Source organism: Dyella marensis (assembly GCF_049532885.1).
Classification (GTDB): domain Bacteria; phylum Pseudomonadota; class Gammaproteobacteria; order Xanthomonadales; family Rhodanobacteraceae; genus Dyella_D; species Dyella_D marensis.
The window spans coordinates 1317106-1427680 of sequence record NZ_CP064029.1 but is presented as its reverse complement, the minus strand read 5'-3'; the positions used below and the strand labels follow the sequence as shown (position 1 = coordinate 1427680).

General features: G+C 68.7%; 116 protein-coding genes (2 of these 116 running past the window's edge). 46 read left to right on the top strand and 70 right to left on the bottom strand.

Going from position 1 to position 110575, the window contains the following annotated elements; translation table 11 throughout:
* Together ISN75_RS06255 and ISN75_RS06250 are read right to left on the bottom strand one after the other, a co-directional pair.
* Positions 1-16 carry the start of a PHB depolymerase family esterase gene (locus ISN75_RS06255; protein ID WP_343819665.1) on the bottom strand. The gene continues 1019 nt to the left of window position 1, outside the view, so the window shows 16 of its 1035 coding nt (coding positions 1-16); the start codon lies at positions 14-16; the stop codon falls past the left edge of the window.
* A 26-nt stretch (positions 17-42) separates the two neighbouring features.
* On the bottom strand, positions 43-2319 hold the full coding sequence (locus ISN75_RS06250) for a TonB-dependent receptor (RefSeq protein WP_343819663.1): 2277 nt from the start codon (positions 2317-2319) through the stop codon (positions 43-45).
* A gap of 169 nt (positions 2320-2488) precedes the next feature.
* On the opposite strand from ISN75_RS06250, the gene ISN75_RS06245 reads away from it, so the two are divergent.
* From ISN75_RS06245 to yeiP, 10 genes are all read left to right on the top strand, one after another.
* Positions 2489-3886 (top strand): GntP family permease, encoded by a 1398-nt coding sequence (locus ISN75_RS06245; protein WP_343819662.1) that lies wholly within the window; start codon positions 2489-2491, stop codon positions 3884-3886.
* A gap of 120 nt (positions 3887-4006) precedes the next feature.
* Positions 4007-4708 (top strand): alpha/beta fold hydrolase, encoded by a 702-nt coding sequence (locus tag ISN75_RS06240; protein ID WP_168649399.1) that lies wholly within the window; start codon positions 4007-4009, stop codon positions 4706-4708.
* A 136-nt stretch (positions 4709-4844) separates the two neighbouring features.
* Positions 4845-6158 (top strand): metal-dependent hydrolase family protein, encoded by a 1314-nt coding sequence (locus tag ISN75_RS06235; RefSeq protein ID WP_343819659.1) that lies wholly within the window; start codon positions 4845-4847, stop codon positions 6156-6158.
* Positions 6155-6643, top strand: coding sequence for a GNAT family N-acetyltransferase (locus ISN75_RS06230; protein ID WP_167258145.1), 489 nt, complete (start codon positions 6155-6157; stop codon positions 6641-6643). The genes ISN75_RS06235 and ISN75_RS06230 overlap by 4 nt, the downstream gene beginning before the upstream one ends.
* A gap of 10 nt (positions 6644-6653) precedes the next feature.
* Positions 6654-7259 carry a YdeI/OmpD-associated family protein gene (locus ISN75_RS06225; RefSeq protein WP_343819658.1) on the top strand — a complete coding sequence of 202 codons (606 nt, stop codon included), beginning with the start codon at positions 6654-6656 and terminating at the stop codon, positions 7257-7259.
* Positions 7256-7723 (top strand): GNAT family N-acetyltransferase, encoded by a 468-nt coding sequence (locus ISN75_RS06220; protein WP_343819656.1) that lies wholly within the window; start codon positions 7256-7258, stop codon positions 7721-7723. The genes ISN75_RS06225 and ISN75_RS06220 overlap by 4 nt, the downstream gene beginning before the upstream one ends.
* On the top strand, positions 7720-8280 hold the full coding sequence (locus ISN75_RS06215; RefSeq protein ID WP_343819655.1) for an N-acetyltransferase family protein: 561 nt from the start codon (positions 7720-7722) through the stop codon (positions 8278-8280). Before ISN75_RS06220 ends, ISN75_RS06215 begins: the two co-directional genes overlap by 4 nt.
* A gap of 68 nt (positions 8281-8348) precedes the next feature.
* On the top strand, positions 8349-8780 hold the full coding sequence (gene yiaA, locus ISN75_RS06210) for an inner membrane protein YiaA (RefSeq protein WP_167258137.1): 432 nt from the start codon (positions 8349-8351) through the stop codon (positions 8778-8780).
* Between the two features lie 793 nt (positions 8781-9573).
* Complete coding sequence (locus ISN75_RS06205) at positions 9574-10341, top strand: SDR family NAD(P)-dependent oxidoreductase (protein ID WP_167258135.1); 768 nt, start codon at positions 9574-9576, stop codon at positions 10339-10341.
* A gap of 99 nt (positions 10342-10440) precedes the next feature.
* Entirely contained in the window at positions 10441-11007 is a 567-nt protein-coding gene (gene yeiP, locus ISN75_RS06200) for an elongation factor P-like protein YeiP (protein ID WP_167258133.1), read from the top strand.
* Positions 11008-11352: 345 nt separating this feature from the next.
* On the opposite strand, the gene ISN75_RS06195 is transcribed toward yeiP, so the two are convergent.
* Both ISN75_RS06195 and ISN75_RS06190 read right to left on the bottom strand, forming a co-directional pair.
* Positions 11353-12132, bottom strand: a complete 780-nt coding sequence (locus ISN75_RS06195; RefSeq protein WP_208399904.1) for an iron-containing redox enzyme family protein — start codon at positions 12130-12132, stop codon at positions 11353-11355.
* A gap of 199 nt (positions 12133-12331) precedes the next feature.
* Positions 12332-12874, bottom strand: coding sequence for a TetR/AcrR family transcriptional regulator (locus ISN75_RS06190; RefSeq protein ID WP_167258130.1), 543 nt, complete (start codon positions 12872-12874; stop codon positions 12332-12334).
* Between the two features lie 244 nt (positions 12875-13118).
* Between ISN75_RS06190 and ISN75_RS06185 the strand changes: the two genes are divergently transcribed.
* From ISN75_RS06185 to kynU, 4 genes are all read left to right on the top strand, one after another.
* Entirely contained in the window at positions 13119-15206 is a 2088-nt protein-coding gene (locus ISN75_RS06185; protein ID WP_167258129.1) for an FUSC family protein, read from the top strand.
* Between the two features lie 126 nt (positions 15207-15332).
* Positions 15333-16346 carry an amidohydrolase family protein gene (locus ISN75_RS06180; protein WP_168649404.1) on the top strand — a complete coding sequence of 338 codons (1014 nt, stop codon included), beginning with the start codon at positions 15333-15335 and terminating at the stop codon, positions 16344-16346.
* 21 nt (positions 16347-16367) lie between these two features.
* Entirely contained in the window at positions 16368-16874 is a 507-nt protein-coding gene (locus ISN75_RS06175) for a hypothetical protein (RefSeq protein ID WP_167258127.1), read from the top strand.
* A 101-nt stretch (positions 16875-16975) separates the two neighbouring features.
* Complete coding sequence (gene kynU, locus ISN75_RS06170) at positions 16976-18256, top strand: kynureninase (protein WP_343821813.1); 1281 nt, start codon at positions 16976-16978, stop codon at positions 18254-18256.
* Positions 18257-18472: 216 nt separating this feature from the next.
* Here the strand turns inward: kynU and ISN75_RS06165 are convergent, their stop codons facing one another.
* The 14 genes from ISN75_RS06165 to ISN75_RS06100 form a co-directional block, all read right to left on the bottom strand.
* The gene (locus tag ISN75_RS06165) at positions 18473-19879 is read right to left on the bottom strand and encodes an esterase-like activity of phytase family protein (RefSeq protein WP_343821816.1); all 1407 of its coding nucleotides are present in this window, start codon (positions 19877-19879) and stop codon (positions 18473-18475) included.
* Positions 19880-20071: 192 nt separating this feature from the next.
* Positions 20072-21334 carry a glutamate-5-semialdehyde dehydrogenase gene (locus tag ISN75_RS06160; RefSeq protein ID WP_343821819.1) on the bottom strand — a complete coding sequence of 421 codons (1263 nt, stop codon included), beginning with the start codon at positions 21332-21334 and terminating at the stop codon, positions 20072-20074.
* Positions 21331-22473, bottom strand: a complete 1143-nt coding sequence (proB, locus tag ISN75_RS06155; RefSeq protein ID WP_423385137.1) for a glutamate 5-kinase — start codon at positions 22471-22473, stop codon at positions 21331-21333. The genes ISN75_RS06160 and proB overlap by 4 nt, the downstream gene beginning before the upstream one ends.
* On the bottom strand, positions 22466-22813 hold the full coding sequence (locus ISN75_RS06150; protein ID WP_167258122.1) for a cupin domain-containing protein: 348 nt from the start codon (positions 22811-22813) through the stop codon (positions 22466-22468). The genes proB and ISN75_RS06150 overlap by 8 nt, the downstream gene beginning before the upstream one ends.
* Positions 22814-22823: 10 nt before the next feature.
* Positions 22824-24119 (bottom strand): argininosuccinate lyase, encoded by a 1296-nt coding sequence (gene argH, locus ISN75_RS06145; RefSeq protein ID WP_343821828.1) that lies wholly within the window; start codon positions 24117-24119, stop codon positions 22824-22826.
* A gap of 23 nt (positions 24120-24142) precedes the next feature.
* Entirely contained in the window at positions 24143-25102 is a 960-nt protein-coding gene (argC, locus tag ISN75_RS06140; RefSeq protein ID WP_167258118.1) for an N-acetyl-gamma-glutamyl-phosphate reductase, read from the bottom strand.
* Between the two features lie 19 nt (positions 25103-25121).
* Complete coding sequence (locus ISN75_RS06135; protein ID WP_243868229.1) at positions 25122-26387, bottom strand: acetylglutamate kinase; 1266 nt, start codon at positions 26385-26387, stop codon at positions 25122-25124.
* A gap of 37 nt (positions 26388-26424) precedes the next feature.
* A complete protein-coding gene (locus ISN75_RS06130) occupies positions 26425-27525 on the bottom strand; it encodes an acetylornithine deacetylase (RefSeq protein WP_167258114.1) in 1101 nt (366 codons plus the stop codon).
* A 33-nt stretch (positions 27526-27558) separates the two neighbouring features.
* Positions 27559-27996, bottom strand: coding sequence for a GNAT family N-acetyltransferase (locus ISN75_RS06125; RefSeq protein WP_343821831.1), 438 nt, complete (start codon positions 27994-27996; stop codon positions 27559-27561).
* Positions 27997-27999: 3 nt separating this feature from the next.
* Positions 28000-29196: an argininosuccinate synthase gene (locus ISN75_RS06120; protein WP_343821832.1), complete on the bottom strand. Its 1197-nt coding sequence runs from the start codon at positions 29194-29196 to the stop codon at positions 28000-28002.
* A gap of 32 nt (positions 29197-29228) precedes the next feature.
* Entirely contained in the window at positions 29229-29696 is a 468-nt protein-coding gene (locus ISN75_RS06115; RefSeq protein ID WP_168649410.1) for an OsmC family protein, read from the bottom strand.
* Positions 29686-30315, bottom strand: coding sequence for an FMN-binding negative transcriptional regulator (locus tag ISN75_RS06110; RefSeq protein ID WP_343821833.1), 630 nt, complete (start codon positions 30313-30315; stop codon positions 29686-29688). Before ISN75_RS06110 ends, ISN75_RS06115 begins: the two co-directional genes overlap by 11 nt.
* A gap of 1 nt (position 30316) precedes the next feature.
* Positions 30317-31324 carry an N-acetylornithine carbamoyltransferase gene (locus ISN75_RS06105; RefSeq protein WP_343821834.1) on the bottom strand — a complete coding sequence of 336 codons (1008 nt, stop codon included), beginning with the start codon at positions 31322-31324 and terminating at the stop codon, positions 30317-30319.
* Between the two features lie 425 nt (positions 31325-31749).
* Positions 31750-32280: a glycine zipper 2TM domain-containing protein gene (locus ISN75_RS06100; RefSeq protein WP_167258102.1), complete on the bottom strand. Its 531-nt coding sequence runs from the start codon at positions 32278-32280 to the stop codon at positions 31750-31752.
* A gap of 169 nt (positions 32281-32449) precedes the next feature.
* Between ISN75_RS06100 and cysS the strand changes: the two genes are divergently transcribed.
* Both cysS and ISN75_RS06090 read left to right on the top strand, forming a co-directional pair.
* On the top strand, positions 32450-33832 hold the full coding sequence (gene cysS / locus ISN75_RS06095) for a cysteine--tRNA ligase (protein WP_167258100.1): 1383 nt from the start codon (positions 32450-32452) through the stop codon (positions 33830-33832).
* Positions 33833-33905: 73 nt separating this feature from the next.
* On the top strand, positions 33906-34331 hold the full coding sequence (locus tag ISN75_RS06090) for a SufE family protein (RefSeq protein WP_167258098.1): 426 nt from the start codon (positions 33906-33908) through the stop codon (positions 34329-34331).
* Positions 34332-34424: 93 nt separating this feature from the next.
* Here the strand turns inward: ISN75_RS06090 and dksA are convergent, their stop codons facing one another.
* Positions 34425-35567 (bottom strand): RNA polymerase-binding protein DksA, encoded by a 1143-nt coding sequence (dksA, locus tag ISN75_RS06085; protein ID WP_343821837.1) that lies wholly within the window; start codon positions 35565-35567, stop codon positions 34425-34427.
* Between the two features lie 110 nt (positions 35568-35677).
* Here dksA and yidD point away from each other — a divergent pair, with 110 nt between their 5' ends.
* The 3 genes from yidD to ISN75_RS06070 are packed head-to-tail and all read left to right on the top strand — an operon-like array spanning position 35678 to position 38098.
* Positions 35678-35962, top strand: a complete 285-nt coding sequence (yidD, locus tag ISN75_RS06080; RefSeq protein WP_167258164.1) for a membrane protein insertion efficiency factor YidD — start codon at positions 35678-35680, stop codon at positions 35960-35962.
* Entirely contained in the window at positions 35952-37289 is a 1338-nt protein-coding gene (locus ISN75_RS06075) for a dihydroorotase (protein ID WP_343821840.1), read from the top strand. Before yidD ends, ISN75_RS06075 begins: the two co-directional genes overlap by 11 nt.
* Before the next feature lie 17 nt (positions 37290-37306).
* Positions 37307-38098, top strand: a complete 792-nt coding sequence (locus ISN75_RS06070) for a M23 family metallopeptidase (RefSeq protein ID WP_343821935.1) — start codon at positions 37307-37309, stop codon at positions 38096-38098.
* A 48-nt stretch (positions 38099-38146) separates the two neighbouring features.
* Here ISN75_RS06070 and folE2 read toward each other — a convergent pair whose 3' ends face one another.
* The 7 genes from folE2 to efp form a co-directional block, all read right to left on the bottom strand.
* Entirely contained in the window at positions 38147-39100 is a 954-nt protein-coding gene (gene folE2, locus ISN75_RS06065; protein WP_343821843.1) for a GTP cyclohydrolase FolE2, read from the bottom strand.
* Positions 39101-39210: 110 nt separating this feature from the next.
* Positions 39211-40062, bottom strand: coding sequence for a squalene/phytoene synthase family protein (locus tag ISN75_RS06060; RefSeq protein ID WP_167258088.1), 852 nt, complete (start codon positions 40060-40062; stop codon positions 39211-39213).
* Positions 40059-40739: an HAD-IA family hydrolase gene (locus tag ISN75_RS06055; protein ID WP_343821847.1), complete on the bottom strand. Its 681-nt coding sequence runs from the start codon at positions 40737-40739 to the stop codon at positions 40059-40061. Before ISN75_RS06055 ends, ISN75_RS06060 begins: the two co-directional genes overlap by 4 nt.
* Before the next feature lie 13 nt (positions 40740-40752).
* Positions 40753-41460 carry a bifunctional 2-polyprenyl-6-hydroxyphenol methylase/3-demethylubiquinol 3-O-methyltransferase UbiG gene (gene ubiG / locus ISN75_RS06050; protein WP_167258084.1) on the bottom strand — a complete coding sequence of 236 codons (708 nt, stop codon included), beginning with the start codon at positions 41458-41460 and terminating at the stop codon, positions 40753-40755.
* A 41-nt stretch (positions 41461-41501) separates the two neighbouring features.
* Entirely contained in the window at positions 41502-41756 is a 255-nt protein-coding gene (locus tag ISN75_RS06045; protein ID WP_168649419.1) for a YciI family protein, read from the bottom strand.
* Between the two features lie 4 nt (positions 41757-41760).
* Positions 41761-43101 (bottom strand): TRZ/ATZ family hydrolase, encoded by a 1341-nt coding sequence (locus ISN75_RS06040; protein WP_343821851.1) that lies wholly within the window; start codon positions 43099-43101, stop codon positions 41761-41763.
* A gap of 93 nt (positions 43102-43194) precedes the next feature.
* Positions 43195-43764: an elongation factor P gene (gene efp, locus ISN75_RS06035; protein ID WP_167258078.1), complete on the bottom strand. Its 570-nt coding sequence runs from the start codon at positions 43762-43764 to the stop codon at positions 43195-43197.
* Positions 43765-43848: 84 nt separating this feature from the next.
* On the opposite strand from efp, the gene epmB reads away from it, so the two are divergent.
* Together epmB and ISN75_RS06025 are read left to right on the top strand one after the other, a co-directional pair.
* Complete coding sequence (epmB, locus tag ISN75_RS06030) at positions 43849-44859, top strand: EF-P beta-lysylation protein EpmB (protein ID WP_343821854.1); 1011 nt, start codon at positions 43849-43851, stop codon at positions 44857-44859.
* Positions 44860-45000: 141 nt separating this feature from the next.
* Positions 45001-47052: an EAL domain-containing response regulator gene (locus tag ISN75_RS06025; protein WP_343821938.1), complete on the top strand. Its 2052-nt coding sequence runs from the start codon at positions 45001-45003 to the stop codon at positions 47050-47052.
* A gap of 125 nt (positions 47053-47177) precedes the next feature.
* Here ISN75_RS06025 and rplS read toward each other — a convergent pair whose 3' ends face one another.
* From rplS to ffh, 5 genes are all read right to left on the bottom strand, one after another.
* A complete protein-coding gene (gene rplS / locus ISN75_RS06020) occupies positions 47178-47555 on the bottom strand; it encodes a 50S ribosomal protein L19 (protein ID WP_167258074.1) in 378 nt (125 codons plus the stop codon).
* A 31-nt stretch (positions 47556-47586) separates the two neighbouring features.
* On the bottom strand, positions 47587-48366 hold the full coding sequence (gene trmD / locus ISN75_RS06015) for a tRNA (guanosine(37)-N1)-methyltransferase TrmD (RefSeq protein ID WP_167258072.1): 780 nt from the start codon (positions 48364-48366) through the stop codon (positions 47587-47589).
* A gap of 33 nt (positions 48367-48399) precedes the next feature.
* Complete coding sequence (gene rimM, locus ISN75_RS06010; RefSeq protein ID WP_343821859.1) at positions 48400-48915, bottom strand: ribosome maturation factor RimM; 516 nt, start codon at positions 48913-48915, stop codon at positions 48400-48402.
* Between the two features lie 2 nt (positions 48916-48917).
* Complete coding sequence (gene rpsP / locus ISN75_RS06005; protein ID WP_026635253.1) at positions 48918-49172, bottom strand: 30S ribosomal protein S16; 255 nt, start codon at positions 49170-49172, stop codon at positions 48918-48920.
* 186 nt (positions 49173-49358) lie between these two features.
* Positions 49359-50738, bottom strand: a complete 1380-nt coding sequence (gene ffh, locus ISN75_RS06000; protein ID WP_168649422.1) for a signal recognition particle protein — start codon at positions 50736-50738, stop codon at positions 49359-49361.
* A gap of 94 nt (positions 50739-50832) precedes the next feature.
* Here ffh and ISN75_RS05995 point away from each other — a divergent pair, with 94 nt between their 5' ends.
* The gene (locus ISN75_RS05995) at positions 50833-51639 is read left to right on the top strand and encodes a cytochrome C assembly family protein (RefSeq protein WP_168649423.1); all 807 of its coding nucleotides are present in this window, start codon (positions 50833-50835) and stop codon (positions 51637-51639) included.
* Positions 51640-51775: 136 nt separating this feature from the next.
* Positions 51776-52384: a glutathione S-transferase gene (locus ISN75_RS05990; RefSeq protein WP_343821866.1), complete on the top strand. Its 609-nt coding sequence runs from the start codon at positions 51776-51778 to the stop codon at positions 52382-52384.
* Between the two features lie 61 nt (positions 52385-52445).
* Here the strand turns inward: ISN75_RS05990 and ISN75_RS05985 are convergent, their stop codons facing one another.
* The 5 genes from ISN75_RS05985 to gstA form a co-directional block, all read right to left on the bottom strand.
* Entirely contained in the window at positions 52446-54134 is a 1689-nt protein-coding gene (locus tag ISN75_RS05985) for an enoyl-CoA hydratase-related protein (RefSeq protein WP_343821869.1), read from the bottom strand.
* A 177-nt stretch (positions 54135-54311) separates the two neighbouring features.
* Positions 54312-55691: a DNA repair protein RadA gene (gene radA, locus ISN75_RS05980; RefSeq protein ID WP_168649426.1), complete on the bottom strand. Its 1380-nt coding sequence runs from the start codon at positions 55689-55691 to the stop codon at positions 54312-54314.
* 76 nt (positions 55692-55767) lie between these two features.
* On the bottom strand, positions 55768-56856 hold the full coding sequence (gene alr, locus ISN75_RS05975; RefSeq protein ID WP_167258055.1) for an alanine racemase: 1089 nt from the start codon (positions 56854-56856) through the stop codon (positions 55768-55770).
* 205 nt (positions 56857-57061) lie between these two features.
* Positions 57062-57385, bottom strand: a complete 324-nt coding sequence (locus ISN75_RS05970) for a DMT family transporter (RefSeq protein WP_167258053.1) — start codon at positions 57383-57385, stop codon at positions 57062-57064.
* Complete coding sequence (gene gstA, locus ISN75_RS05965; RefSeq protein WP_343821876.1) at positions 57382-57996, bottom strand: glutathione transferase GstA; 615 nt, start codon at positions 57994-57996, stop codon at positions 57382-57384. The genes ISN75_RS05970 and gstA overlap by 4 nt, the downstream gene beginning before the upstream one ends.
* Positions 57997-58078: 82 nt before the next feature.
* Between gstA and ISN75_RS05960 the strand changes: the two genes are divergently transcribed.
* The gene (locus ISN75_RS05960; protein WP_167258050.1) at positions 58079-58957 is read left to right on the top strand and encodes a LysR family transcriptional regulator; all 879 of its coding nucleotides are present in this window, start codon (positions 58079-58081) and stop codon (positions 58955-58957) included.
* 13 nt (positions 58958-58970) lie between these two features.
* Here ISN75_RS05960 and ISN75_RS05955 read toward each other — a convergent pair whose 3' ends face one another.
* The 5 genes from ISN75_RS05955 to ISN75_RS05935 all read right to left on the bottom strand — a co-directional run bounded on the left by ISN75_RS05955 (position 58971) and on the right by ISN75_RS05935 (position 62545).
* Entirely contained in the window at positions 58971-60365 is a 1395-nt protein-coding gene (locus tag ISN75_RS05955) for a replicative DNA helicase (protein ID WP_167258048.1), read from the bottom strand.
* A gap of 256 nt (positions 60366-60621) precedes the next feature.
* On the bottom strand, positions 60622-61071 hold the full coding sequence (gene rplI, locus ISN75_RS05950) for a 50S ribosomal protein L9 (RefSeq protein WP_167258046.1): 450 nt from the start codon (positions 61069-61071) through the stop codon (positions 60622-60624).
* Between the two features lie 160 nt (positions 61072-61231).
* Positions 61232-61462, bottom strand: coding sequence for a 30S ribosomal protein S18 (gene rpsR / locus ISN75_RS05945; RefSeq protein ID WP_131150740.1), 231 nt, complete (start codon positions 61460-61462; stop codon positions 61232-61234).
* A 14-nt stretch (positions 61463-61476) separates the two neighbouring features.
* Entirely contained in the window at positions 61477-61914 is a 438-nt protein-coding gene (gene rpsF / locus ISN75_RS05940) for a 30S ribosomal protein S6 (RefSeq protein ID WP_167258044.1), read from the bottom strand.
* Between the two features lie 304 nt (positions 61915-62218).
* Positions 62219-62545, bottom strand: coding sequence for a HesB/IscA family protein (locus tag ISN75_RS05935; protein WP_168649431.1), 327 nt, complete (start codon positions 62543-62545; stop codon positions 62219-62221).
* A gap of 166 nt (positions 62546-62711) precedes the next feature.
* Here ISN75_RS05935 and asnS point away from each other — a divergent pair, with 166 nt between their 5' ends.
* The 7 genes from asnS to ISN75_RS05900 all read left to right on the top strand — a co-directional run bounded on the left by asnS (position 62712) and on the right by ISN75_RS05900 (position 68931).
* Positions 62712-64112 carry an asparagine--tRNA ligase gene (gene asnS / locus ISN75_RS05930; RefSeq protein ID WP_167258040.1) on the top strand — a complete coding sequence of 467 codons (1401 nt, stop codon included), beginning with the start codon at positions 62712-62714 and terminating at the stop codon, positions 64110-64112.
* An 8-nt stretch (positions 64113-64120) separates the two neighbouring features.
* Entirely contained in the window at positions 64121-64993 is an 873-nt protein-coding gene (locus ISN75_RS05925; protein WP_167258038.1) for a MalM family protein, read from the top strand.
* Positions 64994-65034: 41 nt separating this feature from the next.
* On the top strand, positions 65035-65349 hold the full coding sequence (locus ISN75_RS05920; RefSeq protein WP_167258036.1) for a hypothetical protein: 315 nt from the start codon (positions 65035-65037) through the stop codon (positions 65347-65349).
* Between the two features lie 82 nt (positions 65350-65431).
* A complete protein-coding gene (locus tag ISN75_RS05915) occupies positions 65432-66223 on the top strand; it encodes an SDR family oxidoreductase (RefSeq protein WP_167258034.1) in 792 nt (263 codons plus the stop codon).
* Positions 66224-66373: 150 nt separating this feature from the next.
* On the top strand, positions 66374-67825 hold the full coding sequence (locus ISN75_RS05910; RefSeq protein WP_343821883.1) for an aldehyde dehydrogenase: 1452 nt from the start codon (positions 66374-66376) through the stop codon (positions 67823-67825).
* 12 nt (positions 67826-67837) lie between these two features.
* Positions 67838-68506, top strand: coding sequence for a carbonate dehydratase (can, locus tag ISN75_RS05905; protein ID WP_167258030.1), 669 nt, complete (start codon positions 67838-67840; stop codon positions 68504-68506).
* Positions 68503-68931, top strand: coding sequence for a RidA family protein (locus tag ISN75_RS05900; protein WP_343821887.1), 429 nt, complete (start codon positions 68503-68505; stop codon positions 68929-68931). Before can ends, ISN75_RS05900 begins: the two co-directional genes overlap by 4 nt.
* A gap of 167 nt (positions 68932-69098) precedes the next feature.
* Here the strand turns inward: ISN75_RS05900 and ISN75_RS05895 are convergent, their stop codons facing one another.
* The 4 genes from ISN75_RS05895 to ISN75_RS05880 form a co-directional block, all read right to left on the bottom strand.
* Positions 69099-69311, bottom strand: coding sequence for a hypothetical protein (locus tag ISN75_RS05895; protein WP_167258026.1), 213 nt, complete (start codon positions 69309-69311; stop codon positions 69099-69101).
* Positions 69312-69502: 191 nt separating this feature from the next.
* Positions 69503-70282 (bottom strand): N-formylglutamate deformylase, encoded by a 780-nt coding sequence (gene hutG, locus ISN75_RS05890; protein WP_343821890.1) that lies wholly within the window; start codon positions 70280-70282, stop codon positions 69503-69505.
* A gap of 107 nt (positions 70283-70389) precedes the next feature.
* A complete protein-coding gene (gorA, locus tag ISN75_RS05885) occupies positions 70390-71736 on the bottom strand; it encodes a glutathione-disulfide reductase (RefSeq protein WP_343821893.1) in 1347 nt (448 codons plus the stop codon).
* Positions 71737-71816: 80 nt separating this feature from the next.
* Positions 71817-73076 (bottom strand): NAD(P)/FAD-dependent oxidoreductase, encoded by a 1260-nt coding sequence (locus tag ISN75_RS05880; protein ID WP_167258020.1) that lies wholly within the window; start codon positions 73074-73076, stop codon positions 71817-71819.
* Positions 73077-73135: 59 nt separating this feature from the next.
* Here ISN75_RS05880 and ISN75_RS05875 point away from each other — a divergent pair, with 59 nt between their 5' ends.
* The 5 genes from ISN75_RS05875 (at position 73136) to ISN75_RS05855 (ending at position 77676) form a co-directional block, all read left to right on the top strand.
* Positions 73136-74410, top strand: a complete 1275-nt coding sequence (locus ISN75_RS05875; protein WP_343821896.1) for a hypothetical protein — start codon at positions 73136-73138, stop codon at positions 74408-74410.
* Between the two features lie 75 nt (positions 74411-74485).
* Positions 74486-75859, top strand: a complete 1374-nt coding sequence (locus tag ISN75_RS05870) for a hypothetical protein (protein WP_343821899.1) — start codon at positions 74486-74488, stop codon at positions 75857-75859.
* A 101-nt stretch (positions 75860-75960) separates the two neighbouring features.
* On the top strand, positions 75961-76524 hold the full coding sequence (locus ISN75_RS05865; RefSeq protein ID WP_343821902.1) for a C40 family peptidase: 564 nt from the start codon (positions 75961-75963) through the stop codon (positions 76522-76524).
* A gap of 198 nt (positions 76525-76722) precedes the next feature.
* A complete protein-coding gene (locus ISN75_RS05860; protein ID WP_343821905.1) occupies positions 76723-77184 on the top strand; it encodes a MarR family transcriptional regulator in 462 nt (153 codons plus the stop codon).
* Between the two features lie 51 nt (positions 77185-77235).
* Positions 77236-77676 (top strand): organic hydroperoxide resistance protein, encoded by a 441-nt coding sequence (locus ISN75_RS05855; protein WP_167258014.1) that lies wholly within the window; start codon positions 77236-77238, stop codon positions 77674-77676.
* 71 nt (positions 77677-77747) lie between these two features.
* On the opposite strand, the gene ISN75_RS05850 is transcribed toward ISN75_RS05855, so the two are convergent.
* Positions 77748-78233, bottom strand: coding sequence for an FKBP-type peptidyl-prolyl cis-trans isomerase (locus tag ISN75_RS05850; protein WP_167258012.1), 486 nt, complete (start codon positions 78231-78233; stop codon positions 77748-77750).
* A gap of 92 nt (positions 78234-78325) precedes the next feature.
* Complete coding sequence (locus ISN75_RS05845; protein ID WP_343821910.1) at positions 78326-79552, bottom strand: MFS transporter; 1227 nt, start codon at positions 79550-79552, stop codon at positions 78326-78328.
* A 156-nt stretch (positions 79553-79708) separates the two neighbouring features.
* Between ISN75_RS05845 and ISN75_RS05840 the strand changes: the two genes are divergently transcribed.
* Together ISN75_RS05840 and ISN75_RS05835 are read left to right on the top strand one after the other, a co-directional pair.
* A complete protein-coding gene (locus tag ISN75_RS05840) occupies positions 79709-80377 on the top strand; it encodes a class I SAM-dependent methyltransferase (RefSeq protein ID WP_343821912.1) in 669 nt (222 codons plus the stop codon).
* A 104-nt stretch (positions 80378-80481) separates the two neighbouring features.
* On the top strand, positions 80482-81810 hold the full coding sequence (locus ISN75_RS05835) for a DEAD/DEAH box helicase (protein WP_343821915.1): 1329 nt from the start codon (positions 80482-80484) through the stop codon (positions 81808-81810).
* Between the two features lie 106 nt (positions 81811-81916).
* Here the strand turns inward: ISN75_RS05835 and rimJ are convergent, their stop codons facing one another.
* Positions 81917-82462 carry a ribosomal protein S5-alanine N-acetyltransferase gene (gene rimJ / locus ISN75_RS05830; RefSeq protein WP_343821918.1) on the bottom strand — a complete coding sequence of 182 codons (546 nt, stop codon included), beginning with the start codon at positions 82460-82462 and terminating at the stop codon, positions 81917-81919.
* Positions 82459-83304: an S-formylglutathione hydrolase gene (fghA, locus tag ISN75_RS05825; RefSeq protein WP_343821921.1), complete on the bottom strand. Its 846-nt coding sequence runs from the start codon at positions 83302-83304 to the stop codon at positions 82459-82461. Before fghA ends, rimJ begins: the two co-directional genes overlap by 4 nt.
* Positions 83305-83671: 367 nt before the next feature.
* Between fghA and ISN75_RS05820 the strand changes: the two genes are divergently transcribed.
* Positions 83672-85582 carry a DEAD/DEAH box helicase gene (locus tag ISN75_RS05820; protein WP_343821923.1) on the top strand — a complete coding sequence of 637 codons (1911 nt, stop codon included), beginning with the start codon at positions 83672-83674 and terminating at the stop codon, positions 85580-85582.
* A 142-nt stretch (positions 85583-85724) separates the two neighbouring features.
* Positions 85725-86513, top strand: a complete 789-nt coding sequence (locus tag ISN75_RS05815; protein WP_343821925.1) for a class III extradiol ring-cleavage dioxygenase — start codon at positions 85725-85727, stop codon at positions 86511-86513.
* Here the strand turns inward: ISN75_RS05815 and ISN75_RS05810 are convergent.
* Together ISN75_RS05810 and ISN75_RS05805 are read right to left on the bottom strand one after the other, a co-directional pair.
* Positions 86500-86838: a cupredoxin domain-containing protein gene (locus tag ISN75_RS05810; RefSeq protein ID WP_167257996.1), complete on the bottom strand. Its 339-nt coding sequence runs from the start codon at positions 86836-86838 to the stop codon at positions 86500-86502. The genes ISN75_RS05815 and ISN75_RS05810 overlap by 14 nt on opposite strands.
* The gene (locus ISN75_RS05805) at positions 86835-87788 is read right to left on the bottom strand and encodes a metallophosphoesterase family protein (protein WP_343821928.1); all 954 of its coding nucleotides are present in this window, start codon (positions 87786-87788) and stop codon (positions 86835-86837) included. The genes ISN75_RS05810 and ISN75_RS05805 overlap by 4 nt, the downstream gene beginning before the upstream one ends.
* A 143-nt stretch (positions 87789-87931) precedes the next feature.
* Here ISN75_RS05805 and ISN75_RS05800 point away from each other — a divergent pair, with 143 nt between their 5' ends.
* Together ISN75_RS05800 and ISN75_RS05795 are read left to right on the top strand one after the other, a co-directional pair.
* Positions 87932-88504 carry a sigma-70 family RNA polymerase sigma factor gene (locus ISN75_RS05800; protein ID WP_343821931.1) on the top strand — a complete coding sequence of 191 codons (573 nt, stop codon included), beginning with the start codon at positions 87932-87934 and terminating at the stop codon, positions 88502-88504.
* Positions 88491-89240 (top strand): anti-sigma factor family protein, encoded by a 750-nt coding sequence (locus ISN75_RS05795; protein ID WP_423385136.1) that lies wholly within the window; start codon positions 88491-88493, stop codon positions 89238-89240. Before ISN75_RS05800 ends, ISN75_RS05795 begins: the two co-directional genes overlap by 14 nt.
* Positions 89241-89262: 22 nt before the next feature.
* Here ISN75_RS05795 and ISN75_RS05790 read toward each other — a convergent pair whose 3' ends face one another.
* Both ISN75_RS05790 and ypfJ read right to left on the bottom strand, forming a co-directional pair.
* Positions 89263-89622: a YkgJ family cysteine cluster protein gene (locus ISN75_RS05790; protein WP_167257988.1), complete on the bottom strand. Its 360-nt coding sequence runs from the start codon at positions 89620-89622 to the stop codon at positions 89263-89265.
* A 180-nt stretch (positions 89623-89802) separates the two neighbouring features.
* Entirely contained in the window at positions 89803-90666 is an 864-nt protein-coding gene (ypfJ, locus tag ISN75_RS05785) for a KPN_02809 family neutral zinc metallopeptidase (RefSeq protein WP_167257987.1), read from the bottom strand.
* Between the two features lie 167 nt (positions 90667-90833).
* Here ypfJ and ISN75_RS05780 point away from each other — a divergent pair, with 167 nt between their 5' ends.
* Complete coding sequence (locus ISN75_RS05780; RefSeq protein ID WP_167257985.1) at positions 90834-91229, top strand: MAPEG family protein; 396 nt, start codon at positions 90834-90836, stop codon at positions 91227-91229.
* 3 nt (positions 91230-91232) lie between these two features.
* On the opposite strand, the gene ISN75_RS05775 is transcribed toward ISN75_RS05780, so the two are convergent.
* Positions 91233-92786: a TerC family protein gene (locus ISN75_RS05775; RefSeq protein WP_167257983.1), complete on the bottom strand. Its 1554-nt coding sequence runs from the start codon at positions 92784-92786 to the stop codon at positions 91233-91235.
* Between the two features lie 204 nt (positions 92787-92990).
* On the opposite strand from ISN75_RS05775, the gene ISN75_RS05770 reads away from it, so the two are divergent.
* Positions 92991-93782, top strand: a complete 792-nt coding sequence (locus ISN75_RS05770; protein ID WP_343821417.1) for a type II CAAX endopeptidase family protein — start codon at positions 92991-92993, stop codon at positions 93780-93782.
* Positions 93783-93881: 99 nt separating this feature from the next.
* Here ISN75_RS05770 and ISN75_RS05765 read toward each other — a convergent pair whose 3' ends face one another.
* The 8 genes from ISN75_RS05765 to ISN75_RS05730 all read right to left on the bottom strand — a co-directional run bounded on the left by ISN75_RS05765 (position 93882) and on the right by ISN75_RS05730 (position 99223).
* A complete protein-coding gene (locus ISN75_RS05765) occupies positions 93882-94442 on the bottom strand; it encodes a Maf family protein (protein ID WP_343821418.1) in 561 nt (186 codons plus the stop codon).
* A gap of 11 nt (positions 94443-94453) precedes the next feature.
* Positions 94454-94906, bottom strand: a complete 453-nt coding sequence (locus ISN75_RS05760) for a GNAT family N-acetyltransferase (protein WP_343821420.1) — start codon at positions 94904-94906, stop codon at positions 94454-94456.
* 63 nt (positions 94907-94969) lie between these two features.
* Positions 94970-95440, bottom strand: coding sequence for a 23S rRNA (pseudouridine(1915)-N(3))-methyltransferase RlmH (gene rlmH / locus ISN75_RS05755; protein WP_167257975.1), 471 nt, complete (start codon positions 95438-95440; stop codon positions 94970-94972).
* Positions 95441-95528: 88 nt separating this feature from the next.
* Positions 95529-95918 carry a ribosome silencing factor gene (rsfS, locus tag ISN75_RS05750; protein ID WP_167257973.1) on the bottom strand — a complete coding sequence of 130 codons (390 nt, stop codon included), beginning with the start codon at positions 95916-95918 and terminating at the stop codon, positions 95529-95531.
* Between the two features lie 105 nt (positions 95919-96023).
* Positions 96024-97091 (bottom strand): NAD(P)H-dependent flavin oxidoreductase, encoded by a 1068-nt coding sequence (locus tag ISN75_RS05745; protein WP_167257971.1) that lies wholly within the window; start codon positions 97089-97091, stop codon positions 96024-96026.
* A 118-nt stretch (positions 97092-97209) separates the two neighbouring features.
* The gene (locus tag ISN75_RS05740; protein WP_167257969.1) at positions 97210-97488 is read right to left on the bottom strand and encodes a hypothetical protein; all 279 of its coding nucleotides are present in this window, start codon (positions 97486-97488) and stop codon (positions 97210-97212) included.
* Between the two features lie 551 nt (positions 97489-98039).
* A complete protein-coding gene (locus ISN75_RS05735) occupies positions 98040-98693 on the bottom strand; it encodes an NrsF family protein (RefSeq protein ID WP_168649450.1) in 654 nt (217 codons plus the stop codon).
* 5 nt (positions 98694-98698) lie between these two features.
* Positions 98699-99223 (bottom strand): sigma-70 family RNA polymerase sigma factor, encoded by a 525-nt coding sequence (locus tag ISN75_RS05730; RefSeq protein WP_246866831.1) that lies wholly within the window; start codon positions 99221-99223, stop codon positions 98699-98701.
* 272 nt (positions 99224-99495) lie between these two features.
* On the opposite strand from ISN75_RS05730, the gene ISN75_RS05725 reads away from it, so the two are divergent.
* The gene (locus tag ISN75_RS05725; RefSeq protein ID WP_343821424.1) at positions 99496-101217 is read left to right on the top strand and encodes a cytochrome c biogenesis protein DipZ; all 1722 of its coding nucleotides are present in this window, start codon (positions 99496-99498) and stop codon (positions 101215-101217) included.
* A 29-nt stretch (positions 101218-101246) separates the two neighbouring features.
* On the top strand, positions 101247-101864 hold the full coding sequence (gene msrB, locus ISN75_RS05720; protein WP_343821426.1) for a peptide-methionine (R)-S-oxide reductase MsrB: 618 nt from the start codon (positions 101247-101249) through the stop codon (positions 101862-101864).
* Positions 101865-102277: 413 nt separating this feature from the next.
* Here msrB and nadD read toward each other — a convergent pair whose 3' ends face one another.
* The 8 genes from nadD to ISN75_RS05680 form a co-directional block, all read right to left on the bottom strand.
* Positions 102278-102910, bottom strand: a complete 633-nt coding sequence (gene nadD, locus ISN75_RS05715) for a nicotinate-nucleotide adenylyltransferase (RefSeq protein ID WP_343821427.1) — start codon at positions 102908-102910, stop codon at positions 102278-102280.
* Positions 102907-103926, bottom strand: coding sequence for a DNA polymerase III subunit delta (gene holA, locus ISN75_RS05710; RefSeq protein WP_168649454.1), 1020 nt, complete (start codon positions 103924-103926; stop codon positions 102907-102909). The genes nadD and holA overlap by 4 nt, the downstream gene beginning before the upstream one ends.
* Positions 103927-103930: 4 nt before the next feature.
* Positions 103931-104470, bottom strand: a complete 540-nt coding sequence (gene lptE, locus ISN75_RS05705; protein WP_167258741.1) for an LPS assembly lipoprotein LptE — start codon at positions 104468-104470, stop codon at positions 103931-103933.
* 5 nt (positions 104471-104475) lie between these two features.
* Positions 104476-107118: a leucine--tRNA ligase gene (gene leuS, locus ISN75_RS05700; RefSeq protein WP_343821429.1), complete on the bottom strand. Its 2643-nt coding sequence runs from the start codon at positions 107116-107118 to the stop codon at positions 104476-104478.
* 140 nt (positions 107119-107258) lie between these two features.
* Entirely contained in the window at positions 107259-107888 is a 630-nt protein-coding gene (locus tag ISN75_RS05695; protein WP_343821431.1) for a PqiC family protein, read from the bottom strand.
* Positions 107885-109582, bottom strand: coding sequence for an intermembrane transport protein PqiB (locus ISN75_RS05690; protein WP_167258747.1), 1698 nt, complete (start codon positions 109580-109582; stop codon positions 107885-107887). Before ISN75_RS05690 ends, ISN75_RS05695 begins: the two co-directional genes overlap by 4 nt.
* On the bottom strand, positions 109575-110201 hold the full coding sequence (locus ISN75_RS05685) for a paraquat-inducible protein A (RefSeq protein ID WP_168649458.1): 627 nt from the start codon (positions 110199-110201) through the stop codon (positions 109575-109577). Before ISN75_RS05685 ends, ISN75_RS05690 begins: the two co-directional genes overlap by 8 nt.
* Positions 110198-110575, bottom strand: partial view of a paraquat-inducible protein A gene (locus ISN75_RS05680; RefSeq protein ID WP_343821433.1) — the 3' portion only. It continues 234 nt past the right edge of the window; 378 of the gene's 612 nt are visible here — the last part of the coding sequence; its start codon lies beyond the right edge, outside the window; its stop codon occupies positions 110198-110200. The genes ISN75_RS05685 and ISN75_RS05680 overlap by 4 nt, the downstream gene beginning before the upstream one ends.

Genomic DNA, 110575 nt, shown 5'->3' with positions numbered 1-110575 from the left:
CCCATCGATGCTTCATCGCCGTGCTCCGCGCCGTGTCCATGCTCAGAAGTTGTAGCGCGCGCTGACATACCAGTTGCGCGGCATGCCGTAGTACGCCGTGCGGATATTGCCCACGCTGGAGAACTCCTGCCCGTCGGTCTTGTACACCTTGTTGGTGGCATTGCGCACGCCGGCGCGGAACTGCCAGTGGCCGTCCAGGGTGTCGTAGATGCCGAACAGGCCCAGCAGGGTATACGCCTTCTGGCTCAGCGCCGCATAGTTGTCCACGCTCAGCCAGGTCTCGCTGCGGTACGACACGTCGCCGCCAAGGGTCAGCGTGCCGGCGTTGCCGATATTGAAGCTCTGGGTCAGCGCCAGGCGGCTGGTCCACTTCGGCGAGAACGGCACGTACTTGTGCAGGTTCGGGTTGTACTGCGGATCGCCGGGAATCAGGCGGTGGTCGTCGAAGCGGTCGTAGCGCGCATCCAGATAACCCACCTGCGCCTGCAGGCGCGTGCCCTCGCCCAGCACGGCGGCGCCTTCGAATTCGATGCCGTCCATCTTCAGCTTGGCCGCATTGATCACCGGGAAGGCGAAGGTCGGGGTGATCGAACCCGGGTTCTGGATCTCCGACACGCGCGCCTGGAAATCCTTGTAGTCGCTGTGGAAGGCGGCGATGTTGGCCTGCAGGCGCTGGTCGGCGGAGCGCCACTTCAGGCCCAGCTCGTAGGTCCACACGTATTCCGGCGCGAACTGTGGATTGCGCGCCTCGTTGGCATCGTTGGCGCGGCCGTTGAAGCCGCCGGACTTGAAGCCGCGCGCGGCCGAGACATACACCATGGTCTGCGGATCGAGCTGCTTCTGCAGGCTAACAGTGGGCGTCCATGCGCTCCAGCGCTTGCTCTTGTCCAGCGCCACCGTGCCGTTGAGCGCCGTGAACGGCACGCCCCAGAAGGTGCTGGTGGTGCGGTAGTAGTCCTTGTCGTCGCTGCTGTAGCGCACGCCCGCGGCCAGGGTCCACGAGGGCACGAACTGCCAGTTGACGTGGGCGAAGCCGGCGTAGCTGGTGGTCTTCAGGTCGTCGTCGATGGTGCGCAGGAAAGTGATCTGGCGGCCGGCCAGCGCGAACAGGTCGTTGGCATAGGCTTCCTGGTGCGAGGGTACCGTCTCGCGCAGGTAGTAGAGGCCGTACACCGCCTGCAGGTTGCTGCCATTGTCGTACTGCAGCTGCAGTTCCTGGCTGGTCTGCTTCTGGTGGAAATCCACCAGCACGTCGCCGAGCTGGTACTGCGAGGCGTCGATGTCGATATACGAATCGCTGTTGAGCTTGCGGAACGCACTGATGCTCTTGAGCGTCCACTGGTCGTTGAGCTTCCAGCTCAGGTTGAGCGCGGCGCCTTCGTGCTTGAGCTTCTGGCCCCGGTCGGGATCGAACGAGGTGCGCGTCTGGAAGTTGTATTTCCGGTCGAGGTCGGGCTTGTACAGCACCACCGGACCCAGCACCAGGTCGGTGCGGATCAAGGGAGACACCGGCTGGCCCAGGGTCAGGCCGGTGTCCTGCCTGGTGTAGTCCAGGCTCAGCACCGCGTCGAAGCGATCGGAGGGGTGGTAGCGCAGCTTGGCGCGCACCGCCTTGGTATCCTCGTCGTTGTATTCGTGATTGGTCGACGGGTCCTTGACGTAGCCGTCCGTCCTGGTCGCCACGCCGGCGATCGAGGCCGACCAGGCGCCACCCAGCGCACCGCTCAGATAGAACTTGCCTTCGCGCCGGCCGAAGCGGCCGAAGGTCACTTCGGCCGCGCCTTCGGTCTGCTCGCCGGGATTGCGCGTCACCACCTTCACCGCGCCGCCGGTGGAGTTCTTGCCGTACAGCGTACCCTGCGGGCCGCGCAGCACTTCCATGCGCTCCACGTCGAACAGGTTCAGCAGCGCGCCCTGGATGCGCGAGTAGTAGACGTCGTCCACGTACATGCCGACGCCGGGATCGAAGGTCTGCAGCGCGTCGGGCTGGCCGATGCCGCGGATGAAGATGTTCACCGCCGAGGACGAACCGCGTCCCTGCACGATATTGAGATTGGGCACCGCGCCCTGCAGGCCGTCGATATTCATCGCCTGCAGGTCTTTCAGGTCTTCGCCGCTGAAGGCGGTGACCGCCACCGGCACCTTTTCCAGCGACTCGTCGCGGCGCCGCGCGCTGACGGTGATCTCCTCCAGCTGCTTGGCCTCCGTCTTCTTCGCAGCCGGCTGACTGCCGCTGTCCGCCGCCTGCTGCGCGTGCAGCGGCAGGCAGGACAGGCTCACGACCAGGCCGATGGCCAGACTCAAACGCGTGCGCTTCATGGTTCCCCTCGCAATGAAGAACAGCCCCTCACCCGGGCTGCCGATGCCGGGCAATGTAGGCAGGGCCGGCAGATGGGGCACTTGTACCTTCGTACAGTGCCGTGACTGAAGGCACATCCGGATACTCGCCGCCGTTGCGTCTTTGGCGTCGCCGCGAGGAAGTTCCCGGATGTCGTTCCTGATCGTGCTGGCCGCACTGTGTTTCCTGATGCTGGCGGCTTACCGCGGCTACAGCGTGATCCTGTTCGCGCCGCTGGCCGCGCTGGGTGCGGTGCTGCTGACCGACCCGTCCCTGGTCGCGCCGATGTTCACCGGCCTGTTCATGGACCGCATGGTGGGCTTTCTCAAGCTGTATTTCCCGGTGTTCATGCTGGGCGCGGTGTTCGGCAAGCTGATCGAGATGTCGGGTTTCTCCAAGGCGATCGTGGCCGGCACCATCGGCCTGGTCGGGCGCGGGCGGGCAATGCTGTCGATCGTGCTGGTCTGCGCGCTGCTCACCTACGGCGGCGTGTCGCTGTTCGTGGTGGTGTTCGCGGTGTATCCGTTCGCGGCGGAATTGTTCCGCCAGGCGGACATCCCCAAGCGCCTGATCCCCGGCACTATCGCGCTGGGCGCGTTCACCTTCACCATGGATGCGCTGCCGGGCACGCCGCAGATCCAGAACATCATTCCCACGTCGTTCTTCGGCACCACGGCCTGGGCCGCGCCGTGGCTGGGCACGCTGGGCGCGGTGTTTATCCTGATCGTTGGCCTGGCTTATCTGGAATCGCGCCGCCGCCGCGCCGCGGCGGCCGGCGAAGGCTACGGCCAGGCGCTGGCGAACGAGCCGGCGCCGTTCGAGGGCACGCGCCTGGCGCATCCGCTGGTGGCGCTGCTGCCGCTGGTGGTGGTGGGCGTGGCGAACAAGCTGCTGGCGGACGCGATGCCGCGCTTCTACGGCACCACGCAATCCTTCGTGCCGGCGGTGATCGGCGACGCCAAGCCCGTGGTGCAGGAGGTCTCCAAGCTCGCCGCGATCTGGGCGGTGGAAGGCGCGCTGCTGCTGGGCATCGCCTGCGTGCTGGCGTTCGCGTGGAAGCCGGTGAAGCAATCCTTCGCCGAAGGCAGCAAGGCCGCGGTCGGCGGCGCGCTGCTGGCTTCGATGAATACCGCTTCGGAATATGGCTTCGGCGCGGTGATCGCCGCCCTGCCCGGCTTCAAGCTTATCGCCGATGCCTTGCACGCCATTCCCAATCCGCTGGTGAACCAGGCCATCTCGATCACCGCGCTGGCCGGCATCACCGGTTCGGCTTCCGGCGGCATGGGCATCGCGCTGGGTGCGATGGCCGATACCTTCATCAAGAACGCGCAGGCCGCCGGCATTCCGATGGAGGTGCTGCACCGCATTGCGGCGATGGCCTCCGGCGGCATGGACACGCTGCCGCACAACGGCGCGGTGATCACCTTGCTGGCGGTGACCGGGCTGACCCACCGCCAGTCTTACCGCGACATTTTCGCCATCACGCTGATCAAGACCGCGGCTGTCTTCGTGGCGATCGGCGGCTATTACCTGCTGGGCCTGGTCTAGCTCCACGAAGTCCGGCCCATGGCGGAACGCGTCGCTTGCGATACGGAGCCGCGCCTTGCGCGCGGTTCCACACCGTTCCGCCACGGCGGGACTCGTCAAAGCGAAGGGAGCGAAAGCGCGATGTCGATCGAACGATGGGGTAAGGGCCTGCTGGCCCTGTTGTTGCTGATACCGGCGGTAAGCCTGCATGCCGCCTGCGTGGACAGCGTGGTGCTGGTGCACGGCAATACCGGCAGTCCCGGCGATTTCCAGAATACCTACAACGCCCTGGTGCAGCACGGCTATACCGACGCGCAGATCTACGCGCCGAGCTGGGGCAATGCGCTGTGCGCGGCCTGCAACGACCATAACGGCAGCGAAGAGACGCCGGTGGCGAATGCGCTCAAGGCGGCGATCGCCGGTTCGTGCACCGGGCGCATCGACGTGCTCGGGCATTCGATGGGAGCCACGCTGGCCGCGCATGAGATCGACAAGCTCGGCCTGTCCGGCAAGGTCGACGTGTTCGTCGGCATCGCCGGTGCGTTCCACGGGTTGTGGTCCTGCGGCACCTATCCGTTCAACGTGGCGACCAGCACCTGCGGATACTGGGGCCTGTCGGTGGGCAGCCCGCTGCTGGGCAGCCTGGCGGGCAAGCGCTTCGGGCAGAAGATGTATTCGATCAAGTCGTGGATCGACGAAATCAACTGCTACGGCGGCGTGTGCACGGTGGGCGGGGTGCATACCTCGAGCATCGACGGCGAGAACGGCAGCCTGACGTATGCGTATGGGCACTACGGCCTGCTGTGGTACACGGCGGCGGACCAGGTGTCGCTGCTGCAATAGCGCCCAGTGTAGGTTGGAGTGAGCAACGCGAACTCCAACACCGGCCTGGCCGCAGCGACCGTCGGGGTTCGCTGCGCTCACCCCAACCTACGCCACTCCTCGCTATCATCGGGCACTTCCACCGAAGGAAGCCCGCATGCCCCCGCGCTGGAAAACCCGCCTGCTCGCCGCCCTGCTCGCCTGCGTGTCCCTGCCCGCGGCGGCGGCCGACACCTTGCTGCTGCCCGCGCGCGTCTGGACCGGCGACGGCAACCAGGCCCACGCCGGCTGGGCCGTGCTGGTCCACGACGGCGCCATCGCCGCGGTCGGCCCCGCTGCGGGCGTCCAGCCGCCGGCCGGCGTGCGCCGCGTCGAACTGCCGGGCGCCACCCTGCTGCCCGGCCTGATCGACCTGCATTCGCACCTGTTCCTGCATCCGTACAACGAGACGCTGTGGAACGACCAGGTGCTGAAGGAGCCGCAGGACTACCGCACGCTGGAAGCGGCGAAGCACGCGCGCGACACCTTGCTGTCCGGCTTCACCGCGCTGCGCGACCTGGGCACCGAAGGCGCCGGCTATGCGGACGTCTCCATCAAGCGCGCCATCGACGAAGGCCTGATCCCGGGCCCGCGCCTGTTCGTCGCCACCCGCGCCATTGTCGCCAGTTCCAGCTACGGCCCCGGCCCGCGCGGCTTCCGCCCGGACCTGGACCTGCCCGGCGGCGCGCAGGAAATCAGCGGCGCGGACGAAGCCATGCGCGCGGTGCGCGAACAGGCCGGCCGCGGCGCGGACTGGATCAAGCTGTATGCCGACTACCGCGTCGGCCCCGGCGGCGGCACCGCGCCCACGCTTACCGCGGCGGAACTGAAAGCCATCGTCGACACCGCCCATCTCTCCGGCCGGCCGGTGGCCGCGCATGCCGCCAGCGATGCCGGCGTGCGCATGGCGGTGGAAGCCGGCGTGGACAGCGTCGAGCACGGCTACGGCGCGAGCGAAGCGACCTTCCGCCTGATGAAGCAGCGCGGCGTGGCCTACGAGCCCACGCTCACCGCGGTCGAAGCCACCGCCGAATATTTCGAGCACTACGTGCCCGGCAAGAGCGAGCCGACCGAACGCATGAAGGAAGCCGGGCGCGCGTTCGGCACCGCCATGAAACTGGGCGTGACCATCGGCAACGGCAGCGACGTCGGCGTGTTCGCCCACGGCAGCAACTGGCGCGAGCCGGCCGCGATGGTGCGCGCGGGCATGACGCCAGCGCAGGCGCTGCATGCCGCCACCGACGTGGCCGCGCGCATCCTGCGCGAGCAGGAGCACTTCGGCCGCATCGCGCCGGGCCTGCGCGCCGACCTGGCCGCGTTCGCCGGCGATCCCAGCGAGCGCATTAGCGATCTGCAGCATCCGGTGTTCGTGATGAAGGACGGCACCGTCTACCGCAGTCCCGACGACAAGCCCACCAGCAGCGAACCATGAGCCAAGCTTTTCTGATCCGCCCCATCGAGCCGCGCGACGACGCCGACGTCGCCGCAATCATCCGCGCCGTGATGCCGGAGTTCGGCGCCGACGGCCCCGGCTTCGCCATCCACGATGCCGAAGTGGATGGCATGCATGCCGCGTATTCGCGTCCGCGCAGTGCGTACTTCGTCGTCGAAGTGAACGGCCGGGTGGTGGGCGGCGGCGGCGTGGCGCCGCTGGAAAACGGCGACGCCGATGTATGCGAGCTGCGCAAGATGTATTTCCTGCCCGCCGCGCGCGGCATCGGCGCCGGCGGCGCCATGATGGAGCGCTGCCTGGACGCGGCCCGCGCACATGGATTCAAGCGCTGCTATCTGGAAACGCTCACCGGCATGGACGCGGCGCAGTCGCTCTACCGCCGCAGCGGCTTCACCACGCTGTGCGGGCCGATGGGCGGCACCGGGCATTTCAGTTGCGACCAGTTCTTTATCCGCGAGCTGTGAGGACAGCGCCATGAGCAGCCACGATCCGCGCATCGATGCGTATATCGCCAAATCCGCCGAGTTCGCGCGGCCGATCCTGGAACAGATCCGCGCCACCGTGCACGCCGCCTGCCCCGAGGCGGAAGAAACGCTGAAATGGAGCATGCCCTACTTCAGCTACCGGGGCGCGCTGATGTGCGGCATGGCGGCGTTCAAGCAGCATGCAAGCCTGCATTTCTGGCACTACAAGGAACTGTTCGGCGAGACGGCCGACGACGCCGGGGAAGGCATGGGCCAGTTCGGCAAGCTCGCTTCCGTGCGCGACCTGCCTGCGAAGAAGGAACTGGCCGCCTGCGTAAAGAAGGCGATGAAGCTGATCGAAGGCGGCGCCACGCGCGCGCGCCCGAAGGCCGCGCCGAAGGCGGCGCCCGCCATGCCGGAAGATCTCGCCGCCCTGCTCGCGCAGAAAAAGCACGCCGCCGCGCGCAAGACCTTCGACGGCTTCAGCGCCAGCATGCAGCGCGAATACCTTGAATGGATCGGCGAAGCCAAGACCGGCGCCACCCGCCAGAAACGCCTCGCCACCACCCTGGAATGGCTGGCCGAGGGCAAGCAACGCAACTGGAAGTACATGTGAAGACGCGACCGCAGCTCAGTTTCGCCATCGAGGATCCGGGCACGCCGGACATCCTGCCGCTGACCCAGGAATTGGACGGCTATCTGGCCGGGCTCTATCCCACCGCCAACATCCAGCCGGTGGCGCTGGATGAACTGCGCCGCGCCAATGTCGCCTTCGTCACCGCCCGCGTGGATGGCACGCCGGTGGCCTGCGGCGCCTGCGTCGACGAAGGCGACTACGTGGAGGTCAAGCGCATGTACGTGCTGCCGGCCTGCCGCGGACTGGGCCTGGGCAAGCAGCTGCTGGAAGCGCTGGAACAGCAGGTGCACGCGCGCGGCGGCCGCATCGTGCGCCTGGAAACCGGCACGGCCCAGGCCGAGGCGCTGGAACTGTACGAACGCGCCGGCTATCGCCGCTGCCCGCCATTCGGCAGCCATCGCGCCAACCCGCAGAGCGTATGCATGGAAAAGGTGCTCGCATGATCCGCATTGCCGTTCCTGAAGATGCCGCCGCGATCCATGCCATCTACACCCCGCACGTGCTGCAGGGCATGGCCACATTCGAGACCGAACTGCCCGGCGAAGCGACCATGCGCGAACGCCTCGTGGCGCGGCTGCAGCACTATCCGTGGATCGTCTGGGAGGAACAGGGCCGCCTGCTCGCCTATGCCTACGCCAGCCGCTTCCGCGAACGCGCGGCCTACGACTGGATCGCCGAAACCTCGATCTACGTGCACGAAGACGCGCAGCGCCGCGGCATCGCGCGCCGGCTCTACGGCGTGCTGCTGGACGGCATGCGCCTGCAGGGCATCAACCAGGCGGTGGGCGTGATCACCATGCCCGGCGCGGCCAGCGTGACCATGCACGAGTCGATGGGCTTCACGCCCGCGGGCATTTGGCGCAAGGCCGGCTACAAGCTGGGGCAATGGTGGGACGTGGGTGTGTGGCAGAAGGAACTGCAGGCGCCAGTGGTGCCGCCGCCGGCGGTGATTCCGTTCGCGCAGCTGCGCGAGCGGGACGAGTGGAAAGCGCTGCTGTAGCAAACGGCGCGGCTTCGATTAGGATGGCCGCGCCGCCCCGCCGGGGCACCCCACGCAAAGGAACTGCCATGAAGCCCCTGCCCCAGAAGCCCTCGCCCGCCTTTATCGCCGTGTCCTGGGCGGCCCTGTTGGCAGGCTTCCTGGCCTTCGTCACCGGCCTGTGGAACGCCGGCATGCAGCTCAACGAGAAGGGCTATTACTTCACCGTGCTGATGTACGGCCTGTTCTCCGCGGTGTCGGTGCAGAAGAGCGTGCGCGACCGCCTGGAAGGCATCCCGGTCACCAATATCTATTACGGCCTGAGCTGGGTGTCGGTGCTGCTGAGCATCGTGCTGCTGGTGGTGGGGCTGTGGAACGCCACCCTGGCGCTGAGCGAGAAGGGCTTCTACGGGATGTCCTACGCGCTGGCCCTGTTCGCGGCGATCGCGGTGCAGAAGAACACGCGCGACAGCCAGGCGGCGGAGGGTTCGGACGCGCGGGACTACGCGGCCTCCGAGTAACCGCCACTTGCCCCCTCTTCCCTCCGGGCGACCCGAAGGTAGTCCCTGTGGGAGAGAGGGTTGGGGTGAGCAACGGTCTTGCCTCATCGTCTCAACTTCGTCATCCCGGCGTAGGCCTCGCTCGTCATTCCAGCGAAAGCTGGAATCCAGGGACTTTGTCGCTCGGTTGTTGCGTTGACGGTTGGGTGTCTCGCCGTTGGCGAGGGTTTCGCCCCGCTGCCGCGGGGCGAGTTACTTCTTCTTTGCGTGCCCAAAGAAGAAGTAACCAAGAAGAAAGGGCACCCTGCTTGGCGCCCTCAGCAGCGCAGCTGCTGAGGGTCCGTGAGGGCTGGCCGGGCTTTTTGACAGGGCATCCATGCCCTGATCAAAAAGGCGAGGACTCCTGTCCTCGCCCCCTGCGGGGCCTGATCGTCCAGCCCTCACCGCCGGCGCCAAGGGGACCCGGTAGATCAAGAGCAGAAGCGCGCAAGCGGAACGCTGCGGCTACGCCGCATGCTCTTCGTTCGATTGTCGCCCCGCCCGTCATCCCCCTCTCTCCGCTGGGGACAGGGTCGGGGTGAGGGGTCGGGCGGAGCGGTGAAGCAGAAGCAGTAAATGCGCTGCGCCCCATCGATCCGCCACCGCGAGCCCCGCCCCTCATCCGGCTGCCGCCACCTTCCTCGCTCCTCAAAGCAGGGCACATCCCTGTGCCCTCCCCGCGTGCTCCCCGGCGGGCAGAAGGGTTCCACCAGCAAGCGCTCTCCCCAGCTCCTCGGCTACCATTCCGCTTTTCGGCATTCCCGAGGACGTACCCATGCAGCTCCAGCAGGTCAAGGCGATCATCACCGGCGGCGCCTCCGGTCTCGGCTACGCCGTGGCGCAGCGCCTGGTCGCCGCCGGCGGCCAGGTCGCGCTGTTCGACGTGAACGAGGACAAGGGCCAGGAAGCGGCCAAGGCGCTGGGCGCCGCCGCGCGCTTCCTGCGTACCGACGTCACCTCCGAAGACGGCGTCTCCGCCAACGTGGCCGCGGCCCGCGACGCCATGGGCGGCCTCAACGTGGTGATGAACTGCGCCGGCATCCTGGGCGCCGGCCGCGTGCTGGGCAAGGAAGGCCCGATGCCGCTGGGCACCTTCGCCGGCACGGTGATGGTCAACCTGGTGGGCAGCTTCAACGTGGCCAAGGCCGGCGCGGCCCTGATGCAATCCAACGAAGCGGGCGAGGACGGCGAGCGCGGCGTGATCGTCAATACCGCCAGCGTGGCCGCCTACGAAGGCCAGATCGGCCAGGCCGCGTATTCGGCCTCCAAGGGCGGCGTGGTCGGCATGACCTTGCCGATGGCGCGCGAGCTGTCGCGCTTCGGCATCCGCGTGGCGACCATCGCGCCGGGCATCTTCTGGACCCCGATGGTCGACGGCATGCCGCCGCAGGTGCAGGAGGCGCTGTCCGCGTCCATCCCGTTCCCGTCGCGCCTGGGCAAGCCGGAGGAGTTCGCCGAGCTGGTGGCCTTCATCCTGACCAACCGCTACATCAACGGCGAAACCATCCGCCTCGACGGCGCGGTGCGTCTGCAGCCAAAGTAGGGAATAGGGAGTCGGGAATAGGGAATAGCAAAAGCAAAACCCTGCCAGACTCCCTCGCCCCGCTCTTCCTATTCCCTATTCCCGACTCCCTAAAAATCCATGAAAGCTTCCGACGTCAAGAAAGGCAACGTGGTCGAACACGAAGGCACCGTGTACCAGGTGCGCGACATCGAGCGCAGCTCGCCCACCGCGCGCGGCGGCAACGTGACGTTCCGCTTCACCCTGTATTCCATCCCCGGCGCACGCAAGTTCGATCTGAGCCTGCGCGCCGACGACGACCTGAAGGAAATGGACCTGGTGCGCCGCGCGGCCAACTATTCCTACAAGGACGGCGAGGCGTTCGTGTTCATGGACGCGGAGGACTACACGCAGTACCTGCTCGGTCCGGAACTGGTCGGCGAGAACGCCGGCTACATCGTCGAGGACACCGAAGGCTTCTACGTACAGCTGATCGACGACGCGCCGGTGGGCCTGCAGGTGCCGACCAGCGTGATGCTGGAAGTGGTGGACACCGCGCCGGAACTGAAGGGCGCCAGCGCCACCAAGCGCACCAAGCCGGCCAGGCTCAGCACCGGCGTGGAAATCCAGGTGCCGGAATACATCACCAACGGCGAGAAGGTGTGGGTGAACACCACCACCGGCGAATTCGGCGGCCGCGCCTCGTAAACCTTGCGCGCAAAAAAAGGCCCGTGAAAATCACGGGCCGAAATGGGCATCACCCGATTCACCCTTGGGAGGCCGTCGCACCGAAGCGCGCCAGCCTCCCCCTTCCTGCGCGGGCCGCGCGCTCCCGGCCGCGCGGCTCCGCCTTGATCGTTGCGCTCAAGCGCATGTTGCCGGCGAGGCCCCTGCCTCGCCGCAAGGTTTACGGGTCCAGCGCCTCATGCGCCGGACCCGCCCCCTGCTGACCCCGCCCGGCGCGCTGATCAGCTGCGGCACGTCCTGTGCCCGGCGCATCCATTCGCCGCAGGGAGACCCGGCTCCATGGGTATCCCTCCTTCCCAACCCCCATCAGACCGCTTCAGCCAGCCCCTGGGTGCCCGCCAGGGAGGCCGCCGGGCGCATCAACGCCAGCTGCGCGGTCCAGAACTGATCCCACAGATCGCAATAGCGCAGGCACAGCGACTGCACGCGCGGATAGTGTTCCGGCGTGAGCGCCTGTGTGAGCGCAAGCCACAGGTCGTTCTCGTGATCGTCGTCGGCCGCTTCGGCGCTGACGTCCTCGCTGACGCCGTGCACGAAGTAGTAGCCGTCGTCGACGTCGATGCCCAGCGCGCGGGTGGCTTCGCGCAGCGGCGCGCTGTACAGGATCACTTCCTCTTCCGCGGCGGCGAGCAGCACCACCACGTCGAGATAGTCGCCATAGCTGTGCTCGAGGAATTCGCGCACCTTGCGCGAGATGCGGCTGGCCGGATACGACTGCCGCTGCTGCAGGCTGATGCCGTAGTCGTCCAGCACGCGCTCGAACAGCGGGTAATGCGCGTAGGCCGGATTGCCGCGGTAATAGCCTTCGGCGTCGAGGCCGGGGCGGAAGCCGAATTCGTCCAGGTCGTTGAGCGTGATCAGGAACCGCGGCGCCAGCTTGGAACCCGGCGGCAGGCGCGGTTCCAGCTGGCGCGTCTGCAGCTGCGCGGCGAGCAGTGCGTCGGTGAAGATCTGCACGATCGCGTGGCGGTATTCCAGATGGATCGTGCGCATCGCTTCGAGATCGAGCGTGCCGCTGTTGAGCACGCCGATCGCGCGATGGCGCGCCACCGGATGCGTGGAGATCAGTTGCCGAAGGTTTTCCACGAAGCCGGCATTCCGTTGCCAGAGGGCCGGCGCAACGCTCGCCCGCATGGCGGCGATCGCCTTCCTGCGGGGTTGATCCAGATCAGCCATCAACGAAGGCATGGTTGTTCCCCCTGGGTTTGCCTGCACGAACAGCCAAAACCAAACGTTTGGTTTTCTACCAGACGGTACGCCCCCGTGTAAAGCGCTTTTTTCGGAGCTACAAGAGGTTACGCACCTGTTTACTGCATTCCCGCAAGGCTTCCTCTTCCCCGGCGATCTGCAGCCAGATCACCGCCCCCTCGATCCGCGCCAGGGCGTCCGTGGCCAGGCTGCGGGCCTGCGCCTCGCCGTGGCGGGGGGCCAGCAGGCCGGCCAGCAGGTCGCGCCAGTCGCGGAAGAACTGCTGGATCATGCCGCGCGCCTCCTCGCTCTCCTGCAGGGCGTCCGGCCATAAGTGAACCAGCGCGCAGACCCGGTGCTGGATGTAATAGCTCTCCACCGCGTCGACCATGCCGTCCAGGCGCTGCTTCTCGCTCAGGTCGGTGCGCCGCGCCTCCTCGAAAACGCCGTTCTCGAACAGTCCGATGACATGCTGCACCACTTCGATCAGCAAGCGCTCCTTGTTCGGAAAGTGATGATAGATGCTGCCCTTGAGCAATCCGGTCGCCCGGCCGATGTCGGCCATCGAAGTGCGCCGGTATCCCTTGCTCCTGAACAGCGACAGCGACACCTCGATCAGATTGGATGGATCAGTTTTCATAATGGCCTTCCAGATTGCACAAACCGGGCATCCATCCCGGGACACCGCGGCGACCTACTGTAAGTGATTTGACTGTAAGCGATTTGGGCAGCCGGACGGCCCCGGCCGCGCCCGCCCTTCGACCTATGCACTTTCGCCGGGAAATAAAGCCCTCGGCATGCGCTGATTGCAGGCGCCGCGTCCCACCCTCTTCAGCCCTGCTCAGGCAGAATCCCTTAAATCGTTTAGGAGCGAACGAGAACCCATGCCCGCCAGCGGCTATTCGCTACGCGCCACCGTCATCGAGAGCCTGCTGACCGCCAAGCGCCCCGACGTGCCGCCGCGCGTCGTGCTGCGCAATACCGCGGCGGTGATCCTGCCGCTGGGGCTGGGCCTGGCCACCGGCCATGCGGAAATCGGCCTGGGCGTGGCCGCCGGCGCCCTGGACACCATGTTCTCGGACCAGCCCGGCCCTTACCGCCAGCGCATGTGGCAGCTGTTCCTCGCCTCGCTGGCGGCGGCGCTGGCCTCGGTGCTGGGCTTCCTGCTCGGCGACCAGCTGGCGCCGATGCTGGTGGCCACGGCGGCGTTCGGTTTCTTCGGCGGCCTGCTGGTGGTGTTCGGCACCGACATCGCGCGCGTGGGCATGACCAGCATGATCCTGCTGGTGGTCACCGCCGCCTCGCCCACCACGCTCACCGGGGCGCTGAGCGGCGCGGGACTGATCTTCGCCGGCGGCCTGCTGCTGGCGCTGTTCTCGGTGGCGGCATGGCCGCTGCAGCGCTATCGGCCGGAGCGGCATGCGCTGGCGGCGGTGTATCGCGGCCTGTCCAGCCTGGCCAGGCAGCAGGCGCACGACGACGCGGACGTGCCCGCGCTCACCGACGCGATGACCACGCTGCAGCACACCCTGCTGGGCCGCCATCACGCCAATGGGCGTGCGATGGAAGCATTCCGCGTGCTGCTGGAGATCGCCGAACGCATCCGCCTGGAACTCACCGCCATGGCCGAGCTGCGCACCAACCCCGGCGTGCATGCGATGTTCCGCGGCGACGCCGCGCGCGTGCTCGCCGCCATTGCGGACGCGCTGGAAGCGGCCGAACCGCCGCAGCAGGCCGAGCGCGCGCTGCAGACCCTGCAGGCCAGCGAGAACGCCCTGCTGGGCCGCGGCGGCTCCGGCGATGGCCTGGCCGCGCATATCCATGCCTTGTCGGGCCAGCTCGCGGCGGCGGTGCGCAACGCCAACTGGGCCGGCAGCCGCGGCGAGCTGCGCGCCTCGGCGGCGGAAACGCCGCTGCCGGCGGCGCTGCGCGCGGATTCCGCGCTGTCGATCCTGCGCGCCAACCTCACGCCGCATTCGGTGGCGTTCCGCCATGCGGTGCGCAGCGCGGTATGCCTGAGCGTGGCGCTGTTCGTCGCGCGCAAGCTGGCGCTGCCGCATGGCTACTGGCTGCCGATGACGGCGGCCATCGTGCTGCGTCCGGATTTCGGCGCCACCTTCAATTTCGGCTTGCTGCGCGTGGTCGGCACCGTGCTCGGCCTGGTGCTGACCACGGCGGTGCTGCACTTCACGCCGCACGATCCATGGGCGCACCTGGCGGTGATGGCGGTGCTGTGCATGGCGTTCCGCTACCTGGCCAATGCGCACTACGGCATCGCGGTGGCGGCGCTGACCGGCACGGTGGTGATCCTGCTGTCGTTCGAAGGCGTCAATTCCAGCGCGGCGGTGGCCGACCGCGTGCTCAACACGGCGCTGGGCTGCGGCATGGCCCTGCTCGCCTACGTGCTGTGGCCCACCTGGGAACGCGGCCGCGCACGCGCCGCCCTGGCCGACATGCTGGACGCCTACGCCGGCTACCTGCAGTGCCTGGCGCGCCCCGGCCGCCGCGACGCGCAGCGCGAGTCGCGCACCGCCGCGCGCACCGCGCGCAGCAATGCGCAGGCCTCGCTGGACCGCATGCGCGCGGAGCCGGCCACGCCCACGCAGCTGATGGACCTGGCCAGCACGCTGTTCGCCAACGGCAACCGCCTGGCGCGCACCGCCATGACGCTGGAAGCGGTGATCGACGACCACGAGGCCCTGCCCGAAGCCACCGAGATCGGCGCCTTCGTCGAGCATGTCGCCGCCGCCCTGCACACCATCGCCACCGCCCTGCGCGATCACCGCGCGCCCACCGACCTGCCCGACCTGCGCGCATTGCAGCGCAGCCTGGCCTCGCTGCTGGCGATGGCCGAGGACCGCCGCGCGGCGGAGCTGCTGGAGCGCCTGAGCGACCGGCTGGTGGACAACGTGAATACGCTGGCGCACATCGTGGGGCGCGGCGAGCGGGAGAAGACGGCGGCCGCTGCTTGATCGTCATTCCGGCCTGCGCCGGAATGACGAGCAAAAAGCAGATCCCGCCCTAGACCGCGGTGACGAGCGACGGCTTTGCCGCGCCGCGACAAGGCACCGCCACCCCAAGCGCCTACACTCGCGGGCATGCTCAAGATCGATACCCACGCGCACGTCCTGCCCCGCGACTGGCCGAATCTTGCGGCCAAGTTCGACGACCTCCGCTTTCCCGTGATGACCCATCACGACGGGCGCCACCGCATCTACAAGGACGGAAAATTCTTCCGCGAGGTGTGGGAATCGGCGTTCGACCCGCAGCACCGCATCGACGACTACGCGCGCTTCGGCGTATCGGTCCAGGTCGTTTCCACCGTGCCGGTGCTGTTCTCCTACTGGGCGCCCGGCTACCAGGCGCTGGAGCTGCACCGGCATCTGAACGACAACATCGCCGGCCTGTGCCGCGACTATCCGCGCCACTACGCCGGCATCGCCACGGTGCCGCTGCAGTCGCCGGACCTGGCCATCCGCGAGCTGGAGCGCTGCATCGACGAGCTCGGCCTGCACGGCGTGCAGGTCGGTTCGCACTGCAACGACTGGAACCTGGACGCGCCGGAGCTGTTCCCGTTCTTCGAGGCCGCCGCCGACCTGGGCGCGGCGGTGATGGTCCACCCCTGGGACATGATGGGCGCCGCCAGCATGCCCAAGTACTGGCTGCCCTGGCTGGTCGGCATGCCGGCCGAGCAGTCGCGCGCGGCCTGCTGCCTGGTCTTCGGCGGCGTGCTGGAGCGGCTGCCGCGGCTGCGCGTGATGCTGGCCCACGGCGGCGGCAGCTTCCCTTCCACCATCGGCCGCATCGAGCACGGCTTCCGCATGCGCCCGGACCTGGTTGCCACCGACAACCCGCGCAACCCGCGCGAATACCTCAAGCGGCTGTATTTCGACTCCTGCGTGCACGATCCGCAGGCGCTGCGCTATCTGCTGGATGTGACCGGCGTCGAGCGCGTGATGCTCGGCACGGATTATCCTTTCCCGTTGGGGGAGCAGCACCCGGGCAGCGGCATCGAGGCCCTGGGGCTGGACGAGGCGGCGCGAGCGCGCCTGTTCCACGGTACGGCCCTGGAATGGCTGGGCCTGCCCCTCTACCGTTTCGCACCCGACTGACTTCACGAGAGCACACCCGGCATGAGTTTCCTGCGCAACACCCTCCTGGCCAGCGCCCTGCTGCTGGCCGGCGCCGCCCACGCGGGCGAGGTGGAGATGGCCCACGGCACCGTGCACTTCAGCACGCCCGACAACTGGCTGGGCATCATGGAGACCCAGGGCGACCCGGAACTGCGCGTGTTCCAGGTGCCCGACACCTCGCCCACCGGCAGCACCGCCCTGGCCCGCGTCACCGTGACGGTGAAGCAGGTGCCGGACGTGGCTTCTTTCCAGGACTACGTCAACGCCGCCACCGCCAAGGCCAAGGGCCTCACCGGCTACCAGCCCGGCAGCAGCCCCGCGCCGAACGCCAGCACCTACACGGCGCAGGAGAACGGCGCGCAGTTCAGCTACGTGGAGCGCTACTGGTTCCGCGAGGGCCACGCCATCCAGCTGCGCTGCGTGCGCCCGGCGCAGAGCCAGGCCGGCGCGGCCTGGAAAGCCGCCTTCGACAAGGGCTGCGACGCCATCGCCGAGCGCCTGAAGTAAGCGCGGCAAGCTGCCGAAGCCCGGGCCATGCGCCCGGGCTTTTTCTTTGCCCGCCGGCTTGGCCTAAGCTTTAGCGGTTTTCCGCGTGGGACGAGAACTCGATGTCGACCGCTTACCAAGCCACCCTCGAATGGGCCCGCGCCCAGGACGCCGCCGATCCGCTGCGCGCGTTCCGCGACGAGTTCCTGATCCCGCCGCACCAGGGCCGCGACAGCCACTACTTCTGCGGCAATTCCCTGGGCCTGCAGCCGCGCGCCGTGCGCGAGGCGCTGAACGCCGAACTGGACGACTGGGGCGCGCTGGCGGTGGAAGGGCATTTCAAGGTGCGCCTGCCGTGGCTGGACTACCACGAGTTCGTGCGCGACGACCTCGCCGCCCTGGTCGGCGCCCTGCCCTCCGAAGTGGTGGCGATGAATACGCTGGGCGTGAACCTGCACCTGATGATGGTGAGCTTCTACCGCCCCACCCTGGAGCGCCACGCCATCCTGATCGAGGCCGGCGCCTTCCCCACCGACCGCTACGCGGTGGAATCGCAGATCCGCTTCCACGGCTTCAGCCCCGCGCTGTCGCTGATCGAACTGCAGCCGGACGAACCGAACGGCACGCTGTCGATGGAAGCGATCGAACGCGCGCTGGCCGAACATGGCGAGCGCATCGCGCTGGTGCTGCTGCCGGGCGTGCAATACCGCACGGGGCAGGCCTTCGACTTGAAGGCGATCACCGCGCTGGCGCATGCGCAGGGCTGCGCCGTCGGCTTCGACCTCGCCCATGCCGTGGGCAACCTGCCGCTGCAATTGCACGACAGCGGCGCCGACTTCGCCGTGTGGTGCAGCTACAAATACCTCAACTCCGGCCCCGGCGCGGTGGCCGGCGCCTTCGTGCACGAGCGCCACGCCCATACCGAGCACCTGCCGCGTTTCGCCGGCTGGTGGGGCCACGACAAGCAGTCGCGTTTCCGCATGGGCCCGGAATTCGTGCCCATGCCCGGCGCGGACGGCTGGCAGATTTCCAACCCGCCGATCCTGTCGCTGGCGCCGCTGCGCGTGTCACTGCAGATCTTCCAGCGCGCCGGCATGGCGCAGCTGCGCGAGAAGGCGCTGCGCCTTACCGGTTACCTGGAATGGCTGGTGCAGACCCAGCTGGGCGACGTGCTGGAATCGGTGACGCCGCGCGAGCCTTCGCGCCGCGGCTCGCAGCTGTCGATCCGCGTGCAGGGCGGGCGCGAACGCGGACGGGCCTTGTTCCAGTACCTGATGGACCACGGCATCGTCGGCGACTGGCGCGAGCCGGATGTGATCCGGATTTCGCCGACGCCGTTGTATAACCGGTTTGAGGATTGTGTCGTGTTTGCGGAAGCGGTGCGGGATTGGAGCAAACGCTAGACCAAGGAACCCTTCTCCCCGCCGGGGAGCACGCGGGGAGCGCACATGGATGTGCGCGGCTTTGAGGAGCGAGGAAGGTGGCGGCAGCAGGATGAGGGGCGGGTGCTCGCGGCAGAGGATCGACGAAGCGTCGCATCGCTTTGATGCTTCCGCTTCTGCGCTCCGTAGGTCCCCCTCACCCCAACCCTCTCCCCGACGGGGAGAGGGAGCAAAAGCTCAGCGTGCGTCGCAGCGCTCGTGCTCGATGCGCTGCGGCTTCAGCCCCGGCAGATCCGCATCGTCGAAGGCGAACACGAAGAAGCGGTTCGGATTGTCGGCGCCTTGCGGATGCAGATCGTCGGTGACGGTGGCCAGGAAGTCGTTGTCGTTGGCGATGAACAGCGTGTGGCGGCGGCGGCCGTCCTGGGTCACGTCCGGGCCGAAGCTGAGGCCTTCGAGCTTGGCGGGAATCTCCGACGGCAGCATGCCGTGGCGGCCGAGCTCCGCGACCACGTCCAGGAACGGCCTCTTCTGCACGGCCACCGCCGCCAGCACGGCGGCGCCGCTGAGCTTGCCCACGTCGGCCGCGCCATCCAGGTCGATCAGGTACACGCGCTTGAACTTCGCCTCCGAGCCGTCGCCGAAACCCTTGCCGTCGCGCTCGTCCACCAGCAGCTGGTGGTCGTTCACCGCCAGGATCTCGCTCACGCCGTTGTACTTCGGCTTGGCCGCCGTGCCGGAGTTGGTCAACGGATAGGCGTACTCGCGCACCTGGCGCGTGCGCAGGTCGATGCGTGCGATGCGCAGCACCGGCGCGCCATCGCCGCCGTCCTGGATCAGCGGCGCCTGCATCGCGCCGAACAGCACGCGGCCGTCGGGCGAGATGGCCAGACCTTCCATGCCCTTGTTGGCGACGCGGCCAGAGGTGTTGCCGGCGATCTCGTCGGCGCCGTGCGAAGCGGTCTTCGCCACGTAGAAATGCGCCGGCAGCGCGTAGCTGTCGAGGCGGCGGCCGCTGCGGCGGTCGAACTTGTAGACGTAGGGACCGTATTCGTCGGAGACGAACACCGCGTTGCCGTCGACCGAGACGCGGATGCCTTCCGGATCGAGGCGGCCGTTCAAAGGCCAGCCGGAGTTGCGCGCCGGGTCGGCGTTGTCGGAGCGGCCGGTGAAGTAATGATGGAAGGCGTGGTTCTCGCGCGGCGCGCCGTTCGGCAGATTCGCCGCCTTGCCGTCGCCGTAGTACAGGCCGAACAGGTCCCACAGCAAGGTGGTGCGTTCCAGCTTCGGCGTCAGCGCGAATGGCAGCGCGGCGCCCGCGCCGGCGGGGCGCAGGTCCACGCGCAAGGTGTGGAAGCGGGCGATATACGACGAGGTGTCGTCCACGGCGCTGTCGTAGGAGACCGCATTCGGACCGCGGTCCGGCAGGGCCACGAAGCTGCCGCAGCCGGCGTAGGCCAGGCCCGAGCCCAGGCCGCCGAGCAGGTTGCCCTGCACGCCGTTCTCCAGCGGACGGGCGGTGCGCATGGCGCGGTCGCCCTGGTGGGCGTCGAGGCTGCCGGCAGCGATCAGTTCCACGCCGGCATGGACGGGAGCAGCGGCGGCGAACGCGGCGAACACAGCGAAAGCGAGCTTGGTACGCATGCGGGGCACTCCGGGCTGGGACAAGCTGCCGAGAGTGCTACCGCTGCGTTGCGGCGGTATGACGCCCGCGAGCTGCCGCCAGCTACCGGGGTAGGTTGGGGTGAGCCGCAGGCGAACCCCAACACCGGCACCTTCCTACGCCTCGCCACGTTGGGGTTCGCCTGCGGCTCACCCCAACCTACGCATGGGTATTCACGATTTGCTCTCGGGATGCCGCACCTGGCCTTCCCCGCGCACCACGAAGCGCTCCACCGTCAGCGCTTCCGCGCCCATCGGCCCGTAGGCATGCAGGCGCGTGGTGGAAATGCCGATCTCCGCGCCCAGGCCCAGCTCGCCGCCGTCGCTGAAGCGCGAGGAGGCATTGACCATCACCACCGCCGAGCGGATGCCGCGCACGAAGCGGCGCGCGGCTTCGTCGTCGCCGGTGGCGATCACCTCGGTATGGTCGGAGCTGTAGCGATGGATATGCGCCAGCGCGGCGTCGAGATCGTCGACGATGCGCACCGCGATGATCAGGTCCAGGTACTCGGCGGCGTAGTCGGTTTCATCCGCCGCCTTCATCGCCGGCACCAGCGCGCGGCTGCGCTCGCAGCCGCGCAGTTCCACCTTGCGCCGGCCCAGCGCATCGGCGGCGCGCGGCAGGAACTCGGCGGCGATGTCCCGGTGCACCAGCAGCGTCTCCAGCGCATTGCACACGCCGGGGCGCGAGGTCTTGCCGTCGACCAGCAGGTCCAGCGCCAGCGGCTGGTCGGCGGCGCGGTCCACGTAGAGATGGCAGACGCCCTTGTAGTGCTTGATCACCGGCACGCGCGCATGCTCGGCGACGAAGCGGATCAACCCTTCGCCGCCGCGCGGAATCGCCAGGTCGACGATGTCGGTCAGCTGCAGCAGTTCGACCATGGCCTCGCGGCGCAGATCGGTCACCAGCGTCAGCGCCGCTGCCGGCACGCCGTGCGATGCCAGCGCCCGGCGCAGCAGCTGCGCGATGGCGGTATTGGAATGCAGCGCTTCCGAACCGCCGCGCAGGATCACCCCGTTGCCGGCCATCAGGCACAGCGCCGCCGCGTCGGCGGTGACGTTGGGGCGCGCCTCGTAGATCATCGCGATCACGCCCAGCGGCACGCGCACGCGTTCGACCCGGATGCCGTTGGGCCGCGTCTCGCGGCGCGTGACGATGCCGACCGGGTCGGGCAGCTCCGCCACTTCGCGCAGCGCGGCGACGATCTTCGCCACGCGCTCCTGGTCCAGCCGCAGCCGGTCGAGCATGGCGCCCTGCACGCCCTTCTCCTGCGCCGCGGCCATATCGCGCGCATTCGCCGCCAGCACCTCGGCCGTGCCGGCCAGCAGCGCATCGGCCATGCCCTGCAGCAGGGCACGCTTGGCGTCGGTGCTCAGTTCCGCCATGGCCAGCGCCGCGTCGCGGCAGGCCAGTGCCTGGGTTCGCATCTCGCTCATGAAAGCATCTCCGCCAGGACGACCAGGTCGTCCCTATGCACGATTTCCGCGCCGTAGCTGTAGCCGAGCACCGCATCGATCGCGCTGCTGTGCTTGCCGGCCAGCCGGCGTACCTCGGCCGCGCCGTACTGGCACAGGCCGCGCGCCACCGGGCGCCGGGTGACGTCGACGATCTCCACCATGTCGCCGCGGTGGAACTCGCCGTCCGCGCCGACGATGCCGCCCGGCAGCAGCGAGGCGCGGCCGCCGGTCAATGCGCGCGCGGCGCCGTCGTCGACCAGGATGCTGCCCGGCGCCGCGGGCGCGTGGCGCAGCCAGTACTTGCGCGCCTGCATGCGGTTGCGCGGCGCGTCGAACAGCGTGCCGTGCAGCTGGCCCGCGGCCAGCGCCGCCACGGTGCCGGTGTTGCGGCCGTCGAACAGCACGGTAGGCACGCCGGCCGCGCCGGCTTTCACCGCCGCCTCCAGCTTGGTATGCATGCCGCCGGTGCCGACCGCGCTGCCGCTGCCGCCGGCCATCGCCATTACCTCCGGGCTCAGCACCGGCACGTGCGGCACCGGCGCGGCGGAAGCAACGCGGCGCGGGTCGGCGTCGTACAGCGCGTCGATATCGGAGGCGATCAGCAGCAGGTCCGCATCGACCAGGGCGGCGACGATGGCGGCGAGGTTGTCGTTGTCGCCGAGCTTGAGTTCGTCCACCGCCACGGTGTCGTTCTCGTTGACCACCGGCAGCACGTCGAGCAGCAGCAGTTCGCGCAGGGTCGCCCGGGCATTCAGGTAACGGCGGCGATGGCGCAGGTCGTCGTGGGTGAGCAATACCTGCGCCACCGGGCGCGGCGACAGCGATTGCCACAGCGCGATCATCGGCGCCTGGCCCAGCGCGGCCAGCGCCTGGCGCGCGGCGAGGTCGTCGCCGGGCAGCGCGCGTTCGCGCAGCAGCGCGCGGCCCGCGGCCACCGCGCCGGAGGACACCAGCACCACCTGCCGCCCCTGCGCGTGGCTGTCGCCGACAAACGTGGCCAGCGCGCGCGCATGGCGCGGCGTCAGGCCGCCGCCGTCGGCCGCCAGCAGATTGCTGCCGACCTTCAGCACCGCGCGCCGCCACGCGGGCAAGGCTTGCGCCGGCAGGCGTTCAGCCATCGACCGTCTCCCGGTCGCCATGGCTCTTGGGCGAGGACACCACGATGAAACGCAGCTCGCCGTCCGCTTCGTTGCGCATCTGGTGCGCGGCGCCCGGCGGCACGTGCAGGCCTTCGCGCGCGGCCAGGCGATGCGCCACGCCTTCCAGCTCCAGCACCGCCTCGCCTTCCAGCACGTAGAAGAACTGGCGCGCGCGCACGTGGCGGTGGCGCACCTCGGCCGTGCCCGGCGGCATGCGCTCCTCGATCACGCTCAGGTCGAAACCTTGCAGCAGATGCCAGCCGTCGCACTGCTGGCCCCAGGTGTAATGCGGTGCGTTGGCAGTGCTGACGGCTTTCATCGCGATGGCCTCAAGTATGGAGCGCGGCGAGCCGCGCCTTCAGTTCGCCCAGCCGCAGGTCGTGGCCCGCGCCGGGCGACACGCGCGCGGCCAGGCTGCCCTCGGGCGTGCGCCCCTCGCCCGCCGAGGCCGCGGCATCGGCCGCGGCGCGGTAGGCATCGCGGAACGGCACGCCGGCGGCGGCCTGCTCGATCGCCACGTCGGTGGCGTACATGGCCGGCTCGATCGCCGCGCGCATGGCGGGCTCGTTCCAGGCCATCCGCGCCAGCAGGTCCGGCACCAGTTCCAGCGCGGCCAGGCCGTGGCGGCAGCCATGGAACAGCGAACCCTTGGAGAACTGCAGGTCGCGCTGGTAACCGGAAGGCAGCGACAGCAGCTGCTCGATCTCGGTGCGCGCGGCGGCCACGCTGGCGTAGCTGGCGCGCAGCAGTTCCACCACGTCGGGGTTGCGCTTGTTCGGCATGATCGAGCTGCCGGTGGTGTATTCGGACGGCAGCTGCACGAAGCCGAATTCCGCGGTGGTGAACAGCGAGAGATCCCAGGCCAGCCGGCGCACGTCCAGCACCGCGGCAGCGATCGCTTCCAGCACCGCCATCTCGAACTTGCCGCGCGAGAGCTGCGCGTAGATCGGCGAAATCTGCATGCGCGCGAAGCCGAGCGCCTGCGTGGTGTGCTCGCGGTCCAGCTGCAGGTTCACCCCGTAGCCGGCGGCGGTGCCGAGCGGGTTGCAGTCGATCAGCTCGGCGGTCTGGCGGGCGCGCAGCGTGTTGTCGATGAAGGCTTCGGCGAAACCGGCGAACCACATCGCGGTGGACGAAACCACGGCGCGCTGGATATGCGTATAGCCCGGCAGCGGCAACGCCGGCTGCGCGGCGCGCTCCAGGCACACTTCGGCGATGGCGTGGCAATACCGCTCCAGCGCGGCCAGCTGCTCCTTCAGCCACAGCCGCGTGGCGACCAGGATCTGGTCGTTGCGGCTGCGCCCGGTGTGCACGCGGCGGCCGGCATCGCCGAGGCGCTCGGTCAGGCGCGCTTCGATGGCGGAGTGGCCGTCCTCGTAGCGCTCGTCGAGCACGAAGCTGCCGGCGCGGAAATCGCCGGCCAGCGCATCCAGCTCGCGCTTCAGCGCGGCGGCCTCGTCGGCGCTGACCACGCCGATGTTGGCCAGGCCTTCCACGTGCGCCTTGCTGGCGGTGATGTCATGCAGGAAGAACTCGCGGTCCAGCACCACGTCGTCGCCGGCCAGGAAACGCATAATGCGCGCGTCGATCTGGATGCCGGATTTCTGCCACAGGGGTTGGGTCATGGGAATTCCTGGGAAACGTGGGATCAGCCTTCGAGCGGGATGGACGTGTACTCGTCCACGCCGATCGCGCGATTGATGTTCTGGATGGCCTGGGTGGCGGCGCCCTTCAGCAGGTTGTCGAGAGTGGCGACCACCACCACGCGCTTGCCGTCCACCGACACGGCGAAGCCGCCGACGTCCGCATGGTGCTTGTGCGCGATCCGGCTGACCCACGGCGCCTCGTCCACCACCTTCACCAGCTTCTCGCCTTCGTAGGCGTGGCGGAAACGCTGCAGGATCTCCTCGCGCTTCATCGGCCGCACCAGGTACAGATTGGTGGTGACGGTGAGGCCGCGGAAATGCGGCGCCACGTGCGGCATGAATTCCACCGGCAGGCCGAGATGGCGGCTGGCTTCCTGCTCGTGCGTGTGGCCGGTGAGCGAATACGGCATCAGGTTGTCGCGCAGCTTCTCGGGGTCGTTCTTGTCCGAGGGCGTGGTGCCCGCGCCGGAATAGCCGGACACGCCGAAGCTCACCGGCGGCGCCGCCAGCACGTCCTTCAGCGGCGCGATGGACAGCTGGATCGCGGTGGCGTAGCAGCCGGGATTGCTGATGCGCTTCTCGCCGCGCCACTTGCTGCGAGTGAGTTCCGGCAGGCCGTAGTACCAGCGCTCGTTGAAGCGGTAGTCGGCGGAGAGATCGAGGATCAGCGTGTCGGGCCTGGCCGCGTCGATCGCTTCCACATACGGCGCCGCCTTGCCGTTGGGCAGGGCCAGCACCACCACGTCGGCGCCCTGGGCGGCGACGGCGGCGGGATCGAGGCTGGCGTAGCGCAGCTCGCCGGCGTAGCCGTCGACCTGGTCGGCCACGCGCTGGCCGTCGAGCTCGCGCGAAGAAACGAAGCTCAGTTCCAGCGCCGGATGCGCGGCGATCAGGCGGATCAGCTCCGCGCCGGTATGGCCGCGTGCGCCGACGATGCCGATGGTTTTCTTGTCAGTGCTCATGGGCTTTCCGTCCAGCGAATCAATCAACCAGGGTGGCGGGACGCACGGCGCAATGCGCCACGCAGCGCTCGATCTCGGCGAAGTCCTTCAGGCCGTACCAGAACACCTTCCAGCGCTCCTGCTTGAAGCAGCCGTCCGACTCGGCGTAGTAGAAGATATTGACCTGGTTGCCATGGCGCGAGCGCCAGAACAGCTGCGGGTTCTCCTCGCGCATCACCTGCCACACGGCGCGGCCGAGGCCTTCGCCCTGCGCGTCGTCCAGCACGGCAAACTTGTCGAGATAAGCCAGGCCTTCTTCCCGGGTGAGGATCATCGCCGCGCGGTAGTTCTCGCTCACGTAGATGCGGTACGGCGTGGTGCGCGTGAAGTAGTCCGCCACCACCTTGCGGCCGAAGCTGGATTCGATCAGCTCGCGCATGCGCTCCAGGTCGATGCCTTCCCACGACTCGTAGCGCAGCACTTTCTCGCCGCGGCGCACCAGGGTGCCGGAGCCCTTGTGGGTGAACAGCTCCTTGGCCAGTTCCGCCGGCTGGGTGATCGACACCGACGAGGTCAGCGGCAGGCTGGAAAGCAGGTCGGCGATCTGTTCGATCTTCACGCGCATGCCGCCGTTGATCCACGGCTGCGCCATCAGGTGCTCGTACTCGGTGCTGAGGTTGATCGAGTCGATGATGCGGCCCTTGTCGTCCAGCAGGCCGCCGGTGCCGGTCAGGAACACGATCTTGTACGGCTGCAGCACGCGCACCAGCTCGTTGGCGGCGAAGTCGGCATTGATGTTGAGGATCTGCCCTTCCTCGGTCTCGCCCAGGCTGGCGATCACCGGGATGGAGCCGGCGCGCAGGCTGGCTTCGATCGGCGCCAGGTTGATGCTGCTGACCTTGCCGACCAGGCCGTAGACGTCGCGGTCCAGGTATTCGGAGGTGAACACGCCGGACGGCACCGAGGTGGCGCGCGTGTCCATGCCCTGCAGCGCCTCGACCAGGCGCAGGTTCTGCTCCTGGAACACCTTGCGCACGATGGCCAGCGCCTTGGGCGAAGTCACGCGCAGGCCGTTGACGGTCTGCTTCTGGATGCCGGCGGCGGACAGCTCCTCGTCCAGCTGGGGGCCGGCGCCGTGCAGCACGATGGGCGTAAGGCCCACCTGCTGCAGGAAGGTGAGCGAGGAAGTGAGCGCCGGCAGGTCGTCGCGCAGCACCGCGCCGCCGACTTTCACCACGGCGAAGCGCTTGGCGTCCAGCTGCGAAAAACGCTTGAGGTACTGCTGGATTTCCTTGGCGCTGCCCATGCTCGACAGCAGCCTCACGATGGTCTTGCGGGTGTGCTTATGCGCTTCCACGGTCAACGATCCGATAGATGGTTTGTGCGTAATGGTCGAGCTGGTCCAGCGCCACCCATTCGTCGGCGGCGTGCGCCTGGGCGATGTCGCCGGGGCCGTAGACGAAGGAGATGTAGCCCGCGGCGGAGAACAGCGCCGCCTCGGTCCAGAAGTTCACGGCGTTGCCGACCGGGATGCCCAGTTCGTCGGCGAGGTCGCGCGCGGCGAGGCGGCGCGTTTCGGCGGTGGCGGTGTCGCCGGCCGGCAGCGAATCGCCGCGGAAGGTTTCACCGAATTCCACCGGCTGCGGCTCGACCAGGGTGCGGAAGGTTTCCAGCATCTTGTCCGCGTCCATCGACGGCAGCGGGCGGAAGCCGAAGCGCACGTCGGCGGTGGGCGCGATCACGTTGGCCTTGATGCCGCCCTCGACCTTGCCGATGTTGAAGCGCAGGCCGGTGAGTCCGCCGAAGCGCTCGTGCGCCTGTTTCTCCACGTATTCCAGCGCCGCGCCGCCCCAGCGGATCGCCTGGTGCAGCGCGCTGTCGGACGGTTTCTGCTCGCCCGAGGCGTGGCCGGCCTTGCCGCTGAAGCGCATCTGCACCGAGTGGATGCCGCGGTGCGCCAGCACCGCCTCGCCCTTGGTCGGCTCGGCCACGATCACCGCTTCGTACACGGGGTGGTCCTTGAGGAAACCGGCGATGCAGCGCGCGTCGTTCGCTTCCTCGTCGGTGGACAGCAGCAGCGCCATGTCGCCCTGCGTGGCGTTGGCCACCGCCACCAGCGCGGCGGCCGCGCCCTTGATGTCGCAGGCGCCCAGGCCGATGGCGCGGTCGCCTTCCACGCGCAGCACGTGCGGATCGGCGCTCCAGTGCGGGGAATCGGGCACGGTGTCCAGGTGCACGTTGAACAGGTATTTCGGCTTGCCGCGCACGGCATAGAGGTTCACCGCGCCGGCGCCGAAATCGGTGACGGTCACTTCGAAACCGGCGAGCTGTTCGCGCAGGTAGTCGAAGATGCCGCCGGTGCCGATCTCGCGCGGCGGATTGCGCGTGTCGTAGCTGACCAGGGCCCGGAGATGCCGGAGGGTGTCGTCGAGTAGGTGGCTCATGAAATCCGTCTTGTGTCTGTTATTCCGGGGTGGTCATCGTCGGGCGGCTTGGTAGATGCCCGGTTGGTAGATTTCCATCAGGGTGTCCGGCTTGTGCGGCGGCGTGAAGCCATAGCGGGCATAGAGCTGGTGCGCGTCGAAGGTGGCCAGGGTGAAGCGGCGCAGCCCCTGCAGCTCCGGATGCGCGATCACCGCTTCCACCAGCTGCTTGCTGTAGCCCTGCCCGCGATGCGCGGGCAGGACGAACACGTCGACCAGGTTGGCGAAGGTGGCGTAGTCGGAAATGACCCGCGCGAACGCCACCTGCCGGCCGCCGAGATAGCCGCCGAAGCACAGCGAATGCTCGATGGACTTGCGCACCGTCTCGAACGAAATGCCCTGCGCCCAGCTGGAGCCGGTGGCGAGGAAATCGTGGATCAGAGCAAGGTCCAACTCGCTTTTATCCGTACCGATGCGCAAGGTTTCGCTCATGGCTCAGGCCTTGCGGTTCACTTCGGCCCACAGCGTGCTGCTCATGCCGAACAGCTTGATGAAGCCCTCGGCCTCGGCCACGCCCCAGTCCGCCGACTGCGCGTAGGTGGCGCCCTTGGCGTTGAGGATATGCGGCGAGCGCACTTCCACCGCGGTGACCTGGGCGCCATAGGTTTCCAGCACCACTTCGCCGTTGACCTGCTGCTGGCTGGAGGCGAGGAAGGCTTCCAGGTCGGCCTTCACCGGATCGTGGTAGAAGCCTTCGTAAACCACCTCCACCCACTTGCGCGCGACCTCCGGCTTGAAGCGGTTCTGCTGCTTGGTCAGCACGGCTTCTTCCAGCGCGCGGTGCGCGGCCAGCAGCGAGATCAGGCCCGGCGCCTCGTACACGATGCGGCCCTTCAGGCCGATGGTGGTGTCGCCGGTGTACATGCCGCGGCCCACGCCGTAGGGGGCGAACAGCTCGTTGAGCTTGGCCAGGATCTTCGCGCCCGCCAGCTTCTCGCCGTTAAGCGAAACCGCCTCGCCGTGTTCGAAGCCGAGCGTGACGCTGAGCTTTGCGGACGGCCATTCGGCGCGCGGCTTGCACCAGCCGCGGGCGCCTTCGCCCGGCGCCTTCCACGAGTCGATCTCGCCGCCGGACAGGGTCACGCCGAGCAGGTTCTCGTTGATGGTGTAGCTCTTCTGCTTGGCGCGCACGGGGAAGCCACGCTCCTCCAGATAAGCCTGCTCGTAGGCGCGGGTCTGGGTGTGTTCCTTCTGGATCTCGCGGATCGGCGCCACGATCTCGTAGTCGCCCAGCGCCTTCACGGCGAGGTCGAAACGCACCTGGTCATTGCCCATGCCGGTGCAGCCGTGCGCGATGGCGCGCGTGCCGAGTTCCGCGCAGCGCTGGATCGCCGCATCGACGATCAGATAGCGGTCGGACACCAGCAGCGGGTACTGGCCCTGGTAGCCCTCGCCTGCCCATACGAACGGCTTGACGAAGCCGTTCCAGATCGCCGGGCCGCCGTCGACGGTGACATGGCTGGCCACGCCCAGCTCCTTGGCGCGGGCCTCGATATAGGCGCGCTCCTCGGCGTCCACGCCGCCGGTGTCGGCGAACACGGTGTGCACGTTCCAGCCGCGCTCCTTCAGGTAGGGCACGCAGAAGCTGGTGTCGAGGCCGCCGGAGAAGGCGAGGACGATGTCTTTGCTCATGGCTTTCGATGATCCTGGATGAAGAAGAACGTTCAGGCGGAAACGACGATGCGCGGGGCGCAGCGCACGGGGAAATTCATGGAGTTGGCGATAAAGCAGGCGTGATGCGCGTCGTCATGCAGCGCTTCCGCCTTCGCGGCATCGCCGGCCGCGATGGTGACTTCCGGATGCAGCACCACTTCGCTGAAGCGGCCGCCGTTCGCATCGACCACCAGTTTGCCTTCGGCGCGGTCGACGTAATGCGTGACCACGATGCCGGCGTCCGCGGCCAGATGCAGGTACCACAGCATGTGGCAGGCACAGAGCGAGGCGACCAGCAGGTCTTCCGGGTTGTGCTTGCTGGCGTCGCCGCGGAAAGCGGCATCGGAAGAACCGGCGATGACCGGACGGCCGTCGACGCGGATCTCGTGCTCGCGGCCATAGCCTTGATACGTGCGCGTGCCGTCGCCGCGGTTGCCGGTCCACACGACTTCGACCGGGTAGTGGTGTTCATGCGCCATCGGCGGGCTCCTTGCTGGCGAGCATCAAGGCGGCGAGGTCGCCGTCGTGGCGATGCGCGCGTGCGCGCAGCCCGTCGACGACGCCGCCTCGGTTGCGCTCGGGGTGGTTCTGGCTGAGCTTGAACTTGCCTTCGATGCGTTCGATGGCGATGTCCAGGCCGCTGATCGCGCCGAGCATTTTTTCGACGTGGTCGGCCGGTGCGTCGTCGACGCGCCACGGCTTGGCCTGCCCTGCTTCGTGGCGGTCGGTGAGGCGCTGGAGCAGCGCGCGCAGCCAGGCCTGGTCTTCGACCACGCGCAGGCGGCCGTGCACGTGCACCACCGCGTAGTTCCAGGTGGGCACTTCGCGGCCGGTCTCGTGCTTGCTCGGGTACCAGTTGGGGCTGACGTAGGCGTCGGGGCCCTGGAAGATCGCCAGCACCTGCGCGCCATCCGCTTTCGCCAGTTCGTTGCCGCGCGCCACGTGGCCGTGCAGCCGGCCGTCGACCAGCTCCAGCGGCAGGTGGTTGGCGGCCAGGCCCGCGGCGCCGGCGGTGACCACCGTGGCGAACGGGTAGTCGCGCAGCAACGCCTGCAGGGCGTGCTCGCGCGTCTCCTGGAACGAACGCGGCAGATACATGTCAGCGCTGGCCGAGCAAGGTCGCCATCACCGCCTTCTGCACGTGCAGGCGGTTTTCGGCTTCGTCGATGGCGATGCAGTACGGCGCGTCCATCACGGCATCCGTCGCCTTGACGTTGCGGCGCAGCGGCAGGCAGTGGCTGAACAGGCCGTGGTTGGTCAGCGCCATCTTCCGCTCGTCGACGATGAAGTGCTTGTGCGCGTCGCGGAGCGGCTTTTCCTGCTCCCAGCGGCCGAAGAACGGCAGCGCGCCCCAGCTCTTGGCGTAGACCACCTCGGCACCGCGGTAGGCCTCGTCGATGTCGTGGCTGATGCGCAGCGAGCCGCCGTTGGCCTGGGCGTTGGCGTAGCCGGCCTGCATGTAGCGCTCGTCCAGCACGTAGTCCGGTGTGGGGCACAGCAGGGTCACGTCCATGCCCATCTTGGTGGCGATCAGCAGCGCGGAGTTGGCCACCGCGGTGTTGAGCGGCTTGGGGTGGTAGGTCCAGGTCAACACGTACTTCTTGTTCTGCAGGCTGCCCAGATGTTCCTGCATGGCCAGCGCGTGGGCGAGTTCCTGGCAGGGGTGGGTGATCGTTTCCATATTGATCACCGGCACCGTCGCGTACTGCGCGAAGGCCTTGATCACGCGGTCCTCGCGGTCCACCGACCAGTCCTGGAACTTCGGAAAAGCGCGCACGGCGATCAGGTCGACGTAGCGGCTGAGTACGCGCGCGACTTCGGCGATGTGCTCTTCGGTGTCGCCGTCCATCACGGTGCCGACGTCGAATTCGATCGGCCACGCATCCTTGCCGGGCGCCAGCACGATGGCATGGCCGCCGAGATGGAAGGCGCCCAGCTCGAAGCTGGTGCGGGTGCGCATGGAGGGATTGAAGAACAGCAGGGCCACCGACTTGCCGGCGAGCTGCTGGCCGCGCGGCGAGCGCTTGAACGCTGCGGCCTGTTCGAGCAGGGCGTCGATCTCGGCGCGGCTGTAATCCTGGGTGGTGAGGAAGTGGCGAAGCGTCATGTGATGTCTCTGCTAGTTCATCCGGTATTCGTAACGATGGTTCGGCAACGGCCGGAACCACGGTGAGCAACTCCCGGCCGAGCCGGTTTTCCCCTGCGTACCCCAAAACCGAAACACAAAAAAACCCGGCGCGATGGCCGGGTTCCTTTGTCGTCTATACGCATGAAACGCGTGCGACAGCCTACCCGGCCGAATGTCGGACCAGCGGTCGGCGCGCACGCGACGTCATGCCAGCAGCCATGCGGGCGCTGGTGAGGACGGTGGCGGTATAGACGGCTGAGGACATGGGTGGCTCGGGTAGAAGAATCGGCATGATGACGGGAATTCCGCTGCTCCGCAACAGGGAATCCGTCCTAAAAGGCCGGCGCCCAAAAGAAACCGCCGCCCGAAGGCGGCGGTGGACTCCCCTGCGACAGGTCCGGCGCTCAGTCCGCCGGGGCCACGCTGACGCGGACGCGCAGGCGCTCGCCCGGGTCGTAATTCAGCCGCGACACGTAGACCTCGCCGCGGTAGCGGTATTCCACGTCGTAACCCATGATGCGGCGCTGCTCGCTCACGGCCGAGACCTGGCGGCAGTGGGTTTCGGTGGACTCGTACTCGCCGCCGCCGCTGCGCGACACGCCGTTGCCCACGGCGCCGCCGACCACCGCGCCGGCCACGGTGGCGGCCCGGCGGCCGTCGCCCTTGCCCACGGTGTTGCCCAGCACGCCGCCGACCACGGCGCCCAGGATGGTGCCCGCGGCGCTGCCCGAACCCGGGTCGCGGCGGACCACCTGCTGGTCGTAGCACTCCTGGCGCGGGACTTCGGTGCGGGCGACGCCGTAGACGGGGTCCACGCGCAGCACGTCGGCCCAGCCGTAGTGGGTGTTGTCGTCATTGGGGTAACGCGCGTCCTGCGCACCGACGCTGGCGGCTGCGAGACTCAGCACCAGTGCGGGAATGAACAGCTTGATCATCGCGGTCCTCCGACGGGACTATCACGGCGCTCCGTTGCGCTTATGTGAATTGCAGCAAAACATCTCTGAATCGCGGCTTAGAATAAACAGCTGCCAGCGGACCCGCTTACAGCTTGTTAAGATGCCCGGCTGGCCCGCGCGCCGCGCGGCCCTCACCGGACCGGAACCGATGCCGATCACGCTCTACAACAGCCTCACCCGCCGCCCCGAGCCGTTCGCCCCGCGCGATCCGCAGCGAGTGACCATGTATGTGTGCGGCCCCACGGTCTACAACTACGTGCATATCGGCAATGCGCGCGGCCCGGTGGTGTTCGACGTGCTGGCCAACCTGCTGCGGCGGCATTACCCGCGGCTGGTCTACGCCCGCAACATCACCGACGTGGACGACAAGATCAACGCCGCCGCCAAGGAAGCCGGCTGCCCGATCGGCGATATCACCGGGCGCTACACCGAGGCCTACCGCGAGGACATGGCCGCGCTGGGCGTCGCCCCGCCGGACATCGAGCCCAAGGCCACCGCGCATATCGAGCAGATCATCGCCATGATCGAAAGCCTGATCGCCGGCGGCCACGCCTACGCGGCCGAGGGCCACGTGCTGTTCGAGGTGGGCACCTATCCTGCCTATGGCGAGCTGTCGGGCCGCGATACCGAGGAACTGATCGCCGGCGCCCGCGTCGAGGTCGCTCCGTATAAGAAGAACCCCGGCGATTTCGTCCTGTGGAAACCCTCCACCCCGGACCTGCCCGGCTGGGACAGCCCCTGGGGCGTCGGACGCCCGGGCTGGCATATCGAATGCTCGGCCATGTGCGAGGCGCACCTGGGCGACACCATCGACATCCACGCCGGCGGCGTCGACCTGCAGTTCCCGCACCACGAGAACGAGATCGCCCAGTCCACCTGCGCGCATGGCGGCAAGGTGTTCGCGCGCTGGTGGCTGCACAACGGCATGCTCACCTTCGACGGCCGCAAGATGTCCAAGTCGCTGGGCAACGTGCTGAAGGTGCACGAGTTGGTGCAGCAGCATCCGCCGGAGGCGCTGCGCCTGGTACTGCTGCGCGGCCACTACCGCCAGCCGCTGGACTGGTCCGACGACGCCGTCGCCCAGTCGGTGAGCACGCTCGACGGCTGGTACCGCGTGCTGCGCGACCTGGCCGACGTCGCCCTGCCCGAAGGCGCGCTGCCGATACCGGCGGCGGTCGAAGCGGCGCTGTGCGACGACCTCAACACCCCGCAGGCGCTGGCCGAGCTGTCGCAGCTGGCCGACGCCGCGCGCCAGGCCGATGCGGCCGGGCGCCAGGCCGCCAAGGCCGCCCTGCTCGGCGGCGGCGCCCTGCTCGGCCTGCTGCAGCAGGATCCGGAAACCTGGTTCAAGCACGGCGGCTCCACCGACGTGGACGCGGCCCAGGTCGAATCCCTGCTGGAAGCACGCCGCGCCGCACGCGCGGCACGCGACTTCAAGCGTGCCGACGCGATCCGCGAGGAGCTGACCGCCATGGGCGTGGTGATCGAAGACGGCGCGCAAGGCACGCGCTGGAGCGTCGCCAAAGGCTGATGCATGCGCGAACAGGCGGCCGCACGGGCGCCTGTTCGCCGTGGTTTCGTCCGAAACGCGCGATAATGCGCCGATGAACACCACCGTATCGAGCGCCGCGCAGGCGCAGCAGGACATCGTCGACGAGTTCGCCTTCTTCGGCGACTGGACCGAGCGCTATCAGTACCTGATCGACCTGGGCAAGCAGCTGCCGCCCTTCCCCGAGGACCTGAAGACCGAGGCCTACCGCGTGCACGGCTGCCAGTCGATGGTGTGGCTGGTGCCCGAGGGCGACGCCGCGCGCATGCATTTCCAGGCGGCCAGCGACTCGGCCATCGTGTCCGGCCTGATCGCCCTGGTGCTGCGCGTGTATTCGGACCGCTCCGCACGGGAAATCGTCGACACCGAGCCGCGCTTCATCGACGCCATCGGCCTGGCCAAGCATCTCTCGCCCACCCGCTCCAACGGCCTGGCCGCGATGCTGGCCAAGCTGAAGTCCTACGCCGCCGCGGCGCTCTGAGCGGCGTGTTCCCTTAGACGTGTTCCCTTAGAGCGGACACGCAAAAAGCCCCGCCGGAGGCGGGGCTTGGCGATCCGTCATGACAGACGGATCTTAGTCGCCCATCTGCTTCTGCAGATGCTCGCGACGCTCCTGCGCATCCAGCGAGAGCGTGGCGATGGGGCGCGCTTCGAGGCGCTCCACGCCGATCTCTTCGTCGGTTTCTTCGCAGTAGCCGTAGCGGCCTTCCTCGATCCGGCGCAGGGCCTTGTCGATCTTGGAAATGAGCTTGCGGTAGCGGTCGCGGGTGCGCAGCTCCAGCGAGTTCTCCGTTTCGCGGGTGGCGCGCTCGGCTTCGTCGCCGACGTCACGCACCTCGTCGCGGAGGTTCTCCATGGTCTGGCGCGACTCTTCCACCAGCTGCTCGCGCCATTCGCGGAGCTTGTTGCGGAAGTAGGCGAGCTGCCGCGGGTTCATGTACTCCTCGTCGTCCAGGGGCTTGTAGCCCTTGGGCAGGTCGATGGAGGTCGTGGAAGGCAGGGCGTAGCGCCCGTCTTCCTTGGTGATGCCATTGTCGAGTACGGCTGTGGAACTATTCATCGAGGACTGCGGGGTCTTCTGCTTTTTGGAGGGGGTATGGCGCGCGGTAGCGGTGGCTACTTTGGGGGGCGCCACGGCGATGGCGCTCGCCACCTTGCCCGGAGGGGGCGCGGCGACGGGCTTCGGTGTTTCCTTGGCGGCGGCCGGAGCCGGCGCGGCGACTTTCTTTTCCACCACGGCCGGCTTCGCAGCTGGCTTGGGCGCCACCGGCGCCTTGGCGGGTGCGGGCTTCACGACGGCCTGCTTGGCGGCGGCCGGCTTGGCGGCGGGCTGCTTGGCGACGGGCTTAGGCGGCGGCGCCTTCTTGGCGGCGACCGGCTTGGCGGGCGGCGCGGCCTTCTTGGGCGCCGGCTTGGCGGCTTGCTTCACGGGAGCGGATTTCACAGGGGCCTTTTTCGCGGCCGGCTTGGGAGCCGGTTTCTTGGCCGGGGCCGGCTTCTTGGCGGCCACGGTCTTTACGGGTGCCTTCTTGGCCGCGGGCTGCTTGGCCGGCGCCGCCTTCTTGGCGGGCGCGACCTTGGCGGCGGGTTTCTTGGCCGTCGTCTTGACCGCCTTGGCGGCGACTTTCGACTTGCTGGGCTTGACCTCTTTGGCCTTGGCCGCAGGCTTTCCCTTCTGCGTCTTGGCAGCTGTCGAACTACGCGTCGTTTTCGCCATTTCCCTTCACCATTTTGGCCTTGGCGGCCGGGTGTTATAGCCCATGTGACCTACCCCGGCAACCATGCATCTGGAATACTTCACGCCCGCTCTGCCAACTTCACCGCGCGCTGTTTCGGCAGCGTAAAACCGTCGTGACACGACTCTTACTTCTACTGCTGAGCCTGTACAAGCGCCTGTTGAGCCCCCTGCTCGGTCCGCGCTGCCGGTTCCATCCGAGCTGCTCGGATTATGCACGGATCGCCGTGGCGCGCTTCGGCCCCCTGCGCGGCAGCCTGCTGGCCGGCTGGCGCCTGTTGCGCTGCCAGCCGCTGTGCGACGGTGGCATGGATCCGGTGCCCGAGCAATTCACTTTCCGCCGTTGCCGCAACCACGAGGAACCTCATGTCCACTGACTGGCTGATCAAGAACGCCGAACTGGTCAACGAAGGCCGCCGCTTCCATGCCGACCTGCGCGTGAAGCACGGCCGCATCGAAACCATCGCCGGCGACCTCGACGCGCGCCCCGGCGAGCAGGTGGTCGACGCCGCCGGCCTGTGGCTGCTGCCCGGCATGATCGACGACCAGGTGCACTTCCGCGAACCCGGCCTCACCCACAAGGCCGACATCGCCCACGAATCGGCCGCCTGCGCCGCCGGCGGCATCACCAGCTACATGGAGATGCCCAACACCAAGCCGCCCGCGCTGGACCGCGACACGCTGGAAGCCAAGTACGCGCGCGCCGCCGAAGTCTCCGCGGTGAACTACGCCTTCTACATGGGCGCCAGCAACGACAACCTCGAGGCGATCCGCTCGCTCGACCCTCTCGCCGCCCCGGGCGTCAAGGTGTTCATGGGCGCCTCCACCGGCAACATGCTGGTGGACAACCCCGAGGTGCTCGACGGCATCTTCCGCGAGGCGCCCACGCCGATCATCACGCACTGCGAAGACACCCCGATGATCGATGCGCTGCACGCCAAGGCGCGCGAGAAGTACGGCGACGACATCCCGGCCTGGGAACACCCGCTGATCCGCTCGCGCGAGGCCTGCATCAAGTCCACCCGCCTGGCCATCTCGCTGGCGCAGAAGCACGGCAGCCGCCTGCACGTGCTGCATATCTCCACCGCCGACGAACTCGCGCTGTTCCAGCCCGGTCCGCTCAAGGGCAAGCGGATCACCGCGGAAACCTGCGTGCACTTTTTGCACTTCGACGACCGCGACTACGAGCGCCTGGGTTTCCTGATCAAGTGCAACCCGGCGATCAAGACCGCCGCCGACCGCGAGGCGATCACCCGCGCCCTGGCCGAGGGCCGCCTCGACGTGCTGGCCACCGACCACGCCCCGCACCTGCTGGAAGAAAAGGCGCAGCTGTACGACAAGGCGCCGTCCGGCCTGCCGCTGGTGCAGTTCGCGCTGCAGGCGGCGCTGCAGCGGGTGTTCGAGGGCAAGCTGTCGCTGGAGCGCGTGGCCGAGGCGGTGACGCATGCGCCGGCCACGCTGTTCGACGTGAAGGAGCGCGGCTACCTGCGCGAAGGCTATGCGGCCGACCTGGTGCTGGTCGACCCGAACAAGCCGCATACGGTGCGCCGCGAGGAAGTGCTGTCCAAGTGCGGCTGGTCGCCGTTCGAGGGCTACACCTTCAACAGCTCGATCGCTGCCACCTTCGTCAACGGCCAGCGCGTGTGGGACGGCCGCAGCGTCGATCCCTCGGTGCGCGGCCAGCGCCTGGCTTTCGCCCGATGAGGCGATGGTGCCTGGCCATGCTCGCGCTGATGTGCGCGAGCGCGGCCCAGGCGGCGGGTGGTGCACTGCCCGCCAGCGTTTCGCAGGGCGGGCTGATCGTCGGCAAGTTGCCCGGACTGGCCCACGCCACCGTCGGCGGCAAGCCGGTGCGCGTCGGTGCGGACGGCATCCTGGTGTTCGGCGCCGGGCGCGATGACCAGGGCCCGTTGCTGGTCAACCTGGCCTATCGCGACGGCCGCCGCGAAACCGTGCGCATCGCGGTGGCGCCGCGCGACTGGCCGACGGAACGCGTGAACGGCGTGCCGCCGAAGACGGTCAACCCGCCGCCGGACCTGGCCGCGCGCATCCGGCGCGAGCAGGCCGAGGTGGCCGCCGCGCGCAACCGCGACGACGACCGCGAGGATTTCCTCGCCGGCTTCGCCTGGCCGGTGCACGGCCGCATCAGCGGCCGCTTCGGCAGCCAGCGCATCTACAACGGCGATCCGAAGGCGCCGCATCCGGGCATGGACATCGCGGTGCCGCAGGGCACGCCGGTGCAGGCGCCGGCGGACGGCATCGTCACCTTCGCCAGGCCCGGCCTGTATCTCACCGGCGGCACCGTGCTGCTGGACCACGGCTACGGGCTCAGCTCGAGCTTCCTGCACCTGTCGCGGCTGGACGTGAAGGCGGGACAGCGCGTGCACCGGGGCGAGGTGCTCGGTGCGGCCGGCATGACCGGGCGCGCGACTGGCCCGCATGTGCACTGGGGCATCAACTGGTTCGGCGTGCGGCTGGATCCGCTGCTGTTGCCGGGTATCGCCAAGCCATGAAAAAAGGCGCCGACCGGCGCCTTTTTTCATCCTTCTCCGAACACTGGCTCAGCCGCGCGGCGCGCTGCCGAAACCACCGGCCACACCCTTGCTCGCATAGGCCACGGCGTCGTGCGGATGCAGGCTTTCCTGGTGCTCCACGCGGATATGGAAATCGCTCAAGGCCGCGTCGGCGTCCAGCGCCTTCTGGATGCGGCGCGCCGCGTCCTCGCAGAACATCAGGTTGCCGCCGTTGGCCAGCGCGAAGGCCTGTTCGTCCTCGCGCTTCACCGCGGTCTGCACCGGCGTGCCCAGCGCCTGCTCGGCGCGGTCGATCAGCTGGATCAGGTCGAAGCTGCCGCCATCGGCGATACGCACGCGCAGCCGCGCCACGCTGCGCTGCGCATGCGGCGTGGCGACGATGCCGCGCTCCGAACCGAGCCAGGCCAGCACGGCGGCATGGTCGAGCGGTGCGGTGGCTTCGAAGTCCCTGGCGAACTGGTCCTGGATCAGCTGCCGCGACAGCGCGGCCGAGGCCGGGCAGGTGGACGAATAGACCACCTCGGTGCCGTACTCCAGCAGGAACTCCTCGCCCACCATGCTCGCTTCGATGCACACCGGATACGCGCGCCAGCCGCTGTTGCCGCTGCGCAGTGCCGGGCGGCGCACCAGTTGCTCGAAGCGGATGCTGAGGCAGGCGCGGTCGGATAGATCCTTGTGCGATTCCAGGAAGGCCTGCAGCAGTTCGCGCAGCGACTGCGCCGTCACCGCCTGCGTGCTCAGCGCATGCTCCACCAGCAGATACAGCCGCGACATATGGATGCCGCGCTGGTCCGGCCGATGCAGGTTGACGAAGGCGCCGACCCGCGCGCTGGCGCGCTGCGGCTCGCCGTCGCCGGCGTCGAAGCGCACCGGCACCTCGATGCCGTCCATGCCGACCCAGTCCAGCGCGCCGGCCAGGTGCGGCTGCGCGTGATGGGCGACGTCGGGAAGCAGGCGTGCGGTTTGTTCGTGGGTGTACATGGGAAACCCTTCAGACGGGCATCGTAGCCGCGTGCCCTGACCTGCCTATCTTGGGACAGTGCGGGCCCGCGGCAATAGCGCGGGCTCGGAAATGCCGCGCCGACCGGCGCTCAGCCGGCCGCACGCTGCCATTGGCGCGCCGCGCGCCAGGCCTGCCAGGCCGTGCCGAAGCCGCTGCGCGACAGGCCGCTGCGCAGCACGGCCAGCGGGTCGGTGGCCTTGGCGGCGCGGCGGGCCAGCACGCGGCCGGTATCCGATTCCAGCGCGCGGAATACGCTCAGCGGTCCCGGCAGGCGCCCGGCATCGCGCCAGGCGGTGGCGAGGTCGCCGAGCTGGGCGCGGATCGCCTGCTCGCGCGCGGGGTTGTCCTTGCGCAGGTCGCCGCGGCTGAGGCCGAAGCGCGCCATGCGCGCCATCGGCAGCGACAGGCGGTCGCGGTCGGCGTCTTCCTCCACCCGCAGCAGGGCGAACAGCAGGTGCGACAGCGTGGCGACCCGCGCGGCCTGTTCGGCGGACGCGGATTCGCCATACCACCAGGCCGTCTCCAGCGCGGCCAGCGCGCCATGCAATTGGCCGCTGGCGGCCAGCTGCGCATCGAAGTCGGCGGCGGTGCCCTCTTCCAGCTGCGCCATGCCGGCCAGCACCGGCGCCAGCCAGCGCTCGGCCGGCATGCGGCGCGCGCGTTCGTCGTCGAACAGCACCTGGGTCAGCGGATGGCGGCCGCCGCTGGCGGCGGCACCGGCGAGTTCCTCGGCCCACCAGTTGAGCTTGACCGCGGCCACCTGCGGCTCGCGGATGCCGTAGGCGGCGGACAGCAGTTCCTGTTCCAGCGCGGCCAGCGCGATATGCCCGGGATAGCGCGCGCCATCCACGAAGGCCAGCGCGATGCGCTGGCGCGGCTGTACCGCCAGCCACTTGTCGACGTAGCTCTGCAGCGGACCGCTGGATTCGGCAGCGGTCATGCCGCGACGGCGCCGCGCTGGAGCAGCACGGTGAGCTCGGACGGCGCGTCCAGCACCAGGTCGGCGTTCCAGGCGTGCGGATCGCCGCCGTCCAGATAACCCCAGGCCGCGGCCACGGTGCAGCAACCGGCGGCAGCGCCGGCCAGCACGTCGCGGCGGTCGTCGCCGACGAACAGGCAGCGCGCCGGGTCCAGCCCCGCGCGCTCGCAGGCCAGCAGCACCGGCGCGGGGTCCGGCTTCTTCACCGGCAAGGTGTCCCCCGACACCACCGCGCAGGCACGCCCGGCCCAGCCGATCTGCCGCACGATCTCGTCGGTGAGGAAGCCGGGCTTGTTGGTGACGATGCCCCAGCGCAGGCCCTGCGCCTCGATCAGGGCGAGCAGGGGTTCCACACCGTCGAAAGCGCGCGTCTGGCGCGACATGACGTCCTGGTAGAGCTCCAGGTAGCGCGGCACCAGCGCCAGCACGCCGGCCTGGTCGAGCGCGGGAAAGCCGACGCCGATCAGCGCGCGCGAACCGCGCGACACCACTTCGCGCACCGGCTCGTAGGCCGGCACCGGAGCGCCCTGCTCCACGCACAGCGCCACCAGGGCGTCGTACAGGTCGGGGGCGCTGTCGAGCAGGGTGCCGTCGAGGTCGAACAGCACGCCTTGAAGGTCTTGCGGGAGTGGTTTCATCAGGAGCGGGGCTTTAGGCAGGTTTGCGCGCGCACAGCACGTAGTTGACCGAAGTGATGCGGCCCAGCCAGGCCTTGCGGTTCACCGGGTTGTAGCCGAGGCCGGTGACGTCCTCCAGTTCCAGCCCGGTGTGGCGCAGCAGGCGGCCCAGCTCGGACGGCTTGAGGAACTTGCCGTAGTGGTGCGTGCCGCGCGGCAGCATGCGCAGCAGGTATTCGGCGCCCAGGATGGCCGCACCGAACGCGGCCGGCGTGCGGTTGATGGTGGACATGAAGACCAGGCCGCCGGGGCGCACCAGGTTCGCCAGGTCGGCCACCAGCGCGGCCGGATCCGGCACGTGCTCGATCAGCTCCATGCAGCACACCGCATCGAACGAAGCCGGTTCCGTGGCCGCCAGCGCGGCCGAGGACTGCACGCGGTAATCCACGTTCAAGTTGGATTCGTGCAGATGCAGCCTGGCCACCTCGATGACCTTCTCGCCCAGGTCGATGCCGGTGACCTCGGCGCCGGAGCGCGCCAGCGCCTCGCTGAGCAGGCCGCCGCCGCAGCCCACGTCGGCGACGCGGGCGCCGCGCAGGTCCATGCGGGCCGCCACGTAGCCCAGGCGCACCGGGTTGAGGTCGTGCAAGGGACGCGATTCGCCGTCGGGATCCCACCAGCGGGCGGCCAGCTTGCCGAAGCGGGCGATTTCGTCGGGGCTGACGTTAGGCGAGGCTTGCATGGGGGTACCTCTGGGGGTGTTGCTTGCGGGGAGGCCGTAGCTTAACGCGCGTGCCACTCGTGAACGGTGAAATCCCACCCGCCGCTGACATAGGCCGGATCGGCATGGACCATCGCCATGGCCTGGGCCAGGTCGTCGCCGAACAGCAGGTAGGCGCCGCCGCTGCCGTCGGCGAAGCCGCCGGTCAGTTCCAGCCGGCCGCCGGCGCGCAGGCCTTCCAGGTAGTCGCGGTGCGGCTGCACCACGGCCGGGTCGAACCGCGCGTTGCGCATCACCAGCACCAGATAACGCTGCATGGATTCAAACCCCCGCGTCGATGGCGGCGATGCGGTCGCGCCAAGCATGGGTGCGGGCGCGGATGCCGTCCACGTCCATGTCCACCAGCACGCGCCCGGCCAGCTTGCGGCGGCCGGCGATCCACACGTCGGTGACCTGGTGGCGGCCGGTGGCGTAGACCAGCTGCGAGGCCACGTGGAACAGCGGCTGGGTTTCCAGGTCCGACAGCCGCACCGCGGCAAGATCCGCCTGCTTGCCGGCTTCGATCGAACCGATCCGGTCTTCCAGGCCCATCGCCCTGGCGCCGTTGAGCGTGGCCGCGCGCAGCGCGTAGGCCGCATCGAAGGCGGCGGCATCGTTCGACACCGCCTTGGCCAGCATGGCGGCGGTGCGCATCTCGCCGAACATGTCCAGGTCGTTGTTGGAGGCGCAGCCGTCGGTGCCGATCGCCACGTTGACGCCGGCCCGGCGCAGCTGCTCGGCCGGGCAGAAGCCGGAGGCGAGCTTGAGGTTGGACTCCGGGCAATGCACCACCGACACGCCGGCCTCGGCGCAGGCGGCGATCTCGCCCTCGGTCAGCTGGGTCATGTGCACGGCGATCAGGCGGTCGTTGACCAGGCCCAGCTGCTGCAGGCGCTGGAACGGACGCAGGCCGGACTTCTGCTTCTCTTCCTCCACCTCGTGCGCGGTCTCGTGCGTATGCAGGTGCACCGGGATGTCGAGCTGGTCGGCCAGCACGCGGATGCGTTCGAAGCTCTGGTCCGACACCGTATACGGCGCATGCGGCGCGAACGCGGTGCCGATCAGCGCGTCGCCGCGGAAGCTGTCGTGCACTTCAGCCGCGCGCTCGAAGTATTCGTCCTGGGATTTGGCCCAGGCGGTGGGGAACTCGATCACCGGCAGGCCGACCGTGGCGCGGAAGCCCAGGCGCCGGTAGGTGGCGCCGATCACGTCGGGGAAGAAATAGTTTTCGTTGGCGCAGGTGGTGCCGCCGCGCAGCATCTCGGCCACCGCCAGCTCCACGCCGTCGCGCACGAACTCCGGCCCGATCACCTGGCCTTCCACCGGCCAGATGTGCTGCTGCAGCCACACCATCAGCGGCAGGTCGTCGGCCAGGCCGCGCAGCAGGGTCATGGGGTTGTGCGTATGCGTGTTGACCAGGCCGGGGATCAGCGCGTGCTCGCCCAGCTCGACGCGTTCGCGCGGCGCGTAGGCGGCGCGCGCGTCGGCGATCGGCAGCACGGCGACGATGGCGCCCTGGTTTACCGCGACGGCGTGGTTTTCCAGCACCACGGCGTGCGGCTCGACGGGGAAGACCCAGCGCGCTTCGATAACCAGATCAATCACAGTGCTGCCGGGGTTCATGCGCTACCTCGCCGATTCGGTTCCAGAAAACATCTATAAAAAAACGGCACGGCGTCCGTGAGGCTGCCGTGCCGTTCGATGTCGCCGCCGCGATTATTTACCGACGCGGCTGACGTATTCGCCCGTGCGGGTGTCGACCTTGATCACTTCGTCGGTGGTGACGAACAGCGGCACGCGCACCACGGCGCCGGTTTCCAGCGTGGCCGGCTTGCCGCCGCCGCCGGAGGTGTCGCCGCGCAGGCCGGGGTCGGTCTCGGTGATCTTCAGCTCGACGAAGTTCGGCGGCTGCACCACGATGATCTCGCCGTTGAACAGGGTGACCACGCACTCTTCCTCGCCCTTCAGCCACTTCGCCGCGTCGCCCACGCCGACCTTGCCGGCCTGGTGCTGCTCGAAGGTTTCCTGCTGCATGAAGTGCCAGTACTCGCCGTCGGAGTACAGGTACTGCATGTCGGTGTCGACCACGTCGGCGACTTCGAAGCTGTCGCTGGACTTCATGGTCTGCTCGGTGGTGCGGCCGTTCTTCAGGTTGCGGATGAAGATGCGGGTGAAGGCCTGGCCCTTGCCGGGCTTGATGAAGTCCGCGTCGGTGATGACCCACGGGTCGTTGTTGTGAAGGATCTTCATACCCTTCTTGACGTCGTTGAGACCGACGGTGGCCATGCGCTTGTGCTCCAGAGGTGACACCGCCCGGGGGCGGCTACAATAGGGGATCGTCCGGGCCCTGGGCCCGATCCAAGGCCCGACATGATAACCGCAAGCCCCGCCGCCCGCCTATTGCCGACCGCCCCCGACTGGCGCGAGCTGTGGCGCGCGTCGATCACCGATGCCGGCGAACTGCTGCGCAGCGTGGGCCTGGAACACCTGGCCGGGCGCCTGCCGCCCGCCGACGCCGGCTTCGCCCTGCGCGTGCCGCGCGGCTTCGCGGCGCGCATGCGGCCCGGCGACGCCAGCGACCCGCTGCTGCTGCAGGTGCTGCCCCAGCTGGCCGAACTGGAGCAGGCCCCGGGCTATCTGATCGACCCGGTCGGCGACCTCGCCGCGCGCGAGGCGCAGGGCCTGCTGCACAAATACGAAGGCCGCGCCCTGCTGATCGCCAGCGGCAGCTGCGCGGTGAACTGCCGCTACTGCTTCCGCCGCCATTTCCCCTACGGCGAGGAGATGGCCGCGGCCGGGCAGTGGCGCAAGGCGCTGGAGCATCTGCGCCAGGACGCCTCCATCACGGAGCTGATCCTGTCCGGCGGCGACCCGCTGTCGCTGGCCACGCCCAAGCTGGAAGAACTCAGCCGCGGCCTGGCCGGCATCCCCCACGTGACCCGCCTGCGCATCCATACGCGCCTGCCGGTGGTGCTGCCCGAGCGCATCGACGACGCCTTCCTGGCCTGGTTCGCCGCGCTGCCGCTGCAGAAAGTGGTGGTGCTGCACGCCAACCACGCCAACGAATTCGATGCCGCCGTGGATGCCGCCTGCCGCCGCCTGCGCGAGGCGGGCGCCACGGTGCTCAATCAATCGGTGCTGCTAAAGCAGATCAACGACGATGCCGATACGCTGGTGAAGCTCTCGGAGCGCCTGTTCGCCGCGGGGGTCCTGCCCTACTACCTGCACCAGCTGGACCGTGTGCAGGGTGCGGCGCACTTCGAGGTGGACGATGCGCGCGCGCTGGTGCTGGTCGAGGCGATGCGCCGCCGGCTGCCGGGGTACCTGGTGCCGAAGCTGGTGCGCGAGGTCGGCGGAGACGCTTCCAAGCGCCCTGTCTGAAACTGAGTGCGCCGCGTCACTCCTAGGACTTTTTCGCTGGCGGATGTCATACGAATCCGTTAAAACCAAGCGCTGCCGGCCGGCGCCTCGCCGGCCAGCCCCATCGACAGCTCGGGCGCCCATGGACCGTACAACGTGCCAATGAAGACAGACCTGGTCATCAAGATTCTTTTCATCGAGAAATCGGTCGAAGACGCGGAACAGATCGTCAGCCTGCTGCGCAACAACGGCATCGCCGTGCGCCCTGCGCGCGCCACCAATGCGGAACAGATCCAGGCCGCGCTGGAGGAACTGGGCCCCGACGTGGTGCTCTACGACCCCTCCGTCGGCACGGTCGCCCTGGCCGACCTGCTCCACCAGCTCGACGCCAACGGCCGCGATCTCTCGGTGATCGCGGTGGTGCCGCAGGTGGACAACACCATCGTCTCGGACTTCTTCGTCAACGGCGTGCGCGCCATCGCACTGCGCCCGCAGCCCAAGCAGCTGCTGGCGGTGGTGCAGCGCGAGTTCGAATCGCTCAACACGCGCCGCCAGCTGCGCCGCCTGGAGACCGCGCTGCGCGAATCCGAGCGCCGCTGCGATGCCTTGCTGGATTCCTCCACCGACGCCATCGCCTACGTGCACGAAGGCATGCACGTACGCGCCAACCAGGCCTACCTGGACACCTTCGGCTATGCCGAATTCGACGACCTGCTCGGCCTGCCCGTGCTGGACATGATCGGCTCCACCCATGCCGAGGACTTCAAGGCCACGCTGAAGAGCCTGTCGCGCGGCGAGAAGCCCTCGTCGCCGATGGAGCTGCAGGCGCGCCGCGCCGACGCCAGCAGCTTCAAGGCCATGGTCGAATTCGCGCACGCCACCTTCGAGGGCGAGCCCTGCGTGCAGATCGTGTTCCGCCGCCAGCAGGTGGACCCGTCGGTGCTGGAGCAGTTGCAGCGCGACCCGGTCACCGGCCTGTTCAACCGCGCGCGCATGCTCGAATGCATCGACCAGGCGGTAGCCGCCGCCACCGAAGGCACCAAGGGCCAGTCGCTGCTGCTGATCGAGCCGGACAACTGGCAGGCGATCGTCTCCGGCATCGGCCTGGGCAAGGCGGACGAGCTGCTGGCGGCCTTCGCCGCGCGCGTCAACGCCCTGCTCGGCCTGGAAGACACCGCCGGCCTGCTGGCCGAGCACACCGTCGGCGTGATCCTGCATTCGCGCAACGACGACGGCATCAAGGAATGGATCGTCAGCCTGCAGCAGGCGGTGGCCAGCGAGATCTTCGACGTCGGCTCGCGCTCGCTCACCGTCACCACCAGCATCGGCGGCAGCCTGCTGGGCGAGAAGAACGCCAATACCGAGCTGCTGCTGGAACAGGCCGGGCAGTCGCTGCGCAATGCGCAGAGCCTGGGCGGCAGCCGCTACGACCTGCACGACCCGGCGGCGCGCGAGAAGGCCGACGCCGAGCGCGAACGCTACTGGCTGGGCCAGCTGAAGCAGGCGCTGAGCCAGGACGAGTTCGTGCTGTACCACCAGCACATCATCAGCCTGCAGGACGCCGAGGGCGAGTTCTCTGAGATCCTGCTGCGCCTCAACGGCCCGCAGGGCGAAGTGCTGCCCGGCTTCTTCATGCCGATCGCGGAGAAGTACAACCTCACCCCGGCGATCGACCGCTGGGTGCTGAACCAGGCCATCCAGGCGCTGACCTCGCGCGAGCGGCTGGCTTCGCCGACCACGTTCTTCGTCAAGCTCACGTCCGGCTCGCTGCAGGACGAGCAGCTGATTCCGTGGCTGTCGCAGCGCCTGAAGCAGGCCAATCTGAAGCACGGCAAGATCGTGCTGGAGATGACCGAGAGCAAGGTGGTCACTTCGATGCGGCCGGCCCAGGTGTTCGTGCGGGCGTGGAAGCAGCTCGGCGGCCAGTTCGCGCTGGAGCAGTTCGGCTCGGGCCTCAACTCGTTCCAGCTGCTCAACCATATCGACGCGGACTACGTGAAGATCGACCGCAGCTACATGTCCAACCTGCCGCAGCAGCCGGACAGCCAGAAAAAAGTGGCCGAGCTGTGCCGCCAGGCGCGCGAGATCAAGCGCCTGACCATCGCCGAATGGGTGGAGGACGCGGCCAGCACCTCGCTGCTGTTCGCCTGCGGCGTGGACTTCGTGCAGGGCAACTTCCTGCAGGAGCCGCAGCGTCTGGCGATCACGCCCTGAGCTGAACCTGGCGGGTCCGCCGCATGCGGGCCCGGCCTCTCGGGCAGGCACAAAACCCGGGCATGAAAAAACCCGCGGATGCCAGGCATCCGCGGGTTTCTTTTGAACGGTAGACCGAAGCCCGATTACTCGGCGCTGGCCTTCGCCTTGGCGGCGGCGGCGACGTCTTCCTTGATGCGGGCAGCCTTGCCTTCCAGGCCGCGCAGGTAATACAGCTTCGCGCCGCGGACCTTGCCCTTGCGCTTCACCTGCACCGACTCGATGGCGGCGCTGTGCGACTGGAACACGCGCTCCACGCCGGTGCCGTGCGAGATCTTGCGCACGGTGAAGGCGGAGTTGAGGCCGCGGCTGCGCTTGGCGATGACCACGCCTTCGAAGGCCTGCACGCGCTCGCGGTTGCCTTCCTTCACCTTGACGTTGACGACCACGGTGTCACCAGGGCCGAACTCCGGCAGCTGGCGGGTGATCTGCTCGGCTTCGAACTGTTCGATGATCTTGTTCATGGCAACACCTATCTGATTTCAATGGCTGCGGTTACTGCTTGGCCGCATCGTTAGCTTGCCGCGTGAGCTCTGCTTGAGCGTGTTCGCGACGGAATTCTTCCAACAACGCACGGGATTCTTTATCCAGCGCGCGTTGCACCAAGAGGTCCGGACGCCGCAGCCAGGTCCGTCCCAGGGCCTGCTTCAGGCGCCAGCGGCGGATCGCCGCGTGGTCGCCGGACAGCAATACCTCCGGCACGTCACCCAGTGCGTGGCGCACCGGCTTCGCGTAGTGCGGGCAATCCAGCAATCCGTCCGAGAACGAATCCTGCTGCGCCGACTGCGCGTCGTTGAGCGCCCCTTCCTGCAGGCGACCGACCGCGTCGATGATCACCGCCGCGCCCAGCTCGCCGCCTGACAGCACATAATCGCCGATAGAAAGCTCTTCGTCGACCTCGTGCGCCAGCAGACGCTCGTCCACACCTTCGTAACGTCCGCAGAGCAGTGCGATGCGCGGCAGCTTCGCCAGCGCCTCCACCCTGCCTTGCGTCAGCCGCGCACCTTGCGGGCTGAGATAAATCACGTGCACCGGTTCCGGTGCGGCCTCGCGCATGGCCTGGAGGGCCGCGCGCAGAGGATCGATCAGCATCACCATCCCGGGTCCGCCGCCACAGGTGCGGCCGTCCACGGTGCGGTAATTATCGGTGGCGTAGTCGCGCGGGTTCCAGGTTTCCACCTGGAGCAGCTCGCGCTGCTGGGCGCGCCCGACGACACCGACGGCAGCGCACTGGCGCACGAAGTCGGGAAACAGCGTGACGACGTCGAAGCGCATGACCCTCAAACTCCAGCTGCGGCGCAACCGCCGTCAGAATTCAGGATCCCAGTCCACCACCATGCGTCCGCCGGACAGGTCCACCGAACGCACGTAAGAACCCTGGACGAAGGGAATCAGCCGCTCGCGCTCGCCGTCCCTCACCACCACGACGTCGTTGGCCCCGGTGGCGAACATGTGAGTCACCCGTCCCAGGACCACGTTTTCCGTGGTGACGACCTCGAGGCCCTCGAGATCGACCCAGTAATACTCGTCTTTGCCGGTAGGTGGCAGCTGCTCGCGGGGGACGTGGATGTCCTGCCCGATGAGTGCTGCCGCCGCGTCGCGGTCGTCGATGCCGGGAAAATAGGCCACTAAGCCCTTGCCCTGCGGACGACCTTTGACCCCGTGCAGTTCCTTTACCTCACCCGGCGCCGTGATGAGCAGCCAGGGCTGGTAGCGGAAAATCTGCGTGCGGGGCTCGGTCCAGGATTCGATTTTGAGCCAGCCCTGCACTCCGTACAGCCCGACGATGCGTCCCACCAGGACGCGCCGGCCGGCTGCGGTCACGCTCAGGCAGCCTGCTGCTTGCCGGCTTCCTTCACCAGGGAGGCGACCTTGTCGCTCAGCTGGGCGCCCTTGGACACCCACTCCTGGATGCGCACGACGTTCAGCTCAAGGCGCTTGTCCTTGCCCGAGGCAACCGGGTTGTAGAAGCCCACGTTCTCGATGTTGCGGCCGTCGCGCGCGCTGCGCGAGTCCGTGACGATGACGTGGTAGAACGGACGGCCCTTGGCGCCGCCGCGCGAAAGACGAATCTTGACCATAAGTAAAAGCTCCAGAGATGCCGGCTGTACCGGCAGCACGCCCGAGCACGGGCGCGGTAAACGCGGCATTTTAGGGGGAAAGCCGGGAAAAGGGAATAGGGAACGGGGAATCGAAAAATCGCTGCTCGGACAGGGCGCTACGCCGCCCCTGTTCCCTGTTCACGATTCTCTGCTCCCGGCAAAGCTTCAGCGCATCGGCGGCAGGCCGCCCATGCCGCCCATGCCCTTCATGGCGCCGCGCATCTGGCGCAGCAGGCCCTTCGAGCCGCCCTTGGACAGCTTGGACATCATCTTTTCCATCTGCATGTACTGCTTGAGCAGGCGGTTGACGTCGGCCGGCTGGGTGCCCGAGCCGCGCGCCACGCGGGCGCGGCGTGAACCGTTTAGCAGGTCGGGATGGCGGCGCTCTTTCTTGGTCATCGAATTGATGATGGCGACCATGCGCTTGATCTCGCCGTCGTTGACCTTGGATTTCACGTTGTCCGGCAGGTTGGAGACGCCCGGCAGCTTGTCCATCAGGCCGGCCAGGCCGCCCATGTTGGACATCTGCTCGAGCTGGTCGCGCATGTCGTTGAGATCGAAGCGCTTGCCCTTGATGACCTTCTCGGCCAGCTTCTGGGCCTTTTCCTGGTCGACCTTGCGCTCCACTTCCTCCACCAGCGACAGCACGTCGCCCATGCCGAGGATGCGCTGGGCCACGCGGTCCGGATGGAACGGCTCCAGCGCGTCGGTCTTCTCGCCGGCGCCCAGGAACTTGATCGGGCGGCCGGTGACGTAGCGCACTGACAGCGCGGCGCCGCCGCGGGCGTCGCCGTCGGTCTTGGTCAGCACCACGCCGGTGAGCGGCAGCGCCTCGGCGAAGGCCTTGGCGGTGTTGGCCGCGTCCTGGCCGGTCATGGAGTCGACCACGAACAGGGTTTCGACCGGGGTGATCGCGGCGTGCAGCGCCTTGATCTCGGCCATCATCGCCTCGTCCACGTGCAGGCGGCCGGCGGTGTCGACCAGCAGCACGTCGACCACCTCGCGGCGCGCGGCGGCGATCGCATTTTTGGCGATGTCGACCGGGTTCTGGCCGGCCTCGGACGGGAAGAACTTCACGCCGACCTGCTCGGCCAGCGTGCGCAGCTGCTCGATGGCGGCCGGACGGTAGACGTCGCAGCTCACCACCATCACTTTCTTTTTCTTGCGCTCGGTGAGGAAGCGCGCCAGCTTGGCCACCGTGGTGGTCTTGCCCGCGCCTTGCAGGCCGGCCATCAGCACCACCGCCGGCGGCTGCTGCGCCAGGTTCAGTTCGGTGTTGGCGGTGCCCATCACCGCGGTCAGCTCGTCGCTGACCACCTTCACCAGGGCCTGGCCGGGGCTGAGGCTCTTGAGCACTTCCTGGCCGACCGCGCGCACCTTCACGCGCTCGATCAGCGCCTGCACCACCGGCAGCGCCACGTCGGCTTCCAGCAGGGCGATGCGCACTTCGCGCAGGGCCTCGCGGATGTTCTCCTCGGTCAGGCGGCCGCGGCCGCGCAGGCGGTTGACGGTGGCGGAGAGGCGTTGGCTGAGCGACTCGAACATGGCGGAGTACGGCAGAGGGAAAGTGGACAAGTATAGCGGAGTGCGCCGGAGCCGCATTCACTCGTCCCAAGGGCATATGCGACACTCGCCGGTCATGGCTATCCCCCTTCTTTCCGTGCTCGCCGTCGTGCTCTACCTCGCCGCCGCCGGCGGGCTCGCCCGGCCGCTGCTGGGCGGCGGGCAGCCGCTGAACAAGTCGGCGCTGGGCCTGGGCGGCGCGGCCGTGCTGATCCATGCGGGCATCCTGCTGGGCGTGCACCGCGGCGCGCTGGACCTGCACTTCTTCGCGGCGCTGTCGCTGGTGGCCTGCGTGGTGTCGGCGCTCACCCTGATGGTCAACCTGACCCGGCCGGTGGCCGCGCTGGGCGTGATCGTGTTTCCGCTCAGCGCCTTAATGCTAGGGGCGATGGCAGCCGAGCGGATTTGGATGCCACCCACGTTCCCACTGGCAATGGACTGGCAAATCAAACTGCATGTCGTCGTGGCTTTGTTGGCCTATAGCGTCCTTTCTTTGGCATCTATCCTTGCCCTCCTTCTCGCCGTGCAGGAACGCGCCCTGCGCCATCGCCACTTCGGCCCCTGGCTGCGCGCGCTGCCGCCGCTGACCCTGACCGAATCGCTGCTGTTCCGCCTGATCGGCGCCGGCTTCGTGCTGCTCACCTTCACCCTGCTGACCGGCGCGCTGTTCGTCGGCGACCTGTTCGGCCAGCACCTGATCCACAAGACCGTGCTGTCGATCATCGCCTGGCTGGTGTTCGGCGCCCTGTTGTTCGGACGCTGGCGCTACGGCTGGCGCGGGCGCCGCGCGGTCAATCTCACCCTGGTGGGCATGGGCGTGCTGCTGCTGGCCTTCTTCGGCACCAAGGCGGTGCTGGAACTGATCCTCCATCGGACGGCCTGAAGAAATGGCCGGTGCAGGTTGGGGTGAGCCAACGGCGAACCCCAACACCGCGCAGCCTGTGCATGGTGGCGACGTTGGGGTTCGCTGTGCTCACCCCAACCTACGCCGACGTTTTTCGCAATCCGGGAGATAGCAGATGAAGCTGATCGGCATGCTCGACTCACCCTTCGTCCGGCGCGCGGCGATCACGCTGCACCTGAAGGGCCTGCCGTTCGAGCACCAGTCGCTGTCGGTGTTCCGCAACTTCGACGAATTCCAGGCGATCAATCCGCTGGTGAAGGCGCCGACCCTGGTCGGCGACGAAGGCTGGCAGCTGGTGGATTCCTCGCTGATCATCGACTGGGCCGAAAGCACCGGCAGCGGCCCCAGCCTGATGCCCGGCGATCCCGGCGAACGCCTGCGCGCGCTGCGCCTCACCGGCCTGGCGCTGGTCGCCGCGGAGAAGAGCGTGCAGATCGTCTACGAAGGCAAGCGCAGCGAAGACCACCGCGACGCCGGCTGGCTGGCGCGCGTCGAAGGCCAGCTCAAGGCCGCCTACGTGGGACTGGAACGCGAAGCCAGGGGCCGCGACGGCTGGCTGGTGAACAGCACGCTGACCCAGGCCGACATCACCATCGCCGTGGCCTGGCGCTTTACCCAGCTGATGCAGCCGGAACTGATCGCGGCGCAGGACTACCCTGCCCTGGCCGCGCATTCGGCGCGGGCCGAGCGGCTGCCGGCGTTTCTGGCGTTGCCGCCGGAGTGATGCGGCATGCGGCGGGCAGCATTTCTTAGCTCGTCATCCCGGCCTGCGCCGGCATGACGAGTCAGGCGCGTTCGGCCGCGGCGTTTTCCATCGCCGGTTCCAGCCTGCGCACGAACGCGCGCCGCGCCAGGTGATAAGCCGGATCCGCGCCGAAGAAATTGCGCCGCATCTCCGCCAGCTCTTCTTCGGCGTAGCGTTCCAGCGGCTTGCGCTGTTCGTCCTCCGCGCGGCGCGCAGCCTTGCGGGCCAGTTCGTCGCGCCAATGCCGCGCCTCGTTGCCGGGCGCCAGGATCGCTTCCATCGCACCCGGCAATTCGCTGGCCGGCAGCACGCCGTCGACCAGCCCGATGCGCTTGGCGCGCGCCGTGCCCAGCGGCTGCAGCGATTCGGTAAGCAGGCGCGCGGCGGTTTCGCCGACGCGGCGCGGCAGCAGGTAGGTCCAGTATTCCGAACCGTACAGGCCGCCCATGCCCTTGTAGTGCGGATTGAGCACGATGCCTTCGCGGGCGTAGACCAGGTCCGCGGCCAGCGCCAGGATCACCCCGCCCGCACCGGCATTGCCGCGCATAAGGGCCACCGTGCGCTTGTCGTGGGTGAGCACGATCTCGCGCACCAGCGCGTTCATCGCGAGGATATTGCGCCATGACGCCTCGGCCGGATCCCGCGCTGCCTCGATCGCATTGAGGTCGATGCCGTTGGACCAGAAATCCTCGCCGCCGCACAGCACCAGGGTGCGGGTAGGACGCGAGCGCGCATGCCGATATGCGGCGAGCAGCCGTTCCAGCAGCGCGGTGCCCATGGCGCCATTGAGCACGTCGAAATGCAGATAGCCGTTGTGGCCGCGTTCGCGGTAGCGGATCGGCTGCCAGGTGGAAGCGGAAGGCCGCGCCTCCGGCGCCAGCGGCCATTCCGGCACGCCGTCAAGGCGCTCGGCGAGCGCCAGCGTTGCAGGAAGTTTCACGTCGTAGCGCGGATCGTCCAGCGACAGGCCATGCCTGCGGCGCACATGGCTGATCCACAGCGCGCCATCGGCGCAGGCCACGCAAACGGCATCGTCGCGCCTGCCCAGCAACTGGCCCGGCGTGCCGCGCAGCTTCGCTTCGGGCTGGGCGCCGAACACGCGCAGCTTGACGCCAGCCATCGTCATCAGCAGCCCCGGCGCACTGTCCGCCGAACGGATATGCCGCAGCAGCCGTTCCGCCGGCGCATCCCAGCCGAGCTGGCGATCGGACTGCCGGCAAGGCGGACGTTCGTGGCCCCGCGTGTCGATGCGCTCGCCGAACGGCGGACGCTGGCCGCGCTGGTAGCGCTCCAGCGCCTCGCGGATCGCGGCCATCGCCGCGTCGGTGGTTTCGCGGCGGTAGATCGCGCTCTTGCTCGCCACGCGCAGAGGAAAGGAGCGATGCGCCCACACCGGGCCGCCATCCAGTTCGTCGCGCGCTTCCAGCACGGTGACGCCCCACTGCGGCGCATCTTCCAGCAAGGCCCAATCCAGCGCGGAAGGGCCGCGGTCGCCGGGAATGCCGGGGTGCACGATCAGGCAGGTATGGCGCTGCCACACGCTGGCGGGGATCGCCGACTTCAGCATCGGCGCCAAAATCAGGTCGGGGCGGAAACGCTGCGCCGCGGCTTCCATCTGCGCGCCGCTGGCGACTTCGGCGATATCCAGGTGATGCCCCAGTTCTTCCAGTTCGACCTGCGCGCGCTGGGACAGTCCATTGTGCTTGGTGGACAGGAACAGGATCCGCATAGCCCCCTCTCCTTGAAGTGCGCTCCTCGCACTTGAGTGGGCGATGCTGCCAGCGCGCGATGGCGGCTTAAGTTGATGCAACGCACAGCTTCAAAAAAATCGAAAACGATGCAAGGCGCGCGAACTTTTTTCACGCGGTATCGACGCAGGCCATGATCGCCGCGCCGCCGCCGGCACTTACCGGCAGGCGTCGATCGCCTGCGCGAGACGCTCCACGCCGATCACTTCCATCTCGCCCACCTTGCCCTTCTTCGGCGCATTCGCCTTCGGCACGATCGCGCGCTGGAAGCCGTGATGCGCGGCTTCCTTCAGACGCTCCTCGCCATTGGGCACCGGACGGATCTCGCCCGACAGGCCCACTTCGCCGAAGGCGATCGTCTTCTCCGGCAAGGGCCGGTCGCGCAGGCTGGACAGCACCGCCAGCAGCACCGGCAGATCGGCCGCGGTTTCCTGCACGCGGATGCCGCCGACCACGTTGACGAACACGTCCTGGTCGTACGCCGCCACGCCGCCGTGGCGATGCAGCACCGCCAGCAGCATGGCCAGGCGGTTCTGCTCCAGGCCCAGCGCCACGCGGCGCGGATTGCCCAGCGAGGACTGATCCACCAGCGCCTGCACTTCCACCAGCAGCGGCCGCGTGCCTTCGCGCGTGACCATCACGGCGCTGCCCGAGGTGGGACCGGCATGTGCGGAGAGAAAGATCGCCGATGGATTGGGCACTTCGCGCAGGCCCTTCTCCGACATGGCGAACACGCCCAGCTCGTTCACCGCGCCGAAGCGGTTCTTGAACGCGCGCAGCACGCGGAAGCGGCTGCCGGATTCGCCTTCGAAGTACAGCACCGCGTCCACCATGTGCTCGAGCACGCGCGGGCCGGCGATGCCGCCTTCCTTGGTGACGTGGCCGACCAGGAAGACCGAGGTGCCGGTTTCCTTCGCGAAGCGGGTGAGCTTGGCCGCGGATTCGCGCACCTGGCTGACCGAGCCCGGCGCGGCGGTGAGCAGTTCCGTCCAGATGGTCTGGATCGAGTCGATCACCAGCACGCGCGGCCGCGTCGCCACGGCCTGTTCCAGGATACGTTCGATGCAGGTCTCGGCCAGCGCATGCAATGGACCCAGCGGCAGGTCCAGCCGCTGCGCACGCGCCGCGACCTGGCCCAGGGATTCCTCGCCGGTGACGTAGACGCTGGCCAGCTGCTCGCCGAGCTTGCCGAGCATCTGCAATAGCAAGGTGGACTTGCCGATGCCGGGATCGCCGCCGATCAGCACCACCGAGCCATCCACCAGGCCGCCGCCAAGCACGCGATCGAGTTCGCCGATGCCGGTGAGCGAGCGCGTCTCGGCGGTCAGCGCCACCGAGGTGAGCGGCGTCACCTTCGGTGCGCCCGCCGCGGCGCCGGCATAGCCGGAGCTGCGCGCGGCGCCGGCCGACTTCACCGCCGGCTGCACCACGAATTCGCTCAGCGTGTTCCAGGCACCGCATTCGATGCACTGGCCCTGCCACTTGGAATGCTCCGCCCCGCAATCGGCGCAGACGTAGGCGGTCTTGGCCTTGGCCATGGATTCGAACTCTGCAAAAACGAAAGGCGAGCTTAGCCCGCCTTGATCGCAATCGGCGAGACGGCGGATGCCGGCATCAGCTGTCGTCCTCGACGAACAGCACGCGTCGGGTCATGCCGCAGGTGAGGTCGTAGGAGATCGTGCCGGCTTGTGCGGCGATCTGCTCCACGGGCAGTTCCTCGCCCCACAGGGTGACGCGGTCGCCGACTTTCGCCTGCGGCGCTTCGCGCAGGTCCAAGGTGATCAGGTCCATCGACACGCGTCCGACCAGGGGCACGCGCCGGTCGCCCACCAGCACCGGCGTGCCGCTGGCGGCGCTGCGCGGATAGCCGTCGCCGTAGCCGACCGCGGCGACGCCGACCGGCATGTCTTCCGGGCAGGTCCAGGTGCCGTTGTAGCCGACGCGTTCGCCGCGGCGGATCCAGTTCACCGCGATCAGCCGCGTGGTCAGGGTCATGGCCGGGCGGAAGCCGAAGTCCGCGCCGCTCTTGCCCGGCACCACCGACAAGCCATACAGCAGGCCGCCGGTGCGCACCCAGTCGCCGCGCGCCTCCGGCCAGCCCAGCACGCCGGCGGAATTGGACAGCGCGCGCGGTCCGCTGAGGTCTTTCACCGCCTCGTTGAAGCGGCGGATTTGCGCACGCGTTTCGTCGCCTTCGAATTCCTCCGATTCGGAGAAATGCGTGAGCAGGCCGACCTCGGGATCGATGCCGGGCATCGCCGACAGCCGCGCGTGGATTTCGGCCACACGCTCCGGCGGAAAACCCAGGCGGTGCATGCCGGTGTCGACTTTCAGCCACACGCGCAGCGGACCGCGCGACGACGAGGCGCCGTCCAGCCAAGCGAGCTGGGATTCGTGATGGATCGCGGCATCCAGCTGCAGGCGCTGCATCTCGGCGATATCGCTGGCGCGGTCCGGGCCGGACAGCACCACGATGCGCTGCCGGTGCCCCGCCGCGCGCAGGCGCAGGCCGTCGCCCTGCGCCGCCACCGCGAAGGCGTCGGCGGCGCCGTCCAGCGCGCGCGCCACGCGTTCCAGGCCATGCCCATAGGCATCGGCCTTGACCACCGCCATGACCTTGGCCGGCGCGGCCATCGCCTTGATGCGGGCGAGATTGTGACGCAGAGCGCCGAGGTGGATGGTGGCGACGGTGGTACGGCTCATGATTCCTTGGCGCCGCGCGGAAGGCGGCGGCTGTATGGCGGCGGGCTTGATCGCGGAAAAGCTTAGCAGGCCGGGTCTGCGGGAGCCGGGGCTGGCCCGGGGAAATTCCGGGACAAGCGCGCGTAGGTTGGGGTGAGCCAAAGGCGAACCCCAACAGGCCTGGCCAGGTGGCCGCAACGTTGGGGTTCGCTGCGCTCACCCCAACCTACGCCGCGCGCAGCACCAGCACGCCGCCCACGATCAGCACGATCCCCGCGATCCGTCCCAACGTCAGCGCCTCGCCGAAGCACGCCGCGCCGAGCAGGGCCGTGCCGGCCGCGCCCAGCCCGGTCCAGACCGCATAGGCGCTGCTCACCGGCAGCACCGACAGCGCCCGCCCCAGCAGCCAGACGAAGGCCGCCAGCGCGGCCAGCGACAAGGCCGTCCAGCCCGGGCGCGTATAGCCCTGGGCGAACTTCATCGACAGCGCCCACAGCACGTCGAGCCCGCCGGCGGCCAGCAGCATCAGCCATGCGGTCGAGGTCTTCATCGCAGCCGCTCGGCCTGCAGCGCGGCCTGCACGGTGGGCCGGGCGGCCATGCGTTCCAGCCATGCCTGCAGATGCGCGAAAGCATCCAGCGGCACCTTGCACAGCTTCGCCCAGCTCACGATGGCGAACAGGTACGCATCGGCCACGGTGAAGGCCTGGCCGAGCAGGTAGTCGCGCCCGTCGAGTTGCCGCTCCACCAGCTCCAGCCGCTTGGCGATCTTGCCGCGCGCCACCTCGGCGGCCTGTTCGCCGTATTCCGGATGGAACAGCCAGGGGCTGAACATCTTGTGCAGCTCGGAGCTGATGTAGACCAGCCAGCGCATGGATTCGTAGCGCTGCAGCGGCGTCGCCGCCGGCAGCAGGCCGGCTTCGGGGTGCAGGTCGGCCAGGTATTGCAGGATCGCCACGCCTTCGGTCAGCAGGCTGCCGTCGTCCAGTTCCAGCAGCGGTACGTAGCCGTTGGGATTGAGCGTGCGGTAGTCGTCCTGCGTCGCGGCGATCACCGGCGGGGTGCCCAGGCGCACGCGCACCAGTTCGGCCTCGAGGCCGAGTTCGCGCAGCACGATGTGCGGAGCGAGGGAACAGGTACCGGGGGTGAAGTAGAGTTTCATGCGAGCCTCCATTGGGGAGGCGGCAGCATCCCGCCACGGGCACGCCGGCACCATCTGTCGCCGGCACAAGGAAAGCTTGCGCATGAAGTCAGGCGATTGGTCACTCGACGATCTGGCCCTGGTGCGCGCCATCGCGGCGCACGGCAGCCTGGCCGGCGCGGCGCGCGAACTGGGCGTGGATCACTCCAACGCGTTCCGCCGCCTCGGCGCGCTGGAAGCGCGCACCGGCGTCACGCTGTTCCGCCGCAGCCGCCGCGGCTACGAAGCCACCGATGCGGGCGAACTGGCCGCGGCCGCCGGCGAGCGCGTGCTGGCCGAAACCGCACTGCTGGCGCGCGAACTGCAGGGACACGACCAGCGCGTGCAGGGGCTGCTGCGCATCACCGCGCCGGACACCCTGGTGCGCCACGTGGTGGAACTGTGCAACGCGTTCGAGGCGCAGCACCCGTCTGTGCGCTTCGAGCTGGTGATCAACAACGCCTTCCTGACCTTGCAGAAGCGCGATGCGGATGTCGCGCTGCGACCGGCGCGCACGTCGCCCACCGGGCTTTCCGTGCGCAAGCTGGCGCCGATCGCCACCGCCGTGTACCAGGCCAAGGGCAGGCGCGGGACGGCGAACAAGGAGCGCTGGATCGGCCTGGGCGATGCGCTCGCCCATCTCGATGCCGCGCAGTGGCTGCATGCGCATGTCGACCCGTCGCAGATCGCCATCGTGGTCGACACCCTGCCCGCCGCGCTCGCCGCCTGCGAGGCCGGCATGGGGCGTGCGCTGCTGCCGTGCTTCCATGCCGAAGCGTCGTCCAAGCTGCGCCGCCTCGGCGCGCCGCTGGCGGAGGTGCAATCGCAGCTGTGGTTCGTCACGCATCCGGATCTGCGCCGCTCGACCCGCGTGCGGCTGTTCCGCGATTTCACCCAGGGCTGGGTGCAGCGGCACGCGGCGGATTTCTGGCCGGCTGCCTGAGCCGGCGCCGCGCTTACTCGAACGCCCCGACGAAGGAATCCGGCGCGTAGTTCATGAACTTGGTGTAGTGGCCCAGGAAGGTCAGCTTCACCGTGTCGGTGGGGCCGTTACGCTGCTTGCCGATGATGATCTCGGCCAGGCCTTTATCCGGCGATTCCTTGTTGTAGTAGTCGTCGCGGTAAATGAACATGATCACGTCCGCGTCCTGCTCGATAGCGCCGGATTCGCGCAGGTCCGACATCATCGGACGCTTGTCGGCGCGCTGTTCCAGCGAGCGGTTGAGCTGCGACAGCGCGATCACCGGACAGTTGAGCTCCTTGGCCAGGCCCTTCAGCGAGCGCGAGATCTCGGAGATCTCGGTGGCGCGGTTTTCCTTGTTGCCGGGCACCTGCATCAGCTGCAGGTAGTCGATCACGATCAGGCCCAGGCCGCCGTGTTCGCGGTGCAGGCGGCGCGAGCGCGAGCGCATTTCCACCGGCGAGAGGCCGGGCGTGTCGTCGATGAAGATCTTGGCTTCGGACAGCAGCGCGATCGCATTGGTGACGCGCGGCCAGTCCTCTTCGGCCAGGTCGCCGTTGCGCAGGTGCTGCGCATGGATGCGGCCGACCGAGGAAATCATGCGGAAGGCCAGCTGCGAGGCCGACATTTCCATCGAGAAGATCGCCACGGCCTTCTTGGCGCCCAGCGCGGCAGCCTCGGCGATGTTCACCGAGAACGCGGTCTTGCCCATCGAGGGGCGCGCCGCGACGATGATCAGGTCCGACGGCTGCAGGCCGGAGGTGAGTTCGTCCAGGTCGGTGAAGCCGGTGGAAATGCCGGTGAGCTGCCCGCGGTTTTCGTAGCGCTCGGACAGGATGCGGAAGGCGTCTTTCACCGCCTCGCGCATCGACACGGTGTCCTTCTTGCCGCGTGCGCCGGACTCGGCGATCTTGAACACGCGCTGCTCGGCGCTTTCCAGCACCTCCTGCACGCTGCGGCCTTCGGGCTGGTAGCCGTCCTCGGTGGTTTCGGTGCCGGCGTCGATCAGCTGCCGCAGGATCGACTTCTCGCGCACGATGTCGGCATAGGCGCCGATATTGGCCGCGCTCGGCGTGGCATTGGCCAGTTCCACCAGATACGTGGCGCCGCCGACCAGCTCGGCCAGGCCGTTGGCCTCGAACCAGTCGCCCAGGGTCACTGCGTCGCAGGGCATGCCCTTGTTGGCCAGCTCGGTGATGGCGCGCCAGATCAGGCGGTGGTCCTTGCGGTAGAAATCGCGCTCGCCGAGGCGGTCGGCCACCTTGTCCAGCGAATCGGGCGACAGCATCAGGCCGCCCAGCACGGCCTGCTCGGCGTCGATGGAATGCGGCGGCACGCGCAGCGCCTCGATGGCGGAGTTGCCGTGCTTGCGATCGGGGGCAAAGGACATCGAGTCTCCTCGCGAGTTGCCGGGCGAGTCCGACCAACGCGGATCGTCGCCATCAGAGGATACGCGGCGTTTTCTCATGCGACGAGACCATAACTCTGTGGATAACTTGTGGGAAAGCTGGGAATAGAGAATGGGGAATAGGGAATCGGACCACCAAGGCGACGCAGCCTCGATGATCTGTTCCCCATTCCCTATTCCCGCCCCAAGAAAAAGGGCGCCGCAAGGCGCCCTTTTTCTTGGGGCTCAGGGGACCGGCTTACTTCTCGCCGATCACCGTCACCTTGACGGTCGACTGCACGTCGGCGTGCAGCGCGACGACCACTTCGAACTCACCGGTGGTGCGGATCGGGCCTTCGCCCTGGATCACTTCGTTCTTGTGGACGTCGTGGCCGGCGGCCTGCAGGGCGTCGGCGATCTCGCGCGGACCGACCGAGCCGTACAGCTTGCCTTCCGGGCTGGCGTTGACGGTGATGGTCACCGCCACGTCGGCCAGCTTGGCCTGGCGCGCGGTGGCGTCGGACAGCTGCTTGTTGGCCTTCGCTTCGTACTCGGCGCGGCGCTTCTCGAAGCTTTCGAGGTTGGCGGCGGTGGCCGGCGCGGCCTTGCCCTGCGGCAGCAGGTAGTTACGGCCGTAGCCCGGCTTCACCTTGACCTTGTCGCCCAGGTTGCCGAGGCCGCGGACTTTCTCGAGGAGGATCAGATCCATGGTTTATTCCTTTTCGTTAGCGCCGGAGAGTGGCCCGGCGCAGCCGTGGACGGGTGTCCGAAATGTCTGGGAATAGAGAATGGAGAGTCGGGAATCGGAGAGCGGCGCCGCGAACCGGCGAACCTGTTCTCTATTCCCTACTCCCTATTCTCCGCCACGCTCAGACGTCGTGGTTGTCGGTGTACGGCAGCAGCGCCAGGAAGCGCGCGCGCTTGACCGCGGTGGCCAGCTGGCGCTGGTAGCGCGCCTTGGTGCCGGTGATGCGGCTCGGCACGATCTTGCCGTTCTCGGTGATGTACTGGCGCAGCGTGTTGAGATCCTTGTAGTCGATCTCCTTCACGTTTTCGGCCGTGAAGCGGCAGAACTTGCGGCGGCGGAAGAACTTGGACATGGCTGTGCTCCTGATCAGTCGTCGCTGTCGCGATCGTTGTCGTTGCGGCTGCTGCGACGGTCGTCGCTGCCTTCACCGTCGCTGTCGTCGTCGCGGCGGCGCGAGGACTTGGCGTCATCCTTTTCCTTGGACTTCAGGATGAAGGACGGCTCGGTGTCGGCGGCGTCGCGCTTGATCACCAGGTGGCGCAGCACGGCGTCGTTGAAGCGGAAGCCCGACTCCAGCTCGTTCAGCGCGTTCTGGCCGACTTCGATGTTGAGCATGACGTAGTGAGCCTTGGCCAGGTTCACGATCGGGTAGGCCAGCTGGCGGCGGCCCCAGTCTTCCAGGCGGTGGATCTTGCCGCCGTCGGTCTCGATCAGCGCCTTGTAGCGCTCGATCATGGCCGGGACCTGCTCGCTCTGGTCAGGGTGGACCAGGAACACAACTTCGTAATGACGGAGAGTCGTCATTGGTAGGTAACTCCTTGCGGATGCGGCCCTTTCGGGGCCTGGCAGCCTCCCGCCGGATGCGGTGAGGCAAGGGCCTGCCCGGACCTTTTTCGCCTGGGCAGAAGCGGAATTGTAAACAACTGCGGGGATTTACCGCAAGCAGGGCGACTGGAGTGTATGAAAGCCCCCAGATGAGAGCCTTCCTCCCGCCGGGAAAAGGTGGCGGCAGCCGGATGAGGGTACGGGCGGAGCGGTGCACATCACTCTTGCGCTCCGGCCGTACCCTCACCCCAACCCCTCTCCCAGAGGGAGAGGGGCTCTAAATTCAGGAGACGGTGAAACTCTCGCCGCAGCCGCACTCGCCGGTGGCGTTGGGGTTGTGGAACACGAAGGCCGCGTTGAGGCCCTGGCGCTGGAAGTCGATCACGGTGCCGTCCACCAGGGGCAGGCTCTTGGCATCGACGATCAGGCGCACGCCGTCCACGTCCAGCGCCTGATCCTCGGCGGAGACGCTGGCGGCCAGGTCCACCACGTAGGCGAAGCCCGAGCAGCCGGTGCGCTTGACGCCGAAGCGGATGCCGGCGGCACCCGGCGTGGTGGCCAGGAAGTGGCGCATGCGTTCGCTGGCGGCGGGGGTGATGCTGATGCTCATGGCGGGAACTGATGGCACGAAATGGGGATCGGAACGTCGCGGTCCGGACGAAGCCTACATTATGATGCAGGTTTGCCCCCGGCGCTGCGATGCGGCGGGGCATCCAGGCCCGGTCCTACAACGATTACATGTGCCAGATGCGGCACCCCAGCAGGAGTTTCAATCCATGACGGTGGTCAGTGTCAAACAGGCCCTCTCCGGCAAGCTCGAGGCCGGCAGCAAGGTGACGGTCCGGGGCTGGGTGCGTACCCGGCGCGATTCCAAGGCCGGCCTGTCCTTCGTCAATATCACCGACGGCTCCTGCTTCGCCCCGATCCAGGCCGTGGTGCCGGCCACCCTGGCCAACTACGAAACCGAGGTGAAGCACCTCACCGCCGGCGCCGGCCTGATCGCCAGCGGCACCCTGGTGCCCTCGCAGGGCCAGGGCCAGAGCTTCGAGCTGCAGGCGGACCGGATCGAGGTCACCGGCTTCGTCGACGACCCCGAAACCTATCCGATCCAGCCCAAGCAGCACTCCATGGAGTTCCTGCGCGAGGTCGCCCACCTGCGTCCGCGCACCAACCTGTTCGGCGCGGTCACCCGCGTGCGCCACACGATGATGACGGCGATCCACCGCCACCTCACCGAGCAGGGCTTCTTCTGGATCAACACGCCGATCATCACCACCTCCGATGCCGAAGGCGCCGGCGACATGTTCCGCCTGTCCACCCTGGACCTGGCCAACCTGCCGCGCACGCCCGACGGCAAGATCGATTTCCGCAAGGACTTCTTCGGGCGCGAGGCCTTCCTCACCGTGTCCGGCCAGCTCAACGTCGAGGCGTACGCGCTGGCGATGAGCAAGGTCTACACCTTCGGGCCCACCTTCCGCGCCGAGAACTCCAACACGCCGCGCCACCTGGCCGAGTTCTGGATGGTCGAGCCGGAGATCGCCTTCGCCGACCTCGCCGCCGACGCCGACTGCGCCGAGGCCTTCCTCAAGGCCATCTTCAAGGCCGTGCTGGACGAGCGCGCGGACGACATGGCGTTCTTCGCCGAGCGCGTGCTGCCGGAAGCGGTCACGCGCCTGGAGAACTTCATCGCCCAGCCGTTCGAGCGCATCGACTACACCGACGCGGTGGAGATCCTGAAGAACTGCGGCCAGAAGTTCGAATTCCCGGTGGCCTGGGGCATCGACCTGCAGACCGAGCACGAGCGCTACCTCGCCGAGAAGCACGTCGGCCGCCCGGTGGTGGTGATGAACTACCCGGAACAGATCAAGGCCTTCTACATGCGCCTCAACGACGACGAGAAAACCGTCGCCGCAATGGACGTGCTGGCCCCCGGCATCGGCGAGATCATCGGCGGCAGCCAGCGCGAGGAGCGCCTGGACTACCTCGACCGCCGCATGGCCAAGTTCGGTCTCGATGCCGCCACCTACGGCTGGTACCGCGACCTGCGCCGCTACGGCAGCGTGCCGCATGCGGGCTTCGGGCTGGGCTTCGAGCGCCTGCTGGTTTACGTTTGCGGTCTTGCCAACATCCGCGACGCCATCCCCTACCCGCGCGCCGCGGGCACCGCCGAGTTCTGATCTCGAAGATGCGCTCCAGCCGACTGCTTCTCGCTCCGTTGCTTGCCCTGGGCCTGCTGGCCCTCGGCGCCTGCCACCAGGTCAAGAAGCTGGTGCCGCCGAACTTCCGGCCGCCGGAAGACAGCAGCACCGCGCTTGAGCAGGCCAAAGCCACGCTGCAGCAGGCCACGCCCTGCTGCAGCAGCTACGCCGACTTCTCGTTCCAGACCCTGCTGCCGTGGGAACCCAAGCGCTTCGAGCTGGGCCCGGGCAGCCTGGTCGCCAGCATCAACGGCGAGCGCAGCTACTTCATCAGCTTCCGCCTGCCGCCGGACAGCAAGCTGCCGTACCGCATCGCGATCAAGTCCGAATTGAACGGCCGCTGGCTGCGCGCCAGCTATCTGTTCGGCCCCACCGTCACCCTGCTCGACGAAGCCTTCCAGCCGATCAGCAGTGAAGACGTCACGCTGTGCGAGCACATGGGCTGGACCAGCGAGACCACCGGCGCGTTCGGCAGCGTCAAGGTCACCAGCAAGCAGGCGCGTTACCTGGTGCTGTACAGCTCGGCCAAGCAGCAGGCCGGAAGCACGTATTGGGAGCAGTCGCCGGCGGCGTTCTCCGCCGAGGCGCCGGTGAAGATGGCCGCCGCGGGCAGCTTCACCATTCCGCATGGGCCGGACGGCTCGGTGTGGGTCGGCCTGATGAACAGCACGTTCGCCGATGCGGTGGACAGCGCCATCTGCGGCAAGGCGGCGAAGGGCGACGGCGTGCTCAACACGCTGCGCACCGCGCTGCCGGTGCCGCTGTGGCCAGGCGCGGATGCCGCAGCCAAGCCCGGCACGATCAATACGCCGGCGGCCGACACCCCGGCCAAGTCCGACGACACCGCCAAGCCGCACTGATCGTCCGCGCCGACGCTTACGCATACCCCGGAATCACCCGCATGCTCACGCTCTATCTCTCGCTTCTGCTCGCCGGCGTGGTGTTCTTCCTGCTGCATTTCTTCGCGCAGCTGCGCATCGCCAAGAGGCTGCGCGATCACCATCCGTCGCAGTGGAAGATCATCGCCGAGACGGAAACCGGCCGCGCCGGCCTGTTCGGCATCTGGATGCGGCTGCAGCTCGCGCTGCGTTCGCCGATCCTGCCCGCGCTGGAAGATGCCACCGTCACCCGCTGGCGACGGGTGTGGCGCTACGCTTCGTGGGGCGCATGGCTATGCTGGTTCGCCGCGCTGGCCCTGCAGTGGATGGCGCGCTGATTCGCCGATCGCCATCCGATCACCGCTGGCAACCGGGCCGGCTATAGGCCGATAACAGGGCCGATAACAGGAGAGCGTCGTCATGCAGCTGGATCTGAGCGGGCGCCACGCCCTGGTGTGCGGAGCCTCGCAAGGCATCGGCCGCGCCGCCGCCGTCGAACTGGCCGCCCTCGGCGCCAATGTCACCCTGCTGGCGCGTTCCGCCGAAGCGCTCAAGGCGCTGGCCGCCGAACTTCCGCGCACGCATGCCGCGCAACTGCACCGCTGGCAGGCGGCCGACATGCTCGATACCGCCAAGCTGCTTACCGCCGCCACCGACACCGTCGCGGCGGAACCCGTGCAGATCCTGATCAACAACACCGGCGGCCCGCCGGGTGGCACGGCATACACCGCCGAAGGCGCGGCGTTCGAGGCGGCGTTCCGCCAGCATCTGCTGGCCGGCCAGGCGCTGGTGCAGTCGGTGCTGCCGGGCATGCGCGACAGCGGCTACGGCCGCATCGTCAACGTGATTTCCACCTCGGTGAAAGAACCGATCCCGGGCCTGGGCGTGTCCAACACCATCCGCGCCGCCGTCGCCGCCTGGGCCAAGACCCTGGCCGGCGAACTGGCCGCCGACGGCATCACCGTCAACAACGTGCTGCCGGGCTATACCCGCACCGCGCGCCTGGACGGCCTGCTGGATACGCAGGTCGCCAGCAGCGGCCGCAGCCGCGAGGAACTGGAGCGCGGCATGCTGGCCACGGTGCCGGCGCGCCGCTTCGGCGAGCCGGAGGAAATCGCCTCGGTCATCGCCTTCCTGTGCACGCCCGCGGCGGCTTACGTCAACGGCGTGAGCATCGCGGTCGACGGCGGCCGCACGCGCGCGTTGGCCTGAAGAGCGGGGAACGGGTAACAGGGAACGGGGAAATGAAGAGCCCGGTTCTCGCATTGCTCGCACGTTCCCCGTTCCCTGTTCCCCGCTCCACCCCAAGCCATACCCCAGCGTCCGGTGCATTGAGGAGCCTCAAGGATTAAGCTTCCCAGGATGCCCAGCCTGCGCCTCGCCAACCTGATCGACGGTCGCCTGCAGGCGCCGCGCCAGGATCGCTGGCTCGATGTGTTCGAGCCGGCCAGCGGCGAGGTTTTCGCGCATTGCCCCGATTCCAGCGCCGACGATGTCGAGGCCGCGGTTGCCGCCGCGCACGCCGCCGCACCCGCCTGGGCCGCCACGCCGAGCGAACAGCGCGCCCGCCTGCTGCAGCGCCTGGCGGATCTGGTCGAAGCACGCCTGGACGCATTCGCCGCGCTGGAATCGCGCGACAGCGGCAAGCCGCTGAGCCTGGCGCGCAGCCTCGACATCCCGCGCGCGGTCAGCAACCTGCGCTACTTCGCCGCGGCGATCGTGCCGTGGAGCAGCGAGTCGCACGCGATGGAGCTGGGCGCGATCAACTACACGCTGCGCCAGCCGCTCGGCGTGGTGGGCTGCATCAGCCCGTGGAACCTGCCGCTGTACCTGTTCACCTGGAAGATCGCGCCCGCGCTGGCCGCCGGCAATGCGGTGGTGGCCAAGCCGTCGGAGATCACGCCCTGCACCGCCGCCCTGCTCGGCGAGCTGAGCATCGAAGCCGGCTTTCCGCCGGGCGTGCTGAACATCGTGCAGGGCCGCGGCCCCAGCGTGGGGCAGGCGCTGGTCGAGCATGCGCAGGTGAAGGCGATTTCCTTCACCGGCAGCACGCGCACCGGCGCGCAGATCGCCGCCGCGGCCGCGCCGCGCTTCAAGAAGCTGTCGCTGGAACTGGGCGGCAAGAATCCGGCGATCGTGTTCGCCGATGCGGACTTGAGCGAGGCCAACCTCGACACCATCGTGCGCTCCGGTTTCGCCAACCAGGGCGAGATCTGCCTGTGCGGTTCGCGCCTGCTGGTGCAGCGTTCGATCTACGACGATTTCCGCGCACGCTATCTGGCCAAGGTGCGCGCGCTGCGCGTCGGCGATCCGCGCGACGCATCCAGCGATCTTGGCGCGCTGGTCTCGCGCGAGCATTTCGAGAAAGTCATGGGCTGCATCGAGCAGGCGCGCGCGGAGGGCGGCCAGGTGCTGTGCGGCGGCGAGTCGCTCGCCCTGCCCGGCCCGCTCGCCGGCGGCTGGTACGTGGCGCCCACGGTCGTCGAAGGCCTGGCGCCGGAAGCGGCCACCAACCAGCACGAGATCTTCGGCCCCGTGGTCAGCCTGATCCCGTTCGACGACGAAGACGAGGCGCTGGCGATCGCCAACGGCACCGGCTACGGCCTGGCCGCCTCGCTGTGGACCGCCGACCTCTCGCGCGCGCACCGCTTCGGTGCGCGGCTGGACGTCGGCATCGTCTGGATCAACTGCTGGCTGCTGCGCGACCTGCGCACGCCATTCGGCGGCACCCGGCAATCCGGGGTCGGCCGCGAAGGCGGCGTCGAGGCGCTGCGTTTCTTTACCGAACCCAAGAACATCTGCATCCGCTACTGAAGAGGCCTCGCCTTGAACAGCCCCCTGCAAGACCTGCTCGACAGCAACCGCCGCTGGTCCGCCGCCGTACGCGGCGAGGACCCGCACTTCTTCGAACGCCTCGCCCAGCAGCAGGCGCCGAAGTACCTGTGGATCGGCTGCTCCGATTCGCGCGTGCCGGCCACGCAGATCGTCGACCTGCCGCCGGGCGACATCTTCGTGCAGCGCAACGTCGCCAACGTGGTGTCGCATACCGACCTCAACTGCCTGAGCACGATCCAGTTCGCGGTGGACGTGCTGAAGGTCGAACACATCCTGGTGGTCGGCCACTACGGCTGCGGCGGCGTGCAGGCGGTGCTGGACGACCGCCGCCTGGGCCTGGTCGACAACTGGCTGCGCCACGTGGCCGACGTCGCGCAGAAGCACACCGGCATGCTCGCCTCGCTGGACCTGATGCAGCTGCGCAATACGCGCCTGTGTGAACTCAACGCGATCGAGCAGGTGGTCAACGTCTGCCACACCACCATGGTGATGGACGCGTGGGAGCGCGGGCAGAAGCTGTCCGTGCACGCCTGGTGCTACAGCCTGTTCGACGGGCACATCAACGACCTCGGTCTACACGTGAGTTCGCGCGAGCAGTTGTATCCGGCCTACCAGGATGCGCTGCGGCGCCTGACCACCGGCCCGGCCCTGCCGCGATGAACGACGGCGTCGTCCGCACCGACCGCGCGCCCGCCCCGGTGGGCGCGTATCCGCACGCGCGGCGCGTGGGCAACCTGCTGTTTCTCTCCGGCGTGGGTCCGCGCATGCCGGGCAGCAACGGCATTCCCGGCAATGTCACCGATGCCGACGGACGCCTGCTCAGCTACGACATCGAGGCGCAGTGCCGGCAGGTGTTCGCCAACGTGCGCCACGTGCTGGAAGCCAGCGGCGCGCGCTGGGAAGACCTGGTCGACGTCACCGTCTTCCTCACCGACATGGCGCGCGACTTTCCGATCTACAACCGCCTCTACGCGGAATACTTCGCCGGCGTCGACGCCTGCCGCACCACGGTGGGCATCACCGACCTGCCGACGCCGATCGCGATCGAGCTGAAGTGCATCGCGGCGTTGTCGGCGGATAGCTGACAGCAGGCGAGGCGCCACATCCTCGTCATTCCGGCGCAGGCCGGAATCCAGTAGCGAGGCGCTCCGCTGAAGATGCGGGCGTTGGAAGGCCTTGCGCTTGAGTCGTTCGCGACCACCGGACAATAACGCCACTGGATTCCGGCCTGCGCCGGAATGACGAGCAACGCTCAGGGCGTGGTGGTGGTGGCCGGCATGGCGCTCTTCTTGGAGCTCTTGGAGCCCTTCGCGGCCTTGTGGCCCTTGCTCTTGGAATGCTTGGCGTGATGCGTCGCCGACTTGGTCGTGCCCGTCTGCGGCGCGGCCGCGCCATCCTGGGCGAACGCCGATCCGGTAAGAGCCATACCCGCGATCAGCAGAGAAACGATGGCCAGTTTGCGCATGGGGAAAACCTCGAAAGCTTTTTAAGTCGCCGCGGGCCCGGCCGGAACCCGGCGTCGCGGGTGGCGCGGCGGGTTTACCTTGGCACGTTCCGCGCCGCGCTGGAACCGGAAAATCAGCGCGCGCCGTGCATGCAAAGACCGCGCGCTTATTGACTTTCCGCTGGCGCGTTACCGGTCGAAATTCCTTGCGCTTACGCCACGCACAGGCGCAGCAGCGAGAGGATCAGCGGCTGCAGCCGCGCGGCCTTCGCCTCGTCGTAGGCGAAGCTTTCCTCGTCCATGTAATTGAGCTGGGCCAGCTCCAGCTGCACGGTCTGCACGCCCTGCTCCGGCCGCGCGTAGTGCCGCGTGATGTAGCCGCCCTTGAAGCGGCCGTTGACCACGCAGGCGTAGTCGGACTGCGCCTTCAGGCAGGCCGCCAGCTGCGCCTGCAGCGCGGGCGTGCAGCTGGCGCCGTCGGCGGTGCCGAGATTGAGGTCGGGCAGCCGGCCTTCGAACAGCATCGGTACGCGGCTGCGGATCGAATGGCCTTCCCACACCACCACGCGGCCGTGCGCCGCCAGCAGCCGCGCAATTTCCTGCGCGAGCGCCTGGTGATACGGACGCCAATAATCGTTTACCCGCTGTTGAACTTCCGCCGCATCGGGCTCCTGTCCGTCCAGATACAGCGGCTCGCCGTCGAAGCCGATGGTGGAGACCAGGCCCGTCTCGCGCTGTCCCGGATACAGCGCATGCCCGTCGGCCGGGCGATTGAGGTCGACCACATAGCGCGACGCCTGCGGACGGATCACGCTCGCCCCGAGCAGTTCGGCCAGCGGCTGGTACAGGCGGCCGACGTGCCAGTCGGTGTCCGGCGCGCGGCGCGCATGCGGATGCAGGCGCGCCGCGATCGGCTCGGGAATGAAGCTGCCGTCGTGCGGCAGGCTGATCAGCAGCGGAGCGCTGCCTCGATGCAGGGTGTAGGTATCCATCGGCGCAGTGTACCGGCGGCACCGCCGTAGGTTGGAGTGAGCGGAGCGAACTCCAACAGACCGCGCATGGGGAATGCCACGTCGGGGTTCGCTGCGCTCACCCCAACCTACGACATCAGCACCAGCTCTTCGCCGGAGCTGGGATGGATCGCCACCGTGGCGTCGAGGTCGCGCTTGCACGCGCCCATCTTCACCGCCACCGCGAAGCCCTGCAGCATCTCGTCCGCGCCCGGCCCCAGCACGTGCACGCCGGCCACGCGCTCGTCCGCGCCGACGCAGACCAGTTTCATCAGGGTCTGCCCGTGCAGGCCGGCCAGCGACCACTGCATCGGCGTGAAGCGGCTGCGGTAGACGCGCACGCTGTCGCCGAACTTCGCGCGCGCCTGCGCCTCGGTCAGGCCGACCGCGCCCAGCGGCGGCTCGGAGAACACCACGCTGGGCACGTCGTCGTAGTCGAGCTTCGCCTCGTTCATGCCGCCGAACCAGCGGTCGGCCAGGCGCCGCGCCGCGGCCACCGCCACCGGCGTGAGCGCGAGGCGGCCGGTGACGTCGCCGAGCGCGGCGATGCCGGGCACGTTGGTGTTCTGCCAGGGGTCGGTGAGCACGTGGCCGAGGCCGTCGCAGCGCACGCCGGCGGCGTCGAGATCGAGCCGCTCGGTATTCGGCACGCGGCCCAGCGCCCACAGCACGGCGTCGTAAGGACCGCATTCGCCGCAGCTGGCGTCGTCCAGCACGATCGCGTCGCCGTCGCGGCGCGCACCGGCGATGCGCGCGCCATCGGCGAAGGTGATGCCCTGGGTGCGCATGTGCTCTTCCAGCGAAGCGACCACCTCGCCGTCGAAGCTGCGCAGCATGCGATCGCGCACGTGCAAGGTCACCTCGCTGCCCAGCGCGCGCAGCAGGCCGGCGAATTCCACCGCGATATAGCCGCCGCCGACGACAGCCATGCGCCGCGGCAGTTCGCGCAGCGCGAACATGTCGTCGGACACCAGCCCCAGCTCGAAGCCCGGCAGCGGCGGGCGCTGCGCGCGCGCGCCGGTGGCGATCACGATCTGCGGCGCGCGCAGCTCGGCGCCGCTGTCGGTGGCGATGGTGTCCGGCGCCACGAAGCGACCGGCTTCACGCAACCAGTGCACGCCGGCGGCGGCGAGGCGCTCTTCGTAGCGCAGCTTGATGCCGTCGATATAAGCCAGCCGCCGCTGCCGGAAATGTTCCCAGTCGAACCGGCCCGGCCCGCCTTCGAAACCGTAGGGCCCCGCGAGTTGCATCGCATGCGCGAGCTGGGCGGCGAACCACAGGGATTTTTTCGGCACGCAGCCGACATTGACGCAGGTGCCGCCCAGCGCGCCGGGATCCAGCAGCGCCACGCGCGCGCCGTGCCGTGCCGAGCGGAAGGCCATGGCCAGTCCGCCGGAGCCGGCGCCGAGCACGATCAGGTCGTAGGTGTCGGCCATGCGTCGAGGTTCCTCGCCATCAAGCTGCGGTACGAAACGGGGCAAGCTAACGGCCGCTGCTGTAAGTCCACGTCAAGGACTCACAGGCCGAAGCGTGCCGGGGCATACGGCGCCGGATCGATCGCCGGCGCGCCGCGCCCGGCCAGCGCGGCGACCAGTTCGCCGGTGGCCGCCGACATGCTCACGCCGAGCATGCCGTGCGCGGTGGCCAGCAACAGGTTCGACCAGCGCGTGCTCGGGCCGATCAGCGGCACCTCGTCCATGCTCATCGGCCGCCAGCCCCACCACTCTTCCACCACCTCCGGGCCTTCCGGCTCGCGCAGCGCGGCGGCCGCGCCGCGGCGCAGCGCATCCAGGCGCGTGCGGTTCAGGCCTTCGGCATAGCCGGAGAATTCCATGGTGCTGCCCAGGCGATAGCCGCTGCCCCAGGTGGTGACGCACACCGCCGCCTCGCGCAGCACCAGCGCATGGCGCGGCGCCCGTTCCGGACGGGTGTAGGTGATCGAATAGCCCTTGCCCGGCTGCATCGGCAGGCGCAGGTCCAGCAGCTTGCCCAGCAGCGGCGACCAGGCGCCCAGCGCCATCACCACCTGCTCGCCATGGAACACGCCGCGGGTGGTGCGCACGTGCGAGATGCGGCCGCCCTGCAGGCCGAACTGGTCGATGCGCGCGCCGCTCTCGATCACGCCGCCGAGCTCGCGCACGCGGCGCGCCAGTTCCGCCGCGTAGCGGTTGGGCCGCAGCTGCGCATCGCCCGGATGGAACAGGCCGCCCGCCACGCCGGGCAGCAGGGCCGGTTCCAGGGCTTCCACCGCGTCGCCGCGCAGGCGTTCCACCTCGATGCCAAGGCGGTCCAGCACCTGGGCGTGATGGCGCTCATCGGCCTCCATCTGCGCGCGGCCGCGGTAGACATAGAGCTCGCCGCCGGGCACGAATTCGCAGTCCAGCGCCTCGTCGCGCACCAGCGCTTCGAGCAGCCCGCGCGAGCGCTGCAGGATCGCCGAGCGGGCCCGCGTGGCGCGTTCGAAATCGCGCCAGTTGCAGCGCCGCGCGAAGCCCAGCAGCCAGCGCAGCCGCTCCGGGTCGGGCCGGGGGTTGAGATAGAGCGGCGCGTCGGCGCGGAACATCGAGCGCAGCGCCACCCCGACCATGCCCGGCATCGCCAGGGGCGCCGCGTGGCTGGGCGTAATGGTGCCGCAGTTGCCGTGCGAACTGCCGCAGCCGGGCGTCCCCTGCTCCAGCACGCGGACCGAGGCGCCGGCCCGCAACAGGTAATAGGCACTGGCGAGGCCGATCACGCCGCCGCCGAGGATCAGAACATCACTGCGCGAAGCATCCATACGGGCTATTGTAGCGGCGCGAGGCTGCTCCCCCGCCGGCCTCGTATCCGGGGGTAGGCATGGACATGCAGCTGGGCGTGGCGCGCCGGTACCTGCGGCTGGGCCTCGCCATGGGATTGGGCTTATGCAGTGCCGGCCTCGCCGCGGCCGCCGGCCACCCGGCGCAGGCGCGCGACCTGTACGCCGAGCTGCAGCCGCTGAAGTCCGACCTGCAGCGCTACCAGCACCTGGCCGACGCCATCCCGCGCCTGGAACACGACGACCGCATCATGCCGCTGCAGCTGCTGGCCGCGGTCGAGGACGAGCTGGGGCTGTACGACGAAGCGATCCGCGACTTCCCGTTCGACAACCGGGTGAGCTACGAAGGCGAGCTGCCGCAGCCGGAGCAATGGCGCGCGGACGATGCCGCCGAGGTCATCGCGAAGCTCGCCGCGGACCGGCGCATCGTGATGATCAACGAGGCCCACCACGACGGCCACACCCGCGTGCTCACCCTGGCCCTGCTGCCGCGCCTGCGCGCCGCGGGCTTCACTCATTTCGCCGCCGAGGCGCTGCACGACGGCGATCCCGAGCTGGCCAGGCGCGGTTACCCGATTCCCGCCAGCGGCAGCCAGTACCTGCACGAACCGCTGTACGGCGAGATCGTGCGGCAGGCGCTGAAGCTGGGCTTCGTGGTGGTGTCCTACGAGTCGGACGCCAACACCGCGGGCGAACGCGAAAGCGGCCAGGCGCGCCAGCTGTATCGCAAGGTATTCGCGGCCGACCCCAAGGCCAGGCTGTTCATCCATGCCGGCTACGCGCATATCGACAAGGCGCCCGGCAATCTCGGCGCCGGCGTGCAGCCGATGGCGATGCAGCTGAAGCAGCTGACCGGCCTCGATCCGCTCAGCATCGACCAGACCCGCTGGCGCGATATCGGCGTGAAGCTGGACAACGATCCGTATCGCCAGCTGCTCGCGCTCTACAAACCCGAGCGCGCGGTGGTGCTGGTGCGCCGCGACGACGGCAGCGCCTGGAGCGCCGACCGCACGCGCCACGACGTCGACGTGATCCTGCCGCCGCCCGGTCACCAGCGCCGGCCGCGCTGGCTCACCCTGGACGGCAAGCGCAGTTCGCGCCTGATCACCACCGACCTGTGCGCGGGGCATATCCCCTGCGTGGTGGAAGCGCGCCATGCGGACGAGAACGACGACGCGATCCCCGCCGACCGCTTCGCCTTCCTCGCCGCGGACGGGATGAGTTCGCTTTATCTGTATCCGGGCAAGTACGTGCTGCGCGCCGCGGATGCGCAGGGCCGCACGCTGGCGGAGCGCAGGCTGGAGGTCGCTCCCTGACAGGGTTTGTTGCAGTGCTTTTGCATTTTTCGTTTCGGTGCAACTAGCTTTCACGCATCAAGGGGGAACGGATTCATGCCATCGAGTCACCGGGTTTCGCGCATGGCCGCGGCCATCTGCTGTGCGTTCGGACTGCTGTACGGCGGCGCGGCGCGCGCCAGCGACATCGACCCTTCCACGCTCGCCTTGCTGCGCGAGCTCAAGCCGCTCACCGACGACCTGGCGCGCTACCGCTATCTGCTGGTGGCCATGCACAAGCTGCCGCTGAACCAGCGCCTGGTGGCCAAGCAGCTGCTGGCCACCACCGAAAGCGAGCTGGGCCTGTACAGCCAGGCGCTGCGCGATTTCCCCATCGACAGCCGCAAGGTCTACAGCGATCCGCTGCCCGCGATCGGCGACTGGCAGGCGGTGGATGCCGCCACGGCGATCACCCGCCTCGCCACGGGGCGCCGGCTGGTGCTGATCAACGAGGCGCACCACGACCCGCACACGCGCGAGCTCACCCTGGCCCTGCTGCCGCGCCTGAAGGCCGCCGGCTTCACCCACTTCGCGGTGGAGGCGCTGGGCGACGACGACACCGAACTGGCCAGGCGCGGCTATCCGCTGACGAACAGCGGCAGCGAATACCTGCACGAGCCGCTGTACGGCGAGCTGGTACGCCGCGCGCTGCAACTGGGCTTCGTGGTGGTGCCGTACGAATCGGACAACTCCTCCACCGCCGGGCGCGAAACCGGCCAGGCCAAGAACCTCTACAAGCGCGTGCTCGCCGACCATCCGCAGGCGCGCCTGTTCGTGCATGCCGGCTACGCGCATATCGACAAGGCCAAGGGCCGGCTGGGCTGGGCCGCGCCGATGGCGGCCGAGCTGGCGCGCTTGAGCGGCATCGAGCCGCTGTCGATCGACCAGACGCAGTTCCGCGAAGCCAATCCGCGCGTGCCGCATGCGGCTTATGACCAGCTGGTGGCGGCCTTCCATCCCACCGTGCCGATCGTGCTGGAGCGCAAGCCCGAAGCCGGCGCGACCGGCGCGGCGGCCTGGAGTTCGGATCCGACGCTGCACGACGTGTCGGTGATCCTGCCGCCCGACGGCAACGCCCCGAAGGACGCCAAGGCCGTGCCCGGCTGGTACACGCTGGACGGTGCGCTGATTCCCGCCAAGCCCCCGGGTGAAGACGAAAAGCGCCCCGACTGGCTGGGGCTGGGCGGGCAGCGGCTGCCGCTGGCCGTCGACGGCGGCCTGTGCAAGGAGAAATTCCCCTGCCTGGTGGAGGCGTTCTACGCGAAAGAACCCGACACGGCCGTGGCCGCGGACCGCTTCGCCTTCCTGGACGCCGACGCGCAGAGCGCGCTCTACCTGTTCCCCGGCGACTACCGGGTGCGCGTACGCGATGCGGACGGCAAGGTGCTGGAGGAGCGGGCCGTCACCGTCGCCAGAACGCCGGTGAAGTGAGCGGCGATCTCAATCGCTGTCGAGCCTCAGATCAATCCTCAAGACTTCCATCCAACTTATTGATTTGCTAGCCTCGCGCCGTCGCTCGCCAGGGAATTCCGATGCGCCAGGCCAACGCCGCCCCGACCACCTGCCCGCCGCTCGCGCTGCGGCATGCGGCGCTGGCCGTGGTGCTGCTGGCGCTGGCGGCCTGCTCCAGCGCGCCGCGCCGGCCGCAGCCCACCTATAAGGAATCGCGCTCCGCGCTGGCCAATCTGCCGGCGCGCGCGCCGGACGGCGCCGCGGGCACGGCCAACGACGTGCTGTTCCGCGCCATCGCCCTGGTCGGCACGCCGTACCGCTGGGGCGGCAATACGCCGGACGGCGGCTTCGACTGCAGCGGCCTGGTCGACTACATCTATCGCCAGGCGGCCGGCCTGCAGCTGCCGCGCACCTCGCGCGAGATGTCGGCCATGAGCGGCCACCGGGTCGGCACCATGACCGACCTGATGAGCGGCGACCTGGTGTTCTTCGGCAGCGGCAGCGGCATCAGCCACGTCGGCGTCTACGTCGGCAAGGGGCGCTTCGTGCATGCGCCCAACAGCGGCGGCACGGTGCGGCTGGACGATATCGACGGTCCGTACTGGAAGGACCATTTCGCCTTCGGCAAACGGCTGCTGGATTGAAGCGGGGAACGGGGAACAGGGAACTTATGGGGTGATACGAGGCTGAAGGCCGCGCTCTCCCTCATGCTCCCCGCTCCTCGCTCCTCGCTCCTCGCTCCCCGTTCCCCGTTCCCCGCTCCCCGCTCCCCCGTCCCGACTATCGCTCCGATTGAAAAATTCAATTGTACACAATTGAATTTTGCGCCTAAGGTTCGCCCCATGAAGACCGCCAAGCCCTCCACCAGCCCGGACATCCTGCTGCTCGACCAGCAGCTCTGCTTCGCGCTCTACGCCGCCTCGCGCGCCGTGACCGCGGCGTACCGCCCGCTGCTGGAGTCGCTGGACCTCACCTATCCGCAGTACCTGACCATGCTGGTGCTGTGGGAGCAGGACGGCGTGACGGTGCGCGAACTGGGCCGCCGCCTGCAGCTGGACTCCGGCACGCTCACCCCGCTGCTCAAGCGCCTGCAGCAGGCCGGCCTGGTCTCGCGCGAGCGCCGCAGCAGCGACGAGCGCGAAGTGGAAATCCGCCTGACCCCGGCCGGCCGCGAGCTGCGCGCGTCGGCCGAATCGGTCCCCGCCTGTCTGGCGGCCCGGCTCTGCATGGAGCCCGACGACATGCGCCGCCTGCGCGACGAGTTGCGAGAACTCGCCGCGCGGGTACTGAGCACCGACGCCTGACCTTACCCATCACCCACCCCGCACCACATCACACCCACCGAGGAAACGATCATGAGCAACGGCACTGTCAGCAAGATCCTCTACACCGCCACCGCCACCGCCCACGGCGGCCGCGAAGGCCACATCAAGAGCAGCGATGGCGTGCTCGATTTCGACCTGAAGGTGCCGAAGGAACTCGGCGGCCCGGGCGGCCACGGCAGCAACCCGGAACAGCTGTTCGCCGCCGGCTATGCGGCCTGCTTCGAAGGCGCGGTGCGCTATGTGGCGCGCGAGCAGAAGGTGGCGCTGAAGGATGCCTCGGTCACCGCCCAGGTCGGCATCGGCCCGCGCGAGCCGACCGGCTTCGGCATCGCCGTGAAGCTGGAAGTGAGCCTGCCGGGCATCGACCGCGAGGTGGCGCAGAAGCTGATCGATACCGCGCACAGCGACATCTGCCCCTACTCGCATGCCACCCGCGGCAATGTGGACGTGCAGATCACCCTGGCGGCCTGATCGCTCCACCGCCAGGCGAAAAAAAACGGCGCCCCAGGGCGCCGTTTTTCATGCCGTCGCGAACGAAGCGCTCAGTGCGCCTCGGCGCCCGGCGGATGCGCGTGGCCGTGCTGGATTTCTTCCTCGCTGCCATCGCGCACTTCGTTGACGGTGACGTCGAAGTGCAGCGTCTTGCCGGCCATCGGATGGTTGAGGTCCACGTCGACCGCGCTCATGCCCACCTTGTGCACCACCACCACGCGGTGGCCGCCCTGCTTCAGCGCCAGCACGGTGGTGTCGCCGGCCTTCAGCTTCTGGCCGTTCTGGAAGTACTTCTTGGGCACGCGCTGGATCTGGCCTTCCTGGCGCACGCCGTAGCCTTCCTCCGGCGCCACTTCCACCTGCAGCTGGGCGCCGGCCTCGTGGCCGTCGAGCGCCTTCTCCAGGCCGGGGATCAGCTGGCCATGGCCCAGCAGCACCCATAGCGGCTCGTTGCGATCGAGCGAGCTTTCCACTTTCTCGCCGTCCACCGTCAAGGTGTAGTGGAGCGAGATGACCTTGTCCTTGCCAGCCTTCATTGCCTGTCTCGTGATGTGCGAAAGGCGGGCATTCTAGCAGAGGCCTTGAGCCCCTCTCCCTTCGGGTCGCCGGAGGGAGAAGGGTCCGCTAGCTAGCGCTCTCCGAACCCCACGCCATGCTTTTCCGGCCCCAGCCACACCAGCAAAGCCAGGATCAGCGCAATCCCGGCGATCCACGCGCCCATGGCGAAGGCCAGGTCGCCGCCGCGCCACTCGGCGATCAGGTTCTGCGCATTGGCCGTATAAGCCGCCAGCAGATTGCCCAGCTGGTAAGCCACCCCGGGCAGGGTGCCGCGCACGGCGTCGGGCGACAGCTCGTTCAGATGGGTCGGCACCACGCCCCAGGCGCCCTGCACCATCACCTGGATCAGGAAGGCGCCGACCGACAGCCACAGCATCGAGCCGCCGTACATCCATAGCGGAATCACCGGAATGGCCAGCAATGCCGCGGTCATCATGGTGCGCCGCCGCCCGTAGCGTTCCGACAGGCCGCCGAAGAACAGGCCGCCGAACATGGCGCCGAGATTGAGCATGGCCACCAGCAGGAAGGCCGCGCCGGAGCCGGTCGGCAGGTGCAGCACCTCTTCCTCGAAGGTGTGGTACAGGTCCTGCGAGCCATGGCTGAACATGTTGAACGCGGCCATCAGCAGGGTGAGGTAGAAGGCCAGCTTCCAGTGGCCGCGCATCTGCTCGAACAGGCCGCGCCTGGCGCGCTCCCCGCGCCCCGCTTCCCACACCGGCGATTCCGGCACGCTGGCGCGGATGTACACCACCAGCAGCGCCGGCGCGGCGCCGACGATGAACAGTCCGCGCCAGCCGATGTGATCCACCAGCAGCCAGTTCACCAGCGCGCCGAGAAAGAAGCCGCACGGATACCCGCTCTGCAGCAGCCCCGAGACCAACCCGCGCGTACGCGCCGGAATGCTCTCCATCGCCAGCGACGCGCCCAGGCCCCATTCGCCGCCCATCGCCACGCCGAACAGAAAGCGCAGCGCCAGGAATACGGTGAGCGTAGGCGCGAACGCGGTTGCCAGTTCGAACAGCGAGAACAGCACCACGTCGATCATCAGCACCGGCCGCCGTCCGTAGCGGTCGGCCAGCCGTCCGAACAGGAAGGCGCCGAGCGGCCGCGCCGCCAGGGTGAGGAACAGGCCGTACAGCACCTGCGCCTTGTCGGCGTGGAATTCCTTGGAGACCGCCACGATCACGAAGGTCAGCAGGAAGTAGTCGAACGCATCCAGCGTCCAGCCCAGGAAACTCGCCAGCACGGTGTGGCGCTGCGTGGAATTCAGTTCGCGCAAGGGCTCGAACAGGCGCATGGAAGCTCCATCGATGGCGGCGAGTGGCGCCACAAGACACCAATGCGCTCCCCGGTGCAAGACCGCTCCCGCCCGGTACGGAACATTCACGCCATGCCAATGGAATCGCTGCAGGGCGGAGGCTAGTCTGCGGGACCCGGAATTTTTTGCGGACCGATGGATTCCCTCTCGCACCGAGACATCGCCGCCTGCTACGACAGCCGTTTCCAGCGCGGCTACGTGCGCGGCAAGCTCGCTTCCGATCCGGTCTATGCGGCCACCGCGCAGGCCATCGGCGGCAGTGCCCTGCCCCTGCTCGACATCGGCTGCGGCATCGGCCTGCTCGGCCTGTACCTGCATGCGCGCGGCATGCTGCCGCGCTACCTGGGCCTGGACCGCGACGAGCGCAAGATCGCCGAAGGCCGCGCCGCGGTACGCCGCGCGGGGCTGCAGAACGCGATCGAGCTGCGGACCTCGGACGCCGCTGCGCTGCCCGAACTGCGCGGCCACGTGGCGCTGCTGGACATGCTGCATTACCTGCCGCGCGAGGCGCAGGCCGCGCTGCTGCAGGCGGCGATCGGCCGGCTCGCTCTCGGCGGCGCGCTGGTCATCCGCAGCGTGCTGCGCGACCGCAGCTGGCGTTTCCACGCCACGCGGGCCGAGGAATTGTGGTTGCGCGTAAGCGGGCTGATCCGCGGTGGTGCCCAGCACTATCCCTCCTCAGAGGAGCTGCGCCAGCCGCTGGAAGCCGCCGGGCTGGCGGTTTCCGTGAGTCCCCTGTTCGGCTACACCCCGTTCAACAGCTACCTGCTGGTGGCCCGCCGGCCCGGTCAGGCAGCGGCGTAACAATTCGGTTATACTCGGCGGCGCGGCAACCGCCGCCCTCCCCTACTGAACACTGCAACGCGGTTCGCAAGACGCTCCGGGTTGCGCCTCTGGAGCATCCATACATGTCTTTCGAATCGCTGGGCCTCGCGCCCGCGTTGCTGCGTGCGCTTGCCGAACAAGGCTACGCCAACCCCACCCCCATCCAGGCCGGCGCCATTCCGGTGGTGCTGGAAGGCCACGACCTGCTTGCCGCCGCGCAGACCGGCACCGGCAAGACCGCCGCGTTCGCGCTGCCGCTGCTGCACAAGCTGTCCTCGGCCCGCCCGGCCACCACGCGCCGTCCGCATGCGCTGGTGCTCACCCCCACCCGCGAGCTGGCCGCCCAGGTCAACGACAACCTGCGCGACTACGGCCGCCACCTGCGGGTGAGCAGCACCACCATCTTCGGCGGCGTCAGCATGGGCCCGCAGATGCAGGCGCTGCGCCGCGGCGTCGACGTGGTGATTGCCACGCCGGGCCGCCTGATCGACCACATGCAGCAGCGCAGCGTCGACCTTTCCGGCATCGACACGCTGATCCTGGACGAAGCCGATCGCATGCTCGACATGGGCTTCCTGCCGGCGCTCAAGCGCATCCTCGCGGCGCTGCCCAGGCAGCGCCAGACCCTGCTGTTCTCGGCCACCTTCGCGCCGCCGATCAAGGCGCTGGCGATGCAGTTCATGCACGAGCCGCGCGAGGTGTCGGTGACGCCGCCCAATACCGTGGCCACCACGGTAAGCCACCACGTGCATCCGGTGGACGCCGCGCGCAAGCGCGACCTGCTGCTGCACGTGCTGGCCCAGGACAGCCGCCGCCAGACCCTGGTGTTCAGCCGCACCAAGCACGGCGCCGACAAGCTGGTGCGCTACCTGGAAGCCGCCGGCCTGCGCGCCGCCGCCATCCACGGCAACAAGAGCCAGAACGCGCGCACCCGCGCGCTCAGCGATTTCAAGACCGGCCGCATCACCGTGCTGGTGGCCACCGATATCGCCGCGCGCGGCATCGACATCGACCAGCTGCCGATCGTGATCAACTTCGACCTGCCGATGGTGGCCGAGGACTACGTGCACCGCATCGGCCGCACCGGCCGCGCGGGCGCCGACGGCCTGGCCGTGTCGCTGGTGAGCCACGACGAATCCGGCCTGCTGCGCGACATCCGCCGCCTGCTCAAGCAGGAAATCGCCATCACCGACGTGGCCGGCTTCGAACCCTCGCAGCCGCTGCGCCTGGATGCCGGCGCGCCGCGCCCGGTGCAGGGCCAGCGCCAGCCGCAGGGCCAGCGCCAGCAGCGTCCGTCGCGGCCGGCGCCGTCGCATCGTCCGCACGGACATGCGCAGCAAGGCAGCGCCGAGCGCGCCAGCGACGGCAACCACAAGCGCCGCCGCCGCCGTCGTCCCGCCGCAAAGGCCTGAGCAACGCGAAAGCACGGCGCAGGTTGGGGTGAGCCGCAGGCGAACCCCAACACGACCGCGCTCCTGCGTTTCGCGCTGTTGGGGTTCGCCTGCGGCTCACCCCAACCTACCCTCTGGGATGGATCAGCGCCGTGAGCACGTGGTCCTCCCACTCGCCGCCGATGCACAGATAGCGCTTCGCATAACCCTCGCGCTCGAAGCCCAGCCGCTCCAGCAGGCGCCCGCTGCGTTCGTTGCGCGGCATGTAGTTCGCCATCACGCGATGCAGCCCCAGCGGACCGAACGCCCAGGCCAGCCCGCTTTCCAGCGCTTCGCGCATCAGGCCCTGCCCCTGCCAGCGCTGCGCCACGGCGTAGCCGAGATGGCAGGCCTGGAACACGCCGCGCACCAGGTTGGCGAGATTGAACGTGCCGATCACTTCGCGCTCGTCGTGGCCGAGCACCAGGAAGGCGTAGCCGCGGTCGAGCCGGATCGCTTCGCGCCAGTCCGCGATGGTCTGCGCGCTATGGCCCAGCGTGTAGTAGCGCTCCTCGCGCAGCGGTTCCCACGGCGCCAGGTGCGCGCGGTTCTCCATGCGGAAACGCCACAGCGCGGCCGCATCCGCTTCGCTGGCGTGGCGGATGCGCGTGCGCGGCGTCAGCAGGATGGTCATGCCTCCAGCGCCCGCGCGTGGTGGCGCAGGTGGTCCTCGATCAGGCTGGCGATGAACCAGTAACTGTGGTCGTAGCCGGCGTGGCGGCGCAGCTGCAGCGCCTGGCCGGATTCGGCGCAGGCCTGGTCGAATAGTTCCGGGCGCAATTGCTCGGCCAGGAATTTATCCGCCTCGCCCTGGTCGATCAGGATCTCGCCGCCGAACGTGCGTTCGCGCACCAGCTCGCAGGCGTCGTACGCCGCCCACGCGGCGGGGTCTGCGCCGAGATAGCGCGGCAGCGCCTTGCGCCCCCACGGCACCTGGGTGGGCGCGACGATCGGCGCGAACGCCGACACCGAGCGATAGCGCTCGGGATGCTTCAGTGCGATGGTCAGCGCGCCATGCCCGCCCATCGAATGGCCGCAGATGCCGCTGCGTTCCAGCTCCACCGGAAAGTGCCGCGCCAGCAGCGCGGGCAGTTCGTCCGCCACATAGCTGTGCATGCGGAAGCGCGAGGACCACGGCGCCTGCGTGGCATCCACGTAGAAGCCTGCGCCTTCGCCGAACTCCCAGTCGCCGGTGGCGCCTTCGATGCCGGTATCGCGCGGGCTGGTATCCGGCATCACCAGCATCAGGCCCAGCTCCGCCGCGACGCGCTGCGCGCCGGCCTTGATGGTGGCGGTCTCCTCGGTGCAGGTCAGGCCGGCCAGGAAGTACAGCACCGGGCAGGCGCGCAAGGCGGCCTGCGGCGGCTGGTATACCGCGAAGCGCATCGGGCCGCCGCAGCTTGCCGACGAATGGCGGTAGAAGCCCTGTATGCCGTTGAAGCTGCGGTGTTCGGTAACGGTTTCGATCTCGGACATACGTCTTCCTTCATCCATCGCGTCGCGGCCACGCATGATAAGCAGAAGCCGCTCTCCCGCCGGCCTGATCAGAGTCGAATCTCAGCCGGGCGTCCTAGGCTCGTCATTCCGGCGCAGGCTGCAATGACGGGAAAAAACGGTACGGCGGAGTGCGGCGCCCCGCTCCGCCCGCACCCTCATCCGCCTGCCGGCACCTTCTCCCAATGGGAGAAGGGTTAGCCCCTGGGGCCTGAGGGCGGGGATTTCGGCGCCAAATCTGCACGGAATGGGCTTTTTGACCCTACATCCCGCAGCTCAGGCCAGCCAGGCTGCTACAATGCCTGCATTCTCACGCACGCGCGCCGCGCCTGCCCTGTCGAGGTTCCCCATGTCCTCCCCGTCCTCCGAATCCCAGCCGGCGGCCGCCGGCTTCGCTGCGCTCGCGCTCAAGCCGGAAGTGCTCAAGGCGCTGTCCGACGTCGGCTACGAGTCGCCGTCGCCGATCCAGGCCGCCACCATTCCGCCGCTGCTGGAAGGCCGCGACGTGCTGGGCCAGGCGCAGACCGGCACCGGCAAGACCGCCGCATTCGCGCTGCCGATCCTGTCGCGCATCGAACTCAAGCCCGGCAAGCCGCAGGCGCTGGTGCTGGCGCCCACGCGCGAGCTGGCCATCCAGGTGGCCGAAGCGTTCCAGCGCTATGCCGCGCACATGCCCGGCCTGCAGGTGCTGCCGATCTACGGCGGCCAGAGCTACGGCCCGCAGCTGCACGCGCTCAAGCGCGGCGTGCAGGTCGTGGTGGGCACGCCCGGCCGCGTCATCGACCATCTGGAACGCGGCACGCTGGACCTCTCCGAGCTCAGCTACCTGGTGCTGGACGAAGCCGACGAAATGCTGCGCATGGGCTTCATCGACGACGTCGAGAAGGTGCTCGAAGCCACCCCGCCGGAGCGCCGCGTGGCGCTGTTCTCGGCGACCATGCCGCCGCCGATCCGCAAGATCGCGCAGCGCCACCTGAAGGACCCGGTCGAGGTCACCATCAAGGCGGCCACCACCACCAATACCAATATCCGCCAGCGCTACTGGTTCGTCAGCGGCCTGCACAAGCTGGACGCGATGACGCGCATCCTCGAGGCCGAGCCGTTCGACGCGATGATCATCTTCGCGCGCACCAAGCAGGCCACCGAGGAACTGGCCGAGAAGCTGCAGGCGCGCGGTTTCGCCGCCGCCGCCATCAACGGCGACATCGCCCAGGCGCAGCGCGAGCGCGTGATCCAGCAGCTGAAGGAAGGCAAGCTCGACGTGCTCGTCGCCACCGACGTGGCCGCGCGCGGCCTGGACGTGGAGCGCATCAGCCACGTGCTGAACTACGACATCCCGTACGACACCGAAAGCTACGTGCACCGCGTCGGCCGCACCGGCCGCGCCGGGCGCAGCGGCGAGGCGATCCTGTTCGTCACGCCGCGCGAGAAGGGCATGCTGCGCGCGATCGAGCGCGCCACGCGCCAGCCGATCGAGGAAATGCGCCTGCCCACCGTCGAGGCGGTGAACGACGTGCGCATCGCCAAGTTCAAGCAGCGCATCAGCGACACGCTGGCGGTGGGCGAGCTGGGCATGTTCCAGCAGCTGATCGAGCAGTACGAGCAGGAGCACAACATCCCCGCGATCGAGATCGCCGCCGCGCTGGCGCGCATCGCCCAGGGCGACCAGCCGCTGCTGCTCAGCCCGCCGCCGAAGCGCGAGCAGGCGCCGCGCGAACAGGGCTTTCGAGAGCAGGGCTTTCGCGAGCAGTCCCCGCGCGAGCAGCGTGAACACCGCGAGGACCGCCACGGCGGCGAGCGCGAGCGCGCACCTCGCCAGCAGCGCGAACGCGACGGCGCGCCGCGCGAATTCGGCACGCGCCCCGTGCGCGCGCACCAGACCGAGCAGGGCAAGCGCACCTACCGCGTGGAAGTCGGCCACGAGCACGGCGTGAAGCCGGGCAACATCATCGGCGCCATCGCCAACGAGGCGGGCCTGGAAAGCCAGCACATCGGCCGCCTCAGCATCCGCAGCGAATACAGCCTGATCGACCTGCCCGACGGCATGCCCAAGGAAGTGTTCGAGCACCTGAAGAAGGTGTGGGTGGCGCAGCAGCAGCTGCGCATCCGCGAATGGGACGGCGACGACAGCGGCGCGGGCGAGGCCCCGCCGCGCCGTGCCGGCGGCGGTGGCGGTTATCGTCCGGGCGGCTTCAAGGGCGGCCAGGGCGGCCCCGGCGGCAAGCGCCCGGGCGGCGGCAAGCCGTTCAAGAAGCGCTGACTCTTCGGGCGTTGCGCATCGTTTCGCATGGGCGACCTTGGCTGCCCATCGTTTCACTTGAGCAACGCTTAGTCCGAATCGGCACGGCTACCGCCTGCCGACAGCGCCCATACTCTAGGACGGTCCCCCAGAGACCGTCCCCATGACCGCCCTCCCCAGCCTCTACATCTCCCACGGCTCGCCGATGACCGCCCTGCATCCGGGCCAGGTCGGCGAGCGCCTGGCCGAGCTGGCCCAGGCCATGCCGCGCCCGCGCGCCATCGTGATCGCCTCCGCCCACTGGCTGGCGCGCCAGCCCACCGTGGGCGGCGCGGCGCGGCCGGAAACCGTGCACGACTTCCATGGCTTCCCGCGCGAACTGTACGAACTGCGCTACCCCGCGCCGGGCGATCCGGCACTGGCCGCGCGCGCGGTGGAGCTGCTGGACCGCGCCGGCCTGCCTTCCATGCTCGACCCGCGCGAGGGCCTGGACCACGGCGCCTGGGTGCCGCTGCGCCTGCTCTATCCGAAGGCCGATATCCCGGTGGTGCCGCTGTCGATCCAGCCGCAGCTGGGGCCGCGCCACCAGTACGAGGTCGGCCGCGCGCTGGCGCCGCTGCGCGAAGAAGGCGTGCTGGTGATCGGCTCCGGCAGCATCACCCACAACCTGCACGATTTCCGCGCCGGTTTCAGCGAAGACAACGAAGCGCCTTACGTGCGCCCGTTCATCGGCTGGATCGAAGAAAAGCTCGCCGCCGGCGACGTCGACGCCCTGCTCGACTACCGCCGCCAGGCACCGTTCGCCGAACGCGCGCATCCCACCGACGAACACCTGCAGCCGCTGTTCCTGGCGCTCGGCGCCGCCGGTGCCGATGCCCGCGCCGAACGCATCGACGCGGGTATCGACCTGGGCTTCCTGGCGATGGATATCTACCGCTTCAGCGCACGATGATGGTGCCCACCATGTGCGGGTGGATCGAGCAGAAGTAGGCGTAGGTGCCGGGCTTGTCGAACACCGTCGCATAGGTCTCGTCGGTATCCATCGCCTTCGACGAGGCGAAGCGGTTGCCGGCGCTGACCACGATGTGCGGCTCGTCGTCGCGGTTGGTCCACACCACGCGCGTGCCCGCGCTCACCGTCAGCGCCTCCGGCACGAAGGCGAAATGCTTGATCTCGACCTTGGCCTGTGCCGGCTTGCCGGCGGCAGCCGCGGAACCCGCGCCCAGCGCCGCCACGCCCAGCGCCAGCGCCCGCCACCATGCGCGCGCGCCGCTCATGCCAGCACCTCCTCGGTCACCGCCAGCGCCTGCTTGCCGCGCACGTGGCTCACCTCACGCACGCCCAGGTACGTCTGCAGCGAGCCGGGCGCGATGTCTTTCAACGGCCCCGGTGCGTCGGCCTTGCCCGGCGCCGGTTGCGGATACGCGGTGGAGCGCGCGGTGTAGAAGGTGATCTTGCCTTCCACCTTCTGCTGGATCTGGTGGATGTGCCCGTTGAGCACGCTGACCGAACCGAAGCGGCGCAGGTAAGTCATGGCTTCGGCGCTGTCGTCGGTGCCCCAGCCCCATTGCGGATACACCGTCCACATCGGCATGTGCGCGAACACCACCACCGGCGTTTCCGCCGACAGGCCGGCCAGGTCTTGCTTCAGCCAGGCCAGCTGGTCCGCGCCCAGCGAACCGAAGCCGCCGGCCTTGAGGTTCAGCACATTGATCAGCCCGACGAAATGCACGCCGCGGTGGTCGAAGCTGTACCAGCCGCCGGACTGCTGGCGCTGGCCGAAGCGGCGGAAGAATTCCGCGCCGTTGTCGCCGATCACGTCGTGCTCGCCGGGCACGTAGAAGGTGTGCGGCGCCTTCGCTTCCTGCATCAGGCCGGACAGCGTGTCGAATTCCTCCGGCTTGGACAGGTGGGTGAGGTCGCCGGTATGCAGCAGGAAATCCGGCCTGGTCGAGCGTGCGTTGATCTTGGCCAGCGAGGCGCGCAGCGTGGCGGCCACGTCGGGGTTCGGTTCCTTGTGGAAGCCGATATGCGAATCGCTGATCTGCACGAAGCTGAAGCTGGCATCGGCCGCCTCGCCGCCGGCCAGGCCGTCCAGGGCATGCGCCTGCAGCACCCCGCCCTTCATCAGCCACAAGGTGCCGGCTCCGGCCCAGGCCATGCACTGCAGGAACTGGCGGCGGCCGTGCACCGCCTGGTCGTCTTGTTTGTCGTCGTGGTCTCGCATGGTGCGCTCCGAATGGACGGCCGGCTGGCCTGGTGGCCGGCATCGACACGACCCCGGCGATTCGCAATACCGGCGGCACGGGCGGCCTATTCCCGCTTTTCGGCGACGGGAATAAAGTCGCGCGCAGCCAGGTATAAGCCCCCATGACCACCGATGCGCCCCTGCCGCCGCACCGCGCCGAAGCCGCCGCCAACGCGCGCTTCCAGGCCCTGGTGCTGCCGTACCTGGACGCCGCCTACAACCTCGCCCACTGGCTGACCCGCAACGACGCCGATGCGCAAGACGTGGTGCAGGAAGCGATGGTGCGGGCGCTGCGCTATTTCGGCAGCTTCCACGGCGCCGATGCGCGGGTGTGGCTGCTGGCGATCGTGCGCAACACCTTCTACACGCTGCGCGCCAGGCACGCGCCGGAGCTTGCGCGCGATCCGCTGGACGATGACCACCATCCGCTGGTCGACCCCGGCCCGTCGCCGGAAAGCGTGGCCCTGCTGGCGGTGGACGTGGGCGCCCTGCAGGAAGCGCTGGCGCGCCTGCCGGAAACCTGGCGCGAGGTGCTGGTGCTGCGGGAGTTGGAAGAGTGTTCGTACAAGGAAATCGCCGCCATCACCGGCCACAAGATGGGCACGGTGATGTCGCGGCTGGCGCGGGCGCGCGAGAAACTGCGCGAAGAACTCACGCATCGACCGAAAGAGGGGCGCCGCCATGACCTGCGATGAGTCGCGCCTGCTGCTGCACGCTTATCTCGACGACGAACTGGACGCCGCGCAAAGCTTGGACATGGAACGCCACGTCGCCGCCTGCCCCGCCTGTGCCGCCGCGCAGCGCGAGCACGAGCGCCTGCGCAAGGCGCTGGCCCAGCCCGAGCTGTACCGCCGCGCGCCGGAGGCGCTGCGGCGCCAGTGGGAGGCGCCGCCCGCCGTCGCCGCCACGCCGCGCCGCCGCCGCCCGCTGGCCCTGGCTGCCGCGGCCGGCTTTGCCGGCGCCCTGCTGCTGTCGGCGCCGGCCTGGCTGTGGCTGGCGCGGCCCGGTGCGGCGCCGGCCGCGCTGGTCGACGAGGCGATCTCCGGCCATCTGCGCTCGCTGCAGCCGCAGCACCTGATGGACGTGGTCTCCACCGACCAGCACACGGTCAAGCCCTGGTTCGAGGGCAAGCTGGATTTCGCGCCGCGGGTGAAGGAACTGGCCGGGGAAGGCTTCCCGCTGGCCGGCGGACGGCTGGATGCGATCGGCGGACGCAGCGTCGCGGCCCTGGTGTATCGCCGCCGCATGCACGCGATCAACCTGTACCAGTGGCCGGCGGACGGCGCGGATACTCCGCAGTCGATCGCGCAGCGGCACGGCTATACGGTGATCGACTGGCGCCAGGGCGGCATGCGCTTCCTGGCGGTGTCGGACCTCAACGAAGGTGAGCTGAAGCAGTTCGCGCTGGCGTTCGATAACACGGCGCATTGAATCGTCAGTGCGCCGCGCCGGCTCATGCCGTCCGCGGCTCCGCCCAGTCCGCCAGCGTCAGCGGCGCCAGCCCATACGCCGCCCGTGCCTTGTCGCACTGCGCGCTGGGCGTGCCGAACTCCCACGCCGGAATCACCTCCCGGCACACCGACGGCCGCTGCGTGTAGATACCGCAATGCACCGCTTCGCCCACCGCGCCCTGCAGCGCCACGCAATGCGGCTGGCGCGCCTGGGTGCCGCGCATGGCCAGGCGGTGCGGGTCGATCTGCTCGGTCAGTTCGGACGGCACCGCGCCGCCCATGAAGGACTCGGCCTCGGACCAGTGGAAAGCCACGCGGAAGTGGGCACAGCAGGCGCCGCAGCGCTGGCACGGATGGCTCATCGCGGTTGACCGAAGCGCACCCCCTGGCGCGCGGCGGCGGGATTGTGCACGGGCCTGCTGGCCCGGGGGAATATGACGTAGGTTGGGGTGAGCGCCAGCGAACCCCAACGCTGCGATCGCCTGCGGGGTCTGTTGGGGTTCGCCTTCGGCTCACCCCAACCTATGGCTCGCTCCCAGCCCTCAGGGCTCGCCGGCGAAGGTGTTGCAGGCGCCGACCTTGCCGCTCTCGAAACCGGTGCGGAACCACTTCACGCGCTGGGCCGAGGTGCCGTGGGTGAAGGAGTCCGGTACCACGCGGCCGCGCGCCTGCTGCTGCAGGGCGTCGTCGCCGATCTTGCTGGCCGCGTTGAGCGCCGATTCGATATCGCCCGCCTGCAGCCAGTGCAGGCGTTCCTGGCTGTGATACGCCCACACGCCGGCGAAGCAGTCGGCCTGCAGTTCCTGGCGTACCGACAGGCCGTCCGCGCCTTCCATGCGCGCGCCCTGCCGGCGCGCCTGCTCGGCGCGGTCGAACACGCCCAGCAGGTTCTGCACGTGGTGGCCGACTTCGTGCGCGATCACATAGGCGCGGGCGAAGTCGCCGGCGGCGTGGAAGCGGTCCTGCAGTTCCTGGAAGAAGGCCAGGTCCAGGTACACCTTCTGGTCGCCGGGGCAGTAGAACGGGCCCACCGCGGTGGATGCCGCGCCGCAGGCGGTGTTCACGCCGCCGTTGAACAGCACCAGCCGCGGCTGCGTGTACTGCTTGCCGTTGGCTGCGAAGATGTCGCCCCAGGTCTTCTCGGTGGAACCGAGGATCGCGCTGACGAAGTCCTTCTGCTGCGGATCCACCTGCGCCGGCTGCCCGCTGGGCGCGGCGACCTGGCCGCCGCCCTGGTCCACCTGGCTGAGCAGGGCGGTGGGGTCCTTGAAGAACACCATGCCGAGGATGGCCAGGATCACGATGCCGCCTATACCCAAGCCACGCCCGCCGCCGAAGCGCGGGCCGCCACCACCGCCGCTGTCGACGTCGACGTTCTGACTGCGTTCGCCTTTCTGCCAATCCATGTGAGTGCCTTGTCTGCCGTGGGCTCGCCGCGGACGATAACCCCATGGGCGCGCCCACGCCACGTAGGTTGGGGTGATAACCCCAACAACCGGTGCGGTCAGCGGTGATGTGATGTTGGGGTTCGCTATGCTCACCCCAACCTGCGCCGAGCCTTTTCGAGGAATCCATGTTCCAGCACCTCCCTGCCGTGGTCGTCCTGCTTACCGTGCTGCTCCAGTGCGGCACCGCCTACGCCGTGGGCCGCGCCCGTGCGCTGTACGGCGTGAAGGCGCCCGCCACCAGCGGGCATCCGCTGTTCGAGCGCGCCTTCCGCGTACAGATGAATACGCTGGAATCGACCCTGATGTTCCTGCCCGCGCTGTGGCTGGCCGCCACCTACGGCGCGCCGCTGTGGAGCGGCATCGCCGGGCTGGTGTGGGTGCTCGGGCGCGTGTGGTACGCGGTGGGTTATCTGCGCGATCCGGCCAGGCGCGAAGGCGGCTTCATCGTGGCGGCGGTCGGCCTGCTGGCCGTGCTGGGGATGGGCGCGATCGGCCTGGGCAAGGCGCTGCTGCTGGGCTGAGCCTCAGTCCGCAGGCGTCACGCGCAACCGCTCGATGCGCGCGCCGTCCATCGCCACCACGTCGAAACGCAGCCCTTCGCTGTCCAGGCTGTCGCCTTCGCGCGGCAGCCGGCCCAGCTGCTGCAGCACGTAGCCGGCCAGGGTGGAGAAGCTGCCGTCGCCGCTCAGCGTGCGGTCCAGCAGATGCTCGGCGCGGCGCAGGTCCAGGCTGCCGTCCAGCAGCCAGGCGCCGCTGGTTTCCTGCATGGCGGAAGGGTCGCCGCTGTCCCCGCCGGGGAATTCGCCGGCGATGGTTTCCAGCACGTCGGTGGGCGTGACCAGGCCGAGCACGCTGCCGTATTCGTCCACCACCAGGGCCACCTGCAGCGGCGAGTGGCGGAAGGCGTCGATCAGGCGCAGCACGCTGAGCGACTCCAGCACCGTGAGCGGCTTGCGCACCACCTGTTCGGCCTCGATGCGGCCATGTTCCAGCAGGCTGGCCAGCAGGTCGCGCGCGGAGGCCACGCCGACCAGCTGGTCGAGGTCGTCGCCCGCCACCGGCAGCCACGCATGCGAGGACGCGGTCAGTTCCGCGCGCAGCGTCTCGGCGCTTTCGCGCGGATCGACCCAGTTGATCTCGGTGCGCGGGGTCATGATCGAGCGCACCGGACGATGCGCCAGGTCGAGCACGCCGCGCACCATCGCCAGCTCGTCCTTGCCGAACACGCCCATGCCCGCGTCGGCGGCCGCATCGGCGGCCTTGGGCACGTCTTCCTCTTCCTCGCCGCCGGCGCCGAGCAGGCGCAGCACCGCGCGCGCGGTGCGGTCGCGCAGCTTGCGCGGGCTGCTGAACAGCGCGCGCCGGCGGTTGCGCCGCATGGTCTGGTTGAACACCTCGATCATGATCGAGAAGCCGATCGCGGCGTACAGATAGCCCTTCGGAATGTGGAAGCCCAAGCCTTCCGCGACCAGGCTGAAGCCGATCATCAGCAGGAAGGACAGGCACAGGATCACCACCGTCGGCCGCGCGTTGACGAAGGCGGTGAGCGGCTTGCTGGCGCTGATCATCAGGATCATCGCCACGATCACCGCGATCATCATCACCGACAGCTGGTCGACCATGCCGACCGCGGTGATCACCGAGTCCAGCGAGAACACCGCGTCCAGCACCACGATCTGCGTCACCACCAGCCAGAAGCGGGCATGCGCGCGGTTGCCGCCTTCGTGGCCTTCGCCGCCCTCGAGGCGCTCGTGCAATTCCAGCGTGGCCTTGAACAGCAGGAACAGGCCGCCGACCAGCAGGATGATGTCGCGCCACGACAGCGTGAAGCTCTGCCAGGAGACGATCGGCTCGGTCAGCTTGACCAGCCAGGACATCGCGCCCAGCAGCACCAGCCGCATCGCCAGCGCCAGGCCCAGGCCCATCAGGCGCGCCCGGTCGCGCTGCTGCGGCGGCAGCTTGTCGGCCAGGATCGCGATGAACACGAGGTTGTCGATACCCAGCACGATCTCCAGCACCACCAGGGTGAGGAGACCGGCCCAGGCAGTGGGGTCGGCCAGCCAATCGAATGCGAACATGGGTCGGCGCCTGGACGCCTGCTTCCTCCGTATGAACCTCGCCACTATACAGGCCGTATCCGCAGCGACCATGACGAAGGGCAGGATTGCGCGGCCGCGGCGGCGGCGATTAGCGTGGGCGCGTCGGCAACGGTCAGGGAGATGGGGAAGGGCCAGGCCTGGACTTCGGGCTTGCAGCCACGCCACCCGCACAGGATGAACCCGATGGAAGCTCCCCGCCTCGACTCCGCCTTCACGCCCGCCGCGCCCAGCTTGTGGGCCGCGCTGGGCCTGATCGCGCTGTACTTCCTGCTGCAATACCTGGTGGGCGCGGTGGTGGGGCTGCTGGTCGGGCTGACCGTCGGCCTGCTGCACGGCTTCCGCCATGGCGAGGCGCTGGCGCAAATCCAGCAGTGGCTGGTGCAGCCGGACGTCAACGCGCTGATGGTGATCCTCACCCTGCTGATCACCGCCAGCGTGACCCTGCTGCTGGCGCGCCGCCGCTGGCCCGCGCTATGGCCGCTGCCGGCGCCACCCGGCTTCGGTTTCGCCGCGCCCGCGCAGCCCGGCTATTACGCGCTGGCCTTCGCGCTCGGCCTGATGCTGCCGTTTCTCGGCGGCCTGCTCACGCAGTGGTTCGCGCAGGGCCACGAAGTGAGCCAGGACATCAAGCAGCTCGGCGCCGCCGCCTCGCCCCTGCTGCGCTTTCCGCTGGCCCTGCTGGTGGTGACGGTGGGTCCGCTGGTGGAAGAACTGCTGTTCCGCGGCGTGCTGTTTTCGTCAGCGCTGCGCTACGCGCCGCCGGGCGTGGCGATGTTCATCACCGCCGCGCTGTTCGCCTGCGTGCACCTGCCGGACCTCGGCTTCCTCTGGTACGCCCTGCCCAACCTGCTGGTGCTGGGCATGGTGCTGGCGTGGCTGCGGCTGGCTTCGGGTTCGGTGTGGCCGGCGGTGCTGGCGCATGGCGTCAACAATGCGCTGGCAGTGGTGTCGTGGTTCCTGGTGACCGGGTCGTAAATCGTAGGTTGGGGTGAGCCGCAGGCGAACCCCAACGTTGCGTTGCGCTCGAATGTGGCGGTGTTGGGGTTCGCCTGCGGCTCACCCCAACCTGCGCCGCTACGCCACGCCGAAACGCCGCAGCAGGCGCGCGGTCTCGAACACCGGCAGGCCCATCACGCCGGTGTAGCTGCCTTCCAGATGCTCGATCAGCGTGGCACCCAGGCCCTGGATCGCATACGCGCCGGCGCGGCCGAACGGTTCGCCGCTGGCGACGTAGGCGGCGATGTCTTCGTCGCTGAGCGCGGCGAAGCGCACGCGGGAAATGCTGGTAGCGCTTTCCGCGCGCTCGCCCTGCACGGCCCACACCACCGAGATGGTTTCGTGCGTGCGGCCGGACAGGCGGCGCAGCATGGCGCCGGCGTCGGCGGCGTCGGCGGGCTTGCCGAAGACTTCGTCGTCGAGCACCACTTCGGTGTCCGCGCTCAGTACCAGCGCATCCTGCGGCAGCCCCGCGCGGCCCGCCTGCGCCTTGTCGCGCGCGACGCGGCTGACGTAGTCCAGCGGCGATTCGCCGGGCGCGCGGCGTTCCGGCACGTCCACATCCACCGGCTGGAACGCCACGCCGATCTGCTCCAGCAGCTGGCGGCGGCGCGGCGATTGCGAGGCGAGATAAAGCATCGGGGTTCCTTTCACAGCGTGAGGTGGTACTCGCGGAAGCCCTGCTCCAGCTCCCAGCCCATCGATTCGTACAAGCGCTGCGCCGCCACATTGTCGTTGGCGGTGGACAGCGACATGCCGGCCACGCCCATCGCGCGCGCATGCGCGGTAGCCGCGTGCAGCAGCGCGGCGGCCACGCCGAAGCGGCGCCTGGCGGGCGTGACGAACAGATCGTTGAGCAGATAGCGGCGCGTGGCGCGCACCGAGGAAAACAGCGGATAGAGCTGGGTAAAGCCCACGCCCTCGCCGTCCGCTTCATTCAAGGCCAGCAGGATCACCGACTCCGCATGCTGGAAACGCTCGGCCAGGAAGCGGCGCGACAGCGCGAGATCGGCCGGCTGCGCATAGAACTGGCGATACGCGTCGAACAGCGGCGCGACAACGTCGAGATCATGGATGGTGGCCTGCCGCACGATGATGGACATGGAATGACCCGCCGCGGGAAAAGTGCGGCGAGCATAGCAAGGCCGCACGCTCGAACAGCACGGTCAGGCGCGGTGGTAGGGATGCCCCGCCAGCAAGGTGGTGGCGCGATACAGCTGCTCCGCCAGCACCAGCCGCACCAGCATGTGCGGCAAGGTGAGCGGACCGAGCGACCAGCTCTGGTCCGCACGCGCCAGCACCTCCGGCGCATGGCCGTCCGGCCCGCCGATCAGGAATGCGAGATCGCGGCCGGACATGCGCCACTTCGCCAGCTGGGCGGCGAGTTCCTCGCTGGACCAGGTCTTGCCGCGCCCGTCCAGCGCAATCACGTGGATGTCGCGCGGCAGCGCCGCAAGGATGGCGGCGCCTTCGTCCTGGATCGCGCGCGCGTCGTCGCGCCCCTTGCCGCGCACACCGGGCTTGAGCTCGACCAGCTCCAGCGGCAGCTCGTGCGAAAGGCGCTTGCGGTATTCGGCGAAGCCCTCGGCGACCCAGGCGGGCATGCGTTCGCCGACGGCGATCAGGCGGGCGCGCATAAGCGGAAGACCATCGGGAAAAAAGAGGTGACGAAGCTATGGCGCGCACCGTCGCCGGTGCCGCGCGGAGCCAACCTGGCGCGGGCGCTCAGCCCGCGCCGACGGCCTGGCTGTCCTGCTCGCGGTCGCCCACGGTCCACAGCCGCTCGAGGCCGTAGAACTCGCGGATGCGCGGCAGCATCACGTGGACGATCACGTCGCCCAGGTCCACCAGGACCCATTCGGCTTCCTGCTCGCCTTCCACGCCGATCGGCATCACGCCCGCCTTCTTGGCGAACTTGACCACTTCGTCGGCAATGGATTTGACGTGGCGCGCGGAAGTGCCGGAGGCGATGACCAGCAGGTCGGCGATGGAGGTTTTGCCGCGGACGTCGATTTCGCGGATGTCCTTGGCTTTCAGTTCTTCAAGCGCGTCGATGACGTGCTTGCGGAGGGTGGCGGTGTCGGCCGCCTTGTTGCGCTGGGAAGTCTGACTCAAGTGGGCGTGCCCTCGATGCGGATCGGCGCGCCCCACGCATTGGGCGGAGGCGCGGGCGCAGTATACCGCCCCGCCCGGGAAGCCGCGTCAAGCCTGGGGTTTGCCCTAGTCGAAGGCACGCCGCGCCTGGGCGTACTCGTCCATCAGCACGGCGACCAGTTCCGCGGCCGGCATGGCGCGCGACAGCCCGGCACCCTGCCCGCACCATTCGTTGGTGAGGTCGGCGCGCCCCGCGGCGACCGCCGCCTTGCGCAGCGGCGAGGTCAGCGCGTTGGTCACCGGATAAGCCGGCAGGCCGGCCGCGATGCCTGCCATGGCCTTTACGTACGTGTTGCGCAGACCGCGCGCGGCGCGGCCGGAAAAGGTAGTGATGGTGGTGACCTCGTGCTCGGCCGAGGCCGGCAGGTCGCGCTTCCAGCCCTCCGCCGCGCCGCATTCCGGGCAGGCCAGGAAGGCGGTGCCGAGCTGGCTGGCGGCGGCGCCCAGCACTTCGGCGGCGAGCATGCCGCGCCCGTCCATGATGCCGCCCGCGGCGATCAGCGGGATCTTCACCGCGCGCCGGGCCAGCGGCAGCAGGGCGAACAGGCCGATCATGCCGTCCTGCGCGTCGTGCAGGAACGTGCCGCGATGGCCGCCGGCTTCCGCGCTCTGCAGGCTCACCGCGTCGGCGCCGCGTTCTTCCCAGGCGCGCGCCTCGTCCACCGTGGTGGCGGTGCCCACCACCACGATGCCGAGCTGCTTGAGCTGGCGCACCTGCGCCACGCTGAGCAGGTCGAAGGCGAAGCTGGCCACCGCGGGGCGCGCCTCGCACAGCGCGGCGAACTGGTCGTGGAAGGACGGCGCCCAGCGCGCGGGAATCGCGGTGCGCACGGCCAGGCCTTCGCGCTCCATCAAGGCGTCGAGCGCGCGGCGCGCATGATCGACCGCCGCCATGTCCACCTCGAAGCTTTCCGGCAGCACGAACAGGTTGAGCCCGAACGGCTTGTCGCTGAGCGTGCGCACTTCGTCGGCCTGGTCGAGGATGGCCTGCGGTTCCAGATAACCCGCGCCCAGCGAACCCAGCGCGCCCGCATTGGACACTGCGGCGGCCAGGGCCGGCGTGGTGGAGCCGGACATCGGCGCCTGGATCAGCGGATGCTCGATGCCGAGCCGCGCGACGAAGGAGGGAGCCATGGCGTTTCTCCGCAAAGCGAAACCCGCGTATTACACCATGGAAAACACGACGGCCCCCGCTGTTGCCAGCGGAGGCCGTGGTTAAAAACGCTACGGTTCGATCAGTGCGAACGATTTATCAATGCGAGCTGCTGGCCGCAGCCGGCTCGGCCGCTTTTTTATGGCCTTTCTTGTGATGCGGCTTGGCCGCGGCGTCGGACTTCATCGAATCGCCGGAGCTCATCGAGTCGTTGGACTTCATGTCGTTGGACTTCATGGAGTCTTTCTTCATATGCATGTCGGACTTCATCGCCGAGGACGAAGACGACGCGGGGGTGGTTTCCTGCGCGCTGGCCTGGCCGATGCCGACAGCGAGTGCGAGAGAAAGACCGAGGACGGCGTAACGGGAAACTTTCATGGATGCGTACTCCTTAAGTCGGTGAATGTCGTGCGGCGCGAACCGCGCTTCCCCAAAACTTTTGAAGATGTCGCTCAACTCAACTGCTGTCGAAAGAGCCGGGGCGGCCCCCCTCCCGGGCCGCCCCGGCGGTACCGCTGCCGGCATCGACCGGCGGCGGGCTCGCTGCGTCTGTGGCGGGTCGGTGCACAACGGCCCCGCGCGAGACGCCGCGGCAGCGCCCCCTCCAGCGCCGCCGACGCGGGCTAGCCTAGCTCGACGGCTCACACGAGCTTCGCGAAAAAAAACCGCGCTGTTCAGCGTCAATACCGTCTCGCGGCGTGTCTGCGCACGGCGTGTTGCGATGCGCAGAGCGGGGCTCGATCCGGAGCAAACCAACATGGCCGGGACAGCCACCGGCGCGAACACCGCTGCAATGGGCTTTCGCGTTCTGCTCGCCCCGATGCGGCGGAATGGCGGCCGAACGCCTGGCGCATTCAGCGTTGCGACGCACCAGAGAAACGAAAGTTTCTGCGTCTTTCGCGAACCTGACGATCCGCGTGAAGAAAAACTCAGCGCGAACGCAGCAGGCGCCCGCCCATGGCGGCATTGACGGCGATCACCGCCACCACGGCCAGCGCATGGGTGAGCAGATCCGAGGCCGCCGCGTCGAACTCGTGGCAGATCTCCAGCAGGCTGGCGGAGGCCGCCGCGCTGGCCAGCCCGATCAGTACGGCGGTGAGCACCGGCCGTAGCGGGCAGGCGCGGCGCAGCAGCCAGATCAGCAGCGCCGACAGCGGCACCGAGAAGGCGATGATGAATTGCAGGCAGCCGATCGGCTGATGCGGCCCGGCCACCACGGTGCCCGGCGCGATCCAGTCGCGCAGGCAGCCCAGTCCGCTGGCCCCCACCCACAGCAGCGCCGGCGCAACCGGCAGCCAGGCCCAGCGCGCGCTGCGCCCCGGCACGCCGAGCGCGAACGCGGCCCAGGCGGCGGTGGCCGCGGTGAGCACCGCGCCGACGCCGGCCCAGGCCAGATCCGGCGCGCCCGCCCAGCGGCGCAGCATGCCGCCGCTGCCGTAGTGCACGAACAGCACCGCCGCGATGGCCGCCACCACCAGCAGCCACCCGGCCGCGCGCCGCCACGGCGGCGGCAGGCGGCGCACCGGCACCAGCTCGGCGCCGAGCGCGTCGATCAGGCGGTGGTGGTTGCTCGGTTCGGACATGGTGCTCAGGAGTCTCCGTGGAAGCGGTTGCGCAGCGCCTTCAGCGCGCGATGCAGGTTGACCTTCAGCGCGCCGGCATTGCGGCCGGTGTGCTCGGCCGCCTCGGCCAGCGAGCGTTCGCGCAGGGCCAGCTGTTCCACCGCCTCGCGCTGGCCCGGCGGCAAGGTGGCGATGGCCGCGCGCAGGCGCCGTGCCTCCTGCTCGCGTTCGGTGTCGCGCGCGGCGTCGGCGTGGTCGGTCTGCATGTCGAGCACCTGCTCGTCGTGCAGCTCGCGGCGGTCGCGGCGGCCGTGGCTGCGCAGCGCATCGATGGCGCGGCGCGAGGCGATGGCGGTGATCCAGGCGTCGTACGAACGCGACGGATCGTAGGTGTGGCGCACCCGGTGCACGGTGAGCAGGGTTTCCTGCACCACGTCGTCGATGTTGTCGGTGGCCACGCCCTGCCGCCGCGCGGCGGCGCGGATCAGCGGCAGCGAATCGGCCAGCACGCGCTCGTAGGCGCGGCGGTCGCCGGCCTGCGCGGCCGCCATCCACGCGGCGCGGCGCTGGTCGGCTTCCTGCTGGGCGCTGGCGGGGGTAGCGGACAAGGCGGCGCGTGGATCCGGACGGCGGAATACGCCATCTAGACCCAAGGCGCCGTCCGCGGTCAAGCTCGCATGCATGGCCGGCTCGCGGCTGGGGGTTCCGCCGTTATTCGCGCGAAGCCTGCGCAGGGTTACCCGCAGTGAAAAATCTCCCTGCGAGGTAACTCTCCCGCGTTCCATTCCGAATAGCCCATCAACCTGCTTGCGGACTTCCTTCCATGCTCGTGCTCATCCTGGCCTATCTCGGCGGCGTGCTGACCATCCTCAGCCCGTGCATCCTGCCGGTGCTGCCCTTCGTGTTCGCCCGCGCCGACCGCCCGTTCCTGCGCAACGGCCTGCCGATGCTGCTGGGCATGGCGCTGACCTTCGCCCTGGTCGCCACGCTGGCCGCGGTCGGCGGCGGCTGGGCGGTGCGCGCCAACCAGTACGGGCGCTGGGTGGCCCTGGTGGTGCTGGCGGTGCTGGGCCTCACCTTGCTGTCGCCGCGCGTGGCCGAATGGATCGCGCGCCCGTTCGTGGCGCTGGGCAATCGCCTGACGCAGCGCGCGGACCGCGACGAAGGCTCGGCGCTGTCCGCCGCCGGCCTGGGCGTCGCCACCGGCCTGCTGTGGGCGCCGTGCGCCGGTCCGATCCTGGGCCTGCTGCTCACCGGCGCCGCGCTCAACGGCGCCAGCGTACAGACCACCCTGCTGCTGCTCACCTATTCGGCCGGCGCGGCCACGTCGCTGGCGCTGGCGCTGCTGGTCGGCGGCAAGGTGTTCGCGCTGATGAAGCGCTCGCTCGGTGCCGGCGAATGGGTGCGGCGCGTGCTCGGTGTGCTGGTGCTGGCCGGCGTGGCGGCGATCGGCTTGGGACTGGATACCGGCGTGCTTACCCGCGTGTCGCTGGCGAGCACCGGCGGCATCGAGCAGAAGCTGGTCGACGCCGTGACGCCGCCGCCCGCGCCGCAGCCGGAACGCAAGGCCGGCGAAGCGCTGCCGGTGGAAGGCGAACTGCCTTCGCTGGCCGGCGCCACCGCCTGGATCAACAGCGCGCCGCTCACCACGGCCTCGCTGCGCGGCAAGGTGGTGCTGGTGGATTTCTGGACCTACTCCTGCATCAACTGCATCCGCGCCCTGCCCTACGTGCGCGCCTGGGCCGACAAGTACAAGGACCACGGCCTGGTGATACTCGGTGTGCACGCGCCGGAGTTCGCCTTCGAGAAAGACCTGGGCAATGTGCAGCGCGCGGTGAAGGACCTGGGCGTGGATTATCCGGTCGCGCTGGATAACGACTACGCGATCTGGCAGGGCTTCAACAACCGCTACTGGCCCGCGCATTACTTCATCGACACGCAGGGCCGTATCCGCCACCACCATTTCGGCGAAGGCGGCTATGCGCAGAGCGAGGACGTGATCCGCCAGCTGCTTACCGAAGCGGGCCAGAAAGACTTGCCCACCGGCTATGTGCAGCCCGATGCCAAGGGCGCCGAAGCCGCCGATTCGAAAGCCGCCGACCGCTCGCCGGAAACCTACGTGGGCTATGCGCGCGCGCAGAACTTCGTCGGCGGCCCGCTGATCCGCAACGACCGCGAGACCTACCGCGTGCCCGCCACGCTGCGCGCCAATCAATGGTCGTTCGGCGGCGACTGGACCGTAGCCTCCGAAGACGCGCAGCTCGCCGCGGCCGGCGGCCGCATCGTCTACCGCTTCCGCGGCCGCGACCTGCACCTGGTGCTGGGCCCCGGCGCCGACGGCAAGCCCGTGCGCTTCCGCGTGCGCATCGACGGCCAGGCCCCCGGCGCCGACCACGGCATGGACACCGACGCCGGCGGCAACGGCACCGTCACCACGCAACGCCTGTACCAGCTGGTGCGCCAGGCACAAGGCACCGGCGAGCGCCAGTTCGAGATCGAGTTCCTCGATCCGAACGTACGCGCCTACGCCTTCACTTTCGGTTGATCGCTTCGATCCCCCCGTCGAGGTTCCCCATGAGCACCCGCACGATCCGCCAACTGCAAAACGACCAGCGCCGCTCCTTCCTCCGCCTCCTGGCGCTCGGCGGCGGCGCCGCCGCCCTCGGCACCCTGCTCTGGCCCCGCGGCCCCTCTCCGATCGCCACTGCCTCCGCCGCGCCCACCGCCACCGGCAAAGACCTCCTGCTCGAATGCTTCGCCGACACCGACGGCCGCCACCTCGGCCCCTGCCACGTGCAGAAGCTGGTGCTCACCGACACGCAATGGCGCCAACGCCTCTCCGCCGACGCCTTCGACGTGATGCGCCGCGAAGCCACCGAGCGTCCCTTCAGCGGCCAACACTGGAACCTGCACGCCAAAGGCCTGTTCCGCTGCCCCGGCTGCGACACGGCATTGTTCGACGCCTCCACCAAATTCGACTCCGGCACCGGCTGGCCAAGCTTCTGGCAACCGATCGCCAAGGCGAACATCATCGAGAGCAACGACTACAGCCTCGGCATGGTACGCACCAAGGTGAATTGCGCCGGGTGCGATAGCCATCTCGGCCATGTATTCACCGACGGCCCGCGCCCCACCGGCCTTCGTTACTGCATGAATTCAGTGGCGCTGAGGTTTGTGCCGCGCGGGGCTTGAGGTTATTCGAGCGTCACGCTCCGCCCGGCCCCTCACCCTGCCCTCTCCCCGGAGGGGAGAGGGAGAAGTGTGGTGGTGGTGCATACAGGAACGAAGAGCAATAGCTGGCCCCAGTCACTGAAAGTCCTCTCGGCCACGGCACGTTGAAGCACCCGCTACGTAAACGCACTGTGGTTTCGTGTAGACCCAGGTTAATCAAGTTACCGCAGCCGTCCACTGCTCCTTCTAGTCGCGTCGCGAGCAGAGGCTCTTAGGCCATTTCTCTTTGGTTACTTTCTCTTTGGGCCAGCAAAGAGAAAGTGACCCGGGCGCCGGCAGGCGTCCGGAATGCCCGCTGCATAAGCGGCCAGTTCGCGATAACGCGAAAACCAGGCAATACCGCTACTGGATCCCGGCCTACGCCGGGATGACGATCAAGAGCGATAAGGCGCCAGCAACGCGGGATCTTCGAACAGCCCACAAGGCAGCAAATAGCGCGGATCGCGCCCCGCCGCCAACAACTCCCGAATCCGAGTCGCAGAAATCTCAATCGGCGTCACCGCCAACTCAATCACCCGCCCCGCAGGCCGCACATGCAACTCAGAAACGTCGTCGGTACGACGCCCCCCCATCTCCGCCCACAACGCATGCGGCAACTCCGGCTCAACACCCGGCCGACTCAACACCCCGAGATGCGCCACATCGAACAGTTCGCGCCAGCGATGCCACCCAGGCAACCCCGCAAACGCGTCAACGCCCAGTAACAACACCAGCGGCCGCGCGCCAACCTCAGCGCGCAACTCACACAAGGTGTCATAGGTATAAGACGGCCCATCGCGCCGCAACTCGCGCGCATCCACCGCCAGGCGATCCTGCCCCCGCAACGCGGCATCCAGCATCGCCACCCGCTGCTCCGCACTCGCCAACGGCGCTGCCTTATGCGGCGGCACATTCGCCGGCATCAGCCGCACCTCGGCATCGAGCAGCTCCGCAGCCTCCCAGGCCACACTCAGATGCCCCAGATGCACCGGATCGAAAGTGCCGCCAAACAGCGCCAGGGGCTTCATGCGAGCGCGCTGGCAGCCCGCGGCTCGGCGATCGCGGCGATCAGGCGCTCGGCCTCCAGCCAGGCATCGCCCGCCTCGCGTCCCTTGGCGATGCGGTCGATCCGCGCCGCCCGCGCCAGGCACTGCAGCCAATGCTCCCGCGGCGCGCGCCGCAGCGCCTTGCGGAACAGCTGCTCGCGCGCCGGCCACAGCCGCTCCGCGCGCGCCTGCGCGGCGAAATCGCGTGCATTGGCCAGGCGCAGCGCCAGCTGCAATTGATTCACCAGCCAGCCCATCAGCGCGATCAGCTCGTCGCCTTCGGCGCGCAGGCCGGCCAGGATGTGCAGCGCGCGCCCGCCGTCGCCGGCGAACGCCGCATCGGTGAGCTTGAACGCGTCGTAGCGCGCGCTGTCGGCCACCAGATGCTCCATCTCGGTGGCGTCGATGCGCGCACCGCCGCCCTCGCCGCGCAGCACGGCGAGCTTGTCGATCTCCTGCGCGGCGGCCAGCAGGTTGCCTTCCACGCGCTCGGCCAGCAGCGCGGCAGCGTCGGGCGTGGCGCTGAGGCCGCGCGAGGACAGCCGCGCGCCGACCCAGGCCGCCCATTCGTGCGGCTTGGGCGCGTTGAACACCACCAGCGCACCGGCGGCGTCCAGGTTCCTGGTCCAGGCGCCTTCGTGCTTGCTGCTCCACTCGGTGGCGGTGATCAGCAGGGTCACGTCCGGCGGCGGCTTGGCGCAGAACTCGTTGATGGCCTTGGCGCCCTCGGTGCCGGGACGGCCGGTGGGCAGGCGCAGGTCGAGCAGGCGGCGCGTGGCGAACAGCGACATGCCGGCGGCGGAACGTGCGAGGTCGTCCCAGTCGAAATGATTACCGACGTCGAGCACTTCGCGCTCGGCATAGCCCAGGCGGCGCGCCTGCGCGCGCAGCGCGTCGGCGGCTTCCAGCACCAGCAGCTCCTCGCCCGCCAGCAGGTACACCGGCCGCAGGCTGTCGCCCGCCAGCGCCTTCTGCCACTGGGCGGCATTCAGCGGCATCGGATTACGGCGCGGACGAGGCGGACGCCGGCGCGACCGTGCCGCCGCCGTGCTTCTGCAGCGCCTGCAGGCGGAACAGGATGGCCTGCACCATGTCGTCGTTGAGGCTGCGCTGGATCTCTTCCACCTGCGCCGTGGTGCCCACGGTATTGGTGGCGTCGTAGCTGAATTCGCGCGACATGCTGATGTTCTGCGCCGGCAGCAGCACCTGGCCGGTGCCGTCGTTCAATTGGAACTGCACCTGGTAGCGCACGGCGTATTCGGTGACGCGCGCATAGCCGCTGACGGTCAGCGTCTCGGTGCTGAAGGTGGCCAGCGGCACGCGCAGTTCGGCGATGCCGGCGCCCGGCTTGTCTTCCACCGTGGCGCCGGAGGCCTCCAGCGCACGGGCCAGGTCGCGCTGCAGGTCGAGGCCGCCGTTCACCGTCAGGTGCACGCGCTGCATCGCGGACGGCAGCGCGGCGCTCTGGCGGAGATGAAAGCCGCACGCCGACAGCGCGAGGGCAGACACCAGCAACAGCGAGGCTTTCAAGATGCGGCTCATGGATTTCATCCTGCGACGATGTTGACGATCTTGCCCGGGACCACGATGACCTTGCGCACGCTCTGGCCTTCCATGAACGCGAGCACGTTCGGATGCGCCAGGGCCAGCTTTTCCGCTTCTTCCTTCGAGGCGCCGGCGGCGACCTCGATGGTACCGCGCAACTTGCCGTTGACCTGCACCGCCAGGGTGAGCGAATCGCGCACCAGCGCGGCTTCGTCCGCCTTCGGCCAGGGCTGGTCTTCCAGCACCTCGGCCGGGTGGCCCAGCACCTGCCACAGCGCGTGGCTGACGTGCGGCACCACCGGGTTGAGCAGCAGCACCATCGCTTCCAGCGCCTCGTGGCGCACGGCGCGGCCCTGCTCGCTCTGGTCGTCGAACTTGCCCAGCGCGTTCAGCAGCTCCATCAGCGCGGCGATGGCGGTGTTGAAGGAGTGGCGGCGGCCGACATCGTCGCCCACCTTCTGGATGGTCTCGTGCAGCTGGCGGCGCAGCGCCTTCTGGCCGGCGTCCAGCGCGGCCGGGTCGACCACGGCGTGGTCGGGGCCGGCGGCATGCGTGGCCACTTCGCGCCAGAAGCGGCGCAGGAAGCGCGCCATGCCTTCCACGCCGGCCTCGCTCCATTCCAGCGACTGCTCCGGCGGCGCGGCGAACATGGAGAACAGGCGCACCGTGTCGGCGCCGAACTTCTCCACCATCGCCTGCGGGTCGATGCCGTTGTTCTTGGACTTGGACATCTTCTCGGTGCCGCCGATGCTGACCGGCTGCCCGTCGCTCTTCAGCACCGCGCCGATCACGCGCGCCTTTTCGTCGCGCTGGATTTCCACGTCGGCGGGATTGATCCAGTCCTTCGAACCGTCGGCATTGTCGCGGTAGAAGGTCTCGGCGATCACCATGCCCTGGCACAGCAGGTTGGTGGCCGGTTCGTCGGTGCGCACCAGGCCCGCGTCGCGCATCAGCTTGTGATAGAAGCGGAAGTACAGCAGATGCAGGATGGCGTGCTCGATGCCGCCGATGTACTGGTCCACCGGCAGCCAGTAATTGGCGCGCGCGTCGACCTGCTCGTTGGCGCCGGGGCTGGTGTAGCGCGCGTAGTACCAGCTCGACTCCATGAAGGTGTCGAACGTGTCCGTCTCGCGCTCGGCCGGGCCGCCGCACTGCGGGCAGGTGGTCTTGCGCCACTCGGGGTCGGCCTTGATCGGCGACTGCACGCCGGAGAACGCAACGTCTTCCGGCAGCACGACGGGCAGCTGGTCTTCCGGCACCGGCACCGCATCGCACTTCGGGCAGTAGATGACCGGGATCGGGCAGCCCCAGTAGCGCTGGCGGCTGACGCCCCAGTCGCGCAGGCGCCAGTTCACGCGGCGCTGGCCCTTGCCCTCGCCTTCCAGCGTGGCGGCCAGATACTCGAAGGCTTCGCGGTAGTTCTTGCCGTCCAGCGCGCCGGAGTGCACCACGCGCATGTCGGCGCGGGTCTTGTCGGAGTACCACTCCTGCCACTTGTCCGGGTCGTAGCTTTCGTCGCCGGCGGCGATCACCTGCTTGATCGGCAGGTCGTACTTGTGCGCGAACTCGAAGTCGCGCTCGTCATGGCCGGGCACCGCCATCACCGCGCCGGTGCCGTAGCCCATCAGCACGAAGTTGGCGACCCACACCGGCACCTTGGCGCCGGTGATCGGGTGGATGGCGAACAGGCCGGTGGCCATGCCGCGCTTTTCCTGCGTTTCCAGCTCCGCCTCGGACACGCCGCCGTGGCGCAGTTCGTCGAGGAAGGAAGCCAGTTCGCTATTACCCTGCGCGGCCTTCAGCGCCAGCGGATGCTCGCCGGCGATCGACACGAAGGTCACGCCCATCAGCGTGTCCGGACGCGTGGTGAACACGGTCAGCGGCTCGGCTTCGCCTTCCACCGCGAAGTGGATCTCCAGGCCTTCGGAGCGGCCGATCCAGTTGCGCTGCATGGTCTTCACCGCATCGGGCCAGCCGGGCAGCGTGTCCAGGCCGTCGAGCAGTTCCTGCGCGTAATCGGTGATCTTGAGGAACCACTGCGGGATCTCGCGCTTCTCGACCAGGGCGCCGGAGCGCCAGCCGCGGCCGTCGACCACCTGCTCGTTGGCCAGCACGGTCTGGTCGACCGGGTCCCAGTTCACCACCGCGTTCTTGCGGTAGGCCAGGCCCTTCTTCATCAGCCGGGTGAACATCAGCTGTTCCCAGCGGTAGTACTCCGGGCGGCAGGTGGCGAACTCGCGGGTCCAGTCGTAGGCGAAGCCCATGCGCTGCAGCTGGCCGCGCATGTGTTCGATGTTCTGGTAGGTCCACTTGGCCGGCGCGGTCCTGTTCTTGATCGCGGCGTTCTCGGCCGGCAGGCCGAACGCGTCCCAGCCCATCGGCTGCAGCACGTTCTTGCCGTTCATGCGCTGATAGCGGCTGATCACGTCGCCGATGGTGTAGTTGCGCACGTGGCCCATGTGCAGGGCGCCCGACGGGTACGGCAGCATCGAAAGGCAGTAGAACTTCGGGCGCGAAGGGTCTTCCTTCACCTCGTAGGCGCGCTGCTCGCGCCAGTACTGCTGCGCGGCGGCTTCCACCGCCTGCGGTTGATAGGCCTGTTCGCCGGCCTGGTCGGTGCTGCCCTGTGCTTGGTTGTCCTGCATGTGTCCGGCGCCTGAACTCGTTTACGGCAGCTTGAGCCGGAGTCCGCCGGCGGCTGCGGGTGAACGCGGCAGACTAGCAGATGAGGCGGTGCCCGGGGACCGGGGAACGGGCGCGAACCCGCCCGCCGGCCATGCCGCGCTCAGCCGGCGGGACAGGCGCCGGTCTGGCCGGCGGCCAGCGCCTGCGCGGCGGTGGCGATCTGCGCGGCCAGCCCGTCCAGCGCCCGCTGGTGGCCCTGCACCAGGGCCGCGTAGCCCTGGCCCACGCTTTCCTGCACGCGGCTGGTGCAGGACAGCGCCGCGCCGCCCTTGAGCGAGCGCACGCTCCACGCCGCGTCCAGCAGCGCGTACGCGCCCGGCACGGAATCGAAGCGGCGCAGGTCCACCTTGATGCGCAGCACCGGCTTGCTTCCCGCCGGCAGGCCGCTGATGTCCTGGGTATGCAGCTGGCGCGCGAGATCCGCCGACAGCGCGCCGCGCACCTCGTCGCCCAGCGGGGCGATCCAGCGCTCGCCGTCCAGCACCGCCACGCCCTGCCCGCCCTGGCGCACCACCAGCTGCGGCTGGTCGACCTGGGCCGGCACGCCCACCGGCAGCAGTTCGAACTGGAACGGCGCAGGGGCAGGCGTAATGGTGGATTGCGTGGCCGTGCCCGCGTAGGCATCCGCCGCCGGCACCAGCGTGTAGTAGCGCACCGGCGCCGAGCCGCCGCAGGCGGCCAGGGCCAGCGCGCCGCCCAGGATGGCGAGGAGATATCCGGTGCGGATCATGGCTTGCTCCCGTCTTTCATAAGGGATGGCTGCGTCGAAGCCGGCGCGTTGCGTTCCGGCGGGGCGTCCGCGCGGCGTCCGCGCAGCAGCGCGTCCGGATGGGCGCCGAGGTAGTCGGTGAGCACGCGCAGCGAGCGCACCGTGCGCTGCATCTCCTGCACGGTACCGCCCAGGTTCTGCTGCAGCGGGGAATCCGCCGACAGCGCGTTGTTGGCGTTGCCCAGGGTCTGCTGCGCGCCCTGCAGGGTGCTCTTGAATTCCGGCAGCACGTCGTCGTTGACCTTCTTCAGCGTGCGATTGAGCTCGGCCAGGGTGGCGTTGGCGTTCTGGCCGATGCTGTCGAACGGGATCTTCTGGATCTTGTCGACGATCTCCGCCATCTGCTCCTGCAGCTTGTCGAAGCTGCCCGGCACGGTGGGAATCTCCAGCGGCTTCATGGTCGGGTCGTACGGCACCTTGTCCGCCTTCGGCACGAAGTCCAGCGCGATGTACAGCTGGCCGGTCAGCAGGTTGCCGCTGCGCGCCTGCGCGCGCAGGCCATGCTCGATCAGCCGGCCCATCATCTGCGACAGCTGCGCGTCGTCGCCGCGCGCCTTGGCCAGCGCCACCAGCTTGTCGTGCGCGCGGCCCAGGCGCTGCGGATACACCACCGCGCCGACGATCACCGGGAAGGTCTGGGTCTTCTCGTCGAAATCGAGGTTGATCGACACCACGCGGCCGAACGGCACGCCGAGGAATTCCACCGGCGCGTCCACCTTCAGCCCGCGCAGCGACTGGTCGAAGCGCATGCGGATATAGCGCGGCTCGCCGTCCGGCGGCGCCATCGCGGTGGCCTGGTCGCCGAACAGGCGGAACTCCGCGTTCTGTTCCGCCGGCGTCTCGTCGTGCGGACCCAGCGGCGCGCCGAACGCCACGCCGCCGGCCAGTACGGTGGCCAGCGATTGCGTATTGAGCTTGACGCCGTCGGCGCCGATCGACACGTCCACGCCGCTGGCGTTCCAGAAGCGCGTGGACTTGCTGACGAATTCGTCGTTCGGCCCGTCGACGAAGATCTGCAGGCTCACGCCCTTGCCGTCCTTGTCCAGCTGGTAGGTGACCACGCGGCCGACCTGGATGCGGCGGTAGTACACCGGCGAGCCGATATCCAGCGAACCGAGGTCGTCGGTGTGCAGCTTGAAGGTCTTGCCGGGCGCGCCGTGGGTGACCGCGGGCGGCTCTTCCAGGCCGGTGAATTCGTCGCGCGATTCCTTCGACTCGCCCACGTCCGCGCCGATGAAGGCGCCGGACAGCAGCGTATCGATGCCGGACACGCCTCCTAAGCCGATGCGCGGGCGCACTACCCAGAAGCGCGTGCCGTCGGTGGCGAAACCCTCGGCGCTCTTTTCCAGCGAGACCTTGGCGGTGACGTGGCTGCGGTCCTTGGACAAGGTCACCGAAGTGACGCGGCCGATCACCACGTTCTTGTACTTCACCGGCGTCTTGCCCGGATCCAGGCCTTCGGCGCTCTGGAAGCTGATGCTGATCTTGGGGCCGGCCTGCATCCACGCATTGATCACCAGCGACAGGCCGACCAGCGCGGCCAGCACCGGGATCAGCCACACGAAGGAGGCATTGATGCGCGGCTTGTGGACCACCGGCTCCGGCAAGTCGCTGCCGGGAGAGCCGGGTTGTTCGGGCGTGGCTTGCTCAGTCATCGGATTCCCTGCCATCCCAGATCAGCCTGGGGTCGAAACTCATCGAGGCGAACATGGTGAGGATCACCGTGAGGCCGAAGAACACCACGCCCGGCAAGGGTTCCACCAGGCTCAGCACACCGAACTGCACCAGCGCCGTGAGCAGCGCCACCACGAACACGTCCAGCATCGACCAGTAGCCGATCAGCTCCACCAGCCGATAGAGCTTGGCGCGCTGCCGCCGCGCCCACGGCGTGGCGCGGCGCGAACTCCACAGCAGCAGGCCCAGCGCCAGGAACTTCAGCATCGGCACCATGATGCTGGCGGTGAACACGATCACCGCGAGGTCCGGCGAGCCTTTCACCCACAGCTCGACCACGCCGCTGAGGATGGTGTTGTCGTCGATGTCACCCACGCTGGCGGTGCGCATGATCGGCAGCACGTTGGCGGGGATGTACAGCATGAAGGCGGCCAGCAGCAGCGCCAGCGTGCGGGTGTAGCTGGCCTGCTTGCGCCGGTGCAGCGCCGAGTGGCAGCGCGGGCAATGCGCGCCCTCCACGCCGGTGTCGCGGCAGACCAGCCCGCAGACGTGGCAACCGATCAGGCCCAGTTCGCCGGCGCGCGGCAGGTCGGCGCTCATGCGTGATGCTCCGGCACCATGTCCCACAGGCGGCGCAGGTCGATGCTGGCGAAGACGGTGATCAGCAGGGTGAGCCCGGCGTAGGCGAAGATGCCCGGGTTGAGGATCACGTCGAAATACAGCCGCGCCTTGACGATCGCCACCAGCGCACCGAGCACGAACACCTCGCTCATGGTCCACGGCCCCAGCCGGTACAGCGCCACCATGGCCAGCCGGAAACCCGGCGCGCGGCGTCCTTGCCGGGCGAAGTACAGCACCCAGCCCAGCAGCAGCATCTTGCACAGCGGAAAGAAGAACAGCGTGGCGGCGGCCAGCACCGAGACCACCTGCGAATGCTCGCGCCACATCATCACGATGGCGCCCCACAGCGTGGT

Bases quoted from the DNA above. Each gene is read 5' to 3' on its own strand.
- ISN75_RS06250 (WP_343819663.1), bottom strand. From the start codon at position 2,319: ATGAAGCGCACGCGTTTGAGTCTGGCCATCGGCCTGGTCGTGAGCCTG.
- ISN75_RS06245 (WP_343819662.1), top strand. From the start codon at position 2,489: ATGTCGTTCCTGATCGTGCTGGCCGCACTGTGTTTCCTGATGCTGGCG.
- ISN75_RS06240 (WP_168649399.1), top strand. From the start codon at position 4,007: ATGTCGATCGAACGATGGGGTAAGGGCCTGCTGGCCCTGTTGTTGCTG.
- ISN75_RS06235 (WP_343819659.1), top strand. From the start codon at position 4,845: ATGCCCCCGCGCTGGAAAACCCGCCTGCTCGCCGCCCTGCTCGCCTGC.
- ISN75_RS06230 (WP_167258145.1), top strand. From the start codon at position 6,155: ATGAGCCAAGCTTTTCTGATCCGCCCCATCGAGCCGCGCGACGACGCC.
- ISN75_RS06225 (WP_343819658.1), top strand. From the start codon at position 6,654: ATGAGCAGCCACGATCCGCGCATCGATGCGTATATCGCCAAATCCGCC.
- ISN75_RS06215 (WP_343819655.1), top strand. From the start codon at position 7,720: ATGATCCGCATTGCCGTTCCTGAAGATGCCGCCGCGATCCATGCCATC.
- yiaA (WP_167258137.1), top strand. From the start codon at position 8,349: ATGAAGCCCCTGCCCCAGAAGCCCTCGCCCGCCTTTATCGCCGTGTCC.
- ISN75_RS06205 (WP_167258135.1), top strand. From the start codon at position 9,574: ATGCAGCTCCAGCAGGTCAAGGCGATCATCACCGGCGGCGCCTCCGGT.
- yeiP (WP_167258133.1), top strand. From the start codon at position 10,441: ATGAAAGCTTCCGACGTCAAGAAAGGCAACGTGGTCGAACACGAAGGC.
- ISN75_RS06190 (WP_167258130.1), bottom strand. From the start codon at position 12,874: ATGAAAACTGATCCATCCAATCTGATCGAGGTGTCGCTGTCGCTGTTC.
- ISN75_RS06185 (WP_167258129.1), top strand. From the start codon at position 13,119: ATGCCCGCCAGCGGCTATTCGCTACGCGCCACCGTCATCGAGAGCCTG.
- ISN75_RS06180 (WP_168649404.1), top strand. From the start codon at position 15,333: ATGCTCAAGATCGATACCCACGCGCACGTCCTGCCCCGCGACTGGCCG.
- ISN75_RS06175 (WP_167258127.1), top strand. From the start codon at position 16,368: ATGAGTTTCCTGCGCAACACCCTCCTGGCCAGCGCCCTGCTGCTGGCC.
- kynU (WP_343821813.1), top strand. From the start codon at position 16,976: ATGTCGACCGCTTACCAAGCCACCCTCGAATGGGCCCGCGCCCAGGAC.
- ISN75_RS06165 (WP_343821816.1), bottom strand. From the start codon at position 19,879: ATGCGTACCAAGCTCGCTTTCGCTGTGTTCGCCGCGTTCGCCGCCGCT.
- ISN75_RS06160 (WP_343821819.1), bottom strand. From the start codon at position 21,334: ATGAGCGAGATGCGAACCCAGGCACTGGCCTGCCGCGACGCGGCGCTG.
- proB (WP_423385137.1), bottom strand. From the start codon at position 22,473: ATGGCTGAACGCCTGCCGGCGCAAGCCTTGCCCGCGTGGCGGCGCGCG.
- ISN75_RS06150 (WP_167258122.1), bottom strand. From the start codon at position 22,813: ATGAAAGCCGTCAGCACTGCCAACGCACCGCATTACACCTGGGGCCAG.
- argH (WP_343821828.1), bottom strand. From the start codon at position 24,119: ATGACCCAACCCCTGTGGCAGAAATCCGGCATCCAGATCGACGCGCGC.
- argC (WP_167258118.1), bottom strand. From the start codon at position 25,102: ATGAGCACTGACAAGAAAACCATCGGCATCGTCGGCGCACGCGGCCAT.
- ISN75_RS06135 (WP_243868229.1), bottom strand. From the start codon at position 26,387: ATGGGCAGCGCCAAGGAAATCCAGCAGTACCTCAAGCGTTTTTCGCAG.
- ISN75_RS06130 (WP_167258114.1), bottom strand. From the start codon at position 27,525: ATGAGCCACCTACTCGACGACACCCTCCGGCATCTCCGGGCCCTGGTC.
- ISN75_RS06125 (WP_343821831.1), bottom strand. From the start codon at position 27,996: ATGAGCGAAACCTTGCGCATCGGTACGGATAAAAGCGAGTTGGACCTT.
- ISN75_RS06120 (WP_343821832.1), bottom strand. From the start codon at position 29,196: ATGAGCAAAGACATCGTCCTCGCCTTCTCCGGCGGCCTCGACACCAGC.
- ISN75_RS06115 (WP_168649410.1), bottom strand. From the start codon at position 29,696: ATGGCGCATGAACACCACTACCCGGTCGAAGTCGTGTGGACCGGCAAC.
- ISN75_RS06110 (WP_343821833.1), bottom strand. From the start codon at position 30,315: ATGTATCTGCCGCGTTCGTTCCAGGAGACGCGCGAGCACGCCCTGCAG.
- ISN75_RS06105 (WP_343821834.1), bottom strand. From the start codon at position 31,324: ATGACGCTTCGCCACTTCCTCACCACCCAGGATTACAGCCGCGCCGAG.
- ISN75_RS06100 (WP_167258102.1), bottom strand. From the start codon at position 32,280: ATGATCAAGCTGTTCATTCCCGCACTGGTGCTGAGTCTCGCAGCCGCC.
- cysS (WP_167258100.1), top strand. From the start codon at position 32,450: ATGCCGATCACGCTCTACAACAGCCTCACCCGCCGCCCCGAGCCGTTC.
- ISN75_RS06090 (WP_167258098.1), top strand. From the start codon at position 33,906: ATGAACACCACCGTATCGAGCGCCGCGCAGGCGCAGCAGGACATCGTC.
- dksA (WP_343821837.1), bottom strand. From the start codon at position 35,567: ATGGCGAAAACGACGCGTAGTTCGACAGCTGCCAAGACGCAGAAGGGA.
- ISN75_RS06075 (WP_343821840.1), top strand. From the start codon at position 35,952: ATGTCCACTGACTGGCTGATCAAGAACGCCGAACTGGTCAACGAAGGC.
- ISN75_RS06070 (WP_343821935.1), top strand. From the start codon at position 37,307: ATGCTCGCGCTGATGTGCGCGAGCGCGGCCCAGGCGGCGGGTGGTGCA.
- folE2 (WP_343821843.1), bottom strand. From the start codon at position 39,100: ATGTACACCCACGAACAAACCGCACGCCTGCTTCCCGACGTCGCCCAT.
- ISN75_RS06060 (WP_167258088.1), bottom strand. From the start codon at position 40,062: ATGACCGCTGCCGAATCCAGCGGTCCGCTGCAGAGCTACGTCGACAAG.
- ISN75_RS06055 (WP_343821847.1), bottom strand. From the start codon at position 40,739: ATGAAACCACTCCCGCAAGACCTTCAAGGCGTGCTGTTCGACCTCGAC.
- ubiG (WP_167258084.1), bottom strand. From the start codon at position 41,460: ATGCAAGCCTCGCCTAACGTCAGCCCCGACGAAATCGCCCGCTTCGGC.
- ISN75_RS06045 (WP_168649419.1), bottom strand. From the start codon at position 41,756: ATGCAGCGTTATCTGGTGCTGGTGATGCGCAACGCGCGGTTCGACCCG.
- ISN75_RS06040 (WP_343821851.1), bottom strand. From the start codon at position 43,101: ATGAACCCCGGCAGCACTGTGATTGATCTGGTTATCGAAGCGCGCTGG.
- efp (WP_167258078.1), bottom strand. From the start codon at position 43,764: ATGGCCACCGTCGGTCTCAACGACGTCAAGAAGGGTATGAAGATCCTT.
- epmB (WP_343821854.1), top strand. From the start codon at position 43,849: ATGATAACCGCAAGCCCCGCCGCCCGCCTATTGCCGACCGCCCCCGAC.
- ISN75_RS06025 (WP_343821938.1), top strand. From the start codon at position 45,001: ATGAAGACAGACCTGGTCATCAAGATTCTTTTCATCGAGAAATCGGTC.
- rplS (WP_167258074.1), bottom strand. From the start codon at position 47,555: ATGAACAAGATCATCGAACAGTTCGAAGCCGAGCAGATCACCCGCCAG.
- trmD (WP_167258072.1), bottom strand. From the start codon at position 48,366: ATGCGCTTCGACGTCGTCACGCTGTTTCCCGACTTCGTGCGCCAGTGC.
- rpsP (WP_026635253.1), bottom strand. From the start codon at position 49,172: ATGGTCAAGATTCGTCTTTCGCGCGGCGGCGCCAAGGGCCGTCCGTTC.
- ffh (WP_168649422.1), bottom strand. From the start codon at position 50,738: ATGTTCGAGTCGCTCAGCCAACGCCTCTCCGCCACCGTCAACCGCCTG.
- ISN75_RS05995 (WP_168649423.1), top strand. From the start codon at position 50,833: ATGGCTATCCCCCTTCTTTCCGTGCTCGCCGTCGTGCTCTACCTCGCC.
- ISN75_RS05990 (WP_343821866.1), top strand. From the start codon at position 51,776: ATGAAGCTGATCGGCATGCTCGACTCACCCTTCGTCCGGCGCGCGGCG.
- ISN75_RS05985 (WP_343821869.1), bottom strand. From the start codon at position 54,134: ATGCGGATCCTGTTCCTGTCCACCAAGCACAATGGACTGTCCCAGCGC.
- radA (WP_168649426.1), bottom strand. From the start codon at position 55,691: ATGGCCAAGGCCAAGACCGCCTACGTCTGCGCCGATTGCGGGGCGGAG.
- alr (WP_167258055.1), bottom strand. From the start codon at position 56,856: ATGAGCCGTACCACCGTCGCCACCATCCACCTCGGCGCTCTGCGTCAC.
- ISN75_RS05970 (WP_167258053.1), bottom strand. From the start codon at position 57,385: ATGAAGACCTCGACCGCATGGCTGATGCTGCTGGCCGCCGGCGGGCTC.
- gstA (WP_343821876.1), bottom strand. From the start codon at position 57,996: ATGAAACTCTACTTCACCCCCGGTACCTGTTCCCTCGCTCCGCACATC.
- ISN75_RS05960 (WP_167258050.1), top strand. From the start codon at position 58,079: ATGAAGTCAGGCGATTGGTCACTCGACGATCTGGCCCTGGTGCGCGCC.
- ISN75_RS05955 (WP_167258048.1), bottom strand. From the start codon at position 60,365: ATGTCCTTTGCCCCCGATCGCAAGCACGGCAACTCCGCCATCGAGGCG.
- rplI (WP_167258046.1), bottom strand. From the start codon at position 61,071: ATGGATCTGATCCTCCTCGAGAAAGTCCGCGGCCTCGGCAACCTGGGC.
- rpsR (WP_131150740.1), bottom strand. From the start codon at position 61,462: ATGTCCAAGTTCTTCCGCCGCCGCAAGTTCTGCCGCTTCACGGCCGAA.
- rpsF (WP_167258044.1), bottom strand. From the start codon at position 61,914: ATGACGACTCTCCGTCATTACGAAGTTGTGTTCCTGGTCCACCCTGAC.
- ISN75_RS05935 (WP_168649431.1), bottom strand. From the start codon at position 62,545: ATGAGCATCAGCATCACCCCCGCCGCCAGCGAACGCATGCGCCACTTC.
- asnS (WP_167258040.1), top strand. From the start codon at position 62,712: ATGACGGTGGTCAGTGTCAAACAGGCCCTCTCCGGCAAGCTCGAGGCC.
- ISN75_RS05925 (WP_167258038.1), top strand. From the start codon at position 64,121: ATGCGCTCCAGCCGACTGCTTCTCGCTCCGTTGCTTGCCCTGGGCCTG.
- ISN75_RS05920 (WP_167258036.1), top strand. From the start codon at position 65,035: ATGCTCACGCTCTATCTCTCGCTTCTGCTCGCCGGCGTGGTGTTCTTC.
- ISN75_RS05915 (WP_167258034.1), top strand. From the start codon at position 65,432: ATGCAGCTGGATCTGAGCGGGCGCCACGCCCTGGTGTGCGGAGCCTCG.
- ISN75_RS05910 (WP_343821883.1), top strand. From the start codon at position 66,374: ATGCCCAGCCTGCGCCTCGCCAACCTGATCGACGGTCGCCTGCAGGCG.
- ISN75_RS05900 (WP_343821887.1), top strand. From the start codon at position 68,503: ATGAACGACGGCGTCGTCCGCACCGACCGCGCGCCCGCCCCGGTGGGC.
- ISN75_RS05895 (WP_167258026.1), bottom strand. From the start codon at position 69,311: ATGCGCAAACTGGCCATCGTTTCTCTGCTGATCGCGGGTATGGCTCTT.
- hutG (WP_343821890.1), bottom strand. From the start codon at position 70,282: ATGGATACCTACACCCTGCATCGAGGCAGCGCTCCGCTGCTGATCAGC.
- gorA (WP_343821893.1), bottom strand. From the start codon at position 71,736: ATGGCCGACACCTACGACCTGATCGTGCTCGGCGCCGGCTCCGGCGGA.
- ISN75_RS05880 (WP_167258020.1), bottom strand. From the start codon at position 73,076: ATGGATGCTTCGCGCAGTGATGTTCTGATCCTCGGCGGCGGCGTGATC.
- ISN75_RS05875 (WP_343821896.1), top strand. From the start codon at position 73,136: ATGGACATGCAGCTGGGCGTGGCGCGCCGGTACCTGCGGCTGGGCCTC.
- ISN75_RS05870 (WP_343821899.1), top strand. From the start codon at position 74,486: ATGCCATCGAGTCACCGGGTTTCGCGCATGGCCGCGGCCATCTGCTGT.
- ISN75_RS05865 (WP_343821902.1), top strand. From the start codon at position 75,961: ATGCGCCAGGCCAACGCCGCCCCGACCACCTGCCCGCCGCTCGCGCTG.
- ISN75_RS05860 (WP_343821905.1), top strand. From the start codon at position 76,723: ATGAAGACCGCCAAGCCCTCCACCAGCCCGGACATCCTGCTGCTCGAC.
- ISN75_RS05855 (WP_167258014.1), top strand. From the start codon at position 77,236: ATGAGCAACGGCACTGTCAGCAAGATCCTCTACACCGCCACCGCCACC.
- ISN75_RS05850 (WP_167258012.1), bottom strand. From the start codon at position 78,233: ATGAAGGCTGGCAAGGACAAGGTCATCTCGCTCCACTACACCTTGACG.
- ISN75_RS05845 (WP_343821910.1), bottom strand. From the start codon at position 79,552: ATGCGCCTGTTCGAGCCCTTGCGCGAACTGAATTCCACGCAGCGCCAC.
- ISN75_RS05840 (WP_343821912.1), top strand. From the start codon at position 79,709: ATGGATTCCCTCTCGCACCGAGACATCGCCGCCTGCTACGACAGCCGT.
- ISN75_RS05835 (WP_343821915.1), top strand. From the start codon at position 80,482: ATGTCTTTCGAATCGCTGGGCCTCGCGCCCGCGTTGCTGCGTGCGCTT.
- rimJ (WP_343821918.1), bottom strand. From the start codon at position 82,462: ATGACCATCCTGCTGACGCCGCGCACGCGCATCCGCCACGCCAGCGAA.
- fghA (WP_343821921.1), bottom strand. From the start codon at position 83,304: ATGTCCGAGATCGAAACCGTTACCGAACACCGCAGCTTCAACGGCATA.
- ISN75_RS05820 (WP_343821923.1), top strand. From the start codon at position 83,672: ATGTCCTCCCCGTCCTCCGAATCCCAGCCGGCGGCCGCCGGCTTCGCT.
- ISN75_RS05815 (WP_343821925.1), top strand. From the start codon at position 85,725: ATGACCGCCCTCCCCAGCCTCTACATCTCCCACGGCTCGCCGATGACC.
- ISN75_RS05810 (WP_167257996.1), bottom strand. From the start codon at position 86,838: ATGAGCGGCGCGCGCGCATGGTGGCGGGCGCTGGCGCTGGGCGTGGCG.
- ISN75_RS05805 (WP_343821928.1), bottom strand. From the start codon at position 87,788: ATGCGAGACCACGACGACAAACAAGACGACCAGGCGGTGCACGGCCGC.
- ISN75_RS05800 (WP_343821931.1), top strand. From the start codon at position 87,932: ATGACCACCGATGCGCCCCTGCCGCCGCACCGCGCCGAAGCCGCCGCC.
- ISN75_RS05795 (WP_423385136.1), top strand. From the start codon at position 88,491: ATGACCTGCGATGAGTCGCGCCTGCTGCTGCACGCTTATCTCGACGAC.
- ISN75_RS05790 (WP_167257988.1), bottom strand. From the start codon at position 89,622: ATGAGCCATCCGTGCCAGCGCTGCGGCGCCTGCTGTGCCCACTTCCGC.
- ypfJ (WP_167257987.1), bottom strand. From the start codon at position 90,666: ATGGATTGGCAGAAAGGCGAACGCAGTCAGAACGTCGACGTCGACAGC.
- ISN75_RS05780 (WP_167257985.1), top strand. From the start codon at position 90,834: ATGTTCCAGCACCTCCCTGCCGTGGTCGTCCTGCTTACCGTGCTGCTC.
- ISN75_RS05775 (WP_167257983.1), bottom strand. From the start codon at position 92,786: ATGTTCGCATTCGATTGGCTGGCCGACCCCACTGCCTGGGCCGGTCTC.
- ISN75_RS05770 (WP_343821417.1), top strand. From the start codon at position 92,991: ATGGAAGCTCCCCGCCTCGACTCCGCCTTCACGCCCGCCGCGCCCAGC.
- ISN75_RS05765 (WP_343821418.1), bottom strand. From the start codon at position 94,442: ATGCTTTATCTCGCCTCGCAATCGCCGCGCCGCCGCCAGCTGCTGGAG.
- ISN75_RS05760 (WP_343821420.1), bottom strand. From the start codon at position 94,906: ATGTCCATCATCGTGCGGCAGGCCACCATCCATGATCTCGACGTTGTC.
- rlmH (WP_167257975.1), bottom strand. From the start codon at position 95,440: ATGCGCGCCCGCCTGATCGCCGTCGGCGAACGCATGCCCGCCTGGGTC.
- ISN75_RS05745 (WP_167257971.1), bottom strand. From the start codon at position 97,091: ATGGCTCCCTCCTTCGTCGCGCGGCTCGGCATCGAGCATCCGCTGATC.
- ISN75_RS05740 (WP_167257969.1), bottom strand. From the start codon at position 97,488: ATGAAAGTTTCCCGTTACGCCGTCCTCGGTCTTTCTCTCGCACTCGCT.
- ISN75_RS05735 (WP_168649450.1), bottom strand. From the start codon at position 98,693: ATGTCCGAACCGAGCAACCACCACCGCCTGATCGACGCGCTCGGCGCC.
- ISN75_RS05730 (WP_246866831.1), bottom strand. From the start codon at position 99,223: ATGGCGGCCGCGCAGGCCGGCGACCGCCGCGCCTACGAGCGCGTGCTG.
- ISN75_RS05725 (WP_343821424.1), top strand. From the start codon at position 99,496: ATGCTCGTGCTCATCCTGGCCTATCTCGGCGGCGTGCTGACCATCCTC.
- msrB (WP_343821426.1), top strand. From the start codon at position 101,247: ATGAGCACCCGCACGATCCGCCAACTGCAAAACGACCAGCGCCGCTCC.
- nadD (WP_343821427.1), bottom strand. From the start codon at position 102,910: ATGAAGCCCCTGGCGCTGTTTGGCGGCACTTTCGATCCGGTGCATCTG.
- holA (WP_168649454.1), bottom strand. From the start codon at position 103,926: ATGCCGCTGAATGCCGCCCAGTGGCAGAAGGCGCTGGCGGGCGACAGC.
- lptE (WP_167258741.1), bottom strand. From the start codon at position 104,470: ATGAGCCGCATCTTGAAAGCCTCGCTGTTGCTGGTGTCTGCCCTCGCG.
- leuS (WP_343821429.1), bottom strand. From the start codon at position 107,118: ATGCAGGACAACCAAGCACAGGGCAGCACCGACCAGGCCGGCGAACAG.
- ISN75_RS05695 (WP_343821431.1), bottom strand. From the start codon at position 107,888: ATGATCCGCACCGGATATCTCCTCGCCATCCTGGGCGGCGCGCTGGCC.
- ISN75_RS05690 (WP_167258747.1), bottom strand. From the start codon at position 109,582: ATGACTGAGCAAGCCACGCCCGAACAACCCGGCTCTCCCGGCAGCGAC.
- ISN75_RS05685 (WP_168649458.1), bottom strand. From the start codon at position 110,201: ATGAGCGCCGACCTGCCGCGCGCCGGCGAACTGGGCCTGATCGGTTGC.